This is a genomic window from Virgisporangium aurantiacum, assembly GCF_016863635.1.
Lineage (GTDB): Bacteria > Actinomycetota > Actinomycetes > Mycobacteriales > Micromonosporaceae > Virgisporangium > Virgisporangium aurantiacum.
In genome coordinates this window covers 1-113,823 of the sequence record NZ_BOPG01000021.1, presented here as the reverse complement: position 1 = coordinate 113,823, position 113,823 = coordinate 1, and the positions used below count along the sequence as shown (strand labels likewise).

105 protein-coding genes (1 of these 105 only partly in view) are annotated in these 113,823 nt (G+C 71.4%); 52 read left to right on the top strand and 53 right to left on the bottom strand.

Going from position 1 to position 113,823, the window contains the following annotated elements; genetic code table 11:
- The 3 genes from Vau01_RS16165 to Vau01_RS16155 all read right to left on the bottom strand — a co-directional run.
- Positions 1-399 carry the 5' portion of a mycothiol-dependent nitroreductase Rv2466c family protein gene (locus tag Vau01_RS16165; protein ID WP_203992983.1) on the bottom strand. It extends 189 nt beyond the left edge of the window, so 399 of the gene's 588 nt are visible here — the first part of the coding sequence; it begins with the start codon at positions 397-399; its stop codon lies beyond the left edge, outside the window.
- A gap of 44 nt (positions 400-443) precedes the next feature.
- Positions 444-995 carry a DUF3558 family protein gene (locus tag Vau01_RS16160; protein WP_203992980.1) on the bottom strand — a complete coding sequence of 184 codons (552 nt, stop codon included), beginning with the start codon at positions 993-995 and terminating at the stop codon, positions 444-446.
- A gap of 105 nt (positions 996-1,100) precedes the next feature.
- Positions 1,101-1,562: a GNAT family N-acetyltransferase gene (locus tag Vau01_RS16155; RefSeq protein ID WP_203992978.1), complete on the bottom strand. Its 462-nt coding sequence runs from the start codon at positions 1,560-1,562 to the stop codon at positions 1,101-1,103.
- On the opposite strand from Vau01_RS16155, the gene Vau01_RS16150 reads away from it, so the two are divergent.
- Positions 1,549-2,169, top strand: coding sequence for a TetR/AcrR family transcriptional regulator (locus Vau01_RS16150; RefSeq protein WP_203992975.1), 621 nt, complete (start codon positions 1,549-1,551; stop codon positions 2,167-2,169). The two genes, Vau01_RS16155 and Vau01_RS16150, sit on opposite strands and share 14 nt — an antisense overlap.
- On the opposite strand, the gene Vau01_RS16145 is transcribed toward Vau01_RS16150, so the two are convergent.
- From Vau01_RS16145 to Vau01_RS16130, 4 genes are all read right to left on the bottom strand, one after another.
- Positions 2,146-2,460: a YkvA family protein gene (locus Vau01_RS16145; protein ID WP_239151619.1), complete on the bottom strand. Its 315-nt coding sequence runs from the start codon at positions 2,458-2,460 to the stop codon at positions 2,146-2,148. The genes Vau01_RS16150 and Vau01_RS16145 overlap by 24 nt on opposite strands.
- A gap of 36 nt (positions 2,461-2,496) precedes the next feature.
- On the bottom strand, positions 2,497-4,806 hold the full coding sequence (locus Vau01_RS16140; protein WP_203992972.1) for an exo-alpha-sialidase: 2,310 nt from the start codon (positions 4,804-4,806) through the stop codon (positions 2,497-2,499).
- A gap of 77 nt (positions 4,807-4,883) precedes the next feature.
- The gene (locus tag Vau01_RS16135) at positions 4,884-5,957 is read right to left on the bottom strand and encodes a substrate-binding domain-containing protein (protein WP_239151618.1); all 1,074 of its coding nucleotides are present in this window, start codon (positions 5,955-5,957) and stop codon (positions 4,884-4,886) included.
- 15 nt (positions 5,958-5,972) lie between these two features.
- Positions 5,973-6,953 carry a hydroxyacid dehydrogenase gene (locus Vau01_RS16130; RefSeq protein WP_203992970.1) on the bottom strand — a complete coding sequence of 327 codons (981 nt, stop codon included), beginning with the start codon at positions 6,951-6,953 and terminating at the stop codon, positions 5,973-5,975.
- A 213-nt stretch (positions 6,954-7,166) separates the two neighbouring features.
- Between Vau01_RS16130 and Vau01_RS16125 the strand changes: the two genes are divergently transcribed.
- From Vau01_RS16125 to Vau01_RS16115, 3 genes are read left to right on the top strand one after another with little or no spacing between them, the layout of a single operon-like run.
- Complete coding sequence (locus tag Vau01_RS16125) at positions 7,167-8,606, top strand: RICIN domain-containing protein (RefSeq protein ID WP_203992967.1); 1,440 nt, start codon at positions 7,167-7,169, stop codon at positions 8,604-8,606.
- Positions 8,603-9,451 (top strand): family 43 glycosylhydrolase, encoded by an 849-nt coding sequence (locus Vau01_RS16120; RefSeq protein WP_203992964.1) that lies wholly within the window; start codon positions 8,603-8,605, stop codon positions 9,449-9,451. Before Vau01_RS16125 ends, Vau01_RS16120 begins: the two co-directional genes overlap by 4 nt.
- The gene (locus Vau01_RS16115; protein ID WP_203992961.1) at positions 9,421-11,331 is read left to right on the top strand and encodes a DUF2264 domain-containing protein; all 1,911 of its coding nucleotides are present in this window, start codon (positions 9,421-9,423) and stop codon (positions 11,329-11,331) included. Before Vau01_RS16120 ends, Vau01_RS16115 begins: the two co-directional genes overlap by 31 nt.
- Here Vau01_RS16115 and Vau01_RS16110 read toward each other — a convergent pair.
- Positions 11,315-12,190: an Lrp/AsnC family transcriptional regulator gene (locus Vau01_RS16110; RefSeq protein ID WP_203992958.1), complete on the bottom strand. Its 876-nt coding sequence runs from the start codon at positions 12,188-12,190 to the stop codon at positions 11,315-11,317. The genes Vau01_RS16115 and Vau01_RS16110 overlap by 17 nt on opposite strands.
- A gap of 85 nt (positions 12,191-12,275) precedes the next feature.
- Here Vau01_RS16110 and Vau01_RS16105 point away from each other — a divergent pair, with 85 nt between their 5' ends.
- The gene (locus tag Vau01_RS16105; RefSeq protein ID WP_203992954.1) at positions 12,276-13,109 is read left to right on the top strand and encodes an NmrA family NAD(P)-binding protein; all 834 of its coding nucleotides are present in this window, start codon (positions 12,276-12,278) and stop codon (positions 13,107-13,109) included.
- 50 nt (positions 13,110-13,159) lie between these two features.
- Here the strand turns inward: Vau01_RS16105 and Vau01_RS16100 are convergent, their stop codons facing one another.
- From Vau01_RS16100 to Vau01_RS16085, 4 genes are read right to left on the bottom strand one after another with little or no spacing between them, the layout of a single operon-like run.
- The gene (locus tag Vau01_RS16100) at positions 13,160-13,333 is read right to left on the bottom strand and encodes a CsbD family protein (RefSeq protein WP_203992951.1); all 174 of its coding nucleotides are present in this window, start codon (positions 13,331-13,333) and stop codon (positions 13,160-13,162) included.
- A gap of 28 nt (positions 13,334-13,361) precedes the next feature.
- Positions 13,362-14,180 carry a carbohydrate ABC transporter permease gene (locus Vau01_RS16095; RefSeq protein ID WP_203992948.1) on the bottom strand — a complete coding sequence of 273 codons (819 nt, stop codon included), beginning with the start codon at positions 14,178-14,180 and terminating at the stop codon, positions 13,362-13,364.
- A gap of 3 nt (positions 14,181-14,183) precedes the next feature.
- Positions 14,184-15,149 carry a carbohydrate ABC transporter permease gene (locus Vau01_RS16090; protein ID WP_203992945.1) on the bottom strand — a complete coding sequence of 322 codons (966 nt, stop codon included), beginning with the start codon at positions 15,147-15,149 and terminating at the stop codon, positions 14,184-14,186.
- Entirely contained in the window at positions 15,149-16,426 is a 1,278-nt protein-coding gene (locus Vau01_RS16085) for an ABC transporter substrate-binding protein (RefSeq protein WP_203992943.1), read from the bottom strand. Before Vau01_RS16085 ends, Vau01_RS16090 begins: the two co-directional genes overlap by 1 nt.
- Before the next feature lie 161 nt (positions 16,427-16,587).
- Between Vau01_RS16085 and Vau01_RS16080 the strand changes: the two genes are divergently transcribed.
- Positions 16,588-18,546: a beta-galactosidase gene (locus Vau01_RS16080; protein WP_203992940.1), complete on the top strand. Its 1,959-nt coding sequence runs from the start codon at positions 16,588-16,590 to the stop codon at positions 18,544-18,546.
- Here Vau01_RS16080 and Vau01_RS16075 read toward each other — a convergent pair.
- Together Vau01_RS16075 and Vau01_RS16070 are read right to left on the bottom strand one after the other, a co-directional pair.
- Positions 18,503-19,708 carry an ROK family protein gene (locus tag Vau01_RS16075; protein ID WP_239151617.1) on the bottom strand — a complete coding sequence of 402 codons (1,206 nt, stop codon included), beginning with the start codon at positions 19,706-19,708 and terminating at the stop codon, positions 18,503-18,505. The genes Vau01_RS16080 and Vau01_RS16075 overlap by 44 nt on opposite strands.
- Before the next feature lie 10 nt (positions 19,709-19,718).
- On the bottom strand, positions 19,719-21,203 hold the full coding sequence (locus Vau01_RS16070) for a hypothetical protein (protein ID WP_203992937.1): 1,485 nt from the start codon (positions 21,201-21,203) through the stop codon (positions 19,719-19,721).
- Between the two features lie 45 nt (positions 21,204-21,248).
- Between Vau01_RS16070 and Vau01_RS16065 the strand changes: the two genes are divergently transcribed.
- On the top strand, positions 21,249-21,536 hold the full coding sequence (locus Vau01_RS16065) for a DUF1905 domain-containing protein (protein WP_203992934.1): 288 nt from the start codon (positions 21,249-21,251) through the stop codon (positions 21,534-21,536).
- Positions 21,537-21,558: 22 nt separating this feature from the next.
- On the opposite strand, the gene Vau01_RS16060 is transcribed toward Vau01_RS16065, so the two are convergent.
- Entirely contained in the window at positions 21,559-22,083 is a 525-nt protein-coding gene (locus Vau01_RS16060) for a hypothetical protein (RefSeq protein ID WP_203992931.1), read from the bottom strand.
- Between the two features lie 92 nt (positions 22,084-22,175).
- Here Vau01_RS16060 and Vau01_RS16055 point away from each other — a divergent pair, with 92 nt between their 5' ends.
- Positions 22,176-22,922, top strand: a complete 747-nt coding sequence (locus Vau01_RS16055; protein ID WP_203992929.1) for an SAM-dependent methyltransferase — start codon at positions 22,176-22,178, stop codon at positions 22,920-22,922.
- Between the two features lie 4 nt (positions 22,923-22,926).
- On the opposite strand, the gene Vau01_RS16050 is transcribed toward Vau01_RS16055, so the two are convergent.
- A complete protein-coding gene (locus Vau01_RS16050) occupies positions 22,927-23,820 on the bottom strand; it encodes a PfkB family carbohydrate kinase (protein ID WP_203992927.1) in 894 nt (297 codons plus the stop codon).
- 38 nt (positions 23,821-23,858) lie between these two features.
- On the opposite strand from Vau01_RS16050, the gene Vau01_RS16045 reads away from it, so the two are divergent.
- Genes Vau01_RS16045 through Vau01_RS16020 form a run of 6 tightly spaced genes read left to right on the top strand, consistent with a single transcriptional unit; the run spans position 23,859 to position 28,815 of the window.
- The gene (locus Vau01_RS16045) at positions 23,859-24,713 is read left to right on the top strand and encodes an NAD-dependent epimerase/dehydratase family protein (RefSeq protein ID WP_203992925.1); all 855 of its coding nucleotides are present in this window, start codon (positions 23,859-23,861) and stop codon (positions 24,711-24,713) included.
- Positions 24,706-25,848, top strand: a complete 1,143-nt coding sequence (locus Vau01_RS16040) for a glycosyltransferase family 4 protein (protein WP_203992923.1) — start codon at positions 24,706-24,708, stop codon at positions 25,846-25,848. The genes Vau01_RS16045 and Vau01_RS16040 overlap by 8 nt, the downstream gene beginning before the upstream one ends.
- Positions 25,849-25,857: 9 nt before the next feature.
- Complete coding sequence (locus Vau01_RS16035) at positions 25,858-26,562, top strand: hypothetical protein (protein WP_203992921.1); 705 nt, start codon at positions 25,858-25,860, stop codon at positions 26,560-26,562.
- Positions 26,559-26,903 (top strand): hypothetical protein, encoded by a 345-nt coding sequence (locus Vau01_RS16030; RefSeq protein ID WP_203992919.1) that lies wholly within the window; start codon positions 26,559-26,561, stop codon positions 26,901-26,903. The genes Vau01_RS16035 and Vau01_RS16030 overlap by 4 nt, the downstream gene beginning before the upstream one ends.
- On the top strand, positions 26,903-28,009 hold the full coding sequence (locus Vau01_RS16025; RefSeq protein WP_203992917.1) for a glycosyltransferase family 4 protein: 1,107 nt from the start codon (positions 26,903-26,905) through the stop codon (positions 28,007-28,009). Before Vau01_RS16030 ends, Vau01_RS16025 begins: the two co-directional genes overlap by 1 nt.
- Positions 28,006-28,815 carry a hypothetical protein gene (locus Vau01_RS16020; protein ID WP_203992914.1) on the top strand — a complete coding sequence of 270 codons (810 nt, stop codon included), beginning with the start codon at positions 28,006-28,008 and terminating at the stop codon, positions 28,813-28,815. Before Vau01_RS16025 ends, Vau01_RS16020 begins: the two co-directional genes overlap by 4 nt.
- Positions 28,816-28,819: 4 nt before the next feature.
- Here Vau01_RS16020 and Vau01_RS16015 read toward each other — a convergent pair whose 3' ends face one another.
- The 3 genes from Vau01_RS16015 to Vau01_RS16005 all read right to left on the bottom strand — a co-directional run bounded on the left by Vau01_RS16015 (position 28,820) and on the right by Vau01_RS16005 (position 30,132).
- Positions 28,820-28,993, bottom strand: a complete 174-nt coding sequence (locus Vau01_RS16015; RefSeq protein WP_203992911.1) for a hypothetical protein — start codon at positions 28,991-28,993, stop codon at positions 28,820-28,822.
- Between the two features lie 99 nt (positions 28,994-29,092).
- Positions 29,093-29,581: a hypothetical protein gene (locus Vau01_RS16010; protein ID WP_203992908.1), complete on the bottom strand. Its 489-nt coding sequence runs from the start codon at positions 29,579-29,581 to the stop codon at positions 29,093-29,095.
- Positions 29,578-30,132, bottom strand: a complete 555-nt coding sequence (locus Vau01_RS16005) for a CDP-alcohol phosphatidyltransferase family protein (RefSeq protein ID WP_203992905.1) — start codon at positions 30,130-30,132, stop codon at positions 29,578-29,580. The genes Vau01_RS16010 and Vau01_RS16005 overlap by 4 nt, the downstream gene beginning before the upstream one ends.
- Positions 30,133-30,222: 90 nt before the next feature.
- Between Vau01_RS16005 and Vau01_RS16000 the strand changes: the two genes are divergently transcribed.
- Positions 30,223-30,969 carry a LuxR C-terminal-related transcriptional regulator gene (locus tag Vau01_RS16000; protein ID WP_203992903.1) on the top strand — a complete coding sequence of 249 codons (747 nt, stop codon included), beginning with the start codon at positions 30,223-30,225 and terminating at the stop codon, positions 30,967-30,969.
- Here the strand turns inward: Vau01_RS16000 and Vau01_RS15995 are convergent.
- Positions 30,956-31,870, bottom strand: a complete 915-nt coding sequence (locus Vau01_RS15995; protein WP_203992901.1) for a LysR family transcriptional regulator — start codon at positions 31,868-31,870, stop codon at positions 30,956-30,958. The genes Vau01_RS16000 and Vau01_RS15995 overlap by 14 nt on opposite strands.
- Positions 31,871-32,035: 165 nt before the next feature.
- Between Vau01_RS15995 and Vau01_RS15990 the strand changes: the two genes are divergently transcribed.
- On the top strand, positions 32,036-32,611 hold the full coding sequence (locus Vau01_RS15990; protein WP_203992898.1) for a TetR/AcrR family transcriptional regulator: 576 nt from the start codon (positions 32,036-32,038) through the stop codon (positions 32,609-32,611).
- 129 nt (positions 32,612-32,740) lie between these two features.
- Here Vau01_RS15990 and Vau01_RS15985 read toward each other — a convergent pair whose 3' ends face one another.
- Both Vau01_RS15985 and Vau01_RS63390 read right to left on the bottom strand, forming a co-directional pair.
- Complete coding sequence (locus tag Vau01_RS15985; RefSeq protein WP_203992895.1) at positions 32,741-33,553, bottom strand: GNAT family N-acetyltransferase; 813 nt, start codon at positions 33,551-33,553, stop codon at positions 32,741-32,743.
- Positions 33,554-33,880: 327 nt separating this feature from the next.
- Entirely contained in the window at positions 33,881-35,242 is a 1,362-nt protein-coding gene (locus Vau01_RS63390) for a PEP/pyruvate-binding domain-containing protein (RefSeq protein ID WP_239151616.1), read from the bottom strand.
- A gap of 61 nt (positions 35,243-35,303) precedes the next feature.
- On the opposite strand from Vau01_RS63390, the gene Vau01_RS15975 reads away from it, so the two are divergent.
- Entirely contained in the window at positions 35,304-35,693 is a 390-nt protein-coding gene (locus Vau01_RS15975) for a DNA-binding protein (RefSeq protein WP_203992893.1), read from the top strand.
- A 103-nt stretch (positions 35,694-35,796) separates the two neighbouring features.
- The gene (locus Vau01_RS15970; RefSeq protein ID WP_203992890.1) at positions 35,797-36,423 is read left to right on the top strand and encodes a transcriptional regulator; all 627 of its coding nucleotides are present in this window, start codon (positions 35,797-35,799) and stop codon (positions 36,421-36,423) included.
- A gap of 80 nt (positions 36,424-36,503) precedes the next feature.
- Here Vau01_RS15970 and aceB read toward each other — a convergent pair whose 3' ends face one another.
- Together aceB and aceA are read right to left on the bottom strand one after the other, a co-directional pair.
- Positions 36,504-38,060, bottom strand: a complete 1,557-nt coding sequence (aceB, locus tag Vau01_RS15965) for a malate synthase A (protein WP_203992887.1) — start codon at positions 38,058-38,060, stop codon at positions 36,504-36,506.
- Position 38,061: 1 nt separating this feature from the next.
- Positions 38,062-39,351: an isocitrate lyase gene (aceA, locus tag Vau01_RS15960; RefSeq protein WP_203992884.1), complete on the bottom strand. Its 1,290-nt coding sequence runs from the start codon at positions 39,349-39,351 to the stop codon at positions 38,062-38,064.
- A 185-nt stretch (positions 39,352-39,536) separates the two neighbouring features.
- On the opposite strand from aceA, the gene Vau01_RS15955 reads away from it, so the two are divergent.
- Positions 39,537-40,982, top strand: coding sequence for a short-chain fatty acyl-CoA regulator family protein (locus Vau01_RS15955; protein WP_203992881.1), 1,446 nt, complete (start codon positions 39,537-39,539; stop codon positions 40,980-40,982).
- Here Vau01_RS15955 and Vau01_RS15950 read toward each other — a convergent pair.
- Both Vau01_RS15950 and Vau01_RS15945 read right to left on the bottom strand, forming a co-directional pair.
- Positions 40,972-41,472 (bottom strand): M15 family metallopeptidase domain-containing protein, encoded by a 501-nt coding sequence (locus Vau01_RS15950; protein ID WP_203992878.1) that lies wholly within the window; start codon positions 41,470-41,472, stop codon positions 40,972-40,974. The two genes, Vau01_RS15955 and Vau01_RS15950, sit on opposite strands and share 11 nt — an antisense overlap.
- Positions 41,473-41,525: 53 nt before the next feature.
- Positions 41,526-44,630 carry an AfsR/SARP family transcriptional regulator gene (locus Vau01_RS15945; RefSeq protein ID WP_203992875.1) on the bottom strand — a complete coding sequence of 1,035 codons (3,105 nt, stop codon included), beginning with the start codon at positions 44,628-44,630 and terminating at the stop codon, positions 41,526-41,528.
- Between the two features lie 135 nt (positions 44,631-44,765).
- Here Vau01_RS15945 and Vau01_RS15940 point away from each other — a divergent pair, with 135 nt between their 5' ends.
- Entirely contained in the window at positions 44,766-45,335 is a 570-nt protein-coding gene (locus tag Vau01_RS15940) for an NlpC/P60 family protein (protein WP_203992872.1), read from the top strand.
- Here the strand turns inward: Vau01_RS15940 and Vau01_RS15935 are convergent.
- Entirely contained in the window at positions 45,325-46,290 is a 966-nt protein-coding gene (locus Vau01_RS15935) for a zinc-binding dehydrogenase (RefSeq protein WP_203992869.1), read from the bottom strand. The genes Vau01_RS15940 and Vau01_RS15935 overlap by 11 nt on opposite strands.
- A 34-nt stretch (positions 46,291-46,324) precedes the next feature.
- Complete coding sequence (locus Vau01_RS15930; RefSeq protein ID WP_203992866.1) at positions 46,325-48,529, bottom strand: glycoside hydrolase family 3 C-terminal domain-containing protein; 2,205 nt, start codon at positions 48,527-48,529, stop codon at positions 46,325-46,327.
- Positions 48,530-48,575: 46 nt separating this feature from the next.
- Between Vau01_RS15930 and Vau01_RS63385 the strand changes: the two genes are divergently transcribed.
- Both Vau01_RS63385 and Vau01_RS15920 read left to right on the top strand, forming a co-directional pair.
- Positions 48,576-49,319, top strand: a complete 744-nt coding sequence (locus Vau01_RS63385) for a TetR/AcrR family transcriptional regulator (protein ID WP_239151614.1) — start codon at positions 48,576-48,578, stop codon at positions 49,317-49,319.
- A 37-nt stretch (positions 49,320-49,356) separates the two neighbouring features.
- Complete coding sequence (locus Vau01_RS15920) at positions 49,357-50,073, top strand: DUF6882 domain-containing protein (RefSeq protein ID WP_203992863.1); 717 nt, start codon at positions 49,357-49,359, stop codon at positions 50,071-50,073.
- A 6-nt stretch (positions 50,074-50,079) separates the two neighbouring features.
- Here the strand turns inward: Vau01_RS15920 and Vau01_RS15915 are convergent, their stop codons facing one another.
- From Vau01_RS15915 to Vau01_RS15905, 3 genes are all read right to left on the bottom strand, one after another.
- Positions 50,080-50,811 (bottom strand): phosphodiesterase, encoded by a 732-nt coding sequence (locus Vau01_RS15915; protein ID WP_203992860.1) that lies wholly within the window; start codon positions 50,809-50,811, stop codon positions 50,080-50,082.
- A gap of 121 nt (positions 50,812-50,932) precedes the next feature.
- A complete protein-coding gene (locus Vau01_RS15910; protein ID WP_203992857.1) occupies positions 50,933-53,266 on the bottom strand; it encodes a penicillin acylase family protein in 2,334 nt (777 codons plus the stop codon).
- 185 nt (positions 53,267-53,451) lie between these two features.
- Positions 53,452-54,423: a LysR family transcriptional regulator gene (locus Vau01_RS15905; RefSeq protein ID WP_203992855.1), complete on the bottom strand. Its 972-nt coding sequence runs from the start codon at positions 54,421-54,423 to the stop codon at positions 53,452-53,454.
- Between the two features lie 129 nt (positions 54,424-54,552).
- On the opposite strand from Vau01_RS15905, the gene Vau01_RS15900 reads away from it, so the two are divergent.
- From Vau01_RS15900 to Vau01_RS15885, 4 genes are all read left to right on the top strand, one after another.
- Positions 54,553-55,728 (top strand): aldose epimerase family protein, encoded by a 1,176-nt coding sequence (locus Vau01_RS15900; RefSeq protein WP_203992853.1) that lies wholly within the window; start codon positions 54,553-54,555, stop codon positions 55,726-55,728.
- 23 nt (positions 55,729-55,751) lie between these two features.
- Positions 55,752-56,876 carry a sugar ABC transporter substrate-binding protein gene (locus tag Vau01_RS15895; RefSeq protein WP_203992851.1) on the top strand — a complete coding sequence of 375 codons (1,125 nt, stop codon included), beginning with the start codon at positions 55,752-55,754 and terminating at the stop codon, positions 56,874-56,876.
- A 70-nt stretch (positions 56,877-56,946) separates the two neighbouring features.
- Positions 56,947-57,954 carry an ABC transporter permease gene (locus tag Vau01_RS15890; protein ID WP_203992848.1) on the top strand — a complete coding sequence of 336 codons (1,008 nt, stop codon included), beginning with the start codon at positions 56,947-56,949 and terminating at the stop codon, positions 57,952-57,954.
- A complete protein-coding gene (locus Vau01_RS15885) occupies positions 57,951-58,712 on the top strand; it encodes an ATP-binding cassette domain-containing protein (protein WP_203992845.1) in 762 nt (253 codons plus the stop codon). The genes Vau01_RS15890 and Vau01_RS15885 overlap by 4 nt, the downstream gene beginning before the upstream one ends.
- Positions 58,713-58,715: 3 nt before the next feature.
- Here the strand turns inward: Vau01_RS15885 and Vau01_RS15880 are convergent, their stop codons facing one another.
- The 4 genes from Vau01_RS15880 to Vau01_RS15865 are packed head-to-tail and all read right to left on the bottom strand — an operon-like array spanning position 58,716 to position 62,411.
- Positions 58,716-59,567 (bottom strand): acyl-CoA thioesterase, encoded by an 852-nt coding sequence (locus Vau01_RS15880; RefSeq protein ID WP_203992842.1) that lies wholly within the window; start codon positions 59,565-59,567, stop codon positions 58,716-58,718.
- Entirely contained in the window at positions 59,564-60,370 is an 807-nt protein-coding gene (locus tag Vau01_RS15875) for a DUF1295 domain-containing protein (protein WP_203992839.1), read from the bottom strand. The genes Vau01_RS15880 and Vau01_RS15875 overlap by 4 nt, the downstream gene beginning before the upstream one ends.
- Positions 60,367-61,221 (bottom strand): SDR family NAD(P)-dependent oxidoreductase, encoded by an 855-nt coding sequence (locus tag Vau01_RS15870; RefSeq protein WP_203992836.1) that lies wholly within the window; start codon positions 61,219-61,221, stop codon positions 60,367-60,369. The genes Vau01_RS15875 and Vau01_RS15870 overlap by 4 nt, the downstream gene beginning before the upstream one ends.
- Positions 61,218-62,411 (bottom strand): acetyl-CoA C-acyltransferase, encoded by a 1,194-nt coding sequence (locus Vau01_RS15865; protein ID WP_203992833.1) that lies wholly within the window; start codon positions 62,409-62,411, stop codon positions 61,218-61,220. Before Vau01_RS15865 ends, Vau01_RS15870 begins: the two co-directional genes overlap by 4 nt.
- Before the next feature lie 119 nt (positions 62,412-62,530).
- Here Vau01_RS15865 and Vau01_RS15860 point away from each other — a divergent pair, with 119 nt between their 5' ends.
- The 5 genes from Vau01_RS15860 to Vau01_RS15840 are packed head-to-tail and all read left to right on the top strand — an operon-like array spanning position 62,531 to position 68,329.
- Positions 62,531-63,757: an acetyl-CoA acetyltransferase gene (locus Vau01_RS15860; protein ID WP_203992830.1), complete on the top strand. Its 1,227-nt coding sequence runs from the start codon at positions 62,531-62,533 to the stop codon at positions 63,755-63,757.
- 3 nt (positions 63,758-63,760) lie between these two features.
- Positions 63,761-65,272, top strand: a complete 1,512-nt coding sequence (locus Vau01_RS15855; RefSeq protein ID WP_203992827.1) for a carotenoid oxygenase family protein — start codon at positions 63,761-63,763, stop codon at positions 65,270-65,272.
- Positions 65,273-66,214 carry a winged helix-turn-helix transcriptional regulator gene (locus Vau01_RS15850; protein ID WP_203992824.1) on the top strand — a complete coding sequence of 314 codons (942 nt, stop codon included), beginning with the start codon at positions 65,273-65,275 and terminating at the stop codon, positions 66,212-66,214. It abuts the gene before it with no gap.
- Positions 66,211-67,632, top strand: coding sequence for an AMP-binding protein (locus tag Vau01_RS15845; protein ID WP_203992822.1), 1,422 nt, complete (start codon positions 66,211-66,213; stop codon positions 67,630-67,632). The genes Vau01_RS15850 and Vau01_RS15845 overlap by 4 nt, the downstream gene beginning before the upstream one ends.
- Complete coding sequence (locus Vau01_RS15840) at positions 67,625-68,329, top strand: VOC family protein (protein ID WP_203992820.1); 705 nt, start codon at positions 67,625-67,627, stop codon at positions 68,327-68,329. Before Vau01_RS15845 ends, Vau01_RS15840 begins: the two co-directional genes overlap by 8 nt.
- Here the strand turns inward: Vau01_RS15840 and Vau01_RS15835 are convergent.
- Genes Vau01_RS15835 through Vau01_RS15815 form a run of 5 tightly spaced genes read right to left on the bottom strand, consistent with a single transcriptional unit; the run spans position 68,320 to position 73,700 of the window.
- On the bottom strand, positions 68,320-69,852 hold the full coding sequence (locus tag Vau01_RS15835; protein WP_203992818.1) for an AMP-binding protein: 1,533 nt from the start codon (positions 69,850-69,852) through the stop codon (positions 68,320-68,322). The genes Vau01_RS15840 and Vau01_RS15835 overlap by 10 nt on opposite strands.
- The gene (locus Vau01_RS15830) at positions 69,849-70,889 is read right to left on the bottom strand and encodes an NAD(P)H-dependent amine dehydrogenase family protein (protein WP_203992816.1); all 1,041 of its coding nucleotides are present in this window, start codon (positions 70,887-70,889) and stop codon (positions 69,849-69,851) included. The genes Vau01_RS15835 and Vau01_RS15830 overlap by 4 nt, the downstream gene beginning before the upstream one ends.
- Entirely contained in the window at positions 70,889-71,635 is a 747-nt protein-coding gene (locus Vau01_RS15825) for an SDR family oxidoreductase (RefSeq protein WP_203992814.1), read from the bottom strand. The genes Vau01_RS15830 and Vau01_RS15825 overlap by 1 nt, the downstream gene beginning before the upstream one ends.
- A complete protein-coding gene (locus Vau01_RS15820) occupies positions 71,632-72,150 on the bottom strand; it encodes a nuclear transport factor 2 family protein (RefSeq protein WP_203992812.1) in 519 nt (172 codons plus the stop codon). Before Vau01_RS15820 ends, Vau01_RS15825 begins: the two co-directional genes overlap by 4 nt.
- Entirely contained in the window at positions 72,150-73,700 is a 1,551-nt protein-coding gene (locus tag Vau01_RS15815; protein WP_203992809.1) for a long-chain-fatty-acid--CoA ligase, read from the bottom strand. Before Vau01_RS15815 ends, Vau01_RS15820 begins: the two co-directional genes overlap by 1 nt.
- A gap of 181 nt (positions 73,701-73,881) precedes the next feature.
- On the opposite strand from Vau01_RS15815, the gene Vau01_RS15810 reads away from it, so the two are divergent.
- The 10 genes from Vau01_RS15810 (at position 73,882) to Vau01_RS15765 (ending at position 84,240) form a co-directional block, all read left to right on the top strand.
- Positions 73,882-74,643: an ABC transporter ATP-binding protein gene (locus Vau01_RS15810; protein WP_203992806.1), complete on the top strand. Its 762-nt coding sequence runs from the start codon at positions 73,882-73,884 to the stop codon at positions 74,641-74,643.
- Positions 74,640-75,356, top strand: coding sequence for an ABC transporter ATP-binding protein (locus Vau01_RS15805; RefSeq protein ID WP_203992803.1), 717 nt, complete (start codon positions 74,640-74,642; stop codon positions 75,354-75,356). The genes Vau01_RS15810 and Vau01_RS15805 overlap by 4 nt, the downstream gene beginning before the upstream one ends.
- 16 nt (positions 75,357-75,372) lie before the next feature.
- Complete coding sequence (locus Vau01_RS15800) at positions 75,373-76,269, top strand: branched-chain amino acid ABC transporter permease (RefSeq protein WP_203992800.1); 897 nt, start codon at positions 75,373-75,375, stop codon at positions 76,267-76,269.
- Between the two features lie 8 nt (positions 76,270-76,277).
- Positions 76,278-77,330 carry a branched-chain amino acid ABC transporter permease gene (locus Vau01_RS15795; RefSeq protein ID WP_203992798.1) on the top strand — a complete coding sequence of 351 codons (1,053 nt, stop codon included), beginning with the start codon at positions 76,278-76,280 and terminating at the stop codon, positions 77,328-77,330.
- Positions 77,327-78,631, top strand: a complete 1,305-nt coding sequence (locus Vau01_RS15790) for an ABC transporter substrate-binding protein (RefSeq protein ID WP_203992795.1) — start codon at positions 77,327-77,329, stop codon at positions 78,629-78,631. Before Vau01_RS15795 ends, Vau01_RS15790 begins: the two co-directional genes overlap by 4 nt.
- A gap of 14 nt (positions 78,632-78,645) precedes the next feature.
- Positions 78,646-80,337, top strand: a complete 1,692-nt coding sequence (locus Vau01_RS15785) for a class I adenylate-forming enzyme family protein (RefSeq protein ID WP_203992793.1) — start codon at positions 78,646-78,648, stop codon at positions 80,335-80,337.
- Positions 80,334-80,732 carry a nuclear transport factor 2 family protein gene (locus Vau01_RS15780; protein WP_203992791.1) on the top strand — a complete coding sequence of 133 codons (399 nt, stop codon included), beginning with the start codon at positions 80,334-80,336 and terminating at the stop codon, positions 80,730-80,732. Before Vau01_RS15785 ends, Vau01_RS15780 begins: the two co-directional genes overlap by 4 nt.
- Positions 80,729-81,703, top strand: coding sequence for an LLM class F420-dependent oxidoreductase (locus Vau01_RS15775; RefSeq protein ID WP_203992789.1), 975 nt, complete (start codon positions 80,729-80,731; stop codon positions 81,701-81,703). Before Vau01_RS15780 ends, Vau01_RS15775 begins: the two co-directional genes overlap by 4 nt.
- On the top strand, positions 81,700-83,169 hold the full coding sequence (locus tag Vau01_RS15770) for a class I adenylate-forming enzyme family protein (protein ID WP_203992787.1): 1,470 nt from the start codon (positions 81,700-81,702) through the stop codon (positions 83,167-83,169). Before Vau01_RS15775 ends, Vau01_RS15770 begins: the two co-directional genes overlap by 4 nt.
- Before the next feature lie 117 nt (positions 83,170-83,286).
- Positions 83,287-84,240, top strand: a complete 954-nt coding sequence (locus tag Vau01_RS15765; RefSeq protein WP_203992785.1) for a hypothetical protein — start codon at positions 83,287-83,289, stop codon at positions 84,238-84,240.
- A gap of 78 nt (positions 84,241-84,318) precedes the next feature.
- On the opposite strand, the gene Vau01_RS15760 is transcribed toward Vau01_RS15765, so the two are convergent.
- On the bottom strand, positions 84,319-84,576 hold the full coding sequence (locus Vau01_RS15760) for a hypothetical protein (protein ID WP_203992783.1): 258 nt from the start codon (positions 84,574-84,576) through the stop codon (positions 84,319-84,321).
- A gap of 85 nt (positions 84,577-84,661) precedes the next feature.
- On the opposite strand from Vau01_RS15760, the gene Vau01_RS15755 reads away from it, so the two are divergent.
- The 6 genes from Vau01_RS15755 to Vau01_RS15730 all read left to right on the top strand — a co-directional run bounded on the left by Vau01_RS15755 (position 84,662) and on the right by Vau01_RS15730 (position 93,911).
- Entirely contained in the window at positions 84,662-85,783 is a 1,122-nt protein-coding gene (locus Vau01_RS15755) for a PQQ-dependent sugar dehydrogenase (protein WP_203992780.1), read from the top strand.
- Positions 85,784-85,854: 71 nt separating this feature from the next.
- The gene (locus Vau01_RS15750) at positions 85,855-86,364 is read left to right on the top strand and encodes a SigE family RNA polymerase sigma factor (protein ID WP_203992777.1); all 510 of its coding nucleotides are present in this window, start codon (positions 85,855-85,857) and stop codon (positions 86,362-86,364) included.
- Positions 86,361-87,854: a WD40 repeat domain-containing protein gene (locus Vau01_RS15745; protein ID WP_203992774.1), complete on the top strand. Its 1,494-nt coding sequence runs from the start codon at positions 86,361-86,363 to the stop codon at positions 87,852-87,854. Before Vau01_RS15750 ends, Vau01_RS15745 begins: the two co-directional genes overlap by 4 nt.
- Positions 87,851-88,579, top strand: coding sequence for a dienelactone hydrolase family protein (locus Vau01_RS15740; protein ID WP_203992771.1), 729 nt, complete (start codon positions 87,851-87,853; stop codon positions 88,577-88,579). Before Vau01_RS15745 ends, Vau01_RS15740 begins: the two co-directional genes overlap by 4 nt.
- A gap of 731 nt (positions 88,580-89,310) precedes the next feature.
- Entirely contained in the window at positions 89,311-90,915 is a 1,605-nt protein-coding gene (locus Vau01_RS15735) for a beta-1,3-glucanase family protein (protein ID WP_203992769.1), read from the top strand.
- Positions 90,900-93,911, top strand: a complete 3,012-nt coding sequence (locus Vau01_RS15730) for an MGH1-like glycoside hydrolase domain-containing protein (RefSeq protein ID WP_203992766.1) — start codon at positions 90,900-90,902, stop codon at positions 93,909-93,911. The genes Vau01_RS15735 and Vau01_RS15730 overlap by 16 nt, the downstream gene beginning before the upstream one ends.
- A gap of 42 nt (positions 93,912-93,953) precedes the next feature.
- On the opposite strand, the gene Vau01_RS15725 is transcribed toward Vau01_RS15730, so the two are convergent.
- Positions 93,954-94,892 (bottom strand): acyl-ACP desaturase, encoded by a 939-nt coding sequence (locus Vau01_RS15725; protein WP_203992764.1) that lies wholly within the window; start codon positions 94,890-94,892, stop codon positions 93,954-93,956.
- 128 nt (positions 94,893-95,020) lie between these two features.
- On the opposite strand from Vau01_RS15725, the gene Vau01_RS15720 reads away from it, so the two are divergent.
- Complete coding sequence (locus Vau01_RS15720; RefSeq protein ID WP_239151613.1) at positions 95,021-95,452, top strand: MarR family winged helix-turn-helix transcriptional regulator; 432 nt, start codon at positions 95,021-95,023, stop codon at positions 95,450-95,452.
- A 63-nt stretch (positions 95,453-95,515) separates the two neighbouring features.
- The gene (locus Vau01_RS15715) at positions 95,516-96,652 is read left to right on the top strand and encodes an MFS transporter (RefSeq protein ID WP_203992762.1); all 1,137 of its coding nucleotides are present in this window, start codon (positions 95,516-95,518) and stop codon (positions 96,650-96,652) included.
- Here the strand turns inward: Vau01_RS15715 and Vau01_RS15710 are convergent.
- The 9 genes from Vau01_RS15710 to Vau01_RS15670 form a co-directional block, all read right to left on the bottom strand.
- Positions 96,570-97,799, bottom strand: coding sequence for an MFS transporter (locus tag Vau01_RS15710; protein ID WP_203992761.1), 1,230 nt, complete (start codon positions 97,797-97,799; stop codon positions 96,570-96,572). The two genes, Vau01_RS15715 and Vau01_RS15710, sit on opposite strands and share 83 nt — an antisense overlap.
- Positions 97,796-99,091 (bottom strand): glycosyltransferase, encoded by a 1,296-nt coding sequence (locus Vau01_RS15705; protein ID WP_203992760.1) that lies wholly within the window; start codon positions 99,089-99,091, stop codon positions 97,796-97,798. The genes Vau01_RS15710 and Vau01_RS15705 overlap by 4 nt, the downstream gene beginning before the upstream one ends.
- 9 nt (positions 99,092-99,100) lie before the next feature.
- Positions 99,101-100,156, bottom strand: coding sequence for a HesA/MoeB/ThiF family protein (locus tag Vau01_RS15700; RefSeq protein WP_203992758.1), 1,056 nt, complete (start codon positions 100,154-100,156; stop codon positions 99,101-99,103).
- Between the two features lie 345 nt (positions 100,157-100,501).
- The gene (locus Vau01_RS15695) at positions 100,502-101,260 is read right to left on the bottom strand and encodes a DUF4184 family protein (RefSeq protein ID WP_203992756.1); all 759 of its coding nucleotides are present in this window, start codon (positions 101,258-101,260) and stop codon (positions 100,502-100,504) included.
- A 93-nt stretch (positions 101,261-101,353) separates the two neighbouring features.
- Complete coding sequence (locus Vau01_RS15690; protein ID WP_203992754.1) at positions 101,354-102,724, bottom strand: permease prefix domain 1-containing protein; 1,371 nt, start codon at positions 102,722-102,724, stop codon at positions 101,354-101,356.
- Positions 102,724-103,074, bottom strand: coding sequence for a PadR family transcriptional regulator (locus tag Vau01_RS15685; RefSeq protein ID WP_203992752.1), 351 nt, complete (start codon positions 103,072-103,074; stop codon positions 102,724-102,726). The genes Vau01_RS15690 and Vau01_RS15685 overlap by 1 nt, the downstream gene beginning before the upstream one ends.
- Before the next feature lie 89 nt (positions 103,075-103,163).
- Positions 103,164-103,808, bottom strand: coding sequence for a ThuA domain-containing protein (locus tag Vau01_RS15680; protein ID WP_203992749.1), 645 nt, complete (start codon positions 103,806-103,808; stop codon positions 103,164-103,166).
- Positions 103,809-103,830: 22 nt separating this feature from the next.
- Entirely contained in the window at positions 103,831-105,999 is a 2,169-nt protein-coding gene (locus Vau01_RS63380) for a substrate-binding domain-containing protein (RefSeq protein ID WP_239151623.1), read from the bottom strand.
- 15 nt (positions 106,000-106,014) lie between these two features.
- Complete coding sequence (locus Vau01_RS15670; RefSeq protein ID WP_203992746.1) at positions 106,015-106,668, bottom strand: NAD(P)-dependent oxidoreductase; 654 nt, start codon at positions 106,666-106,668, stop codon at positions 106,015-106,017.
- Between the two features lie 56 nt (positions 106,669-106,724).
- On the opposite strand from Vau01_RS15670, the gene Vau01_RS15665 reads away from it, so the two are divergent.
- Positions 106,725-107,090, top strand: coding sequence for a winged helix-turn-helix transcriptional regulator (locus Vau01_RS15665; RefSeq protein ID WP_239151612.1), 366 nt, complete (start codon positions 106,725-106,727; stop codon positions 107,088-107,090).
- Here the strand turns inward: Vau01_RS15665 and Vau01_RS15660 are convergent.
- A complete protein-coding gene (locus Vau01_RS15660) occupies positions 107,066-107,719 on the bottom strand; it encodes an SDR family oxidoreductase (RefSeq protein WP_203992743.1) in 654 nt (217 codons plus the stop codon). The genes Vau01_RS15665 and Vau01_RS15660 overlap by 25 nt on opposite strands.
- 38 nt (positions 107,720-107,757) lie before the next feature.
- On the bottom strand, positions 107,758-109,314 hold the full coding sequence (locus Vau01_RS15655) for a pectate lyase family protein (RefSeq protein WP_203992740.1): 1,557 nt from the start codon (positions 109,312-109,314) through the stop codon (positions 107,758-107,760).
- A gap of 272 nt (positions 109,315-109,586) precedes the next feature.
- Between Vau01_RS15655 and Vau01_RS15650 the strand changes: the two genes are divergently transcribed.
- Both Vau01_RS15650 and Vau01_RS15645 read left to right on the top strand, forming a co-directional pair.
- Positions 109,587-110,087: a hypothetical protein gene (locus Vau01_RS15650; protein WP_203992738.1), complete on the top strand. Its 501-nt coding sequence runs from the start codon at positions 109,587-109,589 to the stop codon at positions 110,085-110,087.
- Between the two features lie 117 nt (positions 110,088-110,204).
- A complete protein-coding gene (locus Vau01_RS15645; RefSeq protein WP_203992735.1) occupies positions 110,205-113,510 on the top strand; it encodes a LamG-like jellyroll fold domain-containing protein in 3,306 nt (1,101 codons plus the stop codon).
- Positions 113,511-113,823 lie beyond the last annotated feature (313 nt).

The window sequence follows — 113,823 nt, the reverse complement described above, 5'->3', positions numbered from 1 at the left end:
GCTGACGCCGGCCTCGTGCGACGCGCGCAGGATCGGGTCGTGCTCGGCCGACTCCATCACGTCGGCCAGGTCGGTGGGCAGGCCCGCCGCGGTGAGGATGTCGCCGGCCGGGCGCCAGCCGTCCTCACTCCCGTGGACCATCGCACCGAAGACGTCGTAGAGCGCGCCCAGCGCGTCGGGCCCGTACCGGTCCTGCACCACCGCGAACAGGCGGGCCGGGCCCCACAGGTAGCCCTCCGGATCGTTCTCGGGATCGTCGTCACGGTGCTCGTTCAGCACCGACAGGCTCATCACCTGCCAGGTCACCCGGAGCAGGTCGAGCCGTTCGAGCTCGCGCATCCAGCGCGAGGTGACCCACGTGTACGGACAACTGGGGTCGAACCAGAACCGGGCGTCCACGTCACCATCGTCCCCGATGGGTGTGGACGCCCGGTGCGGCGGACTCAGAGTTTGGTGATCACCTTGAGCGCGGCGTTCTTGGCCATCTGGGTCGAGGCGCCCTCGGTGCCGGCCCGCGCGTAGGAGTCGATGAGGATGTCGCCGTGGCGGACGTAGAGGTGGCCGGAGTCGGTCGCGGCCTCGTCGCCGACGCCGGTGACCTTCTGGTGCTGGGCGTGCGCCTGCTTGAAGTCCGAAGCGCTGGTCTTCGACAGGAAGATCGCGAGTTGACCGCCGGAGAGCTGCCACTGGCAGTACCGCGTGGCGGCGCCGTCCTTCTCGCCGTCCTCGTCGACCTGGGTGACCTGCTTGCCGCCGGCGATCGTGCTGACCTCGGCCTTGGTGAGGAGCGTGCACGGGTTCGGCAGGTCGCCGCCGGTGGTCTTGCCGGTGGCCTTGCCCGACGGCGTGGCCTTGCCCGACGGGGTCGCTTTGGCGGACGAGGAGGCCGCGGGGGTGGGTGCGGCCGCCGGCTCGTCCTTGTCGAGGAACTGGCAACCGGACAGGGTGAACAGGCCGCAAGCAGCGGCGACGACGACAGCGGTACGGACGCGCATTATGGGTGCTCCCGGCAGGTGGTGATCGGTGGTGACCTCCTCATCGTGCGGCCGCCCCGGGACGAATGCGCACGTCACAGGGGTGGATGGCAGATTTCCGGGAGATCAGGCCGACAGCCGCCGCTCGAAACAGACCGACAGCTCCGACCCGATGTAGCTACCGAAGAGCGGGATCTCGTGGTAGCCGGCGCGCCGGTAGAAGCGCTGGGCGTCGGGCTGCAGGGTGCCGGTCTCCAGGCGCAGCGTGGTCCAGCCGCGCTCCTTCGCCGCGTCCTCCAGCGCGGTGAGCACCGCGCGGGCGACGCCGGTGCCGCGGGCCGCCGGTACGACGTACATCCGCTTGACCTCGGCGCTGGACCCGTCGAGCCGGCGGAGGGCGCCACAGCCGACCGGCGCGCCGCCGGCGTCCTGAGCCACCACGAAGTACGAGACGTCGTCGCCGGACGGCGGCGGGCCGGGTTCGTGGTCGTCGCTGCCGTAGCGGGCGTCGAGCTCCGCCCGCTGGGCCGCGCGCAACGCCACGCCGGCCGGGTCGTTCCACGGCCGCTCTTCGATGATCCAGTCCACCTGCCGCCTCCTCGTAACAAGTGTTACCGTAACACTTGTTACGATCAAGACCGTGACACGGGACGAACGGCTGTCGCGCGCGGTGTGGGACGTGCTCGCCCGGCAGGGCCTGGAGCGGTTGACGATCCGGGCGGTGGCCGCCGCCGCGGGGTGCACCACGGGGCTGGTGATGCACCGGTTCCCGAACCGCCGGGCGCTGCTGCGGCACGCCCGCGACCTGCTGCACGAGCGCACGCGGGAGCGGGTCGAGCGGTTGGAGGCCGGCGCCGCCACGCCGCGGGAGGCGCTGCGCGCGGTGCTGAGCCAGGGGTTGGCCCTCGACGCGGAGACCACCGCCGAGAGCGTCGTGTGGACAGGGTTCCTGGCCGCCGCCGTCGCCGACGAGGACCTGGTGTCGCTGCACCGCGCCAACAACCGCGCCTGGCGCGAGCGCATCACCCGGCTGGTGTCGGCCGCGGGTCTCGAACAGGGTGAGACCGTCGCTCTCGCGCTGATCTCGTTGGTGGAGGGCGCCGCGGCGCTGGCCTCGGCCGACCCCGACGCCTACCCGGCGCCGGTGCAGCAGGCCATGCTCGACGCGGTGCTAGCGGCGTTCGAACTCAGGTAGCGGCCGCTCGGCCTTGTGCTTGTGGTAGAGCCGCGTCATGTAGATGAGCGCCGCGGCCAGCACGCCCATGTCGTCGAGGTACACCGGGTCGGGGAGCAGGTCGACCGGGAAGACCGTGTAGATGATCGAGCCCCAGAACGCGAACTTGCCGCCCGCGCCCATGGCGTCGAGCATCTTGCGGGTGCGCCACACTTTCACCGCGAGCACGATCGCGCCGACCAGGGTGGCCACGGCGAGAATGCCGATGACCACCCCGATCAGCGTCCAACTTCCGTCCGACAGTTCCGGCATCCCTCAACGGTACGGGCGCGGCGCCGGACGCGCTCGTCAGGAGAAGGACACGTCGTCGACGACGACCTGATCGCCGACCGGTGCCGTGCCGGCGCTCGCGAACGTGTAGCCGATGAGCGACGTCGAGGCGTTCGACGGCGGAATCCCGGTGGCCACCGCCTGCCCGTCCACCAGGATCGTGGCCGTGGTGGTCGACGCCTGCACCGTCACCGTGCGCCAGCCACCGACCGGCACCACGCCCGCGCCGGTGAGCGTGACCCAGGAGCCGTTGTACCGCGCGATGCTGCCGTTCGGGAACACCGCGAGGTGGTAGCTGTCCACAGTGGACCCGGCGGAGTTCCTTCCGCGGACGTCGAACAGGAAGCCGTTCGGCAGCGTCACCGGGTTGAGCCGGAAGTCCAGCGTCCGCGTCGTTCCGGCGGTGCCGGTCCAGACGACCTTCGCGTGGTTGTCGGCCGCCCCGTCGCTGATCCGCAGGGCACGGCTGCTGCCGTTGACGCCGGAGCGGGTCACCCAGGTCTGGCTCGTCTCGGTGAAGCCGCGCGGGCGGTTGTTGATCGGGTCGTTCTCGAACGAGTTGACCGTCGAGTACAGCTCCAGCTCGTTCAGCATCGCGCAACTCGTGCCGAGCTCCGCGTCGCAGGACGCCGACGGGTCCACCTCGACCTTGACGAAGCGGGCCGCCGCCGAGACCCCGAAGTACTCCAACGACAGGTGGGTCCGGTTGGTGGCGTTGACGATCGGGCTGCCCCAGTTGACGCCGTCGGTCGACGCGTAGACGCGGCCGGTGGCCGCCCGCCCGTTGCGCAGGCTCAGCCCGACGCGGGTGAGGCTGTACTGCCGGTCGAGCCGGACCACGTAACTGCCGCCCCCACCGGAACGCGCGGCGCTGGACCAGTATTCGGTGCTGCCGTCGAAGGCACCGTCCACACGCGACCGTGGACGCGTCGGCGAGGTCCACGTCAGGTCGGTGTCCACCGACACCTGGCCGAGCCGGTACTTCGTGGCGAGGTCGATCTTTCCGACGTCCGCGGTGAGCACGTCGACGTAGCGGCGCCAGACCCGGTTCTGCTTGTCGATCGTGAAACCGGTGTCGGCGGCGGGGCAGGCCCACGTGATCTCGCAGTTGTCGCCGAACTGCGCGATCCGGTTGCTCTCGATCACCGCCAGGTCGGCGTTTCCGGTGGACCCGTGGAACCGGTACCCGCTCGTCGGGCAGTTCCGGTAGGTGAGCCCGCCGACCCAGCCGGTGCCCTGGCCGTTGGTCGACATGGCGATCCAGTTGTCGGGCCGGCCGCTGCCGAGCACCATGATGCCGTTCGGCATCCGGGTCAGCGACGGCGCGACGCCGAGCAGCTTCTTGTTGTTGTCGTCGTAGTAGTCGTAGCCGTTCGGGAACGACACGGCGACGTCCTGCAGCGCCGACCAGGTGGCGCCGCCGTCGGCCGAGACGCTCTGGCGGGGCGTGGCGAGGTCCCAGTTGGAGCCGCTCCACGAGTGGTGCCGCACGACGGAGAGCACGCGCCCGTCGGGCAGCTGCTCGATCGCGGCCTCCGGGTAGGAGTTCGCGGCGGTGGCGTCGCGGGCGATGACGCCGCGGTGCGCGAACGTGGTGCCGCCGTCGGTGCTCGCGGCGACCATCGACCGGTGACCCGTGCGCCCGCCCGACGTGTCCGCGGTGACCGTCGCGTAGTAGCTCACCAGGATCGTGCCGTCGGCCAGCTCGATCGGGTGGCGGTGCATGCGGCCCGAGCCGTCGGGCGTCCTGCCGACGAGCGTCCCGCCGACCCGCACCGTGGCGCCGCCGGTGGTCCAGGTCGCGCCGTCGTCGGTGGACCGGTAGACGGGGAACGTCATCGTCAGCCCGTCGGAGGTGACGGCGGTCGGCTTGAAGCCGTAGCCGATCAGCGTGCCGCTGCGCAGCCGCGTGTACGACACGCCGGGAACGTGGCCGTAGGTCGACGCGTCGAAGGTGGCCGCGCCGTTGGTGGACACGACCTGTCCCGGTGGCGTGTTCTCGGACGCCTCGTCGCGCCCCTCGCTGAACGCGACCGTGACCTGCTTGCGCGGTGTGCCGTCGGCGGCGACGGTGTCGTGCGACGCGGCGCTCGGGAACGCGCCCTGGTTGTTGCCGGCCGGATCCCAGACCGTGCCGAGCTCGTTGGCACCGCCGACGTTCAGTACGGGCGCGGTCGCCGACGGACCCGAGGTGCCCGCGGGCGTGCCGGTGACCGGTGTGGCGCAGGTCGGATCGTTGCCGGTGGCCGCCGCGGCGGGTGGAGCCGCCGCCGGAATCCAGACCGCTGACGAGAGCAGGGCGAGGACGACCGTGAGTTTGGCACGCATGAGTTACCCCCGTGACTCGATGGACCGTGGGCTACACACTCACGTAAAAAATCGTTCCATGTCAATACGTCGATCAGTTATCGAGCCCGATGGGGGATCGAGGAGCCGCGGATCATCAGCTCCGGGGTGACGAGCACGCGCTGCGCCGGGCGGCGGTTGCCCTCGATCAACCGCGACACCATCAGCTCGACGGCGACCCGGCCGACGTGGCTCTTCGGCGGACGCACGGCGGTGAGCGCCGGCTCGGCCAGGTGCGCCACCTCGTCGTCGTACGACACGAGGGCCAGGTCGTCGGGGACGTCGATGCCGCGCTCGTGGCAGAACTGGGCCACCGACATCGCGTCCGGGTCGCTGTGGACGATCAGCGCGGTGGTGCCGGACGCGCGGCAACGGTCCACAATGGACCCGATGATCGCGCGGTGGCCGGGCACGTCGAGCCCGACCGACTCGCGCACCACCAGATCGGCCGGCACGCCGAGGTCTTTACAGGCGAGTTCCCAGCCGGTCGCGAGGTGTTCCGACGTGGGGCTGCCGCGCGAGAGCACCAGCCCCATCCGCCGGTGCCCGTGCTGGTGCAGGTGCCGCACGGCCATCTCGATGCCGAGCGCGTGGTCGCTGCGCACCCATTCCAGGTGCCGCCGGGTGACCGTCCACCGTGGCGCCTGCCGCTCGACGAGCACCGTCGGAACGGGCAGGTCCGCGATCCAGCCGGCGAGTTCCCCGTCCTCCGTGACGCTCGGCGCGAGCAGCAACCCCTGTACCTGGCCGGCGTCGATGAGCCGGGTGATCTGGCGCCGGTCCTCGTCGGGGTCGTAGCTCGATCCGCGCAACTGGATGTGCACGCCCAGCGCGCCCGCGGCGGCCCGCGCCCCGGTGACGATCGGCGGCCAGTAGTAGTCCAGCGACGGCACCACCATCCCGATCGTGAACCGGGTCGGCGCCACGGTGGGCCGGCGCGGCGGCGCCAGGCGGGTCGGCAGGGTCGCGCCGCCGTGCACCTTGGTGAGCAGGTTGCGCTCGGCGAGCGCGGTGAGGTCGCGCCGCACGGTGAGTTCGCTGACGCCGAGCAGCGGCGCGAGGTCACGGACGCGCACGGCGCCGAGGCGGCGCAGTTCCTCCATCAGTCGTTGCTGGCGCTGGACGTGGAACACCCGGCCCCCAAGTGGTTAGGCGCTGAGGCTGAGTGTCTCCGGGGTCACCGCGAACCGCAACGGTTGCGCGGCCCGCCACCGGGCGATCTCGTCGAGGGTCGAGTCGGTCAGCCGCAGGATCTCCGAGCCCAGCGACCCGGCCAGGTGCGGTGTGATCATCACGTTCGGCAGGGCCCGCAACGGATGATCGGCCGGCAACGGCTCGGGCTCGCTCACGTCGAGGATCGCGAACAGCCGGCCGGCGCGGCACTCGTCGACCAGCGCGGCGGTGTCGAGGAGGCTGCCCCGCGCCGTGTTGACGACCGTCGCGTGGTCGGGCAGCAGCGCGAGTTCCCGGGCGCCGATCATGCCCCGCGTGCCGGCGGTCTCGGGGGCGTGCAGCGTCAGGACGTCGCTCTCCCGGAGCAGCGTTTTCAAGGGGACGAGCGTGGCGCCGGCCCGGGCGACCTCCGCGGCGTCGGCGTAGGGGTCCGCGACGAGGCGCCGCACGGGGTGCAGGCAGTCGAGCAGGCGCACGACGCGGCGGCCGATCCGGGAGAAGCCGACGATGCCGATGGTCCGATTGTGGTTCGACAGGTCGCCGAACCCGGCGTGGTGGCCCCATCCCTCGTGGGTGGCCGCGAGGAACGGCGCCTTCTTGCCGGCGAAGATGATCGCGGCGAGCGTGAACTCGGCGACCGGGATCGCGTTGGCGTCGGCGGCGCTGGTCACCGGGATCCCGCGCCGCCACAGGTCGTCGGTCACCAGCGCGCGCACGCTGCCGGCGGCGTGGAAGACGGCGCGCAGTCGCGGTGCCGCGTCGAGGCGGTCGGCGGTCAGCGGCGGCGCGCCCCACGACGTCACCAGGATCTCGGCGCGGGCCAGGTGCGCGCGGGCGGCGGGGGAGTCGAGGTCGTCGGTCCAGGCCGGCGTCACCAGGCCGCGCAACCGCTCCGTACGGGACGCGTCGAAGTGCGCGCGGTACGTCGCGGGGTCCATCACCAGGAGCGCGTCCATTCGCACAGGTCTAGACCGGCCAGGGGGCCGCCGCTATCACCCGAACAGAGTCGAAGCGATTCGAACGGGCTCGAAACCCTGAACGGTTCCGTCGTCTCTCTCGGCGACAAATCAGCTGCTTTCAGTTCGGATCGATTCGAGTCTGTTCGTGCGCTTTACGCAACGTCGCGGAAACGTTGCACTCATGTCTGTCGATGTGCTGGGAGGTCTGCCATGCGGTTGCTGTCGATCCTGTGCTCCGCGCTGCTCGCCGGGGCCGCGGTTCTGGTCGGTGCGCCGGCGGCGGTGGCCGCTCCGCTGACCGTCACCAACGGCACCCAGTTCCGTGACGTCTCCGGCAACGCCGTGCACGCCCACGGCGGCGGGGTGCTCAAGGTCGGCTCGTACTACTACTGGTTCGGCGAGAACCGCAACGCCAACAACACGTTCCGGGCGGTCTCCGCCTACCGGTCCACCGACCTGGTCTCGTGGGAGTTCCGGGGTGACGTGCTGACGCAGTCGTCGGCGTCCGAACTGAACGTCGCCAACATCGAGCGGCCGAAGGTCATCTACAACGCCTCCACCGGACGTTACGTGATGTGGATGCACAAGGAGAACGGCTCGGACTACGGCGAGGCACGGGCGGCCGTCGCGTCGTCGTCCACTGTGGACGGTGCGTACACCTGGCACGGCAGTTTCCGGCCGCTCGGCCACATGTCCCGGGACATCACGCTGTTCACTGATAGCGGCACAGGCAACGGGACCGCGTACATGATCTCGGCCGCCAACGAGAACTACGACCTCCACATCTACCGGCTCTCGTCGGACTACCTGACGGTGTCGACGCTCGTCGGCAACTTCTGGCCCGGCGGGCACCGCGAGGCACCGGCGATGTTCAAGCGGGGCAGCACCTACTTCCTGCTCACGTCCGCCGCCACGGGGTGGAACCCGAACCAGGCCCGCTACGCCACGGCGTCGAGCATCTCGGGCCCGTGGACCGGATGGACCAACGTCGGCGACGGCACCACGTTCAGCTCGCAGCCCACGTTCGTGCTGCCGGTGCAGGGCTCCCAGACGACGAGCTACCTGTACCTCGGCGACCGCTGGGCGGGCGCGTGGGGCGGCCCGGTCAACGACTCGCAGTACGTGTGGCTGCCGATCAGCTTCCCGTCGGCCACCAGCATGAGCATGAGCTGGTACCCGCAGGTGACCATCGACGCGGCGGCCGGCACGGTGACCGGCGGCGGATCCGCGACGTACTACCGGGTCACCGCGCGGCACAGCGGCAAGGTGATGGACGTGGTGAGCTCGTCGACCGCGAACAACGCCGAGATCAAGCAGTGGACGTGGAACGGCGGCGCCAACCAGAAGTGGACGTTCCAGGACGCCGGTGGCGGCTACGTCCGCATCGTGAACTCCAACAGCGGCCGCTGCGTCGACGTGGCGGGTTCGTCCACAGCGGACGGTGCGAACGTCATCCAGTACACCTGCGGCGGCGGCACCAACCAGCAGTTCCAACTGGTCACCGTGGGCAGCTACTTCCAGTTGCGGGCGCGGCACAGCGGCAAGTGCCTCGACGTGGTCAGCGCCGGAACCGGTGACGGCACCGACATCTCGCAGTACCCGTGCAACACCGCCAGCACCAACCAGCAGTGGAGCAGGACTCAGTCATGAAACGATTTCTCACCGTCGCGCTGCTCGCCGTCACCGCATTGGTGGTTTCGCCGGCGGCGGCCCGGGCCGCCGGACCGTTCGTCTACCCGACCTTCAAGGGCGACGGCGCGGCCGACCAGGAGCTGTGGATCTACCAGTCGACCAACGCGACGAGCTTCAGCGTGCTCGCCGACACCAACTACCGCGGCCCGACCGGCGTGCTCCGCGACCCGAGCATCGTCAGGTACAACAACCGTTACTACATCGCGTACACGGTGCAGTCGTGGACCACGAACTCGTCGTACTTCAACATCGCGACGAGCACGAACCTCACGTCGTGGACGCACGTGGCGAGCGTTCCGTCGGGCATCGCGAACACGCGGTTCACCTGGGCGCCCGAGTTCTTCGTGGAGGGTTCGATGGTGCGCATCATCGCGAACGTCGCGCAGACCACGTGTTCCAACTGCTTCCGCCCGTACGTGTACACGGCGCAGAACTCGGCCCTCACGTCGTGGAGCGGGCCGGCGCAGATGTGGGGTCTCGGCACCAACCACATCGACGCGTTCCTGGTAAAGGTCGGCAGCACGTACCACGCATTCGTCAAGGACGAGACGTCGAAGTACATCGAACACTGGACCACCACCGCCGGCCTCACCGCCGGTTGGGTGCAGGTGGCGCAGCTGTTCGCGGCCGGGCACGAGGGCCCGTCGGTGCTGCGGATGGACGACGGCACCTGGCGCATCTACATCGACCGCTACACCAACGGTGGCATCTGGACCGCGACCAGCCGTGACCTCTACACGTGGTCCGGATTGAGCGCGGTAGCGTGCTCGGGATGCAGACATGGGACGGTCGCGCGGGCGTGACGCCTGATCGCGGGTTGTCGCCCTACACCGGGTGGACACGGGCGCACTGGGAGGCGGTCGCCGACCGCACGCTCGCCGCGGTGCGCCCGTACGCGTCGCCGGCGCACGCGCTGATCGCCCCGCCGGGACCGGTCAGCGCGTCGGGAAAGCAGAGCGACGGTCTGGAGGGGTTCGCGCGGACGTTCCTCACCGCCGGGTTCCGGCTCGCGCAGTCGAACGACGGCGGTCTCGCCGGCTGGTACGCCGAGGGCCTGGCCGCCGGCACCGATCCGCACTCGCCCGAGCGGTGGCCCCGGATGACCGAGGTGAACCAGGCGAAGGTCGAGGCGGCGTCGATCGCGTTGGCGCTGCACGAGTCCCGGCACGTGCTGTGGGACGCGCTCGACGACGGCGTCCGCGCCCGCCTGGTCGACTGGCTCGCCGACGTGATCGGCCAGCCGTACCCGCAGTGCAACTGGCTCTGGTTCCAGAACGTCGTGCTGGCGTTCCTGCGTTCGGTCGGCGGGCCGACGTCCGACGGGGAACTCGAACGGAACCTGGCCACGCTCGACTCGTGGTACATCGCCGACGGCTGGTACACCGACGGTGTCGAGGGACGCGCGACCGCCCGCAAGTTCGACTGGTACGCCGGCTGGGCGATGAACTTCTATCCGCTGTGGTACTGCCGGATGACCGGCGCGTCGAGCGCGACCCATCGCGACCGGCTGCGGGCGTATCTGGAACAGGCGCAGCACCTGTACGCGCCCGACGGCCCACCACTGCACCAGGGACGCTCGATGACCTACCGGTACGCCGCGCTGGCGCCGGTGTGGGCCGGTGCGGTGTTCGACACCGGTCCGCTGTCACCGGGCCGCACGCGGCGGCTGGCGAGCGGGGTTTTGAAGCACTTCGCCGCCCGGACCCCGGAGCCGCAACCGATCGGGTGGTACGGGGAGTTCGACCCGATCCGGCAGCCGTACAGCGGAGCGGGCTCGCCGTACTGGTCCGGCAAGGCGTTCGCCGGGCTGGTGCTGCCGGCCGACCATCCCGTGTGGACAGACGTCGAGGAGCCGCTCGCGGTGGAGGAGAGCGACGTCGCCGTCACGCTGCCGGTGCCGGGCTGGCTGGTGTCGGCGACGCGCGCCGACGGCGTCGTGCGGGTGGTGAACCACGGCGCCGACCACGCCGCCGACGAGACCCTCGCCACCGACGTCCCCGGCTACTCCCGCCACGCGTACAGCACCCACACGGGGCCCTGGTACGACGGGTCCCTTGTGGACGGTCACGTCGCGCTGATCGACGCCGCGGGGAACGCGTCGCACCGCCGGCCGTTGCGGCCGGTGGGGATCCGTGGCCGGGTCGCGGTGTCGCGGCACCGCGCGCACTGGCCGGTCGGGGAACCGCCGGCGGTCACATGGCCGCCGCGCCAGCCGGAGTTCCGCGCCGGTCCGTGGGTCACCACGGCATCGGTGCTGCGCGGCGCCGTCGAGGTGCGCCTGGTGCGCGTCGACGGCTCGCTCGACGGTGAGCCGTTCACCCTCCGCATCGGCGGCCACGCGATCGCCGCCGCCGAGCCACCACCGACCACTGTGGACGGTGCGACCGCGCGTGTCCGCCGCCCGGACGGCCTGACCGCATTCGTGACCGGCATACAGAACCTACCGGTGGCAGGCGTCGTCGCACGCGACGGCGTCGACGCGTTCGGCGTCCACTCGGCCGTGCCCTACGTCACGACGGCGGAACCCGTGCGCTCCGGCCACGTGTACGCCGCTGCGTGCGTCCTCTATGGAGGGTCGGACGAACCGCGCCTTCCCGACGTGACCGCAACCCCCGATGGCGCCGTGGTGGTGAACTGGCCGGATGGCGCCGAGGACGCGGTGGACCTCACGCCGGAACGCTGAACCGCTTGACCGTGCGCAGGACGGGCGCGGTCTGCAGCGTGTCCACGCCGGGCACCGCGGCGACGCGCTCGGTGAGGTAGCGGTAGAGGCTCGCCGGGCCGGGGCAGGCGACCTGGGCGACGATGTTGGTCGGCCCGGTGGTGACCGCGGCGAAGGTCACCTCGGTGTGCGTGTTCAACGCGGCAACGGCGGGAGCGAGCGCGGCCGGCCGGGCCGACATCCACAGCCGCGCCTCGGCGTGCTGCCCGAGCGCCGCGGCGGGAACCTCGACCTCGTACCGCAGCACGCCCGCCCGCTCCAGGTACCGCATCCGCCGGGTGACGGTCGACTGCGACCACCCGGTAGCGGACGCGAGGCGCGTGTAGGGCGCGCGACCGTCGCGGGCGAGGACGTCGAGCAGGCGGCGGTCGGTGTCGTCGAGGTCGACGCCGGCGTCGGAGTCGGAGTTCGACAGCAGCTCGTGCGCGCTGACGTCGAGCACGCCGCGGCTGCGCGGCAGCTTGTCGATGAGCAGCTCGTCGGGGTCGACCGGCTGGGTGTTGCAGGCGATCTCGGTGCCGCCGGACAGCAGGTACACCCAGAACGTGTCGGCGCGCCGGGCCAGCGCGGCGGCGATCGGCGCGGCCACCTCGGGCGTGCACCGGATCCGCACGGTCCACGACCGGCGCCCGAGCCGCACGCCGTCGACGACGCCGACGACCCGCACCGCCCCGGCGGCCCGCAGCCGCCGGTAACGCCGGGCGACCGTGTGCTCCGAGACACCCAGCGCCCCGGCCAGGGCGCTGAACGGCGCGCGTCCGTCGCGTCGGAGCACGTGCACGAGAGCATGATCGTCAGGGCTGAGCACGACGGATTCCATCACCGATGATCCTAGCCAGTCGGATTCCGTCGCGAAGGGGCGATCGACTAGCTCACCGGAGCCGGCCCGACCACGCTACGGACCCATGACGACAACAGTGGTGGTGACCGGCGCGACCGGTCGGGTGGGGCGGCACGTGGTGGCCGGCCTGCGGGCGGCGGGCGCGGACGTCCGGGCGCTCTCACGGCGTCCGAAAGGAGGCCACGTCACGGGCGACCTGGCCGATCCGGAATCGCTGGACAGCGCCTGCGCGGGCGCCGACGCGGCGTACCTGATGTGGCCGTTCTTCGGCGCCGACGCCGCCCCCGCGGTGGTGGCGGCGATCGCACGGCACGCGAAGCGGATCGTTCTGCTGTCGTCCGGATCGGTCGACGGCGGCGTCCCGGGAGCGGAGCCGATCGCCCGTTTCCACGCGGAGGTGGAGCGCGCCGTCGAGGTCGGGGCGCCGTCGTGGACGGTCCTCCGCCCGGCCGGGTTCGCCGCGAACACCCTCGACTGGGCACCCTCGATCCGGGAGGACGGCGTCGTGCGCGGCGCTTTCCCGGACGCGGCGGGCGCGTGGATCCACGAGAAGGACATCGCGGCCGTCGCGGTGAAGGCCCTTCTCGCGGACGGACACCGCGGCCGGCACTATGCGCTCACCGGCCCGGAGGTGCTGACCATGGCCGAACAGGCGCACATCATCGGCGCCGTGACCGGCCGGCCGGTGCGTTGGCAGAAGCAGTCGGAGGACGACGCCCGGGCCGGGTTGACCGCCGAGGGCTGGCCGGCCACCTACGCCGACGTCGCGCTGCGCGTCCAGGAGCAGTTGACGCGGGCGCGCCCCGCGACCACGGCGACCGTCGCCGACATCACCGGCCGCCGACCGCGCACCTTCCGCGAGTGGGCGGGCGACCACGCCGCGGCTTTCCTCCCATGAAAACGGCCGGTTGCCGCCCGTGGGGGCGGCAACCGGCCGAAAGCGCGACCTCAGTTGCGGAAGACATCCTTGATCTTCTCGCCGGCCTTCTTGACGCTGGCCTTGGCCTGATCGGTCTTGCCCTCGGTTTCGAGCTGCTCGTCGTCGGTGGCGCGGCCGACGCCTTCCTTCACCTTGCCGGAAAGGTCTTCAGCAGCATTGTCAATCTTGTCATCGGTAGCCATGCGGTCCGAATACCCGGTGCGGGAGGTGTCAACCCTTGATGCCGGTCATCATCACACCGCGGACGATGTAGCGCTGCGCCAGCAGGAACACCACCGCGAGCGGGATCACCGACACCACGGCGCTCGCGAACAGGGCGGGCAGGTTGATCGTCTGTGACGTGAGGTTGGTCGACATGGCCACCTGGACGGTCCAGTAGGCCGGGTCCTGGCCGATCACCAGCGGCCACAGGAACGAGTTCCAGTGCTCGATGAACGCCAGCACACCGAGGGCCGCCAGCAGGCCGCCGGAGTTCGGGAGGGCCAGCCGCAGGTACACGCCGAGGGGGCCGAGGCCGTCGACGCGTCCGGCGTCCTCGACCTCCTGCGGGAAGCGGAGGTAGAACGCGCGGAACAGCAGCACCGCGAACGCGTTGAAGAGCCCGGGGACGATCAGGCCCCACAACGTGTTCACCCCGCCCATCGAGCCGACCACGACGAACGTCGGCACGAACGTGGCCGCGCCGGGCACCATCATGGTCGCGATGACGAAGACGAACACCGGCTTCGCCAGCGGGATGCGGATGCGGGCGAGCGCGTAGCCGGCCATCGACGCCAGCAGCGTCGACACCGGTGCCGACACCACCGCCACGATCGTGGAGTTCACCAGCGCGCGCCCCAGCGGCACGCTGCTGTTCTCGAACGCGTCGGTGAAGCCCTGGAACGACATCTCCGACGGCCACCACGACCATTCCAGCGCGCCGAGCTCGGCCTGGGTCATCAAGGCGTTGCGCAGCAACAGGTAGAACGGGAAGAGGAACGGGATCGCGAACACGACGGCCGCGAGGTAGGAGCCGTACCGTTTCGTCATTCGTCAGTCCCCCTTCCCGAAGCCGACGACGCGGCTCTGCAGCAGCGTCACCGTCACGATCAGCAGCGTCACCACGAACGCGCCGGCCGAGCCGACGCCGTAGTTCTGCTGCCCGAGCGCCATGTCGTAGAGGTAGACCAGCGGCGGCCGGCCGTCGGGGCCCGGCCCGCCGGCGAGGCCGGTGCTGAGCAGGTTGTAGAACTCGTCGAACGCCTGAAAGGCATTGATGACGAGCAGCAGCGTCACCGCCACCGACGTGTTGCGCAGCAACGGGAACGTGATGTGCTTGAACAGCCTCCACTCGCCGCTCGCGCCGTCGACGCGGGCCGCCTCGTACAGTTCACCGGGGATGTCCTGGATGCCGGCCAGGAACAGGATCATGTAGAGGCCCACCTGGAGCCAGAGCCGCACGGTCACCAGCACCACCCAGTACAGCGGCGGGTCGACGGTGGCGATCCACGCGGTGGGCTCCTGCCCGAACAGCCCGGCGAGCGAGTTCGCCGCGCTCGACGGCACGCCGCTGAAGAGGCTCATCTTCCACACCAGCGAGGCGACCACGTAGGACACCGCCGCCGGGAGGAAGAACGTGGTGCGGAAGAACGCCTTCCCGCGTCGTAACCGGTTCACCAGCACGGCCAGGCCGAGCGCGATGACGAACGTCAGGGGCACGATGACGATCGTGAACACCACGATCATCACGAGCGACTTCCGGAACTGCGGGTCGTCGAACAGCGTCCGGTAGTTGGCGAGCCCGACCCACGTTCCCAGCCCGATGGTGCCGCGGGCCTGGCTGAAGCTCAGCAGCAGGCCCCAGCCCATCGCGACGTACTTGAAGACCAGCAGACCGACCACGAGCGGCGCGGTCAGCAGGACGAACGCCCACCAGGCCTGGCGGTCGGCCCGGCCCTTACGCCGCCGGGCCGGTGCCGGGGTATCCACAGTGGACGGTGGAGCGGTGCGGAGAGCCATCACACGTTGGGGAGCGCGTCGAGCGCCGTCTGCGAGCGCTGCTGCGCGCCGGTCAGCGTCGACATCGCGTCGGCGTCCTTCTTGATGATGTCCGACGCGGCGTCGTCGTACGGCTTGGAGACGGCCGGCGCCCACAACGCGTTGGTGCGGGTGCCGTGCTTGCCGAGCAGGTCGACGACCTTCTTCGCGACGCCCGACTGCAACGGCTCGGCCGCGGCCGCGAGCGACGCGCGCGGCGGCACGTGGAACCCGTACGACAGCGCCCAGTCCTTCTGGACGTCGTTGTTCTGCAACCACAGGTACTGCACGTACTTCTTGGCCGCGTCGATGTTCTTCGACTTGCCGTTCACCACCTGCGACCAGCCGCCGAGGATCACCACCGGCTTGCCGCCCGCGCCGTGCGCCGGCCAGGGGATCACGTCGAAGTCGTCCTTCAGCTCCTTCTGCATCTGCGGCAGGGCCCACAGACCGCCCCACACGATCGCGGCGGCGCCGGTGATGAGCGCGCCCGGGTCGTACCACTCGGTGGTGTAGCCGAGCAGCATCGACTTGTCGGTGAACATCTTCCGGGCCTCGGTGAACGCGCTCGCGATCTCCGGCGTCGCGTAGGTGACCTTCCGGTCGGTGAGAACGGTCTGCCCGACCGAGAACGGCAACAGGTTGCGCATGCCGGCGAGGCCGTCGTTGCCGACGAAGATGCCCTTGGTCTTGTCCTTCGTGAGCGCCTTCGCCGCGGCGACCAGTTCGGTGAGCGACGTCGGCGGCGCGACGCCGGCCGCGCTCAACAGGCTCTTGCGGTAGAACAGCAGCATCACATCGATGATCATCGGGACGCCGTACGCCTTGCCGCTGTGCGTCAGCGGGCTCAGCGCGAACGTGTTCAGCTCGCTCTTCGCCGACCCGACGATGTCGTCGAGCACCGCGACCTGTTGCTGCTGCACCATGTCGGGCGTGACCTCGTTGATCTCGTAGACGTCGGGACCCTCGGGCGTGAGGACCGACGACTGCCACTTCGTCTTGTAGTCGCCGGGTACCCAGGTGACCTTCACGGCCACGTCGGGGTTGGCCTTGGTGTAGTCGGCGGCGTACTTCATCGCGGCGTCGCGCGTGCCCTGCTCGCCGTACTCGTGGTACCAGTGGTTCAGCGTGACCTTCGCGTCGCCGGAACCGGAGCCGGTGGGATCGGTGGTACAGGCGGTCAACGCGGCGGGGACGACGGCTCCGCCGGCGAACAGTAGTGAGGTTCCCAGGAATCGACGGCGGGAAATATCGTTCATCACTCGGACGCCCTTCGACGGGGGTGGCGCATCGATTGGTCTGAACGTTGCGGGGTGGTGGAGTGAGGCGAGCGTAGGTTTCCGCCACCCCTTCGTCAAGGCCTAAGAATAAGTCGTGTATACCCGTTGACGGCGACTCGTCCGGTATGGAACATCGCCGCATGGCCTTCGATATCGCCGGTGTGCCCGGCTTCGCGTACGGCGGCGACTACAGCGCGGAGCAGTGGCCCGAGGAGGTCTGGGCCGACGACGTGCGCCTCATGAAGGCGGCCGGCGTCAACCTCGTCACCGTCGGGGTGTTCGCCTGGGCGATGCTGGAGACGGCGCCCGGCCGGTACGAGTTCGGCTGGCTCGACCGCCTGATGGACCAGCTCGCGGCGCACGGCGTCGCCGTCGATCTGGCCACCGCGACCGCCTCGCCGCCGCCGTGGTTCAGCCACGCGAATCCCGACTCGCTGCCGGTCGAAGCCGACGGCAACCGCCTCTGGTACGGCAGCCGCCAGACGTTCTGCCCGAGCTCACCCGCGTACCGGAGCGCGGCCGGCGCGCTCGTCGAAGAGCTTGCGAACCGCTACGCCGGCCACCCGGCCCTCGCGATGTGGCACGTCAACAACGAGTACGGCTGCCACGTCGCGCGGTGCTGGTGCGACACGTCGGCGGCGGCCTTCCGCTCCTGGCTCGTCCGGAAATATACGACGCTCGATGCGCTCAACACCGCGTGGGGAACCGCGTTCTGGTCCCAGCGGTACACCGCGTGGGACCAGGTGATCCCGCCCCGGCGCACCCCGAGCTTCCCGAACCCCACCCAACTGCTGGACTTCTACCGCTTCTCCTCCGACGAACTGCTCGCCTGCTTCCGCGCGGAGCGCGACGCGATCCGCCGCCACAGCACGGGCATCCCGATCACGACGAACTTCCTCCTGGACCGGTGGGGCGTCGACTTCTGGTCGTGGGCGGGCGAGGTCGACCTGGTGTCGATGGACCACTACCTCCTGGGGGAGAGCGAAGACCCTTACGCGGGCCTCGCGTTCGTCGCCGATCTCGCCCGGTCGCTCGCCGGCGGCCGGCCGTGGGCGTTGATGGAGCACGCGACCAGCGCCGTCAACTGGCAGCCGCGCAACCTCGCCAAGCCGCCCGGCCAGTTGCGCCGCGACTCGCTGGGGCACGTGGCCCGCGGCGCCGACGCGGTGCTCTACTTCCAGTGGCGCGCCTCGCGGGCCGGCGCCGAGAAGTGGCACTCGGGCATGGTGCCGCACGCCGGAACCGAGACGAAGGTGTGGCGCGAGGTGGTCGGGCTGGGCGCCGACCTCGCCGGCCTGTCGGAGGTGGCCGGCAGCGAGGTGGTCGTCGACGCCGCGATCCTGCTGGACTGGGCGAGCATCTGGGCGCAGGCGCACCCGAGCCAGCCGAGCGTCGACCTCGATCCGGTGCGGATCACGGAGCAGTGGCACGCGGCGTTGCGCGCCGCGACCGTCACCTGTGATTTCGCCCCGCCGGGCGGCGACCTCGCGCGGTACAGGCTGATCCTGGTGCCGGCGCTGCACCTGGTGTCGGACGCCGACGCCGCGAACCTGGTGTCCTATGTGGACGGTGGCGGCACCGTCCTCATCGGACCGTACAGCGGCGTGGTCGACGAGCACGACCACATCCGGCTGAACGGGTACGGCGTCTGGAGCGACCTGCTCGGCGTGCGCGTCGAGGAGTTCTTCCCGCTGCCCGACGGCCGGCGCGTCGCGCTCAGCGACGGCACGAGCGGCCGCGTCTGGACCGAACTCGCCACCGCGAAGACGGCCGACGTCCTCGTCACCTACGCCGACGGTCCGCTGGCGGGCGCGCCCGCGCTCACCCGGCGGGGCACCGCCTACTACCTCACCACCCACCTCGACGACGCCGCGCTCCGCGTTCTGCTGGAACGGATCGCGCGCGCGGCCGGCGTGGAACCGGTGCTGTGCGACCCGCCCCGGTGGGTGGAGGCGGTGAAGCGCCGCCACGCCGACGGTCGCGAGTGGACGTTCGTCGCCAACGACGGCGAGGTTCCGGTGGACGTCCTGGGCACCGTCCTGAACCCCGGCGCCCTCACGATCTCAACGGGGTTCGCAGCGCGCTCAGATAGCGCTTGAGCGCGAACGTCGCCGCGCCCAGGCTCACCGGGTTGCCGGCCAGCGCGCTCAGCGTGATGTCGGTGGCGGCCCGCGGGCGGCGCAACGCGTGGCGGTCGACCACCGCGCGCACCTCGGCGAGCAGCGGCCCGCCCAACTGGGCGGCCACCCAGCTGCTCAACACGATCACCTCGGGGTTGACGAGGTTGATGAGGTCGGCGACCGCGACACCGAGGTACCGCGCGGTCTCGGTGACCACCTTCACCGCCACCGGGTCGCCCCCGGCGACGCCGCGGGCGAGCGCCGCGATCGTCGCGGTCTGGTCGTCGGGGTGCAGCATCGGGCTCGTCGGCGCCATGTCCCGCAGGTTCTGCATGATGCCGGGCGCGCCCACGTACGTCTCGACGCAGCCGCGGCTGCCGCAGTGGCAGAGCCGTCCGTCGACGACCAGCGTCGTGTGGCCCCACTCGCCGGCGCTGTTGGTGGCGCCGCGGTAGAGCTCGCCGCCGAACGCGAGGCCGGCGCCCACGCCGGTGCCGAGGTTCACCACCACCACGTCCTGCCGGCCGCGTCCGGCGCCGAACCACAGCTCGGCCACCAGGCATGCGCGCAACGGGTTGTCGAGGTACAGCGGCAGGTTCAGCTCGCCGGCCAGCAACGTCCGCAGGGGCACGTCGTGCCAGTTCCAGTTCGGCGCGAACACGGAGACGCCGCCGTCGGTGTCGACCTGGCCCGGCACGCTGATGCCGACGCCCAGCACCCGGGCCGGATCGACGTTCGCGGCCTCGAAACTGGAAACGATGTGCCGCACCACCTGCTCCGGCCGGTTCTCCTCCGGATGCAACTCCTCCTCGACGCTCGCGAGCACGGTCAACGCCGGGTCGAACACCTCGACGTGCACGTACGTCTCGGCCACGTCGATGCCGACCAACCGCCCGCCGTCGGGGTTGATCGAGACCAGCGCGCGCGGCCGCCCGCCGTTGGAGTCCTGGTAACCGACCTCGACCAGCAGCCCGAGGTCGAGCAGTTCGCCGACGAGGTTCGCCGCCGTCGCGAGACTCAACCCGGTGTCGGTCGCGATCTGCTGGCGCGACACCGACCGGGACTCGCCCCGGGCGGCCACGATGTGCCGCAGTACCTCGAACCGGTTCGCGACCCGGATGTCCCTGGACGTACGCCTCACGGAGGAAACTCTAGCCCTTCGACGAAGTCTCCAGAAAGGCGCGCGCCTCGGCGAGGAACCGGGGATGGGCGTCGCCGTAGGCCCACGCCGTGGTGCCGACGGCCTCGAGCGCGGCCGCCAGCGGGTCGGGCCGGGCCGCGGCGAGCACCGCCGGGAAGGCGAGCGCCTGCTGCGACCAGTTCGGCCGGCCGTCCGGTGCCCGGACCGTGGTCCGCGGGGTCCGTGGGTCCGTCAACAATCTGTTGAACGCGGTGGCGTCGTCGGTGAACGGCAGCGGTTCGTCGTTGTCGACGGCGGCCAGCGCCGCGACGATCCAGTCGACGGTGTCCAACCCGGCCACGGCGCACGCCCGCCGGGCCGCCCACCGGGCCACCGCGCGCTGCCGGTCCGACGTCGTGGCGGCGATCGCCTCGGCCAGGTCGGGGTCGAGGCTCCAGAGTTGGTGGGTGTTCGCCGCGAGCGAGCGGATCCGGGGTGACGGCATGCGCCCACCCCACCGCCGCACTTCCGACGCCTCCCGGCGGCGCCGGGTCTCCGCCGCGCGTCGGGCGGCTGCCGCCGCGGCCGCGGCGAACACCGGCTCCCACGGGTGTCCCGGCTCGGTGCCGGTGCGGGCGAGCAGGTAGTCCCACACCAGGCCGAGCGGAACGGCGTCCTCTGCTCTTACGCCGCGGTGGACGAGGCCGTCGGCGGAAATCTCCACAGTGGACGGTTCGCGGTCGGGAACCTCCACAGTGGACCCGGGCCGCGTCGTCCACCGCACCGTCGCCGTGAATCCGCCCGGCGGTGCGGCTCCGGGCCGGAACCGGAGTTCGGCGTCGCCGACCGGCAGCACGAGGTCGTCGCCGTCGGGCGTGAGTCCGAACCGGCGGATGTCGACGTGTGCGGCCGCCCGCCTGATCTCGACCCGCGGGTACCGCCACTCGGGTTCGCGGGACATCCGGCGCAGCCGGGCGTCGGTCGCCGGCGGGTTGGCGGCGGCCAGCAGGTGTTCCAGCGCCCAGATCGCCGGGTTCCGGTGGGGGTCCGCGCTGAACCCGTACAGGTCGTCCTCGATGGTGGTGAGCGCGGGCGCGACCGTCACCGGCCAGGCGAACACCTCGTACTCCTCGGGGTGCGCCGGGTCCTCCGGCTCGTCCTCGGACCGCCTGTTGCGCGCGTGCACCCGGATCCGCACCAGCCCGGCCTGGATCGGCAGCCCGCGGAACGCCTCCGGGTAGTGCCCCATCGGCCCGCCGACCGACAGCCGGCCCCGGTCGCAGAACAGCGTGGCCTCGCTCGCGGCGTCCCAACCGTCGAGCGGACCCGGGCGGCCGAGCGTCACCCGAACCCGGACCGGCGCGGAGTGCGGCCCGGTGAGCACCGTGAGCGTGTCGGCGCCGGTGAGCTGCACCAGCCGGTCGCCGACGCTGTACAGCGACAGGTCGCCGGGTCCGCTCCCGGCGAGGACCAGGAACTGGTGGTGCGACACGTGTATGTGCTCGAACCCCGTCATCGACGGGAAGCATAGTGGGGCGCGAACTTTCCTATGCTGGAAACCATGGAGCTGGAGTTCAGCGGCGAGATGTGGTTCTGGCGGGGGCCGGCGCCGTGGTACTTCGTCACCGTCCCCGAGAAGGAGTGCGCCGCGATCGGGTCGGCGTCGGCGGAGGTGAGCTACGGCTGGGGGATGATCCCGGTGACGGCGCGCATCGGCGGCACCGACTGGCGTACCTCGTTGTGGCCCAAGGACGGCAATTACATCGTTCCGGTGAAGGCGTCGGTGCGGAAGGCGGAGGCCGTCGACGAGGGCGACGTGGTGACGGTCCAACTGACGGTGGACGTGTGACCGCGCCGCCCCCGCTGATCGATCAGGCGCTGGCGTACGGGTTGGTCTCCTGGTCGCCGAAGCGCGTGGTGTCGTACGTGCCGTTGTAGTCCGAGTCGGTCGTCACGGTGTTGTACTGGCCGTCCTCGTCGTTGTCGCGGGCCTGCCAGTCGGTGTCGCCGTCGTAGTTGCGGTCGGCCGCGAAGGTGTCGGCGCGCCCGTCGAAGTCGGTGTCCTCCGCGGTGCGGTCCCACTGGCCGTCGTCGTTGGTGTCGCCGTACGCGACGTCGAACCGGCCGTCGCCGTCGCGGTCGGTGTGCTGCTGGTCGAACCAGCCGTCGCCGTTGGTGTCGACGTTCTGCGACTCGAAGTTGCCGTCGAAGTTGTTGTCGTACGCGCCGGACTCGAGGAGACCGTCGCCGTCGGTGTCGTGACCGACGAAGTCGACCCGCCCGTCGTTGTTCTGGTCGACGTAGACGTTGTACCCGCCGTGACCGTCTGACTCTACGGTGTGGTCGTCCCAGTGGCCATCGCCGTCGGCATCGACGTTGATGTCGTACTCACTCATTCCCTGGACCCCTCATCGGTGGACGTCACGGCACATCTGATCCCACACGATAACCAGATGCTTCCACTCCGGGGCGCCGCTAGGTTCCGTTGATGGATCTGCCCCGCCAGTTCGTGATCCGCGAGCGTCACCACCGCATCCACAATCCGTTCGACGACGCGAAGCTGGCCACCCTCGGTCGCGCCCTGCGCCTGCGGCCCGGCACGGAGATTCTCGACCTGGCCTGCGGCAGCGGCGAGATGCTGTGCACGTGGAGCCGCGACCACGGCGTCACCGGAACCGGCGTCGACATCAGCACCGCCTTCCTCGCGGCGGCCCGGTCCCGCGCCGCGGAACTCGGCGTCGAAGACACGGTGACGCTCGTGCACGCCGACGCCGCCGGCTACGTCGCACCGGCACCGGTCGACGTGGCCGCGTGCATCGGGGCAACCTGGATCGGCGACGGCCTGCCGGGCACACTGGCGCTGCTCGAACGCAGCCTCCGCCCGGGCGGCCTGCTGCTCGTCGGCGAGCCGTTCTGGCGGGCCGACCCGCCCGACCAGGAGGCGGTCGAGGGCTGTCACGCCCGGTCCAGGGACGCGTACCACGACCTGCCCGGCCTGGTGGAATCGTTCGGCGAGCAGGGCTACGACCTGGTGGAGATGGTGCTCGCCGACACCGACAGTTGGGACCGCTACGTCGCCGCCCAGTGGCTCGCCGTGCGCACCTGGCTCGACGACAACCCCGACGACGAGCTGGCCCCCGAACTGCGGGCCGAACTCGACACGGCGCCGCTGAACCACGTCCGCTACCAGCGCCGCTACCTCGGCTGGGGCGTGTTCGCGTTGATGCGCCGCTGACCCGCTACCCCATGAGGCGGCGGACCCGCGCGGCGGAGAGGCCGGCGACCCGGGCGCCGGGTGCGGTCACCGCCAGGGCGCCCGCGGCCACCGCGAACGCGACCGCCCCGGCCAGGTCGGCTCCCCGGTGACGCGCGACCGCCAGGCCGGCCACGAACACGTCGCCGGCCCCGGTGGTGTCGACGACGTCGACCGGGTAGCTCGGCGCGCTGCCCGCGCGTCCACCATCAGGCTCGGCGAAGGCCGCGCCGTCGCCGCCCAGCGTGACCACGACGGCGCAGCCCGTGCGTGCGGCGAGCGCGGCCGGGTCGGCGGTGCCGATGGCGCGGGCCTCGGACTCGTTCACCACCAGGATGTCGACGTCGGCCAGCAGCGCCGCCGGCACGCTGACGGCGGGTGCGGCGTTGACCACCACCAGCGCTCCCGCCGCGCGGGCGGCCAGGACCGCGGCGGCGACCGCGGGCACCGGGACCTCCAGCTGGCAGATCAGCGTGTCGCCGGGGCCGAGGGGGCCGGTCGCCCGCGCGGCGTCGGTGTGGTCGAGGCGGGCGTTCGCACCGGGCGCGACCGCGATGATGTTCTCGCCCTGCCCGTCGACCAGGATCAGCGCGTGCCCGGTGGTGGCGCCGGCGTCGGCGAGCACCCCGGAGACGTCGACGCCCGCCGCGGCCGCCTCCGCGAGCAGGAAGGACCCCTCGGCGTCGGCACCGACCCGCCCCACGAGCCGCACCCGCCCGCCCGCGAGGCCGGCCGCCGCCGCGGCCTGGTTGGCGCCCTTGCCGCCGGGGTAGCGGCGCAGGTCGCCGCCGAGGACCGTCTGGCCGGGCGCGGGCAGCGCGCCGACGGGCAGCACCAGGTCGAGGTTCAGGCTGCCGAAGACCACGAGCTCGCCCGCCACGGCGTCACCGTACCGGCACCGCCGTAGAGTTCGCACCCGTGCGGGTAGTGGTGACGGGCGCGGCCGGCTTCATCGGGAGCCACGTCGCCGAGGCCATGGCCGCCGCCGGCCATGAGGTCGTCGCCGTCGACAGGCCGGGGCGCGCGCCGATCGGGGTCGACCTCGCCGAAGAGGAGCCGCCCGGGCTGGCCGGCGCCGACGTGGTCGTCCACCTGGCCGGGCGGCCCGGTGTGCGGTCCTCGTGGGGCGATGCCGCCACGCACCGTGACAACGTCGAGACCACGCGCCGGCTGCTCGACGCGTGCGCGAAGACGGGCACGCGCGTGATCCTGGCGTCGTCGTCCTCGGTCTACGGGTCCGCGGACCGGCCGTGCGCGGAGGACGACGCGCTGCGTCCCGAGAGCCCCTACGGTCACTCCAAGCGACTCGCGGAAGACCTGGCCCGCGCGGCCCGGGTGCACACCGTCATCCTGCGGTTCTTCTCGGTCTACGGTCCGCGCCAGCGTCCGGACATGGCGTTCCACCGGTTCTTCACGGCCGCGCTGAGCCGCCGGCCGCTGCCGGTGTTCGGCGACGGCAGCCAGTCCCGCGCGTTCACGTTCGTCGACGACGTGGTCGCCGCGACCATGAGTGCCGCCGCCGCCGACCTGCCGTCGGGGATCGCGATCAACGTCGGGCACCCGGTTCCGGTGACGATCGGCGACGCGGCCCGGCGGATCCTCGCGCTCGCCGGTGGGGAGGAACTGTCGGTGACGCACACAGCGCCGGCCCGGGGCGACGTGACCCGCACCTGGGCGGCCACCGAACGGGCCGAACGCCTCCTCGGCTGGACCGCGCGGACCGACCTCGACGAGGGCCTGAAACGCCAACTGGAGTGGCACCGGAATGCATAGAGCGGCGTATATCTCGTTCGACCGGTTCCCGTCCACCAAGGGGTCGGCCGTGCACATCCGGCACATGGCCGGCGAGCTCTTCGACCGCTACGGCGGCGGGCTGCTGTGCGTCCTCGGCGGCGGTGACCTGCCCCGCTACCAGCGCGAAGACAACCTGGAAGTGGTCCGCTTCGACGAGCCGGTGCCGAACCTCATCGACCGGGCCGAGGCGTTCTCCGGGTGGGTCGCCGACCGCCTCGCGCCGCACCGGGACACCCTGGAGGTGTGCCACGTCCGCGACCCGTGGGGCGCGGTGCCGGCGATCGGAACCACCGACGCGAAACTCGTCTACGAGGCGAACGGGCTGCCGTCCATCGAACTGCCGTACGCCTGGCCGAGGGTCGCCCCGTCGACGCTCGACAAGCTGCGCGACATCGAGCGTCACTGCTTTCGACACGCGGCCGCGGTGATCACACCCAGTGCGGTCATCGCGCGCGCGGTCGAGGAGCGGGGGGCGACGAACGTCCACGTCGTCCCGAACGGTGCCGACATCCCGGAAACGACCCCGCCCAGGCCGGACGACGCACCGGACCGGTACCTCGTCTACGTCGGCGCGCTGCAGCCGTGGCAGGGCGTCGACGTGCTGATGCGCGCGTTCACCCGGCTCGCCGACCTCGACGACCTGACGCTCGTCGTCTGCTCGTCGGTGCCCCGGCAGCGGTCCCGCCCGTTGCGCCGGCTCGCCGACCGGCTCGGGATCGCCGACCGGGTGCAGTGGCGGTACACGGTCCCGCATCACCGGGTGGCCGGCTGGCTGGCGCACGCGGCGGTGTCGGTCGCGCCGCTCACGGCGTCACCGAGAAATGTGACCCAGGGCTGCAGCCCGCTCAAGGTGTGGGAGTCGATGGCCGCGGGCGTGCCGGTGGTCGCCTCCGACCTGCCCGCCGTGCGCGAGCTCATCACCGACGGCGAGCACGGCCGCCTCGTGCCGCCCGACCGGCCGGCCGAACTCGCCCGCGCCATCCGGATCGTCCTGGAGTATCCGGAACGGGCGGCCGAACTCGCCGACCGCGCCCGCCGCCGGATCGCCGACAACTTCACGTGGGCGCACGCCCGGGCGCGTCTTGCGGCCGTGTACGACGCCACCGTCGGATAGCGTGCCTGCATGTTCTGGCGGAAGACCCGGGATGCGATCGAGAAGTTCCAGCCCATGCACCAGATGGTCGCGTTCCACCGGGTGCTCTACACCACCCAGGACCGCACCGGCTGGGACGCGATCCTGCACAGCATGCGGGGTCACGACGCGGTCGTGAAACGGTCGAAGTGGTCGTTGCCGCCGCGCACGTTCGGCGTGATCGTCCCGCTGGTGGGCGTGGTGATGCAGGACGTGCCGGGAGCGGGCGCCGTGGCCATCACGGCCGACCTGCGCGGGTCGAGCCTGCCGGAGAAGACCGGGCCGCGGCACCAGCTTCCGGTGCAACGTCCGGTGCGCTCGGCCATGTTGTGGTACGAGGTCGACCCGTGGCTGCGGGTCCGGGCATCGCTGCGCGACGGCAGCACGATCGACGTCTCGGTGGTCGACCGGATCCGCTACCGCCGGGTGCACAAGGTGAACCCGCGGGGGAAGAGCAAGACCAAGACGAAGAAGAAGGAGGTCCAGCTGATCCGGGTGACGAGGGCGCTGCCGAAGGGCGTGGCCGGGGTCCGTCCGGCGACGCGGCCGCCGTCGTGGATGCGCGTGAAAATGCGTCCGGGACGCCGTGCGCAGTTGACCGTCACCGGACGGCTGGACCGGATACCCGGCGGGGAGCACCAGGTGCATTTCATCCTGTCCGTGATGGCCGAGACGTTCCGGTGGACCACCCCATGACGCCGTGCACGGTCACCACAGGATTCTTCGTGCTGCGCCGGTGCGGGCGGCCGCCGGTCGCCGGGTGCCCGTCCTGCGGCCGTCCCATCTGCGCGATCCACGTCGCCGAGCAGGGCCTCTGTCCCGACTGCGCGGCGCAGCGCGGGTTCTTCGGCAACCCGCAGGCGGGGTCGTCGCACCACCGGCGCGGCTTCCGCTCGGCCAGCGCCGGCGACTTCGGCGACGCGAGCATGTTCACGATCCTCAACTCGTTCGACCGCGCGCCGTTCGACCCGGACTCCGGCGACGAGACCGATTACGACGCCGACGGCGGCGGCGACGACAGCCTGGTTGACAGCTGATGCGGCTGCTGTGGGTCACCGAGAACTACCCGCCCAGCCGGGGCGGCATGGCCCAGTCGTGCGACCGGATCGTGCGCGGCCTGCGCGCCGCGGGCGTCGAGGTGGACGTCGCACACCTGAGCCGCCGTCCGGTTCCGTTCTCGGTGGGCGACGAGCTCGGCGGGCGGTTGGTCACGGTGCCGCTGGGGGAGGACCCCGAGCACGCCCTCCGTCTACTGTGGACCGTCTTGACCCGGTCCTACACGCACGTGGTCGCGTTCGGCGGCACGTACCCGTTGCTCGCCGCGCCGGTGTACGCCGCGTGGGCGGGCGCGCCGCTCGTCACCCTGTTGCGCGGCAACGACTTCGACACCGGGATGTTCTCGGTGCGGCGGCAGGCGCTGGTGCTGGCCGCGCTGCGGGCGTCGGCGCGGGTGTGCGTGGTGGCCGGGAGCACGGCGCCGCTGGTGTCGGCGGTGGCGCCGGGCGTGCCGGTCACGGTGGTGGGCAACAGCATCGACCGCGGCGGCTGGGAGGTGCTGCCGTCGGAGCGGCAGAAGGCGGCGGCGTGGCGGGCGGAGAACGTCGGCTCCGGTCTCCGCACGGTCGGCCTCATCGGACAGCTGAAGAACAAGAAGGGCGTCCGGTTCCTGCTCGACGCCGTACTGGCCGGCGGGCACGCCGAGCGGCTGCACTTCGTGCTGGCCGGTGAGGTGGAGCCGTCCGTTTCCGATTGGCTGGGCGGGCAGGAGCGCATCCGGTACAGCACGTTCCCGTTCCTGGACCGGTACGAGCTGCTCACCGTCTACGCCGCCTGCGATGTGGTGGCGCTGCCCTCGTTCTACGACGGGCTGCCCAACGTGGCCCTGGAGGCGGCCGCGCTCGGCATCCCGCTGCTGGCCTCCGACGCGGGCGGGCTGGCCGACCTCGTCGACGACCGCATCGGCTTCCGCTTCGCGGCGGGCGACGCTGCGGGGTGCCGGGCCGCCGTGCACCGGGCCGCACTGTCCACGTCGGACGAACTGGCCGCCCTCGGCGCCGCCGCGGCCGAGCGGGTGCGCACGGATTACCACCCGCGGCGGGAGGTCGACGGGTACCTGCGGGTGCTCGCGTCGACGGCGACGTGATCGCCTGTTATGCCGCCGGCGGTGGGCTCGGGCATCTCACCCGCGTGCGGGCGTTCCTGCACGCGATGCGCCCCGGCCGCGACGCGGTCATCCTCACGTCGTCGCCGCACGCCGGCGACCCGCGCGTCGTGGGTCCACACAGGACGGTGAAGGTGCCGCCCGGCGCCTCGTACCTCACCGCGCTGGCCGAGCTCGCCCCGACCGAACTGATCGTCGACGCCTTCCCCGGCGGCCTGTACGGCGAACTCACGCCGTCGGCGCTGCCGGCGTCCATCCGGACGACGACCCACCTGGCGCGGCTGCTCCAGTGGACGCGCTACCGCGCCGTCGCCACCCGCCCGCTCCCGCGCTACGACCAGACGTGGACGGTGGAGCCGCTCACCGGCGAGCACCACGCCGACCTCGCCGCGGTGTCGACCGCGATGGCGCCGCTCGACCTCGTCGATCCCCGGCCCGCCGACGTGCCCGCGCTCGACGGGGACGCCTGGCTGATCGTCCACTCCGGACCGGCCGCCGAGGTGGCCGAGCTGATCGCCTACGCCGAGGAGACCGCTGCGGCCGAGGGCCTGCCGCCGTCGTCCCGGCGGCTCGTGCTCGTGGCACCACCCGGCATCGAGGATCCGCGGGTGCGCCGGCTGGACGTGTATCCGGCGTGGCCGCTGTTCGCCCGCGCGTCCCGGATAATCACCGCGGCGGGCTGCAACGCGGTGCGCCAGGCCGCCCCCTGGCGCGATCGCCATCGCATGATCCCGTTCCCGCGGCTCTTCGACGACCAGTTCACCCGGGCGGCGCGAGCCCGGCGCTGACCTGTCAACGGTTTGGAATGATCCATTCGTCATCCGCAAGATCGGACAGATCGGCCGGGCGAAGGCCCATCAACGCCGCCGCGTCGTCGTGCGACAGCACGATGATGTCGCCGTCCGGCGGCCCGTCGCGCACCGCGTATCCGCTGGCGGTGACGCCGACCAGCTCGGCCCGCGGCACCGGCGGACCCGGTTCGGGGCGGCAGTTCATGACACCCATGGTGCACCTTGCGACTACGCAAACGTATGCCCAATTCACCCAGCGGGACGGGCAGCGGGTTCACAGGAGGCCGGGGATCGACGCGACCGCGAGGAAGCGGATCGCGCGGCCGGCCAGGCAGCACAGCGCGAACACCAGCGCCGGTACCCGGGTGCGGGCCGCGTGCACCGACACCGCGAGCAGCGGCGGCACCCCCGTGACCGCGCTGAGGAGCACCGTCGGCACGACCAGGGTCGGGCGGTCGAGCAGCGCGGTCAACCGGCGCAGCCGGGCGCGGAGGCGGCCGGGCCCGGCGGGGGAGCGCCGCGAGTACCGGGCGGCCAGCCGGGACGCCCATCCCCGTACCGTTCCGGACCGGAGGGTGGCCCTCGTGGCCAGGAAGATCACCAGTTTGCCGGTGGTCTGGCCCGCGGCCGCCGCGATGCCCACGGCCACCATCGGCTGCCCGCCCGCGGCGAGGGCGACCAGGTACGGCTCGACCGGTGTCACGGGCACGAACGCCGACAACGCGGCCACGGCGAATGCGGACAACACCGCCTCCGGCGTCATGCCGGGTCCGCGGGGAGGCGGGCGACCGTCCACAGGGAAAACCCTTTGAGGACCGCGATGAGCGCCGCGAACGCCGCCGGCCAGATCGGCGACGGGGTGACCAGGATCAACCCGACGACACCGGCCGTGTTGACGGACTTGGCCGGTGGGGACCAGTTCCACCGGTACACCCCCCGGTGTACCGCGCCGAAGTAGTTCGGGCCCAGCACCGGCCAGCGGAGGAACGACAGGCTCAGCATGCAGTCGATCACCATGAACTGCAGCAGGAAGATCGCGAGCGGCAGCCACGCGTCGGGACGCAGGACCAGGAGCGCCGACGCGCAGAGTGCGGTGCAGGCCCGGTCGGCGACGATGTCGGCCACCGCGCCGACCCGCGTCTCCTGGTTCAGCCGTCGGGCGGCGAAGCCGTCGAGGACGTCGCCCACCCAGTAGGTCAGGAACGCGGCGGTCGTCGCGACGGCGCCCGGTCGGGTGATCGCGTAGGTCGCGAGGATCACCGCGGCGACCGTCCGGATCGCGGTGATGAGGTTGGGCACCGTGCGCAGGTCCATGTGGGCACCGTGACCGGCCGGCGGCGGGCGCCGCATCGGCGTCGTGACCTGAGACGAATGACGTAGGCAGCCACCTGCGACGATGAGACGGTGAACGGTCACCACCGGCTCAGCGACGCCGATCGGGCCGCCGCCGTCGAGCGGTTGGCCGAGCACGAGACGGCGGGCCGCCTGACCGCGAACGAGGTGCGCGACCGGTCCGCCGCCGTGCGGACGGCCAGGACCCGGGCCGAACTCGGCCGCGTCTTCGCCGACCTGCCCGCCGACCGGTCGCTGCGGCGCGCGTGGCGGGATCGCGGGTGGCGCGCGCACGCCCTGGTGTTCGCCGTGATCACCACCGCCACGGTGCTGGTGTGGCTCGTCGTGCGGAACCCGCACCCGCCGCCGCGCGACTACGGCGCCGACTACTGGTGGCCGCTGTGGTTCGCCCTCGCGTGGGCGACGGCGGTGCTGCTGCACCTGGTGTGGGCGGCCGGCGTCGGGTGGCGGCCGGGACCGGTGGACGCGCACGGGCACGTCTCGGCCGACGAGCCGTCATCAACGGCGCCCGCTTTGACGCGCGTCATCTCAAATCCACCGATGGCCGGGAGTGCGCCGGGGCCGCAACCACCGACCGACGCCGACGTCGCCCTGCTCGGCCGGCTGACCTCGCGCGAGCGGGAGGTCCTGGCGCTGGTCGGCGAGGGGCGGGCGAACCGCGACATCGCCGCGGCGCTGTACATCAGCGAACGCACCGCGCGGACGCACGTGAGCAACATCCTGCGCAAACTGGAACTGTCGTCGCGCACGCAGGCCGCGATCCTGGCGAACCGGGCCGGACCCTTCACCGCGCCGTGAGCGCCGCCGCCGCGTACCGCCGCGGGCCCAACGACTCGGCCACCTCGACGAAGGCCCGGGCGCGCCGGCTCAGCGACGCGGTGCGCCACACCAGGGCCCACTCGGTCGGCGGCGCATCGTGGATCGGGACGAAGACCACGCCGGGGTGGGAGTAGTACCGAGAGCAGTGCTCTCCCATCGGGTTGAGGCACCGGCCGGCCGCCACCTGCGTCAGCATCTCGTGGAACGTGGCGGCGACGGGGCCGCGCGGGACCGGCCGGCCGCCCGGGGTCAGGCGCGGCAGCATCGACTGGACCCAGTAGTCGGGGCTCGGCGGAGCGGGATCGACGAACAGGCGACCGCCGAAGTCCTCCATCGACACCGACCCGCGATCGGCCAACTCGTGGCCCGCCCACACCGCGAGCAGCCGGCCCTCCGTGAGGAGGACCGGGCCCTCGGCCAGGTCGGGCTCGCGGACCGGTCGCCACACGAGGGCGAGATCGAGCGCGCCGGCCCGGAGGGCGGTGAAGGGCTCGCTGACCGCGATCTCGTGCAGGGCGACGTCACAGTTCGGGTGGCGGGCGGCGAACTCGTCGATCACGTCGCGGATCTCGTGCCCGACGAGCCCCATCACACCGAGGCGCACGGTTCCGGCGAGGCCGTGCGCGTCCTGGGTCGCCCGGGTCAGGCCGGTGCGGATCGCGTCGTATCCGATGCGGAGGTCGTCGCGAAGTTGCCGGCCCAGCGGCGTCAACGCCACGGCGCGGCTGGTGCGCTCGAACAGCACGCCGCCGATGCGACGTTCCTGGATCTTGATCGCCTGGCTCACCCGCGCCTGTGACACGTGCAGCCGTTCGGCGGTGCGGCCGAAGTGCAGCTCGTCGGCGAGCGTCAGGAAGATCTCGATGTCGCGCAGCTCCATGTGTGTGCCGCCTCCCCGCTTTGCCTCTTGCCCTTGCCTCTTGCCCTTGCCTCTCTCGGCGCCGGGCCGAGACGAGACGGTCTGTCTCGCGTTGCGGTTCGAGAGTGACGCGCGGGAGTGGCGTTGTCAAGACGATACGTCTCGCCTCGTGTAGGGTGGTCGGTCGTGAGCCGGAGACCCGACCCGACCCGCCGCAGCGAGCAGTCGCGGCAGGCGATCGTGTCCGCCGCGGTCGACCTCTGCGTCGAGATCGGCTACGCCGCGACCACCATCGAGGCCATCGCCGCCCGGGCCGGCGTCGGCAAGCAGACGATCTACCGCTGGTGGCCGTCGAAGGCGGCGGTGCTGCTCGAACACATGACGCGGGTCCGCGAGACGCAGATCGGCTTTCCCGACACCGGCGACCTGCGGGTCGACCTGCTGGCGCAGACGAGCGCCGTGCAGGGGCTGTTCGCGTCCGACACCGGTGCCGTCTGGCGGGGGCTGCTCATCGCGGCGCTGTCCGACGACGTCGCGGCCGACGGTGTCCGCACCCTGCTGCAGGCGGCCGTCGTCGAGGCCAAGGGACGCCTGGCGACGGCGCAGAAGACCGGTGAGTTGCGCGCCGACGTCGACCTCGACATGGTCGTCGAGATCATCTACGGGCCGCTGTACCACGCCTGGCTGCTCACCGGCCGACCGTTGCCCGAGGCGTACATGGAGGAGGTCCTGAGCTCGGTCTTCGACGGGCTCAGGCCGTGACGCCGATCGCGGTGCGCACGGTCCTCCTTCGGGTCGTCGATGTCGTTTTTCGGTCGGCGCGCCCGGCCGCGCTTCCCGTCGGCGGGCCGCGCTTTCCGTGGCGCCGCGTCGACGGTCGTTTCCGGTGGTTCATGTCCTTCTCCCGTGAATGGCGAGCTCGTAGACGTGGGTTCGTCGTAGCGGACGGAAACCGAGGTGCTCACGCACGTCGAGCAGGCCGAGGTCGTCCTCGGCGGTGGTCGTCTCGATCTCGTCGACATGCGGATGGACCTCGCGCAGCCGCTGCGCCAGCGCGGCGTTGACCCACAGACCCAGCCGCCCGCCGCGATGGTCGGGGTGCACGGCCGGCCCGTACTGGCGGGCGCGCGGGTGCGACACCGGATCGACGACCGCGACGGCGTACGCCGCCAGGTCGCCGTCCGCGTCCGCGGCGGTGAGTACGGCGTTGCCGGAGCGGCTCGGGCTCCGGGGCAGTTCCTCGACGCCGCGCGCGTCGGGGAGGTCGCCGACCCAGTGCGTCAGGCGGTATCCGGGGTGCTCGGCGTCGACCAGCTCACCCAGCCAGGCCAGGTGGACATCGCAGTAGGTGAGCAGGTCGTGGCGCCTGGACCCGATGCGCCGGAAGCCGTGCCGCCGGCAGAACGCTTCAGCGGGCGAGCCCGCTTCGACGTCCGCGATGAGCCGCGCCTCGTTCCGGGTCGCCGCGTTTCGGGCCGCTGCGAGAAGCCGGGAGCCGATCCCGCGCCGTCGCCAGCCCGGCTCCACGTAGAGGCTCAGCTCGAGGTCGCCCGGTGTGGTGGGCGGCAGCGGATCGGACCCGAACGGGGTGGTCGGCCGCAGCCCGATCACGCCGGCCACGAAGCCGCCCGGTGCCACGGCCTGCCACCGCGCGTCCCCGGGGTCATCCGACACCGGCACGACGTCGATCAGGCTTTCGCTCACGGACAAACGATCGTGCCGACCCTCACCGCGGAACAATGCGAGAGATCGAACCGCCGGATAAGGTAGCGATTATCGTTCGCGGCCGCGTCGTTCCCGTTGGCGGGAGGCCCGCCTTCCGCATCGTCGCCGATGGGGAGTCACTCACAAAGGTGATCGAGGAAGAAGAGGCTTGCCAGCGCAGGCCCTTTCTTCCTCGATCATTTCATCTGGCCACTCCCTGTAGCCGGCGGGGCGATCCGAGCCCGATCTGGGAGACAACGGTCTGCCGTAGCCGACCTTTGTCTCCCACAAAGGTGCGGACGCTCAGGATCATGGGAGCGTTAACGGTTAACGTCCATAGTGGACGGTGCCGGTGTCGCCGTGGACGGTGACGGTGGGTTCGTGCCGCAGGGTCGTCATGGCGCCGGAAACCCCGAGCACGGCGGGGATTCCGTGCTCCCGCGCCACGATCGCGGCGTGCGACAGCACACCCCCGGTCTCGGTGACGAAGCCCGCGGCGATCGCGAACAACGGCGTCCAGGCGGGATCGGTTGATCTGCATACGATGATGTCGCCGGCCGTCACGCGGGCGAAGTCGGCCGGACCGCGGAGCACCCGGGCCGGTCCGGTCGCGATGCCCGGGCTCCCGGGCGTGCCGGTGAGCGTCGCACCGCCGGCCGTCCGCGCGGTGGCCGGCTCGCCGGTGGGCGCGGTTGCCGGCCCGCCGGTGGGCGCGGCTGGCGGCTTCCCGGTGGGCGCGGTTGCCGGCTCTCCAGCGGGCGCGGTTGCCGGCTCTCCAGTGGGCGCGGCTGCCGGCTCTCCAGTGGGCGCGGCTGCCAGCTCCCCGATCGGCCCGGCTCCGGTCGGCACGGCCACCGTGATGGGACGCGCCTGCAGCACCCAGACGTCACCGCCGCCCAACGCCCACTCGACGTCGACCGGCATGCCGAGGACGGCCTCGACCGCCCGCCCGGCGGCCGCGACCCGACGCACCTGCTCGTCGGTGAGACACGGCCGCGACCGGTCACGGTCGGCCACCTCCGTGCGGACGGTGCCGTCGGGTCCCCGGTCGATCCGCGTGCGCTTGTCCCCGACGCGGCGCGCGACGATGCCGCCGGCCGACACGGTCCACGCGTCGGGGGTGACCGTGCCCTGCACGACGCTCTCGCCCAACCCCCAGGACGCCTCGATCCGGACGCCGTCGCCGGTGAACAGCACGCCCGCCACCTCGGCGTCGACGTGGTGCTGGATGAGCACCGCCATCGCCGGATCGTGGCGGTGGCCGCGGTCCCGCCGGTACGCCACGGCCCGCGTCGACCACAGCGACTCCCGACAGGCCCGCACCTTCTCGACGACGGCCGCGGCGCCCCGGACGCCGAGGAAGCTGTCGTGTTGGCCCGCCGCCGAGGCGTCGGGCAGGTCCTCGTCGCTGGCCGAGGAGCGGACGGCCACCGCCACAGCCACCGCGCCGCCGTTCAACGCGCTGCCGCCGTTCAACGCGCCGTTGACGAACGCATCGTTGCCGTTCAACGCGCCGCCACCGTTCAACGCGCCGTTGAGGAAGCCCGCCACCTCGGACTCGTGCACATCGGCGCCGAACGGGACGACGATCCCGGCCGGCACCCGGATGCCAGCACGCACGAGTTGCCCCAGCGCACCGGCCTTTCCGCCGCAATCGGCGGGAGTGGCCGAACGCAGGTCCACGATCACGGTCGAACCGTCCTTCAACGAAGTGTTGACAACAGTTTGTTGATGATGCACGGTACCGGTTGTGGATGACAGCGCAACCTCGGACCGGGCCCGCGCGGAACGGGAACGGGCGGCCCGCGAACGCCTGGTGGAGCTCGGCCCCGGCCGGCTCGATCCGCGGCCGTGGCAGCCGCACCCGGTTCCGCCGTCGGCGGTCGACCTGATTCAGGCGTTTCTGTGGTGGTCGGGCCGGCACCCCGCGGCCGACCCGGCCCAGCGCGACGGCGCGGTCGCCGCCCTCGAACTGCTCGCCGCGGCCCGCGCCGAACTCGATCAGCTCGAGACGGGCCTGCTCTTCACCGGGCGCGCCCTCGATCTCACCTGGGCGCAGATGGCGCGGGCGATGGGGCTCAACTCGCCACAGGCATGCCAGCAGCGCCTCGACCGGCTACAGGCCCGGACCCGCCCGTGAGCGCCGCTGACGGGCACCGGCAGCGCAGCGCCGCGAATCGGGTCCGCCGACGCCACGCCGCTGACGAGGACCGGCCGCGCCGCGCCGCCGACCGGGGCCGGCCGTGAGCCGCACCTCGCCGACAGACCTGCTGGTGCTGCACGCCGTCCGGCTTCGGGGCATGGCCGGCAACGCGGCCGTCGCTCGCAGGTTCGGCCTCGATCCGGCCGCGGCGGAGGAACTGCTGCTCGACGCCGAGGCGTGCGGCTGGGTCACCTGGTCGGAGTTCGCGGGCGTCGGTGGATGGTCACTCACCGGGCGCGGGCGGGCCGAGAACGAGCGTCGACTGGCGGCCGAGTTGGCGGACGTGCCGGGTGGGGCGGCGGCGGTGCGCCGCGTCCACGATGCTTTTCTGCCGTTGAACGCGCGCCTGCGGCAAGCGTGCACCGACTGGCAGATCCGCCCGGCGCCCGGTGCGCCGTTGGCCGCCAACGCGCACGACGACCCCGAGTGGGATTCCCTGATCGTGTGCGAGCTTTCCGGCCTGGCCGGGGAGCTGGCACCGCTGGCGGCCGAACTCGCCGGGGTGCTGGACCGCTTCGGTGGCTACGACGTCCGGTTCTCGTCGGCGGTCGAGCGGGCCGGGGCCGGCGATCCGTCGTGGGTCGACGGGACGGGCGTGGACTCGTGCCACACGGTCTGGTTCGAGCTGCACGAGGATCTCATCGCCTCGCTGGGCATCGAGCGCTGACGAACGAATGACGGGGTGGATACGCGCAGGCCCTTGGAGCACGTATCCACCCCGTCAAACCGGTGGGGGTGCGGCGAAAGCTATCTGGCGAGGTAGGTCGCGTACGCGCGGACGGTGAAGAACTCGGGCAGGTCCGGTTGCAACGCCATCCGGTTGAAGAGATTGCCGGCGCGGGCGAGGTTCTCGTCCCGGCCGTCGGTCTCTGATTCCGCCGCCGAGTACTCCTCGTCGAGCAGTTTGGCGACGAGTTCGTGGTCGACCGGGCGGCCGTCGGTGAGCCGCGTGCCGTGGCGCAGCCATTGCCACACCTGGCATCGCGCGATCTCCGCCGTCGCCGCGTCCTCCATCAGGTCGTAGATCGCCACCGCTCCACTGCCCGCCAACCAGGCCCGCAGGTACCGTAGCGCGACCGCGATGTTGTTGCGGACACCCGTTTCGGTGACCTCCGTGCCGGCGCTGGCGAAGTCGAGAAGGTCGGCGGCGGTGACGTCAACGTCGAAGCGCTGCCGGCCGACCTGGTGGGGGTTCTCGCCGATGTGCCGGTCGAACACGTCCCGGCAGACCGGAACCAGCGCCGGATGCGCAACCCACGACCCGTCGAACCCGGCCGACGCCTCGCGCTCCTTGTCGACCCGCACGTGTGCGAACGCGCGCTCGTTCGCCGCCGTGTCGCGGCTCGGGATGAACGCGGCCATCCCACCGATCGCGTGGGCGCCGCGCTTGTGACAGGTCCGCACGAGAAGATCGGTGTAGGCCTTCATGAAGGGGACCGTCATGCGCACCTTGGCGCGGTCGGGCAGCACGGCGTTCGGGTCGGCGCCGAAGGTCTTGATGATGCTGAAGATGTAGTCCCAGCGGCCGGCGTTGAGACCGGCGCTGTGGTCACGCAGTTCGTAGAGGATCTCCTCCATCTCGAACGCCGCGGTGATCGTCTCGATGAGGACGGTGGCCCGGATCGTGCCGTGCGGCAGCCCGAGCAGGTGCTGGGCGTGGCAGAACACGTCGTTCCACAGCCGGGCCTCGCGGTGGTTCTCGAGCTTGGGGAGGTAGAAGTACCGCCCGCCGTGGAAGAGGTAGAGACCGAAGTCGACGAGCGCGGCGGGCATCGGATGCCCGTCCACCACCACGTGCTTCTCGACCAGATGCCAACCGCGCGGCCGGACCACGACGGTGGCCGGGGCGTCCCCGACGCGGTACCGCTTCCCGGAGCCGGACGTGAAGTCGAGCCGACCGGCGCGCGCGTCGATCAGGTTGAGCTGTCCGGCGACGATGTTCTCCCACGTGGGCGACGTGGCGTCTTCGAAGTCGGCCAGCCACACCTTCGCGCCGGAGTTGAGCGCGTTGACGGTCATCGTCCTTTGTGGAGGGCCGGTGATCTCGACCCGCCGGTCGATCAGGCCTGGTGCCGGCGCAGCGACCCGCCATGTCGGATCATCACGGATCGCCGCGGTCTCCGGCAGGAAGTCGAGCGTCTCGGCGCCGCGGGCCAGCCGCGTCCGGCGCCGCCGACGCCGCTCCAACAGGTCGACCCGGGCGCCGGCGAACCGACGGTCGAGTTCGACGAGGAACTCCAACGCCGCCGGCGGGAACAGTTCCTCCTGGCGCGGTGCGTCGCCACGAATCTCGATCGGGCTCATGTCACACCCCCGCGAACTGTTCATGCTCGGTGGAGTCGCGCATCGCGACGGTGTCGCTCTGCGGGTTGATCGTCGTGCTGACGAGGTCGAAGTAGCCGGTGCCGACCTCGCGCTGGTGCCGGGTGGCCGTGTAACCGTCGGCCTCGGCGGCGAACTCGCGCTCCTGGAGGTCGACGTACGCGGTCATGCCGGTCTCGGCGTAGCCGCGCGCGAGGTCGAACATCGAGTGGTTCAGCGCGTGGAAACCGGCGAGCGTGATGAACTGGAACTTGTAGCCCATGTGGCCGAGCTCGCGCTGGAACTTCGCGATCGTGGCGTCGTCGAGGTGCTTCTTCCAGTTGAACGACGGCGAGCAGTTGTAGGCGAGCAGCTGGTCGGGGTACTGCGCCTTGATGGCCTCGGCGAACTCGCGGGCGACGTCGAGGTCGGGCTTCGACGTCTCCATCCACAACAGGTCGGCGTGCGGCGCGTAGGCGAGGCCGCGCGTGATGCACGGGCCGATGCCGTTGGTGACGCGGTAGAACCCTTCCGCGGTGCGCTCTCCGGTGACGTATCGCGCGTCGCGCTCGTCGAGGTCGCTCGTGATGAGCGTCGCGGCCTGCGCGTCGGTGCGGGCCACGATGACGCTGGGCACGCCGGCCACGTCGGCCGCGAGCCGGGCCGCGTTCAGCGTCCGGACGTGCTGGCCGGTCGGCACGAGCACCTTGCCGCCGAGGTGGCCGCACTTCTTCTCGGACGCGAGCTGGTCCTCCCAGTGCACGCCCGCCGCGCCGGCGGCGATCATCCCGCGCATCAGTTCAAAGGCATTGAGGACGCCGCCGAAGCCGGCCTCCGCGTCGGCGACGATCGGCACCAGCCAGTCGGCCGGCGCGTCGGAGGCCTCCTCGGCCCAGGTGATCTGGTCGGCCCGCAGCAGCGCGTTGTTGATGCGACGCACCACCTGCGGCACCGAGTTCGCCGGGTAGAGGCTCTGGTCGGGGTAGGTGTGGCCGGACAGGTTCGCGTCGGCGGCCACCTGCCAGCCGCTGAGGTAGATCGCCTTCAGCCCGGCCTTCACCTGCTGCACGGCCTGGTTGCCGGTGAGCGCGCCGAGCGCGTGGACGTAGTCCTCGGTGTGCAGCAGCTCCCACAGCTTGATGGCGCCGCGCCGGGCCAGCGTGTGCTCCTCGGTGACGCTGCCCCGCAGCCGCACGACCTCGGCCGCCGAGTACGTCCGCTCCACCCCGCTCCAGCGCGGGTCGGTGGACCATTCGCGTTCGATTTCCGCCGCAGCGGTCTGCCGGTCAGTCATCGGTGGCTCCCTCATTACTGATCACTTCTGGGCCGTTCACTTCTTGCGAAGCGTGGAAATCGCCTCTTGGACACCGTGACATGAGCCGCTCGTCTCAGTCGACCGACGCAATCAGCTAACTTTCGCCAATCTTGCCTCCAAGATTTGAAAATGTTGTTAATGGTTAACGGTCGTATAGTTCGGTGATGGACAAGACCTACGCCGGTCGGCGGCTGCGCCGATTACGGGAGGACCGTGGGCTCAGCCAGGCGGCGCTCGCCCGGCGGTTGTCCGTCTCGCCGAGCTATTTGAACCAGATCGAGCACGACTCCCGCCCGTTGACCGTTCCGGTGCTTCTGCGCCTGTGCGAGGAGTTCGGCGTCGACGCGGGGTTCTTCGCCGCGCACGACGTCACCCGGCTCATCGCCGAGATCCGCGAGGTGGTCGCCGACGGCGCGCTGGCGTCGCCGGAGGCGGCCGGCGAGGCCGCCGAACTCGCCGAGAAGCTGCCACATACGGCCCGGGCATTGGTGACGCTGCACCGCCGGTACCGGCAGGCGTTGGAACAGTTGGCGTTGCTCACCGATGGGCGGGCGTCCGACGCGCCGGCGCCGCAGATCGCGATGATGCCGCACGAGGAGGCCCGCGACTACTTCTACCGGCGGCACAACTACATCGCCGAACTCGACGCCGCCGCCGAGGAGGTGGCCGGCGAACTCGGCGCCGGGCCCGGTCAGACGCTCACCGCGCTCGCCACCCGGCTGGCGCGGCACGGCATCGAGGTGGTGGGGCTCGACGCCGCCACCGCGTCGAGCCCGACGAACCCGGGGGAGCAGCACCGCTACGACGAGGCGACGAAGCGCCTCTACCTCGCCGGCCACCTGCGGCCCGGGCAGCAGGCGTTCCGGATGGCCGTGCAACTCGCGTTCGCCGAGTACGCCGACCTCATCACCGACCTCGCCGCCGACGAGGAACTCAGCTCACCGCCCGCGGTGACGCTCACCCGCGTGGGCCTGGCCAACTACTTCGCCGCGGCGCTGATCATGCCGTACCGCACGTTCCACGCCACCGCCGAACGCTACCGGTACGACATCGAGCGGCTGGCCGACCACTTCGGCGTCGGCTTCGAGACGGTGTGCCACCGGCTGTCGACACTGCAACGGCCGCGGCTCAGAGGCGTGCCGTTCTCGTTCATCCGGGTCGACCGCGCGGGCAACATGTCCAAGCGCTCGTCGGCCACCGGGTTCCACTTCACCCGCACCGGCAGCACGTGTCCACTGTGGAACGTCTACGAGGCGTTCGCCGCACCGGGCCGCATCCTCGTGCAGATCGCCAGCATGCCCGACAACAGCCGCTACCTGTGGGTGGCGCGCACGGTCACGCGCACGCCGGGCCGCTACGGCGCGCCGGGCAAGACGTTCGCGGTCGGGCTGGGCTGCGACGTGCGGCACGCCGACCGCCTCGTGTACGCCGCCGGCCGCGATCTCGACAACCGCGACGCGGCCGTGCCGATCGGCGTCGGCTGCAAGGTGTGCGACCGGGAGGGCTGCCCGCAGCGGGCGTTCCCGCAGATCGGGCGCAGCCTCGCGGTCGACGAGAACCGCAGCACGTTCGCCCCGTACCCGCACGACGATCCCGGCCTCAGCGGGTAGGCGGCACCGGGCCGTACCGGGCGTGCGGCGCACCGCTGGCGAACGCCCAGAACCGGTCGCCGTACGACCAGTGCCACCAGCGCGTCGGGCTGTTCACCAGACCGGCCGCGGTCAACGCGGTCACCATGAGCCGTGCGGTCGGCGGTGCCGGCACCGGAGACGTGTCGGCGCAGCACCTCGGCAGCGTGGCGGCGAGGCCGCCGGCCGGCACCGGGAGGTCGACGGCGCCGCCGACCGAGAGCATGAGGTCCACGGCGCCGCCGGTCGGGTGCGACGGGTCGGCATCCGGGCCGTCCGGGTCGCCCGGCCGGTAGCCGTCGACCACCAGGAGCCGCACGTCCCGGGGCAGCATGCTCTGCGCGACCACGAGCCGGTCGACCACCCCGCGCCGAAGCAGCGTGGGCACCGCGACCGCCACCGGCGACGACACGGCGACGTCGAGGAGCTCCTCGCCGCTTTCACGGATCGGCACGTGGGCGATGCGGGTCATGAAGGGGACTCCCGGGCGTCGACGAAGTGAAGCCGACGATCACCCGGCGCGCTTCAGGTTCCCTGCAATCCGCCTACAGACAGCTCCCCGTACTCGCGCGACCCGTACGCGCGGAACGTCTCCAGCGCCTCCCGGAGCGCCGCGTCGGCCGCGTCGAGATCACCCCGGGCCCGGGCCACCTCGGCGATGTCGCGGAGCGTGCGGGCGGAGAACAACGCCGTCCCCTGTGACCGGAACGTCTCCAGCGCGGCGGCCAGCCACCGGTCGGCGTCGGCGAGCCGGCCGGCGGCCAGGTCGAGCCGCCCGGCCGCCAGATCGAACTGGCCCGCGGCCAGGTCGAGCTCGCCGAGCGTCCGCATCACCATCGCCTCGCCCCAGCGGTCGCCCGACGCCCGGTGCACCGCCAGCGCGTCCTCGAGCGGTTCGCGGGCCTCGGCCAGCCGGCCCGTCCGCAGGTGCGTCTTGGCCAGCCCGCGCCGGCAGTACGCCGCCAGCTTGGTGTCGCCCAGCTCCTGCAGCAGCGCGAGCGCCTGCGAGTACGCCCGCGCGGCGTCCGCGTAGCGACCGCGCGCCTGTGCGGCCAGCCCGATGGTCCGCAGTGTCAGCGCCTCGCCGCGGCGGCTGCCGATCCGGCGGTACGCCGAGACGGCCGTCGCCAGTGCCTCGTCTGCCAATGCGAAGTCGCCGCGTTCGAGGTGCACCGACCCCACGAGCCGTTCGCAGTGCCCGACGGCGCGGTCGTCGAGGTCCCGGCACAGCGTCGACGCCTGCGCGAGGAAGTGCTGTGCCTCCGGGAGGTAGCCCTGGTCGCGGCAGGCCAGCCCGAGCGCGCTCAACGCGCTGGCCTGGCCGCGCGCGTCACCCAGGTCGCGGAACCGGGTGACCGCGTCGGTGAGCACCTGCTGCGCCTCGCCGAACCGGTCCTGTTCGTACCGCAGCTGGCCGAGCTCGACGAGCAGCACCGCCTCGCCGTGCGCGTCACCGGCCCGCCGGGCGGCGACCAGCGCGGCGCGGTGCGCCCGGTCCCACAGGTCGACGACGTTGTTCAGCGGGTACGTCGACGCGCACAGCGCCGACGCGATCGACACCGCCAGCCCGTCCAGGCCCAGCTCGGCGGCCCGCTCCACGGCCAGCACCAGCGACGCCTGCTCGATGTCGAGCCAGCCGCGCGGGTCGTCGAGCGCCGTGCCGAGCACGTCCGGGTCCACATCGTGAGCCGCATGACGCGCGACGGGGAGGATCGCGCCCGAGGTCACGTGGTCGACGATGTGCTCGCCCAGCCGGTCGAGCACCGCCGACCAGGCGCCGAGCACCCGTCCCGTCGACGCCAGCAGGTCCGCCGGCGGAAGCGCGCGTTCGGCCTGCTCGCGGGCGTAGATGCGGACCAGGTCGTGCAACCGGTACCGCACCTGGCCGCTGTCGTCGACGAACGTGTAGTCGACGAGGTGGGTGTCGACGAGGTGCTCCAGCACCCGCTCGGCGTCGGCGATGTCGACGTCGAGCGCGGACGCCACCACCCACGACCGGAAGTCGGACAGGCCGACGTGCCCGAGCCGGTGGATGGCCGTCTGCGCGGCCGGTTCGAGGCTGCGGAAGCTCATCTCGATGCTGGCCCGGATCTGCTGGTCGCCGGCGGACAGCTCGTCGAGGCGGCGCCGCTCGTCGGTCAGGCGGTTGGCGAGCAGCCGCGGGGTCCACTGCCGGCGGGTGGCCAGCCGCGCGCCGGCCACCCGCACCGCCAGTGGCAGGTTCCCGCACGAGGCGACGATGTCGGCGGCCGCGTCGGGCGCGGCACCGATGCGTTCGGCGCCGGCGATGCGGGCCAGCAGCGTGGTGGCCTCGGCGGCGCTGAGCAGGTCGACGCCGATGAGGTGGGCACCGGCCAGCCCGGCCAACCGGCCGCGCGAGGTGACGAGCACCGCGCACGTCCCGCTGCCCGGCAGCAGCGGCCGGACCTGCTGCTCGTTGGCGGCGTCGTCGAGCACGATCAGGACGCGTCGACCCGACAGCAGCGTGCGGTAGGCGTCCATCCGCTCGTCGGTGCCGTCCGGGATGGCGTTGGGGTCGGGCTGGAGCGCCCGCAGGAACCGGCCGAGGATCTCCGCGGGCGACGCCGGGGTACCGGTGGTGCCGCGCAGGTCGACATGCAGTTGACCGTCCGGGTACGCCGACGACACCCGGTGGGCCACGTGCACCGCGAGCGCCGACTTGCCCACCCCGCCGGGTCCGAGCAGCGCCACCACGGCCGGCCCGGTGCCGCCGGCGGTGAGCACGTCCCGGATCTCCCGCACCAGGTCGGCCCGGCCGGTGAAGTCGGCCGCGTCGGGCGGCAGCTGCGCGGGCGGCCGGGCCGCCCGCTCCTTGTCGTCGGTGGTCACGATTTCGGGGTCCGGTTGCGGCTCCGGCCCGGTCATATCGGACGCGAGGAGCACGGGATCGCCACGCAGAATCTGCTCGTGCAGGCGGGTGAGTTCGACGCCCGGTTCGATGCCCAGCTCGTCGATCAGAGCCGCGCGCCCCTGCCGGTAGACCGCGAGCGCGTCGGCGGTGCGACCGGCCCGGTACAGGGCGAGCATGAGCTGTCCCCGCAGCGAGCCGCGGGTCGGGTGCTGCTCGACCAGCACGGTCAGCTCGCCGATCAGCTCGTCGTTGCGGCCCAGCGCGAGGTCGGCGGCCACCCGCGCCTCGATCACCGCGATCCGCTGCTCGTCGAGGCGGGCGGCCTCGGCCGCGAGGATCCGGCTGCGCACCCCGCCCAGCGCCGGGCCGCGCCACAGCGCGTCGGCCGCCCGGAACGCGTTGGCGGCCTCGCGGTGCCGGCCGTCGGCCGCGGCGGCGCGGCCGGCCCGCACGAACGCGTCGAACCGGTTCCGGTCGAGGTCGTCCTCGGGGACGCGCACCAGGTACCCGGGCGCGTGCGTGCCGACGATCTCCGGGCCGACCGCCCGGCGGAGCATCGACACGTACGTCTGGATCAGGGCCCGCGCGGTGGGCGGCGGATCGTCGTCCCAGATGATGTCGATCAGCCGGTCGGTGGCGACGACCCGCCCCGGTGAGAGCAGCAACGCGGCCAGCAGGCTGCGGATCTTGGACCCGCCGAGTGGGACCGGAACGGAGCCGTCGACGACCTCCACTGGCCCGAGAAGCCGGAACTCCACCCCACCGCCGTCCTGCCGCAGATGCCCGATCCTGCGAAGACTACGCCCCGGCGTCCGGCGGCCTGAAGACCGCTGTAGATCAATTACTGGCGCTCTTGCAGAAAAGGTTCAGCACCCGCGGCGACGCTTCGGTCCATGCGGAGGAACCTCACCCGGGCCGGGCTCGCACTCGCCCTCGCGCTGGCGGGCGCCGTCACCGGCGTCGAGGTCGGCTCCCCCGCGCGTGCCGTCACCCCGGCCGAGGTCGCCGTCACGCCGACGCGGGGCGGCGTGGCGTCGGCGATCGACGGGCCGATCACCCGGGCGGAGATCGTCGACCGCGCGGAGTCATGGGTCGATGTCCCGTACAGCCCGACCGACCTCTTCCCCGACGTGGGGAACTCCCGCGTCTACCGGCGCGACTGCGCGGGCCTCGTCGCCATGGCCTGGCACCTCGGCTCCGACCCCTGGACCGGCACCCTGCCGACCGTGTCCACACCGATCCGCCGGCCGGACCTCGCTCCGGGCGACATCCTCCTGGACGCGTCGGCGCACGTGATCCTGTTCGACCGGTGGGAGCCCGACCGCGTCCACTTCAGCTACTACTCGCTCGGGCCGACGACGGCGCGGCACGTGACGCACGCGTCGATCGACAAGGAGACGCTCGACGGCCGCCCGAACTCCGCCTACCAGGCCCGCCGCTACACGCGCGTCGTCACGGGATGAGCAGCGACTTCCCGGCCACGGACCGGTCCGCCAGCGCGCGGTGGGCGCCCGCGGCGTCGGACAGCGGACGCGTGGCGCCGATCACCGGCCGCAGGCTTCCGTCGGCGGCCCGCTCCAGGGCGTCCGCCAGCAGTTCCCGCATCACGGAGTTCGGGGGAGGCCCGGCCTTCAGCGGCTCGATCAGGCGGATGCCCCGGCGCGCCAGGGTGCCGGCGTCGGGCGCGGCGAAGCCGTCGGCGGTGCCGAACGTGACGAACCGGCCGCCGTCCGCGACCGCGTCCACTGTGGACGTTCCCAGCTTCCCGCCGGCGCCGTCGTAGACCAGGTGCGCGCCACCGCCGGTGGCCGACCGGACCTCGTCGATCCAGCCCGGGCGGGTGTAGTCGACGGTGACCTCGGCGCCGAGCGTGCCGGCCAGCGTCCGCTTCGCTTCGGTCGACGCGGCCGCGACCACCCGTGCGCCGGCCGCGACGGCGAGTTGGACCAGCAGCGTCCCGGCGCCGCCCGCCGCCGCCGTGACCAGCACCCACTCGTTCTTCTCGGGCATGCCGAGCCGGTCGAGGCTCATTGCGGTGACGCCGTCGTGCAGCAGCGCGGCCGCCACCTCGAACGGGATGCCGTCGGGCACCGGCGCGATCCGGTCGAGGTCGGCCACCGCCTGCTCGGCGTAGCCGCCGTTCGGGATCCGGGCCAGCACCCGCCGGCCGGTCCAGGCGGGGTCGACGCCGTCGCCGGTCCGCAGCACCGTGCCCGCCCCGCCGTGGCCGGGGACGTAGGGCATCGGCATCGGGAAGAAGTCGCGCCCCCAACCGGAACGCAGCAACGTGTCGAGGAAGATCACGTCGGCCGCGGCCAGGCCGACCACGACCTGACCCGGCCCCGGCGTGGGGTCGGGCAGGTCGACCGGCACCAGCACCTCGGGACCGCCGAACGAGGACACCTGAATCGCACGCATACCGGGGAGTCTGGTACCTCAACAGAGGTTGAGGTCAAGCGTTGGCCGCGGCCACCAACCGGGCGATGGCGTCGGCGTCGAACTCGTCGCCCGCGAACGCGGTGAGCCGCTGCAGCGGCAGGCTGGCGAGGAACGTGAAGATCTGCGGATCGGCCAGGGCCGACGCCCGCTTGTCGTCGCCGTCGCCGCCGGTTGCCGCCGCCCACGCGCCCATGAGCACCTCGACCCCCTTCGGGTCCTCCAGCCACTCCCCGAGCGTGGAGTCGGCCGTCAGCGGCCGGCGGGTGTCGTCGCCGTCGACCTGCACGGTGACGGTGGTGCGCACGTCGCGCGACGACGCGCCGACGGCGAGCACGTACCCGCCGCCCTCCACCGCCCAGCGCTTCAGCCACGGGTCCCAGTAGGCCAGGTCGTCGCGCGGGATGGCGACGACCACCTCGACCGTCTCGCCGGCCGCGATCGCGACGTTGGCGAACCCCTTCAGTTCCCGGGGTGCCCGCCGCACCCGGGACGTCGGCAGGCCCGCGTACACCTGGACGACCTCCCGCCCGTCGCGGTCGCCGGTGTTGGTGACCGGGACGCGCACCTCGATCCCGCCGTCCACAGTGGACGCCGACGCGTCGCCGTACGCGAACGTGGTGTACGACAGGCCGAAGCCGAACGGGTAGGCGACGTCCTGCTCGCGCGCGTCGAACCCGCGGTAGCCGGCGTGGATGCCCTCGCCGTAGCGCACGTGCCCGGCCTCGCCGGGGAAGTCCAGATAGGACGGATGGTCGGCGAGCGCGTGCGGAATCGTCTCGGCCAGCCGGCCCGACGGGTTGACCACACCGAACAGCACGTCGGCGAGCGCGCCACCGCCGGCCTGGCCGAGCAGCCAGCCCTCGACGAGCGCGGGCACCGTGCGGTCCCACGGCGTGGTGCGCACGACGGCGCCGTTGGAGAGCACGACGACCGTGCGCGGGTTCGCCGCCACCACGCGCTCGACCAGCGCCAGTTGTCCGGCCGGCAGGTCGATGCCGTCGCGGTCGGCGCCCTCGGTCTCGTGCGCCGTCCCGATGAACACCACCGCGACGTCGGCGCCGCCGGCCGTCTCGACGGCCTCGGCGGCGAGCGCGTCGTCGGCGGTGCCGTCGACCGCGTAGCCGGGAGCGAACGTCACCGGTGCCGACGTGAGCTTCCTGATCTCGGACAGCGCGTCGTCGAGCCGGGTCGGCGTGATCTGTGAACTCCCGCCACCCTGGTAGCGCGGCGTGTGCGCGATCTCGCCGATCACCGCGATCGAGGTGTCCGATGTGGACAGTGGCAGCAGCCCGCCCTCGTTGCGCAGCAGCACGACCGAGCGTCCGGCCGCCTCACGGGCGAGCGCGTGGTGGGCGGCCTCGTCGTAGGTGGCGTCCGGAGCGGCGTGCGCCACCGCCTTCGCCACGAGCGCGCGCACCCGCGCGGCGGAGGTGTCGAGCGCGGCGGGGTCGAGCCGACCGTCCACTATGGCCTGTGCCAGTGCCGCGTCGCCGGCCTCGTCGGGGCCGGGCATGGTGAGGTCCAGGCCGGCGGCCACGGCCGCGACGCGGTCGACCACCGCGCCCCAGTCGGAGACCACGACGCCCTCGAAGCCCCACTCGCCGCGCAGCACCTCGGTGAGCAGCCAGTGGTGCTCCGACGCGAAGACGCCATTGACACGGTTGTACGCGCACATGACCGTCCACGGTTGCGCCTCGTGCACGACCCGCTGGAACGCGCGCAGGTACAACTCGCGCAGCGTCCGCTCGTCGACGTCGGCGCTGACCCGCATGCGGTCGGTCTCCTGGCTGTTCACCGCGAAGTGCTTCAGCGACGCGCCGACGCCCGTGCTCTGCAGGCCCTTCACCCACTCGACGGCCAGGATCCCGGTGAGCAACGGGTCTTCCGCGTAATACTCGAAGTTGCGCCCGCCGAGCGGGCTGCGCTTGAGGTTGATGCCCGGGCCGAGCAGCACCGCCACGCCCATCGCGCGGGCCTCCTCGCCCAGCGCCACGCCGACCCGGTGCACCAGGTCGGGGTCCCAGCTGGACCCGAGCGCGACCGCCGGCGGGAAACACGTCGCCGGTTCGCCGGTGATCAGGTCCTTGGCGTCGGCGGCCTGCTTGCGCACGCCGTGCGGCCCGTCGGTCAGCGTGATCGACGGGATGTCGGCGACGGCCGTGGTGTGCCACATGTCGGTGCCGCTGGTGAGCGCGGCCTGCTCGGCGCTGGACAGCATCGAACGTCCTTACCTAGTACCTAGTAGGTAGCGGTAATCTAGCCAGGTGAACCGGGGCACGGCAAGGGCACGGAAGCCGGCCGCCGAGCGGCGTCGCCAGATCATCGGGGTCACCACGCGGCTCATCGCCGAGCGGGGGTTCTGGGGCCTCTCGATGCAGGATGTCGCCGACGAGTGCGGCCTCACCGTGCCCGGCCTGCTGCATCATGTGGGCTCGAAGGACGGGCTGCTGCTGGCCGTGCTCGACCACCGCGACGCGGCCGACGCCGACGCGCTCGTCACCGAGTTGGGGCTCGTCGCCGGGCTGGGGCCTGGCGCTGCGTTGCGGCCTGACGCCGGGTTGGGGTTTGGCGCCGGGCTGGGGCCTGGCGCCGGGTTGGGGTCTGGCGCTGCGTTGCGGCCTGACGCCGAGCCGGGGGCTGGCGCCGAGCCGGGGGCTGGCGCCGAGCCGGGGGCTGGCGCGCTTCCGGCGGGGGTCGATCTGCGGCGGCTGTGCGCGGCGCTGGTGCGGCGCAACGCGGGGCAGCCGGAGATCGTCCGGTTGTTCGCCGTGCTCGAGGCCGAGTCGCTGGCGCCGGGCCACCCCGCGCATTCGTACTTCGCGGCGCGGCAGGAGCACACGCTGGCGGTGTTCACGGCGCTCGCCGCCGGCGTCAGCGACCGGCCGGGGTCGCTCGCCCGCCAGGTGATGGCCTTGATGGACGGCCTGCAGATCCAGTGGCTCCGCGATCCCGGGGGCACCGACCTCGTCACCGAATGGGAGATCGTGGCGGCCACCCTTTTCGGGTAGTTTTCGGGGTAGCCGCGCCTTGCTAGGGTCGCTCAACGTGACGGATTCTCATGTGTTCACCGACCTGGTCGACGACGCCGCGCTGCTCTCCCTGGAGCACCAGATCCACCTCAGCGAGGTGGCTGGCGAGCACTCCTGGCACGTCGACCTGAAGAAGCCGGAGTTCAGTTTCAGCGGGGAAACGCCGCGCGTCTGCACCCGCGTCCACCTGTTGGGGTCGGCGGCGCCGGGGCCGCGCTCGTGGCTGTGGGCGTGGGCGAATCCGTCCGGTTTCCACCCCGACGCGGTCGCGCTGTCGACGACGCTGCGTGACTGGGGACGCCGGCACGACCTGGCCCTGCTCGCCGAGCCCGAGGTCCCGTTCGACGACCTGCCCGGCAGCCCGAGCGACCCGAACGTGGTCGCCGGACAGCTCATCGAGGCGGCGAAGACGCTCAGCACCGTGTTCACCCACTACACCGGCGAGGTCGGTGGCGGCACCCGCGCCGCGTTCCTCATCGAGCACCCGGACTTCGTGCTGCCGGCGCCCGAACCGGCCCGCGTCATGCGGATCCTGCAGCAGGGCCTCGCCGAACTGCCGATGATCAACCACCGCCGCGCCGTGTACAGCTACGCGGCGCGCCGCGGCCTGTCCGCCGTCTTCAGCGACGACCGGAGCAAGCTGACGATCACCGGCGCCCGCCTCACCGCGGACGTCGAGTTCCGCGAGGACGGCCGGATCGACGGCATCAACGCGACCCTGGGCGCCGCCTAGTCCGCCTCATGCCACCAGCCGGAAATGGGTGGTCAGGCGGCCGTCTTCGAGCACGTGGAACGCGATGGCCGGCGGGTACCCGACGTCGACGCGTGGGCCGGGCTCCCAGGGCAGCTTGATCGTCGAGGCCACACCCGGCGCGACCAGCAGCGGCAACCCCGCGAACGTGGTCGCCGCCGGCGTGTGCGCGTGACCGCACAGGAGCGCGACCACCCGCGGATGCCGCCGCACGAGGGCCGCGAGCCGGTCGGCGCCCAGCATGCGGATCTCGTCGATGACGGGATCGTGCAACGGGACCGGCGGGTGGTGGAAGCACACGAACGCCGGCCCCTCGTCGGCGGCGAGTTCGGCGTCGAGCCACGCGAGCGTCGCGTCGTCGAGCAGCCCGGCGTCGTCGCCGGGAATCGACGAGTCGGCCATCAGGAACGTCACGCCGCCGACGCGGTGCGCGCGGTTGATGGGCGCCCCGTCGGGCTCCTCGCCGAGCAGCGCCTTCCGGTACGGCGGGCGCGCGTCGTGGTTGCCCGGGCACAGCAGCACCGGCACCGGCGCGGTGGCCAGCTGCCTGATCACCTCGTACTCGGGTTCCGCGCCGTGATCGGCCAGGTCACCGGTGATCAGGATGACGTCGAGCCGGTCGGCGAACCCGCGGAGATACTCCATGACGCGGGTGGTGCGGCCGGTGGCCCGTTCGGTGCCGTCGATGTGGATGTCGCTGACGTGCGCGATGACGAACATGCCGCTCCCCTCGACGACCGGGCCGGGACCCACGATATCCCGGCCCGGTCGCGTATCCGCCCCGCCGCTTCCCGCCCGCCGCTTCCCGTTCGGCCGCTTCCTGCCCTGCCGCTTCCCCGCCCTACCGCGCGAGCCGGCGCACGGTGAGGGCCGGGTCGCGGGCGATCTCGGCCTCGGTGAACCGCGCCGTGACCCACCGCTTGGCGGCGTAGAGCCGGGTCTGGTCGGTGAAGTACGCCGACGTCGGATCGGCCGACTGGCCGTACGTGAGGATCGTGCGGGCGCGCGGTCCGGCCGGCGTCAGCTCGACGGCCATGATGAACGTCGACCCGTGCCGGATGCCGCCAACGGCCTGGTCGGGGCGGCGGTCGGTGTTGGTGACGTTGAAGCACCCGTCGCTGCCGCGGCAGCCGGCCACCGGCACCCCCGCGTAACGTTGCGCGTCGCCGAGGGCCACGTCCACCGGGATGCCCGCGACGTCCAGCATCCGCACCGCGTCGGCGAGAGCGGTGTCGACGCCCGGCCGGGTCGCGTCGAAGCCGCGCGGCGTGTGCGCCGGATCGGCCGGGTCGAAGGGGACGGTCGAGGCGTCGACCCGGGAATCGGTGAGGCGGGTGACGAACGCGCCCCACAGCACGGCCCCGCGCGCGTCGACGTCGGCCCGGCCGCTCCACCCGGCGAGGGCGGCGCATGCGGCCCGCACGTCGACGGGCTGCCCGTCGCCCGCGGTCAGCGTCGGACGGGACCGGCACAGGTCCACTGTGGACGCCCGGCCCTCCTCGGCGCTGAGCACGCGGTTGCCGAGCATGGTGGCCTGCAGCGTCGCGAGGCTGAACCCGGGCGGCCCGAGCCCGTCGCTGCCGTCGACCCGGTCGGCGATCATGTCGAGACCGAGCCGGGTGCGCGCCGATCGCCGGGTGCCGACGGTGCCGAGGATCGCCGGGTACCCGGTGAGCGGTGCCGCCGGGTTGGCCAGCCACGGGCTCTCGTTCATGTTGCTCACGTGGTCGGCGCGGGTCAGCGTCGGCAACCGGGCCGGGCCGAGCAGCCCCGGCACCACCGTGCCCGGATCGCTTCCCCAGCCGCAGTCGGAGCGGCCGCCGTCGAGCACGATCGGGCCGCCGGCCGGACCGACCGAGCACCGCGCCAGCAGGTCGTCGGTGACGTGCGGCACGACCTGCACGGTGCTGTAGTAGGCGGCGCCGGTGGAGTCGGCGGCGAGCGTGTTGTAGCTCGGGACCCCCTGCAGTCGGGTCAGGGCCGCGTGCACGTCGCCGACGGTGCGCGCCCGTGCCATCGCCAGCCACTGGTCGATCACCCGCAGGTTGGTGGCGTTGGCGTCGCGCAGCACGTAGGCGTTGGCCTCCGTCCAGCGCAGCGGTCCGTCTGTCGCAAGTGGACCGTCGGGCGTGCGGTACAGCGTCCGGGTCACCGGCCTGAGCGTCCCGTTGGCCCCGCGCACGGTGACGGTGACGGGCTGCGCCAGCATCCGGTGCGGCCGCCCGTCGACGACGTAACCGAGCGGGTCGCCGGGCGTCAGGGTGAGGCGGGCCAGGGTGCGGGTCTGCGCGGTGGACGAGGTGTGCGTCCACGCCACCCGGTCGTTGTGCCCGATGCCGATCACCGGCATACCCATCAGCCCGGCACCGCTGACGTTCAGCTCACCCGGGATCGTGAGCTGCATCTGGTAGAGGCGCCAGGCGCCCTGCCACGGCAGGTGCGGGTTGGCGAGCAGCATCCCGGCGCCGCCGGTGGCCTGCCGACCCAACGCGTACGCGTTGCTGCCGATCTCGCCGGCCCCGGCGTTCTCCGGCCCGGGGTCCGTCGTGGGCACGGTGGATCCGGGCGGCTGCGCCTCGACGACCGCGTTCTGGACGTCGTCGGCGCCACCGGTGGCGAACTCGTGGACCCGGCGCCAGATGTCGAGTTCGGTGAGGGGACGCACCCAGCCCGCACCCCGGCACGTGGGGTCGGGCAGACCGTCCACTGTGGTCTCGGCGAGGTAGCGGTTGTACCCCTCGACGTAGCCACGCACGAGGTCACGCGCCGACCGCGACGGGCCGGCCGGGTACGGCAGGGCGAGCAGGCGCTCGACCGTACCCGCGAGCGACGCGTGGTACAGGTCGCTGTTGAGGTTGGTCACCCCGTCGACGGTGCGGGCGTCGGCGCCGAACCAGCGCGAGCGCTCCGCCGAGAGCGTCAGCACGGTGTCGGCCACCAGGCAGAGATTGTCTTCGGCCGAGGCGTACCCGGCGCCCAACCCGAGCCCGTGATGGTCACGCGCGAGGATGTGCGGGATGCCGTGGCCGGTGCGGCGGATGACCGTGCCGCTCCGGCTCGACGTCGCGTCCGCCGTCCCGGTACCGACGATGCCCTCGACGATGCCGCCGCCGATCAGAACCGCCAGGATCACTGCCGCGCCCGTCCAGGCGCGCCGGGCCGGATGTCGTCGCATGCGTCCTCCACGCTCGTCGATGTGTGGAGCGAACGCTAACGGCGGAGCCGGTGCCGGCACGTCGTCCGCCGTATCGACATCTGCTACATCGCTGGACGGACCCGCGGCCGGTGTCATCCCCACGATGTAGTCCCGCTGGCAGACCCAGCCGCCGGCGGTTGCGGACAGAACTGTCGATCGGGCGCTCAGCCCTCGCGGGCGGGAGCCGGCGGTTCCGTCCGTTGGCGGGCCAGCCATGCCGGATACGCGGCGTTGCGGCGGATCGCCCGCTCGTACGTCGCCGCCGCGAGCTTGGTGACCAGGGCGGCGTGGTCGGCGAACGGGCTTTCGCGGTGCCACAGCAGCACGTGCCGGTACCACAACGGCGTGCCGGCGAGGGGGACGACCGCCAGGCCCGGGCCGACGCGGAACGTCGCCTGGCAGAACGTCACCGCGTGCCCGGCCCGGACCAGGTCGAGGAGTGGTGTGCCCTCGATGTCGTGCGAGGTGTGCAGCTCGAAGCCGGCGGCCAGGCAGGCCAGCGCGTAGTACTCGTGGCTGCGGTCGTCGTCGGGGCGGGGGAGGCCGAAGCACTCGCCGGCCAGGTCGGCCAGGTCGATCTCGTCGTGGACGGCGAGGGGATGGTCCTCGGCGATCAGCGCGAACACCGGCTCGGTGGCCACGGTGTGGTAGGTGACCTCGGGTCGCACCGGGAGTTCGTACGCCGGGTTCTCGCCGGCGACGGCGAGCTCCAGCAGGCCGCCCGCGATCATGTGGACCAGCGGCGTCGGCGACCCTTCGCCGTGCGAGGTGATCGTGGCGTGGGGGAACCGCTCGCGCAGGCCGGTGACCAGGCCGGCGAGCAGCGGGGCGTTGACCGACCCGAGCCTGAGCAGCTGCGGGTCGGCGGCGATGGAGATCCGGGTGGTGGCCCGGCTCAGCTCGTCGATCGTCGGTAGGACGGCCCGGCACCGCGTCAGCACCATCTCCCCGAACGACGTCGGTGCGACGCCGTGGTTGCGGCGGACGAACAGCGTGCCGCCCAGCATCCGCTCGATCCGGTGCAGCTGCGCGGAGAGGCTCGGTTGAGACACCCGTAGCGCGGCGGCGGCACGGCCGATGCTGCCCGTCTCGGCGACGGTGCAGATGACGCGGAGATGGCGGATCTCCAGCTCCATAACCCGGATGTTATGGGGAGGTGGGACTCCTTGTCGTCCGCCGACCGGCCCCAAGCTGAGTAAGTTACGGCGCCGAACCAACAGGTGGTCCACCCCCGAAGCATGCGGTGTACAGGGAGGACGAGGACGATGCGCAGGAGGGCAACGGTCGGTTTGGCCGTACGTGTCGGCGTGGTGGCCGCCCTTGCGGTCGCGGCCGGCGCGATCGAGGCGGCTCCGTCGGGTGCGTCCGGCAAGCCGACGATCACCAAGGACTTCTTCGGTACGACGCCGGCCGGTGAACCGGTCGACCGGTACACGTTGTCGAACGGGCGGATGCGGATACAGATCCTGACGTACGGCGGGATTCTCCAGACCATCGAGGTGCCCGACCGGCGCGGTCGGTTGGGCAACGTCACGCTCGGGTTCGACAATCTCGCCGACTACGTGGCCCGGAGCCCCTACTTCGGCTGCATCACCGGCCGCTACGCGAACCGGATCGCCGCGGGCCGGTTCACGCTCGACGGAACGACCTACCAGCTACCGATCAACAACGACCCGAACAGCCTGCACGGTGGAACCGTCGGCTTCGACAAGCACGTGTGGGCCGCCACCCCGGTCCGCGGCCGGGACGACGTCGGGCTCCGCCTGGAGTTCACCAGTCCGGCGGGTGACCAGGGGTATCCCGGCACCCTGACGGCAACTGTCACCTACACGCTCACGGCGGACAACGGCATCCGGATGGACTACCGGGCGACGACCGACGCGGCCACCGTCATCAACCTCACCAACCACGCGTACTTCAACCTCGCCGGCGAGGGCTCGGGCAGCATCGAGGCACACAAGCTGACGCTGAACGCCCACAGGTACACGCCGGTCGACGCCACGCTGATCCCGACGGGCGCGCTCGACCCGGTTGCCGGCACACCGATGGACTTCACCCGCTCGACCGCCATCGGTGCCCGGATCCGCGACGGGTTCGAGCAACTGGTGATCGGTCGCGGCTACGACCACAACTACGTCCTCGACCGCCGCGACAACTCGTACACGAAGCTGGAACTCGCCGCCCGGGTCGTCGACCCCGGCAGCGGGCGGGCGCTGACGATCGTGACGACAGAGCCCGGGATCCAGTTCTACTCCGGCAACTTCCTCGACGGCACGCTCGTCGGCACCGGTGGCCGGATGTACCGCCAGGGCGACGGGTTCGCCCTGGAGACCCAGCACTACCCGGACTCACCGAATCAGCCGGGTTTCCCGACCACCGTGCTGCGGCCGGGACAGACCTACCGGACGACCACGATCTACCAGTTCAGCACCGCCCATTGACACGCACGGCTCGAGGAGCAGCTATGCGCACGATCCATCCCAAGGTCGAGGAAGCCGTCGACACCCTCGACCTCAATCCGGTCTCCCGGCGCCGCCTGCTGTCCGGCACCGGGCTCACCAGCGCGGCCCTCGCCGCCGGCGCGCTGCTCACCGCGTGCTCCGAGACCAAGCAGCAGGCGGGTGCCGCGGGCAACTTCCCGTCGACGCCGAAGTGGCGGTTCGTCTTCGTCTGCCACGTCACGGCGCATCCGTTCTTCACACCCACCCAGTACGGCATCGCCGACGCCTGCGCGCTGCTCGGCTGCGACTACCAGTGGACCGGCTCGCAGAACGCCGTCGTCGGCGAGATGGTCAACGCCACCAACGCCGCCGTGTCCGCGAAGGCGAACGGCATCGCGCTCGCGGTGACCGACGCGCGGGCGTTCACCGACCCGGTCGCGAAGGCGCTCGACGCGGGCATTCCCGTGGTGAGCTACAACGCCGACGGCGAGCCCGGAAACCCCGGCACCGCACGGCTTTCCTACATCGGCCAACCGCTCTACGACTCGGGCCGCTCGCTCGGCACGCGGCTGCTCGAAAGCAAGTTCACCGGCGGCGACGTGGTGTGCTTCATCGCCACCCCGGGCTCGCTCAACATCCAGCCGCGCAGCGACGGCGCGCGCGACGTCCTGAAGGAGTCGGGGACGAGCCATACGTTCACCCAGATCGCCACCGGCACCGATCTGCCCAACGAGTTGAACGCCATCGAGGCGTACCTGGCCGGACACCCGAACGCCAAGGGCCTGCTCGCCGTCGACGGCGGGTCGACCGACGCGCTCGGCAAGGTCGTCGCGAAGCTGAAGCTCAAGGACAAGGGCGCGATCGCCGGCGGGTTCGACCTGCAACCGGGGACGCTGGAGAGCGTCAAGGGCGGTTCGCTGGACTACACGATCGACCAGCAGCCGTACCTGCAGGGCTTCCTCCCGGTCATCGCGTTGTACCTCTACAACCTGTCGGGCGGGCTGGTCTCGCCGCCGGACACCAACACCTCGCTGTCGTTCGTCACCAAGGAGAACGTCAACCAGTTCAGCGACGTCAAGACCCGCTTCGAGGGTTCGGACACCGCGCAGAAGGTCGTGTCGCGCAGCGGCCCGATCCCGCACACATGAGCGAGCGGAGCGAGCGAATCGTTAACGCAGTGCCCTGCGAATGCATCGCGAAGCGCAGCGGAGCGATCGCATGAGCACGACGACAACCGTCACCGCCGCGCCGCCCAACAGGTGGCGCGGCGGGTTCGGGCGGCTTCTGCGTTTCCGTGAGGCGAGCATCCTCCTCGTCGCGGTCGGGCTGGCGGTCTACTTCAACGCCGCCAGCCCGGCGTTCGCGACCGAGGGCAACGTCATCACGATCTCGCACTACGTGGCGCCGGTGGCGATCCTGGCCACCGGTCAGGTGCTGCTGCTGATCAGCGGCGAGATCGACCTGTCGGTCGGTCACATGTACGCGCTGGCGCCGTTCCTCATGCACTACGCGATCTCGTTCTACGGGGTGCCCGTGCTGCTCGCGATCGCGCTGGCTCTCGGTGCCGGCGCCGTCGTGGGTCTGGTGAACGGTCTGGTCACGGTCCACCTGCACGTTCCGTCGTTCGTGACGACGTTGGGCATGCTGTTTCTCCTCAACGGCATCACGTTGGTGACGTCGCACGCCTACCCGGTTCCGATTCCGGAGCCGGCGCGCGGGGTGGCGTGGTGGCTGGGCGCGGCACCGTGGGCCGAGATCATCTGGGCGCTCGCGATCGTCGCCGCGTTCCAGGTGGTGCTCAGCGGCACCCGGTGGGGCCTGCACACCGTTGCGGTGGGCGGGAACCAGCACGGCGCGAGCGAGGCCGGCGTGCGGGTCAACCGGGTGAAGATCGGGAACTTCATCATCGCGAGCATGCTGGGCGCGCTCACCGGGGTCCTGGAGGCCTTTCACATCAACTCGATCGAGCCGCTCGCCGGTGGTTCCGGCATCATGTTCGCCGCCGTCGCCGCGGCCGTCATCGGCGGGACGGCGCTCGCGGGCGGCTCGGGCACGATCGTCGGCGCGCTGCTGGGCGCGGTGGTACTCGGGATCCTGCGCGACGGGCTGAACCTGATCGGCGTCAACGCCGACCGCTTCGACCTGATCCTGGGTATCGCGATCCTCCTCGCGATGGTGCTCAACGTGTACCTGGCCCGGCTCCGAACGAAGGGCTCACTGAGGTGACAGAGGACATTCTCAGGGCCGAGAACGTCGGCAAGCGGTTCGGACCGGTCACCGCGCTGCGCGACGTCACGTTGCGGTTGGGACCCGGCGAGGTGCTCGGGCTGATCGGCGACAACGGCGCCGGCAAGTCGACGCTCATCAAGACGCTGTGCGGCTTCCACCGGCCGGACTCCGGGCGCATCCTCATCGACGGCGAGGAGGTGCACCTGCGTTCGGTCGGCCACGCCCGCTCGCTGGGCATCGACACGGTGTACCAGGATCTCGCGCTGGTCGACCAGTTGTCGGTGTACCACAACATGTTCCTCAACCGGGAGGTCGTCCGCTGGCCGTTCCTGCGCAACCGGGCCATGCGCCGGTTGGCCCGCCAGCACCTGGAGGAGATCGGCGTAAACATCCCCGACGTCACGGTCGAGGTGGCGCGGCTGTCCGGCGGGCAGCGGCAGGCGATCGCCGTCGCCCGGTCGGTGTACTCGGCGCGGCGGATCCTGCTGCTCGACGAGCCGTTGGCCGCGATGGGCGCCAAGGAGGGCGCCCAGATCCTGAACCTCATCGCCGATCTCAAGGCCCGCGGCGACATCGCGATGATCCTCATCGTGCACAACTACGCGCAGGTGCTCGACGTGTGCGACCGGGTCAACCTGTTGCAACACGGCACGATCACGTTCGACAAGCCGACCGCCGAGACGTCCCTCGACGAGTTGACGGATCTGGTCGTCGCCGAGTACCGCCGCGGGCGGCTGAACCCCGGGGTCCGCTGACCCTCAGATCGGAGACGCGCGGAGCAGGCCCTCCTGCAGCACGGTGGCCACGAGTTCGCCGTCCGGTGCGAAGATCCGGGCGGTGCTGAGCGCGCGCCCCCACGACGCGACCGGCGAGTGCTGGTCGAACAGCATCCAGTCGTCGGCGCGCGGGATCCGGTGCAGCCACAGGGCGTGGTCCAGCGACACCGTGTCCCAGGCGTGCCGGTCGTCGCGCTCGCGGCCGATCACGAGGCCGTGCGGCACCAGCGCGGCCGAGAGCAGGGTCAGATCGGTGGCGTAGCACGCGACCGCGGCGTGCACGAGCGGATCGTCGGGAAGCGTTCCGGCGGCCCGCATCCAGACGAGGTCGCGGGAGCCGCCGTCGACGTCCCGCGGGTCGATCCGGATCTCGACCGCGTCGAAGCCGGTCCACAGGCCGTCGAGGCCGCCGTACCGGGCGACGCTCTCAGCCAGCGTCCGCACGCTCATCGGCGCGGGTGCGGCGGGCGTGGGCACCTGGTGGGTGACGGTGGAGTCGGCGTCGACGCCGAACGCGGCGGTCATCCGCAGGATCGCCTTGCCGTCCTGCAGTGCGACCACGGCCCGGTTCGAGCGGCTGCGCCCCTCGCGCACGGTCTCGACCACGAACTCCGTGTGCACCTCGGGCCGGCCGGGGCGCAGGAAGTCGGCGTGCAGCGACTGCGGTGTGCGTCCACTGTCGACGGTGCGCCCGGCGGCGACCAGCGCCTGCGCGGCGACCTGCCCACCGAACACGCGGGGCAGGTCGAGCGCGGCGTTGCGGCCGACGAACCGGTCGGCCGCAACGGCTTTCAGATCGAGGACGTCGAGCAGGTCGCCCAGATCGTGGGTCACGCCGTACGCCGGGGCGGACGCGGGAAGAAGCCGCTCGTGCGCGCGGCGTACTCCGCGTAGGCGTCGCCGCGGGAGCGGGTCATCCGCCGTTCCAGCAACGCCTTTCCGCTCTTGTTGACGAGCATGTGCGTCATCAGCACCGGCGCGACGACGGTCAGCAGCCCGACCCAGTGCGAGCACGCGACGATCCACAGACCGAACCACACCACGCTGTCGCCGAAGTAGTTCGGATGCCGGGTCCAGCCCCAGAGGCCGCGGTCCATGAGCCGGCCCTGGTTCGCCGGATCGGCCTTGAACCGCGCCAGTTGCGCGTCACCGACGGCCTCGAACGCGAGCCCGACCGCCCACACCGCGACCCCGATCCACGTGACCACACCGACCGCCGCGGGTTCGTACATCGCCACCTGGACGGGCAGCGACACCACCCACATGATCGAACCCTGCGGCCAGTAGATCCACTTGACGACGAACGGCACCGTGCGGCCGGTGTTGCGCCGCATCAGCGCGGCGTAGCGCGGGTCCTCGCCCTTGCCGTGGTTCCGCCGGAAGATGTAGACGCCGAGCCGCACCCCCCACACCGCGGTGAGCGCGAGCATGATCCAGCGCCGGGTGGTGTCACCCTCGCCGAGCGCGCCCGACACGGCGAACGAGACGATCGCCACGACCACGAAACCGAGGCCCCACACCGTGTCGACGATGCTCTGCTCGCCGCGGCGCAGCGCGTAGGCCATCGTGAGAAGCATCGTCAGCGCGACGGCGGCCGCGCTCACGACGAGGTTGAGGCCGAGCGCTCCCCAGCTCATCGCAGTCCCTCCTGGGCGAAGTCGACGAACGCGTCCTGCGCGGTGCGGTACTCGTGCGCCGTGCCGGCGCGGCTCTCGGCGAGCAGCCCGGCGAGCGTCGCGGGGTCCACTGTGGACGGTACCCGGACGGTGCCCCACTCGACCGCACCGACGGCCCGGACCGCGCCGTTGGCCGCCACGATCACCTCGCCGTTGATCCGGCACGCCGGGTCGACGAGCGCCGCCGCCACCGGTGCCACGGACTCCGCGGTCATCGCGTCGCGGAACCGACGGTCCATGTTGCTGTCGGTCATCTGGGTGGTCGCGTACGGCAGCAGGACGTTCGTGAGGACGTCGCGGGGCGCGCCCTCCTGCGCGATGGTGCGCCCGAGCGCGATCACCGCGCCCTTGCTCGCCGCGTACGCCGACACGGCCGCCTCGCCGTGCAGTCCGGCCGTGCTCGCCACCAGCAGGATGCGCCCGCCGCCGTGCGCGCGCAGGTGCGCCGACGCGGCCATCGCCACGCCCGCGGTGCCGAGGACGTTCACGCTCAGCACGGCGGACAGCGCCTCCACGCTCGACTTGTGGAACATGGCCGGCCCGCTGACCGCGGCGCTGGTGATGAGGAAGTCGAGCCGCCCGAACGCGTCGAGTGCCGCCCGCACGATGCGCTCGCCCGCACGCGGGTCGGCGACGTCGCTGTGCTCCGCTATCGCGCGTCCACCCGCTCTTTCGATCTCGGCGACGACGCCGGTGGCGGAGTCGTTGCGGTTGCTGACGACCACCGCCGCCCCGCGCGCGGCCAGTTCCAGCGCGAAGGCCCGCCCGAGGCCCTTGCCGCCGCCGGTGACGATGCCCACCCGACCGTTCATACGCGTTCCACCAGAACGGCCACGCCGAGCCCCGCGGCACCGGACACCGCCGCGACGCCGTAGCGCCCGGACCGCCGTTCGAGTTCGTCGACGCACTGCCCGACGAGGATCGCACCGGTGGCACCGAACGCGTGCCCCATCGCGATCGTGCCGCCGTTGGGGTTCATGCGGTCCGGGCCGGCGTCGAGGTCGCGCCGGAACGTGAGGCACAGCGCGGAGAACGCCTCGGCGAACTCGAACACGTCGATGTCGCGCGGCTGGAGTCCGGCCCTCGCGATCACCTTCTCGACCGCCTGCTGCCCGGCGGTGAGCATGATGACCGGATCGGTGCTCGCCGTCGCGGCGGCGACGACGCGGGCGCGGGGGTTCAGCCCGGCGGCGTCGGCGGCCGACGCGGTGCCGAGCAGGACGAGCGCGGCCGCGTCGGCGAGCGCGGGCGACGTGCCGACCGTGTGCCGGTGCTCGATCGGGCCGATCTCCGGGTGCGCCGCCATCGCGATCGCGTCCTGCCCGGACGCGCCGATCTCCGCGAACGCGGGCGGCAGCGCGGCCAGCCCTTCCAGGGTCGTGTTGCCCCGGATCAACTCGTCGGCCTTGACGTCACCGACCGGCACGACCGAGCGCCCGTAGAAGCCGGCGGCCCAGGCGGCCGTGGCCTTCTGCTGGGTTTCGAGACCGTAGGCGTCGAGTTCGGGCCGTTGCCAGCCGTCCTTCGTGGCGTTGAGGTCGGCGGCGATGCCCATGTGCACCGAGCCGACCCGCTTGATCGTGTCGGGGTCCGTCCACAGCGGACCCTCGTCGGAGAACATCGGCACCCGGGAGACGCTCTCCACCCCGCCCGCGACGGCCAGGTCGAGGTCTTCCGCCTTCACCCGGGCGGCGGTCTGTGACACGGCGTCGATGCCGGAGGCGCAGAAGCGGTTCAGGGTGACGCCGGGAACGCGGTCTCCCCAACCGGCGAGCAGGGTGGCGGTGCGGGCGAGGTTCGCGCCCTGTTCGGCGTTCTGGGAGGCGAGGCCGAGCGTGACGTCCTCGACCCGCTCCGGGTCCAGGCCGGTGCGCTCGACGAGCGCGTGCTGCAGATGTACCACCAGGTCGGTCGGCGTGAGGTGGTGCAACGAGCCTTTCGCCGACCCTTTCCCGCGTGGCGTCCGGAGGAAGTCCAGGACGTAGACGGCGCGTGAGGTCACTCTGTTAGGTGTAGTCTCACGCTCCCGAGTTGGCAATAGGATCTTCAAGCGCTAATTGGGAGTCAGTTGACGACTAACTCTCTCTGTTATAGTAAGGACGCGTGAACGGAGGTGCCGGCGTGACTACTTCTGCCACCTGGGTTACCGGCGGTTTCCAGACCGATTTCGCCACCAACTGGGGCCGGGCCGGCCACGGGTTCGCCGAGCTCGTCGAGGCGGTGGTCACCGGAACGATCGAGGCCTCCGGCGTCGATCCGGCCGACATCGGGGTCATCCACGTCGGCAACGCGTTCGGGCAACTGTTCACCGGTCAGGGTCAGCTGGGCGGCATGCCGGCCACGGTCGACCCGCGGTTGTGGGGCATCCCGGCCGCGCGGCACGAGGCCGCGTGCGCGTCCGGCAGCATCGCCGTCCTGTCGGCGATGGCCGACCTGGAGTCGGGTCGGTACGACGTCGCGCTGGTGCTCGGCGTCGAACTCGAGCGCACCGTTCCGGGTGACGAGGCGTCGCGGCTCCTCGGCGCCGCCGCGTGGATCGGGCACGAGGGTCGCGACGCGAAGTTCATGTGGCCGTACATGTTCAGCGCGCTCGCCGACGAGTACGACAGGCGCTACGGCATCGACGACGCGCACCTGCGCGCGATCGCCCAGCTGAACTTCGCGAACGCCCGGTCGAACCCGAACGCGCAGACCCGCGCGTGGACGTTCACCGACGCCAGCTTCACCGCCGACGACGAGGCGAACCCGCCCGTCGAGGGACGCATGCGGCGCACCGACTGCAGCCAGATCACCGACGGCGCAGCCGGCGTCGTGCTGGTCTCCGACCGCTACCTCGCGGCGCACCCGTCGGCCCGACCGGTTGCCCGCATCGCCGGTTGGGGCCACACCACGGTCGGCCTACCGTTGGCGCAGAAGCTCGACCACAGCGCGGATCAGCCGTACGTGCTGCCGCACGTGCGCAAGGCCGTGACCGACGCGTTCGGCCGGGCGGGGATCGGCGACGTCGACCAGCTCGACGCGATCGAGACCCACGACTGCTTCTCGATGTCGGAGTACGCCGCCGTCGACCACTTCGGCATCACCGCGCCGGGGGAGAGCTGGAAGGCTGTCGAGAACGGCGATCTGGCCGTCGGCGGGCGGATACCGGTCAATCCGGGCGGCGGCCTCATCGGCGGCGGGCACCCGGTCGGCGCCACCGGCGTGCGCATGTTGCTCGACGCCTACAAGCAGGTCACCGACCAGGCGGGCGACTACCAGGTGCCGGGCGCCCGCACCGTCGGCACACTCAACATCGGCGGCAGCACGACCACCACGGTCAGCCTCGTCGTCACCGACCAAGGGGCCTGAGCAATGGACGTCGAACTGGTCGGGCATGCCCTTTCCACGCTTCCCGAGGACGACGACCACCCGTACCGCACCGGCCCGTGGCAGCCGCAGACGAGCGAGTGGCGCGCCGACGACCTCACCGTGATCGGTGAGCTCCCGGCCGACCTCGACGGCGTGTACCTGCGCAACACGGAGAACCCCGTGCATCCGGCGATCGCCGGGAAGTACCACCCGTTCGACGGCGACGGAATGGTCCACGTCGTCGGGTTCCGGGACGGGAAGGCGTTCTACCGCAACCGGTTCATCCGCACCGACGGCTTCGTCGCCGAGCAGGAGACCAAGGAACCGCTGTGGGCGGGGCTCGCCGAGCCGCCGTCGAAGAGCCTGCGTGACGGGTGGGGCGCGCGCGGCCGTCTCAAGGACTCCTCCAGCACCGACGTCGTGGTGCACGCGGGCGTGGCGCTGTCGAGCTTCTACCAGTGCGGCGACATCTACCGGCTCGACCCGTTGACGCTCGACACGCTCGGCAAGAGCCCGTGGACCCCGTCGCAGTGGGGCGTCTCGGCGCACCCGAAGAGCGACGAGCACACCGGCGAGCTCCTGTTCTTCAACTACGGCAAGGAGGCGCCGTACCTCCACTACGGCGTGGTCGACGCCGACAACCACCTCGGGCACTACGTCGACGTCCCGCTGCCCGGGCCGCGCCTGCCGCACGACATGGCGTACACCGAGAACTACGCGATCCTCAACGACTGCCCGCTGTTCTGGGATCCTTCGCTGCTGGAGAAGGGCGTTCACGCCGCCCGGTTCCACCCCGAGATGCCGCTGCGCATCGGCGTCATCCCGCGGCGGGGAACCACCGAGCAGGTGCGCTGGTTCGAGGCGGAAGCCACCTACGTGCTGCACTGGGTCAACGCGTACGAGGAGGGCGACGAGATCGTCCTCGACGGGTTCTTCCAGGACGACCCGGAGCCGCAGGACCGCGGCGACGGCTCGTACTACCAACGGATGTTCCGCTTCCTCGCGCTCGACCGGATGCAGTCGCGGCTGCACCGCTGGCGGCTGAACCTCGTCACCGGCGCCGTTCGCGAGGAGCGGCTGCGCGACCGCGTCACCGAGTTCGGGATGATCAACGGCTCGTACGGCGGGCGCCGCAACCGTTACGCCTACGCCGCCACCGGCGTGCCGAGCTGGTTCCTGTTCAACGGTCTCGTCAAGCACGACCTGGAGACGGGTACCGACGAGCACTACGCGTTCGGCGAGGGCGTGTACGGCAGCGAGACCGCGATGGCGCCACGGGTCGGGTCCACCGGCGAAGACGACGGGTACCTGGTTACGCTGACCACCGACATGAACGAGAACCGGTCCGAATGCCTGGTGTTCGACGCCCGCCGCGTGGGCGACGGACCGATCGCGCGCGTGCGTCTCCCCGAACGGATCTCCAGTGGCACCCACGCCACGTGGGCCGCCGGCTCGTCGATCCCGGGGTGGCGCACCGCCGACACCATGGGCCACGCGTTACGGATGGAGTCGTAGGTGGCCGAGGTCGGTGACGAGCCGACCGCGCTGCCGGAGGGCGGCCAGAACGCCGTCGGGCAGGCGATCGGTCTCATCGGCGACGAGTGGACGCTGACGATCCTGCGGTACGCCACCGCCGGCGTGCGCCGCTACAACGACTTCCTCGAACAGCTCGCGATCTCGAACTCGGTGCTGACCAACCGGCTCACCCGGCTCGCCGAGACGGGGTTGCTGGAGAAGGTGGCGTACCAGGAGCGCCCGCCGCGGTTCGAGTACCGGCTCACCAAGCGCGGCCGCGACACCTGGCCGATCCTGCTGTCGATCTGGGCGTGGGAGGCGGCGTGGGTGCCCGAGCACGCCGAGCGGCTGCCGACGATGCGCCACACCCGGTGCGGCCACGCGTTCCAGCCGTTGCTGCTGTGCGGGGCCTGCCGCAAGCCGGTGGAGCCGCGCGACGTCACCGGTGACTTCGGCCCCGCGGGTGGCTGGGAACGCAGCGTTCCGGCCGCGAACACGCGCCGCCGCTCGAACAGCGGGTCGACGGCGACTCCGGAACTGGTGCCCCAGACGATGGCGCTCATCGGCAACCGGTGGTCGGCCGCCCTGCTGGGCGCGGCGTTCCTCGGCGCGCACCGGTTCAAGGACTTCGAGCGCAGCCTCGGCGCGCCGCCGACGATGGTCGCCGACCGGCTGCGCACGTTCTGCGACCTCGGCGTGCTCACCGTGTCGCCCGGGCTCGACCGGTCCGACTGGCTGAGCTACCACCTCACCGCGAAGGGCCGCGCGTTCTTCCCGGTCATCATGTGCACGCTCGACTGGGGCCACCGCTGGTTCCGGTCACCGGAAGGGCGCGCGCTCATCTACCGGCACACCGAGTGCCGGCGCACGTTCACCCCGCGGCTCGCCTGCGACCAGTGCCGGGATCCGTTGCGGGGCAGCGATGTCGCGGTGGAACGGTGACCGTCCTCGACCTCGTCTCGCGCCGCGACTCCGGCGTGGCCATCACCGGCGACGGCCGCACGCTGACCTACGGCGAACTCTGGCGACGGAGCGACCTCGTCGCCTCCGCGCTCTCCTCCGTGCGCGGGCGGGTCGGGTACGTCGACCGCAACGGCACCGAGTTCTGGGAGCTGTTCCTCGGCGCGCTGAAGGCCGGCGTCACGCTCGTCCCGTTGAATTTCCGCCTCTCGGCCGAGGAACTCGCGTGGATCTGTGCCGACGCGGGGATCTCGCTCGTCGTGGCCGGGGATCCGTTCGTGGGCGCGCTGCCGCCGTCGGTCCGGGTGGTTCCGATCGGGCGGGACTACGAGGATTGGCTTTCCTCGTCTCCGGCCGCGGTTTCCCGGGACCCCGGCCCGGTGCTGCTCATGTACTCGTCGGGCACGACCGGCCGGCCGAAGGGCGTGCGGATCGAGGACGGGCAACTGGCGTGGACGGTCGGCGCGTTCGGGTCACAGTTCTCTGTGGACAGTGCGACGGTGAGCCTGGTTCCCACGCCGTACCACCACATCGCCGGCGCCGGGTGGTCGCTGATCACGCTGGCGGCCGGCGGCACGATCGTGCAGAACCGCGAGCCGACGCCGTCCTCGATGCTCGCGCAGTTGTTGTCCTTCCGCGCCACCCACGCGGCCATGGTTCCCGCGCTCATCGACGCGATCGTGTCCGCGCCGTCCGCTTCCGACGTGACCGCCCTGCGGCACGTGGTGTACGGCGGCGCGCCGATCTCGCCGGCGCTCATGAAGCGGGCGACCGACGTGCTCGGCGCCCGGTTCCACCAGTCGTACGGGCTCACCGAGACCACCGGCGTCGCCACGATCCTGTCGCCCGAGGACCACTTCGTGGAGTCGCGGCTCCTCTCGGTGGGCCGCCCACTTCCGGGTCTTTCCGTGTCGATCGACTCCGCTTCGGGCTCGGGGGAGATCCTCGTGCGCGGCCCGAGCCTCACGTCGGGCTACTGGGCCCGCGGCTCCGACGACCTGTTCACCCCCGACGGATGGTTGCGCACCGGTGACGCCGGCGTGATCGACGACGACGGTTACCTCTACCTCCGTGACCGCATCAAGGACATGATCATCAGCGGCGGCGAGAACGTGTACCCGGCCGAGGTCGAGAAGGCGCTCTTCGATCACCCGGCCGTTCTTGACGTGGCGGTGATCGGCATCCCGTCCGACCGGTGGGGCGAGACGCCGCTGGCCGTCGTGGTCGCGCGCTCCAGTGTGGACGGTGCGGAGCTGATCGCGTGGTGCCGCGAGCGCATGGCGCATTTCAAGTGCCCCACCGGGGTCGTATTCGTCGACGCGCTGCCCCGCAACGCGTCGGGCAAGGTGCTCAAGCGGGTGCTGCGGGAGCCGCACTGGAAGGGAAACCGCGATGACTGACTGGGCATTGCTGCGACAGGTGGTGCTCGCCACCGACGACATCGAGGGCGCCGGCACGCTGATCCGCGAGAAGTTCCGCCTGGGCAAGGGCTTCGCCGACCCGGAACTCGCGACGGTCGGCCTCGCCGACGACACGATGGCCCTGGCCGGCGGCTCGTACCTGGAACTGGTGGCACCGTCGAGCGGCGCTCCGATGGGCGCCGCGCTGTCCCGCTGGCTGACGAAGACCGGCGGTGGCGGTTACGCCCTGTCGGTCCAGCACTCCGACGCCGTCGGCGCCCGCGACCGGGCCGTGGCGCTGGGCGTGCGCCTGGCCGCCGACCAACTCGTGATGGGCCACCCGATCGTCCAGTTCCACCCCGCCGACGCGGGTCTGCTGCTCGAACTCGACGGCATCGCCGACCCCGAAAAATGGTTCTGGGACGGCCTCGGCGTCGACCCGTCCCCCGACGCGTTAATCCACGACGTGGTGTCCGTCGAGGCCGGCGTCGCCGACCCCGCCGCGACGACCTCGCTGTGGACGGAGATCCTCGGCTTCGGTCCCGTGGAAAGGCACACCTTCGACCTGGGCGGCCGCGAGGTTCGCCTGGTGCCGAAGGCCGAGAACCCCAGGTGGACCATCACCCTCAAGCGCTCCACAGCCGGCGCCGAGTTGTCGGAAGGTGCCCTCCTGGGCGCGGAGTTCCGCTACGTCTGAACTTCCTGGCGCAGGACGTGCTTGAGGAGTTTGCCGGACGCGTTGCGGGGCAACGCTTCCACCACGTGGACCGCCACGGGGCACTTGAAGTGCGCCAGCCGCTCGCGGCACCAGGCGATCACCTCGGACCCGTCGATCGCGGCGCCGTCGCGGGGGACCACCACCGCCACCGGGCTTTCGCCCCACCGCTCGGACGGGACGCCCACCACCGCCACCTCACGAACGGACGGGTGTCCGGTGAGGACGCTTTCGACCTCGGCCGGGTACACGTTCTCGCCGCCACTCACGATCATGTCCTTGATGCGGTCGTGGAGGTAGAGGTAGCCGTCCTCGTCGAAGGAGCCGCCGTCGCCGGTGCGGACCCGACCGTCGACGATGGTCGCGGCGGTTTCGGCAGGGCGGCGCCAGTAGCCGCGCATCACGTGGCCGCCGCCGATCAGGACCTCGCCGCGTTCACCCGGCGGCAAGGGAGCGAGCGTGACCGGGTCGACGACCGTGACCTCGACGCCGGGCATCGGGCGGCCGACCGACCTCAGCCGGGCCTCGACGAAGTGGTCCTCCGGCCACAGCACGGTGACGCCGCCGGTCGACTCGGTGAGGCCGTACGACTGGATGAAGCGGCAGCCGAACACCTCGGTCGCCTGTTGGATGACCGGCAGCGGGATCGGCATCGCTCCGTACACGAGGTACTTCAGTGCCGACCAGTCGGTCTCGCGGGTGCGGGGCAGGTTCAGCAGGGTCTGCAGGATCGTCGGCACCACCGCGGCGTGCGACACGCGCCGTTCGGACAGCAGTGTGATCAGTCCATTGTGGTCGGTGGCGGTCTCCAGCAGCAGCGCGGCGCCGTTGAGGTTGGCGACGAGGGCCAGCCCCAGCCCGGAGATGTGGAAGTAGGGGATCGGCGCCATCGCGACCGAGTCGGTGGTGAGTTCCATGTCGTAGTGCATGGTGGCCAGGGCCTGGCCGAGGTTGTCGCCGCTGAGCATGATGCCCTTCGGCAACCCGGTGGTGCCCGACGTGTAGAAGATGACCGCGGTGTCGTCGGGCCCGCGGGGTACGAGCGGATCCACAGTGGACTCACCGGAGAACCAGTCGTCACCGGTGAGAGCCGGGACGGGCACCAGCGCGGGATCGTCGACCACGAGGGCCGCCGGTTCCGCGTCGGTGAGGATCGCGGCGATCTCCGCCGGCGCGAGGCGGTTGTTCACCGCGGTCGCGATGGCGCCGGCCTTGGTGGCGCCGTACAGCACCTCGAGGAACGCGGGGGAGTTGGCGCCGATGAACGCCACCCGGTCGCCGGGCCCGACGCCGGACGCGATGAGCGCGTTGGCGACCTGGTTGGAGCGCCGGTCGAGATCGGCGAACGTGGTCGCCTCTTTCGGCGACAAACCAGCGGCAGTCGCTCGGCCCGGCTCGATCATCGCGATCAGGTCGGGGGTCGCGGCCGCGCGGCGGCGGATGATGTCGGCGACGCCGAGGACCCGTGACCCGTCGGCGTGCCGGGCGAAGATGTCGCGTGTCATGAGTGCGGTGTCCACGGGCCGAACACCGGCGGCTCGAAGATGCCGGGCGGCGCCGCCACCACCGCGGGGATCGCGCGGATCACCGGGCCGGCCGTCACGTACTGCGCCGCGGTCGTGCGGACGCCCGGGTCGTTCGGCTCGATCAGGTTGAGCGTCATGACGACGTTCGGGCGGCCGGTCATCGTGATGGTCCAGTGGTCGCGGCCGGCGTAGCGGGGCAGCGTCGGGTCCATCGTCCAGATGATGGCCAGCGTCAGGAACCGCTCGCCGCGCACGATCCCGTGCCAGCGCCACTCCGTCGCGACCACAGTGCCCTTGCGGACGACACCCGCGCGGACGGGGAGGTCCGCGTCCGCGATCTCCAGGTGGTGGTCCGGCTCGACCCGGTCGAACGTGACGCCCATGCGGTCGGCCATGAACCGCAACGTCTCCAGGTACAACTGTCCGAAGAGGACGGGCAGCGGGCCGCCGGACAGGTCCACGGTGGACGGATCCGATCCCAGCCCCAGCACCGTGAACGCGAACTCCGGGTCGGGCATCCCGCTCGCGTCGAGCACCTCGTCGATCTCGATGCGGTCGAGGTCCACCGCGACGCCGCTCAACGCCAACGCGAGCCGTTCACCGATCACACCCGGGCTGATCCCGACGCCGTACAGCGTCGCGCCGCCGTCGAGCGCGGCGCGCCGGAACAGCTCGTCGCGGTCGGCGCCGTGCGCCCGCGGATAATGGTGCCCGGCCGTGGTGACGACGTTCTTGCCCGACCGCAGCAGCCGGCAGATGTCCTCGTCGTGGTGCTGGTACGGCAGTTGCAGGCGCGGCGTGTGCAGCACCACGTCGGCGTCGAGGGCGAGAATCTCCTCGATGTCGCGCGTCGCGGTGACCCCGGTGAGCGGACGCCGGGCGATGTCGCCCGCGTCGCGGCCCTCCTTGCGGGAGCCGTACACGTACAGGCCGACGAGCTCGAGGTCGGGCGAGTCGAGCACGGCCCGCAGGCACGTCTTGCCGATCGCACCGGTCGCCCATTGGATGACCCGCATCAGCCGCGCCCCGTGCGCAACCCGGTCTTGTGCACCAGCTTGCCCAGCCCGCGCTGGTAGCCCACCGGGTCGCGGGCGAGCCGGGCCCGTGCGTCGACGGCCATCCAGTCGGTGTCGGCGACCCACTCGCCCTTGCGCACGGCCTTGAGCCCGGCGACCGCGATGTCACGCGGGCTCTCCTTGCGGCCGTCGACGTGGCTGGCCATCCGGGTGTCGACCGAGCCGACGATCAGCGCGGTCACCTGCGTCCCCTGCGGTTCGAGCTCGGCGCGTGTGATGCCGGACAGGAACAGCGCGGCCGCCTTCGACGGCGAGTACCCGCCCATGAACGCGGTCGGCACGATCCCCGCCACCGACAGCACGTTGACGATGTGCCCGCCGCCGTTGGCGCCGAGAATCGGCGCGAACGCCCGGGTCGTCGCGAGCGGGCCGAAGTAGTTGACGTCCATCTCCCGGCGCGCCGCGTCGGCGTCGTCGGTGACCACGAGCCGCGTGTTGGCGAAGTAGCCGGCGTTGTTGATGAGCAGCGTCACGTCGGTGCACCGCGCGGCCGCCGCCGCGACGGAGGAAGCAGCGGTCACGTCGAGTTCGACCGGGACGGCCCCGGGGGTGCGGACGTCGGACGGGTCGCGGCTGCCCGCGTAGACGGACGCGCCCTGCGCAAGCAGTTCCTCGACGAACGCCTGCCCGATGCCCCGGTTGCCACCGGTCACCAGGGCGACCGTGCCCTCGAACAGACCGCTCATCGCGTGTACACCGGGTCGCTCGGGAACTTCGCGCCGCGCGTCAGCACCGACGTGTCGGGCGCCAGCAGGCCGAAGATCCAGCCCTCGTTGGTATCCATGTCGTGGTTCCATTCCCAGAGAAGGCGGCGGTGCCGCACGCCCCAACGGCCGTCGACCCGCTCGAACACGTCGATCATCCGCGCGACGGTGAGCGTGTCACCGGTGGTTCCCGGCGCCGTGCGCACGCGCGCGAACGCGGTGACGTAGCACTCCACGTGAGCGCGGTCCGAGCCGTCGAGTTCGATCAGCACGTTGCTGAGAACATGTGTGGTCAGCGACTTGGGATGCGTCAGCGTGCGGGCGATACTGTCCACGTAGGACGATGCCGGTCCGCTGTAGACACCGCCGTGCTCCTCGACCGCGCCCGGCAGGTAGCAGGCCCGCAGCGTGTCGAGGTCACCGCGGTCGACCGCCCGCATGTAGCGGGCGAGGTTCTCGGTGATCTCCTGCTTGTCGAGCAGGTCCTGCAGGGTCATCAGCCGATCCTCCGAACATGTCCGTCCCACAGGGGTTCGCGCAGCACGCGCCGGAGCACCTTGCCCGAGGCGTTGCGCGGCAACGCGTCCACGAAATTCACCGCGACCGGGCACTTGTAGTGTGCCAGCCGGTCGCGGCACCAGGCGATGAGAGCGTCGGAATCCACGGTGGCGGCGGGTTCCAGGACGACCACCGCGACCGGCGACTCGCCCCAGCGGGCGGACGGCGCGCCGACCACCGCGACCTCGGCGACCGACGGGTGCTGGATCAGCGCCCGCTCCACCTCGGCCGGGTAGATGTTCTCGCCGCCCGACACGATCATGTCCTTCGCGCGGTCGACCAGGTACAGGTAGCCGGAGGCGTCGAGATAGCCGACGTCGCCGGTGCGCAACCAGCCGTCGGGCAACAGGCTGTGCGCGGTCTCCTCGGGCCGGTTCCAGTACCCCGCCATCACCTGGGCCGATCGGATCAGCACCTCGCCCGGCGACCCGACCGGCACATCCTCCAATGTGGACGGATCGACGATGCGCAACTCGCTGCCCGGGTCGGGCTGTCCGCACGACCGCAGCAGGTCCGCCTCACCGGCGAGCGCGCGCTCGTGGGCCGACGGGCTGAGGAACGTCGCGCCGCCGGCGACCTCGGTGAGCCCGTACGACTGCTCCATCGCGACGCCCAGCCGCTTCGTCGCCTCGGTGAGCAGCGGGACGGAGATCGGCGCCGAGCCGTACAGGACCAGCCGCAGGCTCGACAGGTCGGCCTCGTCGAGCCCCGGGCTGCGCAGCACGATGTCGATGAGCGCGGGCACCAGAACGGCCACGCGTGCCTTCTCGCCGGCGATCATCGGCAGCAGCGCGCCCGGCGCGGCGTCGCGCACCTGCGCGATGATCGCGCCCTGGCGCAGGCTGTGCACCGCCCACGAGAACCCGAGCACGTGGAAGTACGGCGACACGTTGAACGACGCGTCGCCCGGGTCGAGTTGCCAGCGGCGCCGCGCCACGTCGAGCATCGAGTGCAGGTTGCGGTTGCGGATCATCACGCCCTTGGGCAGGCCGGTGGTGCCCGAGGAGTAGATCAGGCAGGCCAGGTCGTCGGGCCCGGGCGACCGGCCGGGATCGGCCGACGGTTGCGCGTCGAACCACGCGTCATAGCCGGAGTCGAGGTCGCTGTCGAGGACGATGGTGCGCCGCAACGCCGGCACGTCGTGCGGCGCGAGGAGGTCGACCTGTGGCTGCTCGCCGAACAGGACGACGGCCCCCGAATCGGTCAGCACCGCCGCGAGTTCCGGCCCCGCGAGGCGGAAATTCACGGGGACGGGCACCGCGCCGGCCTTCGACGCCCCGGCGACGATGTCGAGGACGTCGGTGCGGTTCAGCCCGACGTACGCGACCCGGTCGCCGGGCTGCACGCCCAGTGCAACAAGTCCGGCCGCGACCCGGCTGGACCGCTCGTCGAGCTCGCCGAACGTGGAACGCCTGCCCTGCCCCGAAACCGCGACCGCGTCGGGTCGTACCCGGGCCGCCTCCCTGACGACGTCAGCGATGGAGAACACCGTCGACCTCCCGAAAGCCAGTTGGCCCCACACGCTACAACTACCGGAGTGACTTGGACAGGGGCCGCGGGTACCGATATTTCACCGACGTTTCGCGGACGTTGACGAGTCACTCCGATTGTTGTAGTAAAGCGAGTAGCACCGTCAACTGAAGTATGAGAAGTCGGAGTGGAGGCGCCGGATGTCTTTGACCGTCGAGGATGTTCACATCCGGTTCGGCGGGGTCCGCGCCCTCGACGGCATCTCGTTCACGGTCGCTCCGGGCGAGATCTGCGGCCTCATCGGTCCGAACGGCGCCGGCAAGACGACGCTGTTCAACTGCATCACGCGCATCTACCAACCCACGTCGGGCGCGATCCGGTTCGGTGACACCGATCTGCTCCGCGTGCCGCGGTACCGCATCATCCGGCACGGCATCGCCCGCACGTTCCAGAACCTGGCGCTGTTCCCCTCGCTGACGGTGCTCGAGAACACCGTCGCCGGCACGCACACCCGCAAGCAGGCCGGCCTAGCGAGCGCGCTCGTCGGCTGGCCCACCACCCGCCGCAACCACAGGACACTGCGCGGCGAGGCGTGGGACATCCTCGTCGCCCTCGACCTCGCCGACGTCGCGCACCGCCCGGCGCAGGGACTGCCGTTCGGGACGCTCAAACGCGTGGAACTGGCGCGGGCGCTGGCGGCGAAGCCGCGACTGCTGCTCCTCGACGAGCCCGCGGGCGGCCTGACCCACGCCGAGGTGCACGACCTGGGCGAGCTGATCCGCCGCGTCCGCACCGAATACAACCTGTCGGCGCTGCTCGTCGAGCACCACATGGGACTGGTGATGGGCATCTGCGACCACGTCGTGGCAATGGATTCCGGCCGGAAGATCGCCGACGGTCCGCCCGCCGACGTCCAGCAGGACGACGCCGTCGCGACCGCCTATCTAGGAAAAGCCGCATGAGCACGCTGCTGTCCGTCGAGCGGCTGATGGCCGGCTACGGCCAGGCCCGCGTCCTGCACGGCATAGACCTGCACGTCGACGAGGGTGAGGTCGTCGTCGTCCTCGGCGCGAACGGCGCCGGCAAGACCACCCTCATGCGCGCCATCTCCGGCCTGATCCCGAGCACCGGCAGCATCCGGATCGGTGGCGCCGAGGCGGGTGGGCGGCCGCGTCCCGAGAAGGTCGTCGCGGCCGGCGTCAGCCTTGTGCCGCAAGGACGGGGGACGTTCGCCGCGCTCACCGTGCTGGAGAACCTGCGCATCGGCGCGGCCGTGCGCCGCGACACCGCCGGCATCAAGCAGGACATCGAGCACTGGTTCGAGGTCTTTCCCGTGCTGCACCAACGGGAGGGGCAGGTGGCCGGCACGCTGTCCGGCGGCGAACAGCAGATGCTCGCGGTCGCCCGCGCGTTGATGAGCCGCCCGAAACTGCTGCTGTGCGACGAGATCAGCCTCGGTCTCGCACCGATCGTGGTCGCCGACCTGTTCGCCGTGCTCGGTCGCATCAACCGGGAGTCGGGCACCGCGCTGCTGCTCGTCGAGCAGAACGCCGAACTGGCGCTGGCGCTGGCGAGCCGCGTCTACCTCCTGGAGGTCGGCCGCGTCGCGAGCTCCGGTGCGGCCGACGAGTTCCGCGACAACGACGCGGTCCGCCGCGCCTACCTCGGTTACTAGGCACGGGAGGACCGACGTGTCGCTGCTGCTCGACCGGATCTTCGACGGGGTCACCAACGGGTGTGTCTACGCGGTGATGGCGCTCGCGCTCGTCATCGTGTTCCGCGGGTCCGGCACCATCAACTTCGCGCAGGGCGAGCTGGCGCTGTTCACCACGTACCTCGCGTGGTGGCTGACGACGCTCGGCACGCCGATCTGGGTCGGCCTGATCGCCGCCGCCGCGGCCGGGCTCGTGGTCGGCGCCGGCGTCGAGCGGCTGCTGATCCGCCCCGTCCGGCGGCGCAACGACATGGCCGTGCTCATCGTCTGTCTCGGGTTGTTCACCGCGCTGAATGCCTTGTGCGGGCTGATCTGGAACTCCGAGACGAAGGTGATGCCGAGCATCTTCCCGAACGGGCTCGACGACTACGTGAGCATCGGCGGTGCCCGGCTGTACTACGACGGGCTCGGCGTGTGGCTGCTGGTGCTCGTCGTCGTCGCCCTGATGTTCCTGCTCTTCAACCGGACGAAGCTCGGCCTGCACATGCGCGCGGTGGCCAGCAACGCCGAGTCGGCGGCGCTGTCGGGCGTGAAGACCGGCCGCGTGCTGATGTTCGGCTGGGGCGTGTCGGGCGCGATCGGCGCGGTGGCCGGCGTGCTCGTGACCCCGCTCGCGCCGACCCAGCTCGGCCTGCAGACGATGTTCCCGATCCTCATCTACGCCTCGGCGGCGGCGCTGTTCGGCGGGCTCGACAGCCCGCTCGGCGCGGTGGTCGCCGGGCTGGCGCTGGGCGTCGCGCAGCAGCTCATCATGGGCTACGTCGGCTTCATCGGCGACACCCTCCCGCAGACGGCGGCCCTGACCATCATCGTGGCCGTGCTCGTGTTGCGCCCCAACGGTCTGTTCGGCACCCGTCAGCTGGAGCGCGTGTGAAGAAAGCGGTGGAGATTCAACGCGGAACCTGGACGCACCGCGCGCTCGTCGTCGCGACCGGGGTGGCGATCGCGCTGGTGCTGCTGTGGATGTCGGGGCTGGCACCGTTCCGGGTCAACCAGCTCACCAACGTGTTCATCTACGCCATCGCGATCACCGGGCTGAACCTCGCCACCGGGTACACCGGCCTGCTCTCGATCGGGCACAGCGCGTTCTTCGGGCTCGGCGCCTACACCACCGGCGTGCTCGTCATGAAGTACGGCTGGGACCCGCTCTACACGGTGGGCCCGGCGCTGGTGCTGTGCTTCGTCGTCGGGTTCGTCATCGGGCTGCCGGCGCTGCGGATCCGCGGGCTGTACCTCGCGTTGGTGACGCTCGCGGTCGGCGTCGCGTTCCCGGAACTGGTCCGCCGCTTCGAGGACCTGACCGGCGGCGCCCGCGGCCTGGTGATCCGCCGCCGGTTGCTCAACCCGCCGGAATGGACCGGGCTGCGGCCGGGCCAGCGCGACGTCTGGATGTTCTGGCTCTCGGTCGTGGTGCTCGTGATCGTGGTGCTTCTCGTGCACAACCTGGTGCGCAGCCGCGCCGGGCTCGCGATGATCGCCACCCGCGACAACGAGATCGCCGCGGCCGCGTCGGGCATCCGCGTCGCCGCCGTGAAGACCTCCGTGTTCGGACTGTCGGGAGCCGTCACCGGGCTCGCCGGCTGCCTGTTCGCCATGTACCTCGCCGCCCTCTCCCCGGACGGCTCCTTCACCCTGCTCAAGTCCATCGAGTTCATCACCGGGCTGGTCATCGGCGGCGCCGCGACCCGGATCGGACCCATCATCGGCGCCTTCGCGGTGGTGTACATCCCGTACTTCACCGCCAACCTCAACCCATCCAACGTCAGCCAGGGGCAGCTCTCGGGCGTCCTCTTCGGGCTGGCCCTGATCCTGATCATCTTCCTGATGCCCGACGGACTCGTCGGCGGGATCAGCCGCCTCGTCGGCCGCGTCGCGACACTGCGGCCACCACCCGCCGCTCCCGCCGCTGTTTCCTCACGAGGAGAAGCAACATGAAGCGCTCACTCTCATATTTAGCGGTGGTGCTCGCCACCGCGTCCGTCCTCTCGGCCTGCAACTCGAACTCCAACGACGACGACAGCGACGGCGACACCGGCGCGACCTCGGCCGGCGCCTGGAAGGCGCCCGTCGACGACTGCGACGATCCCGACGCCGCCACGAAGAAGATCAGCGGCACGCTGAAGGTCGGCTGGAGCGCCGCCCTCTCCGGCCCGCTCGCCGGCGCCGTCGGCGCGGTGCTGCAGGGCATGAAGGACCGGTTCGCGATCGAGAACGAGGCCGGCGGCGTCAGCGGCGTCAAGCTCGACGTGGTGACGCGCGACGACGCGTTCGACCCGGCGAAGGCAAAAGCGAACATCGGTCAGCTCATCCAGAGCGACAAGGTCGACGTGCTCGACGTGTTCGGCTCCGGCCAGCTCGACGCCGTGGCCGACGACCAGAACGCCGCGTGCGTCCCGCTGCTGTTCGCCCAGTCGGGCGTCCCGACGTTCCGCGACGTGAAGAACTTCCCGTGGACGACGCAGTACCTCCCGTCGGCCGACGTCGAGGGCGCGTTCGGTGTCGAACTGCTGAAGCAGAAGTACCCGAACGGTGCCAAGGTGGCGCTCGCGATCAACCAGACCGAGAGCGGCAAGGGCCTCGCCGACGGCTACAAGAAGGCGTTGCAGGGCACCAACTTCACGATCGTGAAGGAGGCGTCGCTCGCCGATCCGGCCGCGGCCGCCACGACCCTGTCGGCCAGCGGCGCGCAGGTGGTCATCAACGCGGCCGTCACCAGCGACTGCCCGGCCCTGTCGACCGCGATCGGCCGCACCGGGTGGAAGCCCGAGACGTTCATCCAGCCGTCGAACTGCGTCGACGGCAAGACGCTGTACGCGCCGGCCGGTGCCGCCGCCGACGGCCAGCTGGTGCCGGTGTGGCTGAAGAACCCGGCCAGCCCGTTGTACGCCAACGACGCGGCGGTGCAGGATTACCTCGCCAAGCTCAAGAAGCTCAACAACCCCGCGCCCACCAACAGCTACACGGTGAACGGCTGGGTGATCGGCGACATGATGATCGACGTGTTCAAGAAGGCCGCCGCATCCTCCTCCGGTCTGAGCCACGCGGGAATCCTGGAAGCGGCCCGGGTGCAGGAGTACCAACCGCCGATGTTCATCGACGGGATCAAGTGGAGGATGGCACCGAACGCGCCGCTGGGCATCCTCGCGTTCCGCACGTTCCAGTGGAACGCCGCCGAGCAGCAGTTCAAGCCGTCGGGTGATGTCATCGACATCTCCGGTAAATACCTGACAAAGTAGTGGGAGGGTCGGGCATGCCGAGGCGACAGCTGCACCCGCCGGAGCGCGTCGCGGACTACACCGCGCGCGGTTGGTGGTCGCAGGACACCATGGATCCTCTTTTCCGGGCACAGGTGGCCCGGCAGCCCGACCGTCTCGCGGTCGTCGACCCGGCGAACAAGGTGGCGCTCGTCGGCACCGAGCCGCGGCGGCTCACCTGGCGCGAGCTCGACGCCGAGGTCGACCGGCTCGCCGCGGTCCTGCTCGACCGGGGCGCCACACCCGGTGACGTCCTGGCGGTGCAACTGCCGAACACGGTCGAACTCGTGACGGCGTACCTGGCCGCGTGGCGGATCGGGCTGATCGTCACGCCGTTCCCGGTGCAGTTCCGCGAGCACGAGATCGTGGAACTGGCCGGGCTCGCGTCGGCGTCCCTGTTCCTGACCTCGACCCGGATCGGCGACCGGGCCGCGGCGGCGGAGGTCGCCGGGTACGCGTCCTCGATCCCGTCGCTCCGGGCCGTGCTCGCGCACGGCCCGGAGGTTCCGCCGGGCGTGCTGTCCGCCGACGAGCTGATGGCGTCGGCGACGTCCACAGTGGACCCGCACGTCGCCGACCCCAACGACTGCGTGACCATCTGCTGGACGTCCGGCACCGAGAGCACCCCGAAGGGCGTGCCGCGGTGCCACTACGACTGGCTCGCGATCTGCTGGGGCACCGTCGACGCGCCCCGGTTGACCGAAGCCGACGTGCTGCTGAACCCGTTCCCGATGGTGAACATGGCCGGCATCAACGGGATGTTCCTGCCGTGGCTGCGGGTCGGCTGCGTGCTGGTGCAGCACCACCCGTTCGATCTGCCCACGTTCCTCGGGCAGATCGGTGCGGAGGGCGTCACCTACACGGTCGCCCCGCCCGCGCTGCTGACGCTGCTGCTGCACCGCCCGGAGATGCTGAGCGCCGCCGACATCTCCACGCTCAAGCAGATCGGCTCTGGTTCGGTGCCGCTGCAGCCGCCGATGGTGCGCGGCTGGCAGGACCGCGGCATCGGCATCATCAACTTCTTCGGGTCGAACGAGGGCATCGCGCTGCTCACCGACCCGCACGACGTCCCCGATCCCGCGCAGCGCGCCCGCTACTTCCCGCGCTACGGCACCCCGGGCCACACGTGGTCGTCGCGCATCGCGGAGTGGACGAGCGTGCGCCTCGTCGACCCGGTGTCGGGCGATGAGGTGACGTCGCCCGGAGTGCCGGGGGAACTGCGCATCAAGGGCCCCACGGTGTTCGCCGGCTACCTGCACGGCGAGAGCCTCCCGAGCCCGTTCGACGAGCAGGGGTACCTGCGCACGGGCGACGTGTTCGTCATCGCGGGGGAGGACGACCAGTTCCTCGAGTACGTCGACCGGGCCAAGGATCTCGTGATCCGGGGCGGCATGAACATCGCGCCGGCGGAACTGGAGGGGCTCATCGCCGGGCACCCGTCGGTGGCCGACGTCGCGATCGTCGGGTACCCCGACGACGTGCTGGGCGAGAAGGTGTGCGCGGTGGTCGTCCCCCGCGAGGGCGCCACCGTCGAGCTGGCCGACCTGGTCGGCTTCCTGCGCGACAAGCGGATCGCGTCGTACAAGCTGCCGGAGTACCTGCGGGTGCGCGCCGCGTTGCCGCGCAACCCGGTCGGCAAGATCCTGAAGCGGGAACTCCGCGACGAGATCGCCAAGGAGGCTTCATGACGGACGAGGAACGGCTCGCGGTCGCGCGGGACATGTTCGACGCGTGGAACCGGGAGGACTGGGACCGCGTCGCCGACCTGTTCGCCGAGAGCGGCGTGCTGCACAGCGTCATGCAGGACCCGATCGTGGGTCGGGCCGCGATCGACACCCGGATCCGCGCCCTGACGCAGGGCCTGGAGCGGATCGAGTTGCGCATCAAGGCGTTGGGCGTCATCGACCACCGGGTGTTCGTGGAGCGGGTCGACGACTTCGACGTCAACGGTCACCACGGGGAGGTGCCGGTCGTCGGGATCCTGCGGATCGAGGACGGGCACGTCACCGAGTGGCTGGAGTACTACGACCGCGCCACGCTCATGCGCGGCATGGGTCTCCCGGCGGACTTCTCGCACTCATGACCGTCGAGGTATCGCTGGGCCTGTGGCAGGACCGGCCGGCGGCCGAGGCGCTCGCCACCGCCCGGCTGGTCGGCGAGCTCGGTTTCGACGCCCTGTGGATCGGCGAGATGGCGACGTACGACGCGTTCGCGCTCGCCACCGCCGTCGGGCCGCTGCTGCCGTCGACCCGGCTGGTGCTGGGGCCGTTCGCCGTGACCGTCCGCGATCCGGTGATGATCGCGATGGGTGCCGCGTCGGTCGCCTCGTTGACCGGCCGGCCGGTCGGGGTCGCGCTCGGCACGTCGAGTCCGGTGGTGGTCGAGCAGTGGCACGGGCGGTCGCGGGCGCGCGCCGCGCGGGCCCTCGACGAGTCGGCGCGCGCGGTGCGGCTGCTCCTCGACGGCGCGAAGGCCGACCTGCCCGGCGAGGTCGTCAGCACGCGCGGCTACCGGCTGCGGCTCGACGCGCCCGGTGGGGAACTGATCGTGGCGGCGTTCGGGCCGCACGCGGTGGCCACGGCCGCGCGGCACGCCGACCGGATGGTGCTCAACCTGATCGATCCGGCCACCGCCGGCGATCTCGTGCGCCGGATGTCCGCCGCGGCGGATTCCGCCGGCCGCCCACGGCCGCGCGTCGCGGTGTGGACGCCCGCCGCGATCGGCGCCGGCTTCACCCCGGCCGCCGTGGAGCAACTGCGCCGCGGGATGGTCGGGTACCTCGGCGCACCCGGGTACGCCGACATGTTCACGCGGGCCGGGTTCGGCGACGTCGTCGAGTTCGCCCGCACCAGGCCTCATCCCCGCGAATTGCTCGCGGCCGTCCCCGGGGACCTCGTCGCCACGGTCGGGGTCCTCGGGGACGAGGAGGCGGCGGCCAAACGCATCGCGGAGTACCGGTCGCAGGGGATCGACGACGTGGTGCTCGTCCCCGCGTCCACTGTGGACGACCCCGCCGGAAGCGCCACCCTGCACGCGGCCGCGACCCTCCGATGACGCCCGGCCTGATGCTCTCCCGCATCGCGGCGCGGATCCCGCACCGGACGGCCGTGCGCCACGGTTCGGTGACGCGCACCTACGCCGACCTGTTCGACCACGCGGCCCGGTTCGCGGGCCTGCTCGCCGCGCGGGGGGTGCGCCCGGGCGACCGCGTGGCGCTCATGTTCGACAACCGGGTCGAGGCGCTGGAGTGCTACCTCGGCTGCCTCCTCGGCGGGTTCACCGCCGTGCACGTCAACGACCGGCTGCGGCCGCCCGAGGTGGCCGCGGTTCTCGACGACGCGCGGGTGTCGCTGTTCGTCGGGTCCACGGGCGACCCGGATCTGTTGGTGGACAACGGTTTCGCCGACCTGCTGGCGCGGCACGCGCCGCTACCGGCGGTGGACGTCGGCGGCGACCGGCCCGCGATCATCGGGTACACCAGCGGCACCACCGGCACGCCGAAGGGCGTGGTGATGACGCACGCCAACCTCGCCCGGATCATCCGGCACATGCCCGTCCACTATGGACTGCGGGTCGGCAGCCGGTGCGCGTTCACCGGAACGTTTTCGTTCGTGGCCGGCATCTGGGGCGTCATGCTGCCGCACCTGTTCCTCGGCGGCGAACTGTCGTTCCTGGCCGGGCTGCCCGCCGACGAGTGGATCGACCGGATGGTCGCGGAGCGGTCGCAGTTCACGTACGTGCCGAGCCCGCTGGCGCCGGCGTTCACCGCCGAGGTGCGCCGCCGGCCCGAGGTGCTGCGCACGCTCACGGGTGTGCTGCACTCCGCGTCGGCAATGCGTCCCGAGGTGATGGCCGATCTCGTGGATGCGGTCGGTGACCGGTTCGTGGAGACGTGGGGGATGACCGAGACGGGCGCGCCCGTCACCGCGACGGTGCCCGGTGACTGGGGACCGGACTGCGCGGCCGACGACGTCTACGCCTCCACCGGACGTCCGGTGCACATCGCGACCGTGCGGGTCGTCTCGCCGGCGGGCGAGGACCTCCCGGCCGGCGAGACGGGTGAACTGCTGGTGAACTCCGAGACGCTGTTCGCCGGCTACCACGACCGTCCACAGGAGACGGCCGACGTGCTGCGCGACGGCTGGCTGCACACCGGCGACGTGGGCCGGGTCGACGCCGCCGGCTACGTCTACATCACCGACCGGCTCAAGGACATGGTGGTCACCGGCGGGATGAACGTGTACCCGGCGGAGGTCGAGCGGGCGCTGGCCGCGATGCCCGGTGTGGCCGACGTCGCCGTGTTCGGGGCACCGAGCGAACGCTGGGGCGAGACCGTGGTGGCGGCGATCGTGGCGGCACCCGGTGCCGAGATCACCGTCGAGGCGGTGGCGAACTGGGCGCGGGAGCGCATCGCGTCCTATAAAAAGCCGACGGACGTGATGCTGGTCGACCAGCTGCCGCGCAACGCGGCGCTGAAGGTGCGGAAACCCGTTTTACGCGAGGCCTACCGGAACCGTTAGAGTATCCGCGGCCGGTGATCCGGCCCGGATGCCGGAAGGAGGTGAGTTCGATGTTCGCCCGTCAAACGTCGCTCTCCCTTCACGAAGAGGGAGCGCACTGACTCCACAGGAGTTGCGTTGTCCCACACGATCTACCGACCCCTCGCCGATGCCGGCGAGTACCCACGGTTCGCCGCGTTCCCCGCGGCCGCCAGCGGTGTGGGTGCCCGCACCAAGCGGTTCGAGGAGTACGTCGCCGACGGCGACTACCTGCCCCACCGGCTCTGGGTGGCCGAGCGCGACGGCGAGTTCGTCGCGCGCCTGGCGTTCTGGGCACCCGAGGGCGGTCAGCTGCCCTGGAGTGCCGACTACTTCGACTTCGCCGACGTCGAGGTGGGCGCCGAACTCATGCGGGCCGCCTACGCGGCGCTGGTGCCGCCCGACTACTCGGTGCCGCCGCATCCGGAGGGCGGCCGCCCCGACTACCACCTGTTCCTGCCGCCCGACTGGCACGAACGCGCCGACGCCCGTAGCGACGCTGCCGCCCGCATCGCCGCGGCCGAGCGGTTCGGGCTGGTCCGTTTCGTCGAGCGGCTGAACCTGCGCTGGACCGTCGACGACGGGCTGCCGCCGCGGCCGACCCGGCTCCGCTTCGAACCGGCGGCCGACCGCTACGACGAGCTCGTCGACGTCATGATGCGGGTCAACGAGAACACGCTCGACGCGCACGTGCGCCGCGACGTCGAGCGCTGGGGGCCACGGCCCGCCGTGGAGCGGATGATCGCCGATGCCGACGGGCTGCCCGACGGCAACCGCGACTGGTGGCGGCTCGCGTACACGCCCGCCGGTGCGGTCGTCGGCTTCATGATGCCGGTCAAGGTGCCGGCGCCGACGCTCTGGTACGTCGGGGTGGTGCCCGAGCACCGGGGCCACCGCTACTCCGACGACCTGGTGGCGGAGACGCTGCACGTCATCACCGCGGCGGGGGAGGACCGCATGCAGGACTCCACCGACGTCGGCAACGCCCCGATGGCCGCGTCGTTCGCCCGCTGCCGTTACACGGTGACCGGCCGCCGCATCATCCTCGTCTGACCCCTCCCGACGATCTTGCAGTTGTGCTCGCCCTTACGGGGTCGTTTGCCCCGTTGTCGAGCGGGCACAACTGCAAGATCAATGCATGGGGTGGCCGGGGGTGATGTTCAGGGCGCGGTTCTCCAGGGACTCGTGCTGGTGGCCGGGATCGTTGGGGACCGGTCCGAGGGGCGGGGGAGCCAGGCGTGACAGTGAACGGGCGATGCTCACCAGCGCGAACACCTCGGCGATCTTGAGAGAGTCGTCCAGTCGCAGGTCGAGCTGGTCGATCTCGTCACGCGAAGCGAACAGGAAGCCCTCTGCCGCCTGGAGGTATGAGTCGTTGCTCAGTAGCACGGGTCCATAATATGAGTTTGGCCCGCTTTCTGCGGATTAATCGGACCAAGTGGTCGCCCCGGCAGCGGCGGGGTAAGCATGACGCATGCGTCGCCGGTCGAGCCTCATCGCAGCGGTTGCGGCCCTGGGCTGCGCACTCCTGTCCGCGTGCACCGACGAGAAGCCTTCCACGCCGGCTCCGGCCGCGCCGGCACCCGCCGCGTCGGGTTCGCCGAGCAGTTCTGGCCCGGCCGCCGCCGCCCCCGACCTGGCGGCGCCGCGCGAGGTGGCCACCGGCATCCGCGTCCCCTGGGGCCTTGCCTTTCTCCCCGACGGCGACGCGCTCGTGAACGAACGGAACACCGGACGCGTCCTGCAGATCGCGGCCACCGGCGGTGCCCCGCGCGAGGTGTACCGGGTGCCCGGCGTGGCGGCGCAGGGCGAGGGCGGCCTGCTCGGGCTCGCGGTGTCGCCGGCGTTCGCGCAGGACCGTTACGTGTACATCTACTTCACCGCGTCGGGCGACAACCGCATCGCGCGGTTCCGGCTGGGCGAGAGCGCAGCGCCGCAGGTGATCTTCTCGGGCATCGCGAAGGCGGGTGTCCACAATGGAGGGCGGATCGCGTTCGGCCCCGACGGGATGCTCTACGCCGGCACGGGTGACGCGTCGCGCCGCGAACTGTCGCAGAACGCGTCCAGCCCGAACGGCAAGATCCTGCGGTTGACGCCCGACGGCGCGCCCGCGCCCGGCAACCCGACCGCCGGCTCGCCCGTCTACAGCCTCGGCCACCGCAACGTGCAGGGCCTCGCCTGGGACTCGGCCGGCCGGTTGTTCGCCACCGAGTTCGGCCAGAACCGCTTCGACGAGGTCAACCGCATCGAGCCGGGTCGCAACTACGGCTGGCCAACGGTCGAGGGCACCGGCGACGGCGGCGGCCGGTTCGTCAGCCCGCTCGTGGTGTGGGCGACGTCGGAGGCGTCCCCGTCCGGCGCCGGGATCATCGGCAACACGCTCTACGTGGCGGGCCTGGGCGGCGAGCGGCTGTGGGTCGTCCCGCTGACCGGCGACGGCGGCACCGGCCAGCCGGCGGCGCAACTGCGCGGCATCGGGCGCCTGCGCACGGTCGTCGCCGCCCCCGACGGCTCCCTGTGGGTCACCACGTCGAACACCGACGGCCGCGGCGACATCCGCACCGGCGACGACCGCATCCTCCGCTTCAGCGCCTGAAACCACCGGGACCCGGGACCCACCCGGATCCGCCCCACCGAGCGTGCAGTGGGGTGGAGAGGATGGTGGGGATGGATCCCGAAGCGGCGTTCACCGCCTACATGGGCGCCCGCCTGGCGCACTGGTCCCGGCTCGCGTTCCTGCTGACCGGCGACCGGCACCAGGCCGAGGACCTGGTCCAGGTGACGTTCGAGCGGGTCGCCCGGCGCTGGGAGCGGGTCGCCGCCGACGGGGATCCCGATCCGTACGTGCGTCGCACGATGCTGTCGCAGCACGTGTCGTTGTGGCGGCGCCGGTGGCGGAACGTCGAGCTGTGGGCCCGTCCACCGGAGCCGCCGACCGGAGACCCCACCGCCGCGACGGACCGCGCGGTGGTCGTCCGCCAGGCCCTTGCGCGGTTGGCGCCGCGCCAACGCTCGGCGCTGGTGCTGCGGTATTTCGAGGATCTCACCGAGGTCGAGACGGCCAGGGTGCTCAACTGCTCGGTCTCCACCGTCAAGAGCCAGGTCCGCGACGGCCTCGCGCGGCTGCGCGCGCTGGCCCCGGAACTGGGCGAGCTGATTACCGGAGGGCAACGGTGACCGGACAGCTGCGGGAGACGCTGGTCGAGATCGGCGGGTCGATGCCGGCCGCCCGACTCACCCCCGACGTGTGGCGGCGCGGGCGGCGGGCCCGCATCCGGGCCGGCTGGCTGCGTGCGGGCGCGGCCGCCAGCGTCATCGGCCTGGTGGTCGGGCTGGTCGTCACGCTCGCACCGCGGTCGTCCGCGCCGGCTCCACAAAATTTCGGTGACGCGGAGAGCGCGGTTCCCCGCACGGTCGGCGTGCCGTGGATGTGGCAGGCGACGGTGCAGATGGACGCGCCCGGTCCCGCCTCCGTGCTGTACGGCGGCGACACGATCGGCCTGCGCGGCACCGACTGGTTCGACAGCGAGGGCAAGCTCGCCGTGGTCGGACGCGGGAGCGGGAAGACGCGGACGCTGCTCTACGGCGGCGTCGACGACATCACCGCCGGCGAAGACGTGCTGCTGTCGCCCGACGGCCGGAAGGTCGCCTCGCCGTACCTTCTCGAAGGCGAACTCGACTCCGGCTCCGACGAGGGGCTGGTCGTCACCGACCTCACCACCGGAAAGAGCCGGCGCTACACGGGCGGCCTGAAGACCGGCTGCTGCCAACCGGTCGCGTGGGCGCCCGACGGTCGCTCGCTGCTCGCGTCGGTACTCGGGCCGTACAAGAAGAACGCGCGCACCGGCATCGAGCGGCCCGTCGAGCGCCTGGCGCTGCTCGACCTCGACACCGACAAGGTGGAAATGCTGGGGGAGTTCCGGCCCGGCGAGGAGATCCGGCACGCGTCGGCGGCGGCGTTCATGCCCGACGGTCAGCGCTTCGTCGTGTCGGTGGGCAACGGACTGCGGATGATGGACCGCTCCGGAACCGTCCTCTGGACGGCCGGCATCGGCCCGAACGGGTACCTCGCCGGAGCCGGCGCCGTCACCCGCGACGGAACCGCGATCGCCGTCGCCGAACTGAGCGGCTGCCTCGGCGAGTGCGACACGCGGCAACTCGCCACCCGCACCTGGACCATCCGGTTCCTCGACGCCGAGACCGGAAAGCCCTCAGCGCCGGCCGGGCGGTTCCCCGCCGTCACCGGCATGGCCGTGCGGGCACTGGGCTGGACCGACGACGGCGAACTGGTGCTGCTGCGCCACACCCCGGCCGACGGCACCCACAAGAAGAAGGACGACCCCGAGTGGGACGACACCGGGTGGTGGGAGACCGGTCACGTCACCCTGCTCGGCCTGCGTCCGGACGGCACCGTCCGCACGCTCCTCGACCCGCCCGACGGCGTGCTGACCATGGACGTCCCCGCCGACCTGATACATCGGAGCCGGTTCGGCGGACCGCCGTCGACGTCGGAGATGTTTCCGGCCCGTCCGATCATCTGGGTGGTCATCGCGGCGCTCTGGGTCGCCACCATGATCGGACTCGGGCTGATGATCCTGCTGGCACGGGCGTGGCGGCGACGGAGGTCCGCCCGCCGGATCCGGCCGCCTAGTAGGGTCTTCGCGTGAAACTGCGCGAGGATCTGGTCAGCATCCCGTCCGCCGACGGCGACATCCGGTCGGTCGTGATCCGGCCGGTCGGGCCGGCCCGTCGGCAGGCGATTCTGCTCTACACCGACATCTTCCAGCTCACCGAGTCGACGCTGCGGACCGCGCGCCGCTTCGCCGCGGCCGGCTTCGTCGTGGTGGTGCCCGAGATCTACCCGCACGGCGACCTGGCCGGGGTCGCCCTGGAGTTCGACGATCCCGGTAAGGCCCGGGGCATGGCCGGTGCCAAGCAGACGCCGGTGGCGGCCTTCGACGCCGACCGCTCCGCTGTTCTCGGTTACCTGGAAGGGCTGGCCGAGGAGTCCTGCGTGATCGGCTTCTGCATCGGCGGTCACCTCGCGTTCCGCGCCGCGTTCGACCCCCGCGTCACCGCGACCGTCTGCTTCTACCCGACCGGCCTGCAGAACGGCGCGCTGGGCGCCGACGCCGACGCCGGGTCGCTGGCGCGCGCCGCCGACATCCGGGGCCGCCTGATGATCGTCTTCGGTTCGCAGGACCCGCACGTGCCGGCCGACGCCCGGCTGACCGTGATCTCGGCACTGTACGCCGCCGGCCTGACCGACGCGGAACTCCACGTCTGGGCCGGCGGCGAACACGCCTTCATGCGCGACGTCGGCCCCCGCCACGACCCCGAGCTGACCGACCTGGCAATCACGGAGGCAGTCTCCTTCCTCTCGGCCCGCTAAACCGACCGCACTCCAAGTAGGTTGCCGATCTTGCAGTCGTGGTGCCGGGCTTGCCCTGCTTACGGAGCTTTGGCAGGCAGCACAACTGCAAGATCGACTTCTGCGGGCTCCGGCACCCGTGTCGAGGACAACGACGCATCAGCGGGGAAGTCCGTCCACGTCATGGCACACACGAATCTCCCCGTTCATCGAATCCGACCAAAGCGGGCACGCACACGCACCACCTGAACAGTTCCTCTTCCGCGTTGCTATTCAGGTATTGGGTCCACAGTGGACCCAACGTGGCTGATCTTGCAGTTGTGCTCGCCGAAAAACGGGCGAATTCCGGCGAAAGGGCGGGCACAACTGCAAGATCGAGATTCGAGGGCTGTCCGCCGGCGTCGATCTTGCAGTTGTGGTGCCTTGTTCGCCCGTGTTTGCCCCTTTTGTGGGCCACCACAACTGCAAGATCGACCCGTTTGGGACGGGGACGGGCGCGCACGCGCACCACCTGCGGCCGGGGCGGCGGGACCGCGCGGCCCCGCAGCGCCGGGCCCCGTGAGCCAACGGCGGGGGTTGACAGGTGGCATAGACCACCATCAAGCTGTGAGAGCGCTCTCCGGGCCGTTACCAGCACAGACGTGGCTGGTGGTGGTTGGGCGCGTGCGGCCGGTAAGCCCCGCCCGGTGAGCCGGCCGCCGATCCACGTCTCATGCCGCGGCACCCCCGCCGCCCGGCCGCCAGGAGTTTCCGTGGGTATCAGAAGTCGGCTCGCCGCCGTCGCCGCGCTCGTCGTGGCGGCAGGTGCGGCGGTCACCGCCAGCCAACAGGTGGCCAGCGCCATCGGCCCCGATCTACTGCCCGTGACCGTCACCAACAATTCGGGCCGGTCGGAGGCCGTCTACCTCTACATCCTCGGCCAGGATATCCGCCCCGGCGGACGCCTCGGCTACGTCAACGGTGCCGGGCAGTTCGTCAACTGGCCGGCCGGCGGGCTGCCGCCGACCCCCGCACCCGACGTCGCGATCGCGGGACCGGGCAACGGCGGCAGTGTCACCGTGCGCTTTCCGCGGTTCATCTCCGCGCGCATGTACTTCTCGCTCGGCCGCAAGCTCGACTTCCGCCTGACGCCCGACGGCCTGGTGCAGCCCGCGCCGTGGGCCGGCGGCGACCCGAACCGCGACATCCTGTTCGACTGGTCGGAGTTCACGTACAACGACTCGGGCCTGTGGCTGAACAGCTCCCAGGTTGACATGTTCGCGATCCCGCACGCGGTGAGCGTCACGGGTTCCGACGGGCAGACGATCCGCACCGGCGATCCGGTCGCCAACGGGCGCGACAACGTCATCAACGCGTTACGCGGAACGCCGGAGTTCGCGCGGTCCGTCTACACAAGATCCGATGGGACCGTGCTGCGCGTGCTCGCCCCCGGAAAGGCGATGGACGCCGGCCTGATGAACGCCAACTATCTCGACGCGTACATCACGAGTGCGTGGAACTCCTACGCCGGTCGCACGCTCACGGTGGTGCCGCGGGTGAACGAGCCGAACCGGCGCTTCTTCGGCCGCACCAACGGCAACACGATGGTGTTCACCGACTCGACCGGCGCGCAGGTGACCACGGTGCAGAAGCCGACCACCGCCAACGTGTGGGGCTGCGACGGCGTCTTCAACGCTCCGAACGTCCCCCCGTTCATCGAACCGGAAATCAAGCGGACGCTGTGCGCGGCGCTCAACCGCGGGACGCTCGGCACCTCCACGCAGGAGCCCGTGCTCGACGCGGCCCAGTTCTACCGCAACAGCGCGCCGAACCACTACTCGCGGATCATCCACGCGAACATGGCCGACGGTAAGGCGTACGGCTTCGCCTACGACGACGTCGGCGGCTTCGAAAGCCTTGTGCACCACGGCGATCCGCGTTCGGCGTCGGTCGTCATCTCGCCGTTCACCGGTGGCGGCGGCCAGCCCCAGCCCACCACCAGCTCGATCGTCAGCAACTGGCACAACAAGTGCATCGACGTCCCGAACTGGAACTTCAACGACGGCCAGCGCCTGATCGTGTGGAACTGCACCGGCGGCACGAACCAGCGGTGGCAGTGGGTCAACGGCACGCTGCGCACCGAGAACAACAAGTGCATGGACGTCGCCGGTGGCTCGACCGCCGACGGCGCGGCGGTCCAGATCTACGGCTGCAACGGTACCCCGGCCCAGCAGTTCGTGTTGAACGCGAACGGCGACCTGGTGAATCCACAGGCGAACAAGTGCGTCGACATCGCCGAGTGGAACCCCAACAACGACGCCGTCCTGCACATGTGGACGTGCGTCGGAGGAGCGAATCAGAAGTGGCGCCGCGGCTGAGGCTGGCGGCGACGGCGGCAGCCCTGCTCGTGACGGCAGGGCTGCTCGTCGTGCCGGCACACGCATCCGTGCCGCCGAGCCGCTATCCGGTACAAGGTAACGGAACCAACGTCCTCAACAAGATCGCGTTGCTCGGGAGCATCGAGGATCCGGCCTGGTTCCAGGCGAACATCCCGTTCATCGAGGTGCCCGACAAGCAGATCCAGGACGTCTACTACTACCGCTGGATGGCGTACAAGGAGCACCTCGTCTACACCGGTCCGGAGTACGGCTGGCTGTCGAACGAGTTCCTGTCGCCGGCCGCGTACGGTGCGCCGTACGGCGGCATCTCGGCCGCCGCCGGCCACCAGATCACCGAGGGACGCTGGCTGCGCGACCAGCAGTACGTCAAGGACGTCATCGGTTACTGGCTCAACGGGCCGGGCCAGTTTCCCAAGCCCCGCACCGAGTTCCTGAACCCCGACACCGGCGACTGGGCGCACCAGTACAGCTTCTGGGCCGCCGAGGCCGTGTGGCAGCAGTACCTCGCGGCCGGCGACCGGGCGTTCACCGCGTCGCACAAGGAGAACCTGACGCGCCAGTACGACGGCTGGGCCGACCACTTCAACCCGTCGCTCGGCCTGTACTGGCAGGTGCCCGTGTGGGACGCGTCGGAGTTCACGGCGTCGTCGTACGAGACAAGCGATCCGTACCACGGCGGCGACGGCTACCGCCCGACGCTCAACTCCTACCAGTACGGCGACGCGCACGCGATCGCCAACATCGCCGCGTTGACCGGCGACACCGCCACGGCGAACACCTACACCGCCCGCGCCGAGGCGTTGCGCACCAACGTGCAGAACCGGCTCTGGGACGCGCAACGCCAGTTCTACTACGGGCTGCACCGCGACTCGCTGGCCCGCACGGGCAGCCGCGAGATCATGGGCTACCTGCCGTGGACGGTCAACCTGCCGGCGTCGAACGCGCCGGCGGCCGCCTGGAGCCAGCTCAAGGATCCGCAGGGCTTCAAGGCCGCCTACGGGCCGACGACGGCCGAGCGGCGCAGCCCGTGGTTCATGCACGAGGCGGGCGGGTGCTGCCGGTGGAACGGCCCGTCGTGGCCGTTCGCCACGGCGCAGACGCTCACGGCGGCCGCCAACCTGCTGAACAACTATCCGGCGCAGCCGTACTTCTCGGCCGCCGACTACGTGGACCTGCTGCGCACCTACGCCGCCACCCAGTACCGCAACGGCGTGCCGTACGTCGCCGAGGCGCACCACCCCGACGAGAACCGCTGGCTCTACGACGGCGTCAACCACAGCGAGGACTACAACCACTCGACGTACGTCGACAACGTCATCTCGGGCCTGATCGGCCTGCGCGGCCAACCCGACGACACGCTGCGGGTGCGGCCGCTCGCACCGTCCACATGGGACTGGTTCGCGCTGGAGAACACGCCGTACCACGGGCACAACGTGAGCGTGTTCTGGGACCGCACCGGCGGCCGGTACGGTCTCGGCGCCGGGCTGAAGGTCTACGTCGACGGCACGCTCCGGGCGACGCAGCCGAACCTGGCCGAGGTGAGCCTGAACGTCGGACCGGCGATCACGCAGTCGAGCGGCGGCGGCGTGGTGAACATCGCCGCCAACGGCCAGCGGCTGGGTTACCGCACCAGGCCGTTCGCGTCGTACACGTCGCCGCACGACGACGTGTACCGCGCCGTCGACGGCCAGGTGTGGCGCACGCCGATCCCGAACAACACCCGCTGGACGAGTTGGAACAGCCCGAACGCGACCGACCACTACGGGCTGGACTTCCAGCGTCCGGTGACCGTGCGGGACGTGCGGCTGTACTTCTACGACGACGGCGGCGGGGTGCGCGTCCCGTCGTCCTTCGATCTTCAGTACTGGACCGGCACACAGTGGGCCGTCGTTCCGAATCAACTCCGTACGAGCATCAGCCCGACCGCCACGGAGATCACGTTCCCGCCGCTCGACACCGCGCAACTCCGCGTGGTGGCGCCGAACCGTGGCGGCGGCGTCGGGTGGGGGCTACAGGAGTTCGAGGTCTGGTCGACGCCTCTCTTCACGCTGTTCAACAGCAACAACAAGGTGCTCGCGGTGCAGAACGCGTCGCAGGCCGACGGCGCCAACGTGCAGCAGTACGACGACACCGGCACCCTCGACCACCGCTGGACCCTGGTCGACGCCGGCGGCGGCTGGTACAAGATCGTCAACATCAACAGCGGGCTGCTGCTCGCGGTGGCGGGTGCCTCCACCGCGGCGGGCGCGCAGGTGCAGCAGTACCACGACGCCGGCACACGCGACCAGCAATGGTCCATCGTGGACACCGGCGGGGGTCAGATGAAGCTGCGCAACCGGAACAGCGGGCTGTACCTGGGAATCAGCGGCGGGTCGACGGCGAACAGCGCCAACGCCGTGCAGGTGGCCGACGGTACACTGTGGACACTCCGGCACACCGCCCAGCCCAGCTGGCTGAGCAGCGACTTCGAAGACCAGCAACCGCAAGGGTGGCAGCCGCAGACGGGCGCCTGGAGCGTGTGCCGCCCGGCCTCGTGGGAACTGTGCTCGACCGCGACGGCCAGCGCCGTGGCACTCGCCGGCAGTGCGGGCTGGCGGGCGTACACGGTGGACGCCTCGGTGCGGGCCGACGCCCTGCCGGCCGACGGCGGCATCGCGCTGCTCGCCCGCGCCCAGGACGCCACCCACTACTACCAGGCCGAGCTGAAGAGCGGCCGGCAGTGGGTCATCTCGAGGAACGACGGCGGCGTGTGGACCAACCTCGCCAACGGTCCGCTGGCGTGGCCGACCGGTGCGTACCTGAACCTGCGGTTCGCGGTGCAGGGCGACCGGCTGACGATGGCGCTGATGACCCCGGCCGGCACCTGGCAGACGCTCGGCTCGGCGACGGACACCCGGTTCGTCGCCGGCCGGCCGGGCGTGCGCACGTGGGGGACGACGGGGAGCTTCGACATCGTCCACGTCCGCCCCGGCTGAGCAACGTGCGTCGAGCGACGCCGGGCGACCGCCCGGCGTCGCTCAGGCCCGGGCGGCCTTGCGGGCGTTGGTCTTCTCGCGGCGCTCGACGAACTTCGACGCCGCCTGGTCGAGGCCCTCGAGGAACGCCGCCAGTTCCTCGCGCGCCCGCTCGCCCTCGCCCGACAGACCGGTGCGCTCGAAGACGCGCAGCTGCCGGACGATCGGCATGACCACCTCGTCGTGGTGGATGCGGAGGTCGTAGATGCCGGCCATGGCGATCTGCACCGACTTGCGTTGGAAGCCGTCGATCGTGTGGCCGGGCATCTGGAACGAGGTGATCACATCGAGCACGGCCTGCATCGCCTGGTCGGGCGCGAAGTCGAACGCGCCGCCGAGCAGGTTGCGGTAGAAGAGCATGTGCAGGTTCTCGTCGGCGGCCACTCGGGCGAGCAACTGGTCGCAGATCGGGTCATCGCTGATGCGTCCGGTGTTGCGGTGCGCGACGCGGGTCGCCAGCTCCTGGAAACTGACGTAGGCGATGCCGCCGAGCACGCTCTCGTAATCGCTGGTGAACCCGCCCTCCATGTGCTGCATGCGGGCGCGCTCCAGCGCCACCGGGTCGACCGCGCGGGTCGCCAGCAGGTAGTCGCGGATCGCGATGCCGTGCCGGCCCTCCTCCGCCGTCCACCGGTGCACCCAGGTGCCCCAGGCGCCGTCGCGGCCGAAGCGCACCGCGATCTCGTGGTGGTAGCTGGGCAGGTTGTCCTCGGTGAGCAGGTTCACGATCAGTGACGTGCGGGCCACGTCGCTGAGCTTCGACTGGCTCGGGTCCCACGCCTCGCCACCGAGAATGCCGTCGAACGTGCGGCCCTCGCTCCACGGCACGTACTCGTGCGGGAACCACTCCTTGGCCGTGCTGAGGTGACGGTTCAGGTTGCTCTCGACGATGGGTTCCAGCTCGGTGAGGAGGGCGAGATCGGATGGTGATCGGGAAGTCACGCGTCCTCCGGCTGATCGGACGGTCGAGGTTGGACCCAGTGTAAGTTACGGTCCCGTAGGTTTCGAACGCTCACCCGGTGACCCGGGACTCATTGCCGGCCCGCTGCTCCCCGTTACATAATATCCTTATGCATAAGGACGTTATGCAACCGTCGACCGTGACCGACCTGGTCGACGTCCTGGAGCACGCGATCCGGCTGCTACGCCGGCTCAGCACGGCCGGCGGCCTCAGCCACACCGCGTCGTCGACGCTGAGCCGGCTGATCCGGGAGGGTCCGATGCGGATCACCGAGCTCGCCAACGCCGAGGCCGCCTCGCAACCGGGCATGACCCAGCTCGTCTCGCGGATGGAGCGCGAGGGCTGGGTCGCCCGCGCCGCGAGTCCGGACGACCGCCGCGGCGTCGTGGTCACCGTCACCGATACCGGTGCCGACCTGATGCGCCGCCGGCGGACCGAGCGCACCGACTCCCTGCGCGCGATGTTCGACGGCCTGGACCCGGCCGATCGGGCCGCGATCACCGCGGCCCTGCCCGCACTCGCCCGATTGGTGACCGCGTGAGGACCCTCTTCCGGCAACCGAAGGCCGTGTGGGCCGTCGCGTTCGCCTGCGTCATCTCGTTTCATGGGCATCGGGCTGGTCGACCCGATCCTGCCCGCGCTGGCCGAGAGCCTGCACGCCACGCCGAGCCAGGTGTCGCTGCTGTTCACCAGCTACCTGATCGTCACGGCGGTGGCGATGCTCGTGGTCGGCTGGGTGTCCAGCCGCCTCGGCGCCAAGCGCACGCTGGTGATCGGGCTGGTGCTGATCGTGGTCTTCGCCGGGCTGGCCGGCCTCAGCGACTCGATCGGCGGCATCGTCGGCTTCCGCGCCGGCTGGGGGCTCGGGAACGCGTTGTTCATCGCGACCAGCCTGTCGACGATCGTGGCGTCGGCGAGCGGCGGGTTCGCCGGCGCGATCATCCTGTACGAGGCCGCGCTCGGGCTGGGCATCGCGGTCGGCCCGCTGCTCGGTGGCGAGCTGGGCAGCATCAGCTGGCGTGGTCCGTTCTTCGGGGTCGCGGCGCTGATGTCGGTCGCGCTGGTCGCGACGGTCGCGCTGGTTCCGCCCACGGCGCTGCCAAGCAAGCGGACGTCGTTGAGCGCGCCGTTGGCGGCCCTGCGGCACCGCGGGTTGCTCATCATGGGACTGATGGCGCTGCTCTACAACTGGGGCTTCTTCACGATGCTGGGCTACGCCCCGTACCCGATGGAGATCGGCGCGCACGAGCTGGGCCTGGTCTTCACCGGCTGGGGACTGCTCGTGGCGGCGTTCAGCGTGTTCGTCGCGCCGTTCCTCCAGGCGCGGTTCGGTACGGCGCCGGTGCTGTACGTCAACCTCGTGGGGTTGGCGGGCTGCATGGCGGTGATCGCCGCGTTCGTGCACACTCCGGCGGCGGTGATGGCCGCGGTGATCGTGAGCGGCGCCTTCATCGGGACGAACAACACGCTGACGACGCAGGCCGTGATGCTTGTTTCGCCGTTGGACCGGCCGGTCGCGTCGTCGGCGTACGGGTTCGTGCGCTTCATCGGTGGCGGGCTGGCGCCGTACGCCGCGGGGAAGATCGCCGAGTCGACGAGCCTGTCGGTGCCGTTCTGGATCGGCGGGGCGACGTTCCTCGCGGCGATCGGGGTGCTCGCTACGGGTCACTCGATGCTCCGCGCGGCGGAGCAGCGGCCGGCGAAGGAGCCGGTTCCGGAACCGGCGGCGGCACCCGCGTGAGCCACCAGTACATCAGGGAACAGGACGCGGTCACGGCGAGCAGGCACACGCCGACGACCGCCGGCCCGAACCGTCCCACGAACAGCGCGACCCCGGCCGGCACCACCGCCACCCCGGCCGTCTTCGCGGCGACCTGGATGCCCACCATGCGTTCGACGTACCGGGCCGGGAACCGGTCCACGGTGGTCAGGGTGAGGAGCGGAAAGACCGGTGCGAGGGCGAGGCCGATGAGGATGAGCGCGGCGACGGTCACCGCGCCGGGGCCGGGGAGCGCGAACACCAGGCACGCGGGAACGAGAGCCGCGAAGCACCACGCGAGCACCCGGCGCGGACCGACCCGGTCGGCGAAGAGGCCGACGGCCAGCCGGCCGAGGTAGGAGCACATCCAGTAGCCGGCGACCGCGGCGCCGGCGACCCCGGTGGGGACGCCGCGCCCGCTGGTGAGGTAGACGAAGCCCCACAACCCCGTGGCCGCCTCCATCCCGCCCTCGAGAACGAAGACGGCGATGCTGCGTGCCAGTGCGCCGCCCGCACCGATCCGCGGCCGGGGTCCCGCCCCGCCCCTCGTGGCGGCGGGTTCCGCTCCGGCCCACCGTGGCGAGGTCACCGCGAAGGCCACGGCGAGAGCGGCCAGCGTGAAGCCGACGACGACGTAGGCGGACCGCCAACCGAGGCCGGGGACGCTCGTCACCAGCAGCGGGCCGACGACGCCGCCGAGCCCGTAGGCGGCGTGCATCCAGTTGATGGCGCGGGCGTTGAAGTTCCGCGCGGCGAACGCGTTGAGCGCCGTGTCGATCGCCCCGAAGCCGATCCCGAGCATCGCGATCGCGATGACGACCGCCAGGAAGTGCTGAGCCGTGCCGAGGACCAGGACGGCCGCGGCGCTCACCCCCGTGCTGACCGTGAGCAGCGCACCGATGCCGATGAGCCGCAGCAGGTATCCGGCCGACGCGCTCGACAGGAGGGTGGCGAGGACGCCCACCGGCGCGAGGACGCCGAGCGCCGCGACGGAGACGCCGAGGCTGACGTGCACCTGCGGCCAGGCCACACCCAGCAACGTGTCCGGTAGGGCGATGCTGAAGAACGCGACGTAGGCGAGGGTCTTCGTGCCGGAACGGAACAGCCGCGCCGTGGGCTGGGTGATCATCGGGCCGGGTGCCGGTGCGCCGCGAACCCGGCGTGGACCGCCTCCAGGAGGGAGACCGCCGTCGCCGTGCCGTTCTCCGCCCGTACGAGGCGGCCCACCCGATCGGCCCGTTCCGCCATGTCCGCGTCGCTCACCGCGGCCGTGAGCGCGGCGGCGAGCGTCGAGGCATTGAGGTCGCGTTGCGGAATCGGGCGCGGGGCGACCCCCAACGTCCACGCGCGATGGGCCCAGAACGGCTGGTCGCGGAAGTACGGGCAGATCACCTGCGGGCGTCCCGCCGCGAACGCCGCACCGGTGGTGCCGGCACCGCCGTGGTGGACGGTGGCCGCCAATCGCGGCAGCAGCCACTCGTGCGGGACGTCGTTCACCACCGCGACGGTGGCCGGTACGTCCGCGGCGGCGAGCCCGCCCCAGCCGGAGCACACGACGGCGCGCAGTCCGGTCAGGGCGAGCGCCGCCCTGATCGTGCGCCACGTCGCCGCGGGGTCCAGCCCGATCATGCTTCCGAATCCGATGTACACCGTCGTGCCGGCCCGGTCGAGGAAGTCGGTCAACTCCGGTGGCGGTTCCCACGCGGGCGGCGGCGGCAGGAACAGGTAGCCCGTGGTGCGAACATGGGCGGGCGTGTCGCCCGGAGGCGGTACGACATGCCGGCTGTAGGTGTTCATGACCGGTGTCGGGCCGCCGTGCCAGGACCTCAGGGGGTTGAACCGACCGCGTCGGCGGCGTAGCCCGAGCGTCGACTCGCGCCAGTCGTCGATGGGCCGGTCGTAGGCGAACACCAGCGCCCGTTGCAGCCGGTAGGTCGCGGGGTTCAACACCCCGGGGATCCGCCGGGTCGGCGACACGAACGGAAAACTCAGCTCGCGCGTCGGCACCCACGGGATCGGCGGCACGAAGACGGCCGGAACCTTCAACTTCTCCGCGACGTGCGCCGCACCGACCACCTCCGGCGGGTGCACGACGAGGTCGGCGCCGCACTTCGCGACGTCCCACGCCCGGTTCAGGATGCGACGAAGGTGATGCCGGTAGGCCCGGGCCCAGCGGGCCTGGGACACGAGTCCCGCGAGCCCGCCGGACGTTCGCCGGGAGAGCTCGCCCAGCTCGAGTTCGGCCACCGACCCGGTGTCGTCGAGCTGGACGACGGAGACGTCGTAGTCGCCGGCGAACTCCAGGTTCGCGGTGCACGTCGCCACCACGGCCTCGTGGCCCGCGCGCGCGAGAGCGACGGCGAGAGCCAGGCACGGTTGCACGTCTCCACGCGTGCCCTCACTCATGATCAGGACCCGCACGATCCCACCTCAGCCGCCGCACACGGGGCAGTCGGGCCGCCGGGGGATCGCCCGCGTGTCGACCCGGAGGTTCCAGAAGTCGAGTTCGCTCCAGCTGTTCGCCAGGGCCGGCGGCAGGCCGGCGAGCACACGCATCGCTTCCCAGGTGAGCGCGAGGCCGACCAGGCCACTCATCGGAGCGGAGGCCGCGCCGACCGCTCGTCGGGCGACGATGGTTTCGAGTCCTTCCCGGCCGTGGTCATTCGCGGTCTCCGCCCGCACGCACTGCCAGCACGCGGTGGTTCCGGGAATCACCGTGGTGCCGAGGATGCCCACGTGGTAGGCGTAGGAGCCGCCGACGATGTGCGGAACCGGAGCAGGCCGCGCGGTCGACGACATGCAGGCCGCGGCGATCCACCCCGCCAGCACGTACGGGCTGGGTTGATCGCCGCATCCGACGACCACGTCTGCGCCCGCGATCAGATCGCTCAGGTCACCCGGCGACGTGATCCTCCGCGTGACGGGCTCGACCCGCACCTGTGGATCGATCACCGCGACGCGCTCGGCGGCGGCCTCCGTCTTGAGCCGCCCGATGTCGCTCGTGGAGTACAGGATCTGCCGACCCAGATTCGACCGCTCGACCCGGTCGAAATCGCAGACGCGGAGGGTGCCGACGCCGGCGGCGGCCAGACCCTGAACCAGCCAGCTACCGACGCCGCCCAGCCCACATACGACGGCGGTCGCCCGTCGCAGCCTGCGCTGCAGCTCGATCCCTCGGCTGTCGGCGGACAGGCCCTCGTCGCAGAGGTCCTGGAACAGCCTGATCTGGCGGTCGTGGCGCTCGAGGTCCGCATCGTCGGGCGGGACGGCGTCGGCCGGACCGTCGACGACGCTCAACAACCGCTCCCGACGCATGACGTCGAGCGCCCCCGTGACCTCGTCCGCTGCCTCCCGTGACCCGGGACCGACCAGATCGCACAGTTGCTCGACGGTCCGACTGCCGTCGAGCAACGGAATCATTTTCAGCACGTGATCATTGACGACGAAGCGTTTCACGACGCGGCTGCCGGTCAGAAGGAACACCACCTCCGGACCGTCGTGTTGAACAATGACGCTGTCGCGCAACTTCGGCTTGCCGGACAAGCTGTCGCTCGCTTCCTGCCGCTGCGAGACAAGGCGGATTGCGGCCGGGCGCGCACCGCAATCCGCCGTTGCTCCGCTGGAGTGATCAGGAGATGGAGGCGGACGCGAGAGTCGCCCCCACGAGCATCGATTCCTCGCTTACCTTGATCATGTGGACCTCCCGTTGGCTGTGCCGCGTAAAGGGTCGCGCCTGATCAGACGATCGGAGGATAACGTCGCGCCGTCCGGTTTCGAAGGGGCGGCGGAGATACTCGCGCCGATAGTGAGATGGCATCTATCGGGCGCCGGCTATGTGCGGCGTACCCGCTGGCCGCTCGGCATGAGCGTCACGACCAGCGAGCCGGCGACCAGCGCGACGCATCCGGACACCATGCAGCGGACCGCCTGGGACGGGAGGTGTTCCGGGTACGGCTGGAACGGCAGCGTCGCCATTCCGGCCGCGGTCACCGTCACCACCGTTGCCCAGAAGAGTGTCGGACGGCGGGTGACCTCCGGCGGCTCGCCGTGCCAGCGGCGCAGCGCGCGCGTCCGTCCGATGTGGACGATCAGCGCGAGCGCGCCGAGCAGACCGACCACATTGGACACCTTCGATACCACCTCGTACCACAGCCATCCCGGCACCGCCTCGGTGGTGAGGCCCCGCAACGGTATCGGCCGGTGGTTGATCGTGTCGTGCGTGACGGAGTCCCACAGGATGTGGCTGTAGGCGCCCACAATCGCCGAGCCGGCCGTGATCCAGCGGGAGTGCCGGGCGGCCGCCAGGGCACCGTAGTCGCGCAGGTGCAGGGGACCGGCCGCGGGCAGGTTCGCGGCGACGGTGGCCGACGCCCACCGGATCAGCGGGACGCAGACCAGCGCGAGCGGCACCGCCCACCACAGCGGGGCGGTCCACGCGTGCGCCCGCACGTGGAGCGGGTAGCCGTCGATCGCGTACGGCACGTCGGGTGCCACGGCGCCGACCACCAGCGCCACACCGTCGAACCAGCGGGGGCGCCACACCTTCAGCGGGAGGACGGCCATCGGGTGGGTCGGCAGCGTCAACGGCACGCCGCCGACGCTAGGCCGGCGGCGTGCCCGAGTGGTGGTGACGGTGTGAAGATTCGCTGCGAAGGTTCCGAGCGAACGTTCCGAGCGAACGTTCTACGCGAAGTCGAAGGCGGGCGGGAAGACGAGGACGACGGCCCACACCCACGCCGCGTACACGACGACGTAGCCGGTCTGCCACCGTTCCATCTGCGCGAACGGCACCCGACCCCGGACGAAACCGAGGAACAGCCACGCCGACCACGCCAGGTTGGCGAGCAGCACGAGGTTCTCGCCGAGGGCCGCGGCCTTGTTCGCGGTGAGGCCCCACTCGGTGATCCGGCCGGTGATCGCTGCCAGCACGATCGCGTCGATGACGAGCGCGGTGACGACGAGCACGAGTTGCACCCGGTCGAACAGGCCGGGCCGGGTGGCGGGATCGCGGGCGGAGATGGTGTACAGCAACAGTCCCAGCACGACGACGAGCAGCAGGTTGAAGATGATGAGCACGTCGCGTTCGACCTCGATGCCGTTCGCGGTCCACACGATCGCGACCAGGAAGGCCAGCAGCGCGACGGCGAAGACCGGCGTGAAGACGCGCGTGAGCACCGGCGCCATGTTCTCGATGACGCTCTGCTTCGCCTCCACCAGCCACGCCGACACGGTGACCGCGGCCAGCGCGCCGCACGGCAGCAGCCACTCCGAGATGAACACCTCGGGGTCGAGGCCGGTCGCGTTCAACACGCCCGCGGTGACGCCGGTGAGCACGCCGCCGCCCAGCGCGAGCAGCGCGAAGTAGATGAGGAACTCGCCGCTGAACCGGATGAAGTCCATCCGCCAGCGGTCCGACCGCCAGTCGCCGCCGGCGTAGGCGAAGCCGACCACGAACCACAGTGCCAGCGGCAGGTGGATCGCCGTGATGACCGTGGTCTGCGAGTCCTCGTCGGCCGGGTACGCGTTCACGACGACCGCGGCGACGGTGAACAGCAGCGCGAGCACCCCGGCGACGCGCAGGCCGATGCGGCGTCGCCACGCGAAGTAGGCCGTCAGCGGGACCAACGCGAAGAAGCCGAAGTTGTGCACGTAGAAGATCGCGTCGTCGTCCAGATCAAGGCCGAACGCGGCCGGGACCTTGAACGCCAGCGCGGCCACGGCGGCGCAGAGGATCATCACCGCGAGGTCGTAGCGGGACCCGGCCGCGGCCGGCGCGTCGGGACCGGCGGGCAGCACCAGTTGCTTCCACAGCCGCTCGGAGTGCTCGCGGGCGAACTCCCGCGACAGCTCGTCGAGGCTGCCCATCCGCTTCACCGCGATGAGGAACGCCTCGTCGTCGCGCAGGCCGGCGCCGGTGAGCTCGGTGATCCGGTCGCGGAGGTGGTCTTCGAGCTCGTCGGCGTCGCCGCCGCCGTTCAGCTCCTGCCGGCGGCGGATGTAGGCGCGCCACTCCCCGATCTGGCTCTCCAGGTCGGTGGTCACACTGTCTTCCATCAGGCCTCCCACGCGGGTGGCGGCATGACGTTCCACACGCCGCGCAGCGCCTCGACGACCGTGGCCCACTGGCGGCGCTGCTCGGCCAGCTCGGCGCGGCCCCGGTCGGTGATGCTGTAGTACTTGCGCCTTCGGCCGCCGGGCGGCACCCGCCAGGCCGCCTCGACGTGGCCGAGCCGCTCCAGCCGGTGCAGCAACGGGTACAGCAGGCCGTCGGTCCACTCCAGCTCGCCGCCGGACAGCTCGTCGACCTGTTTGAGGATCGCGTAGCCGTAGCTCTCGCCGTCGGCCAGAATGCCCAGCACAAGTGGGGTCGCCGAGGCGGCGACCAGGTCCTTGGTTATACGCATGCGGACGCTCCATACCTAGAACTGCTATGCATACTAGTTCTAGGTATGGACGCCGTCCACCAGCCGGTCCGGCGGGTCCGGCGGACCCGTCAGCCCGTGGCGGCGTAGCGGATTCCGCCGAGGAGGTGCGCGAGCATCGCGGGCTCGGCGTACGACTCCTCGGTGTGGCCGAGCGCGGTGTAGAACGACCGGCCGCCGCAGTTCCCGTGGTGCCACGCGAGCGGGTGGTCGTCGCCCATGCCACCGCCCGCGTACGACGACTCGTCCACCGTCAACAGCACCGTGACGGCGTCGCGCGGGTTGGTGCGGAATTCGTACCACTCGTCGGTGCGCTCCCACACCGGCGGCAGGTGGGCCGTGGCCGGGTGGTCGTGCCGGCTGATGACGATGCGGGCCGGCTGCACCTCGGGGTGCCCGTCGAACCGCGCGCCGACGAGGTCGCCGAAGAACGGCCAGTCGTACTCGGTGGTGGCGGCGCCGTGGATGCCCACGAACCCGCCGCCGTCGCGGACGAAGCGTTCCAGCGCGGCGCGGCCACCGTCGTCGAGGACCGGGCCGCTGGTGCTGAGGAACGTGATCACGGTGAAGCCGGCCAGTTCGGCGGCGCTGAACGCGGCCGGGTCCTCGGTGGCGACCACCTCGAAGTCGTGCCGCCGCCCCAGGTCCCGGAGCGCCGCGACCCCGGCGGGAATGGACTCGTGCCGGAAACCGGTGGTCCGGCTGTAGGTGAGCATCCGCATCACCGTCCACCGTAGATCAGTAACGGCGGCCGGGCAGCGCCGCTCGGGCCTGGTTCTGGTCGAACGTGGTCTCCTCGGTGGCGACGCGCGCGGGAACCGTCTCGCCCCCGTGCACCTTGCGCGCGAGGGCCATCAGTTGCGGTCCGAGGAGCGGGCTGCACTCGACGATGTAGTTCAGCCGCCCGGCGACGAGTTCGGTCATCGCGTCGCGGACGCCGTCGACGGAGACGATGCGGATGTCGGTTCCCGGCGTGTGGCCGGCGGCCTCGATGGCCCGGAGCGCGCCGATGGCCATGTCGTCGTTGTGGGCGAACACGACGTCGATCGGGAACCGGGCGAGCATCACCCGCATCCGTTCCTCGCCGCCGGAGCGGGTGAAGTCACCGGGCTCCGCGACGACGACGCGCAGCCGTGAGTCGCCGGCGATGGCGGCCGTGAAGCCGCGGCTCCGGTCGTCGGCGACGGAACTTCCGGTGGTGCCCCGCAGTTCGGCGATGTTCACCGGACCGCTCCCGGCCGTCCAGACCACCCACTCGCCGGCCTTGCGGCCCTCGGCCGCGTAGTCCGACCCGAGCACCGACCGGTACAGCGAGGCGTCGCCGGTCTCGACCGCGCGGTCGACGAGGACGACGGGGATGCCGGCGGCCTTCGCCTCGCCGAGCACCGTGTCCCAGCCCAGGGTCACCACGGGCGAGAACGCGATGACGTCGACCTTGCGCTCGATCAGCGACCGGATCGCGTCCGCCTGAATCTGTTGCCGTCCCTGGCCGTCGGCGAAGACCAGGTCGACGTTCGCGGCGCCGGCCGCCTCCTGGATCGACCGGGTCTGCGCGACCCGCCACACGCTCTCGGTACCGGTCTGGACGTAGCCGAGCGTGAACCGGGCGGCCGCCGGCGTCGGGGTGCCGCCCGGATCGCGGTCGCCGTCCTGCAGCAGGACCACGGCGACGACCGTGACGACGACGGCCAGCACCGCCACCGCCGCGGCCAGGGCGGGCCGCCGCCACCCCGCGCCGCGCGCCTTCGCGGGAAGCCCGTCGGGGACTGGCTTCACGAGGCTGACGGGCGGGATGAAAGCCGGGGCCGCCTGTGCCGGAACCGCCTGTGCCGGAACCGCCTGCGGTGGCGGGTCGGCGTACAGGCTGCCCTCGGCGACCACCATCTCCGGCTGCTCGGTGACGAACGCGGCCAGCCCCAGCGTCGCGTGCAACCGCGTCGCCACCAACGGCATCCGGCTCGCGCCGCCCACCAGGAACACGCCCGCGACGCCGGACGGTTCGAGCCCCGCCCGGCGGATGACCGAGCGGGTGGCCTCGACCGTCCGGTCGACCACCGGCCGGGCGACGGCGTCCAGTTGCTCGCGGCCGACGGGCGCGTCGGCGTCGACGAGCGGCACGTGCACCAGCGTTCCGCCGCGACGGGACAGCGTCTCCTTCGCGGTGCGCACGTCCGTCCACAGTTGGGCGGACGCCCGGCGGTCGGCCGGAGTGGTGGGCGCCATCAGCCGTTGCCACCGCTCCGGATCGCGGGTTCCGAACGTCGCCCCGAGCGCCGACACCAGCGCCGCGTCGATGTCGAGGCCGCCGGTGTCGTCGAGGCCGCGCGTCGCGAGGACGTCGAACCCGCCGGCGGTCCGGCGGACCAGCGTCGCGTCGAACGTGCCGGCGCCGAGGTCGTACACGACCGCGTGCCCGCCGACCGGCACCCGCAGGCCGGCGACCCGCACGAGGTAGGCGGCGGCCGCCACGGGTTCCGGCACGAGCAGAACCGGCCCCAGGCCGGCCGCCGCCGCGGCGAGCAGGTCGCGCCGGTGCGGTCCCCAGGCCGCCGGATGGGTGACGACCACAGTGGACGGTCGCTCCGGCGCGACCCGCTCGACCTCCGCCGACACCCGGGCGAACACCGCGGCGAACAGGTCCACGACCGCGAACTCGGCCGACCCGAGCAGCACGGTTCCGTCGTCTACGCGGCGCTTCGGGTGCGGTTCGAAGTTCCCCGGCGCCACCCGGGCGGTGTGCACGGCGTCGCGGCCCACCAGGAGCACGCCAGCGGACTCCGCGTACACGGCGGACGGCAGCAGCGGCGACCCGTCGAACAGCAACGGACGCACGTGCCCGTCGGGCCACCGCAGTACCGCGACCGTGTTCGAGGTGCCGAAGTCAACGCCGAGCCGATAGCCGCCCATCGTCACCCGTCAACCTTACGGCGTCACCCCCTCGACGCCGATGTGGGTGCGGTGGTGCTTCGGCGTCTCGATCTCGTCGAGCAGGGCCACCGCGAGATCGGCGTACGAGATGCGACTGTCCACAGTGGCCGGAGCGATCCGGTACCGTCCGCCGCGCGGGCCGCTGTGGTCGAAGTCGCCGGCCGGGCTGACGATCAGCCAGTCGGGCCCGCCGGCCGACGCGCGCAGCACCTCCGCGCCGGCGGCGTGGGCGAGGCAGAACGGGCGGTACTCCTGCGGGTAGCCGGGCGTGTCCATCAGCGGCACGCCGTCGGCGTCGGCCAGCACCGACGCGAGGCCGACCACCAGCAACCGGTCGACCCCCGCCCGGGGCAGGCCGTCGAGCAGGGCACGGGCCGCGCCGGTGAAGAACGCGTCGGGACTCGCGGCGGGGTCGTACACCGCGCTGATCGCCGCGTCGTGCCCGTGGGCCACCCGGGCGACACTGTCCACATCGGTCACATCGCCGGCCACCGTGCTCACCGCGTCACCGAAAGACGCGTCACCCGAAAGGTCATGCCGGGCCGGGTCCCGCACGACGGCCGTGACCACGTGGCCACGCCGGCGTGCCTCGGCGACCGCCGCCCGCCCGGCCCGACCACCCGCACCGAAAATTACGATCTTTCCCATGACCGGACGGTATCCGGGAGGTCGGTATCCGATCGGATACCGATTATCGTTGACGCATGCGCGCGCCGCTGGATCCCGACATGTTCGACCCGCTGTGCCCGTCGGAGCTCATGCCGATGCGGATCGGCGACAAGTGGGCGGGCATGGTGATCCGCTGCCTGGAGCACGGGCCGCGGCGGTTCTCCGAGCTCCGGGTCCCGATCCGCGGCGTCACCGCGAAGGCGCTCACGAAGTCGTTGCGCGGCCTCGAACGCGACGGCCTGGTGTCGCGCACCGCGCACACCGGCCGCGTCGAGTACGACCTGACGCCGCTCGGCCGCAGCCTGCTCCACCCGCTGGCCGTGATGTGCGCCTGGGCGCAGGACCACTGGGAGGAACTCATCGACGCGCGGGAAGCTCAGACCGCCGCGGCCACCGCTTGATCGATCGGGGTGTCGCCGCCCACCAGTTCCAGCACCGCGCCGATGGACGCCGGGGTGTCGAGCAGCGCCACCAGAACCGCCGCCACGTCGGCGCGGCTGACCGCACCGCCGTCGACCTTCGGGGCGAGCCGCACCGTGCCGGCGGGCGGGTCGTCGGTCAGCCGGCCGGGGCGCAGGATCGTCCAGTCGAGCGGGCGGGCGCGCAGGTCGTCTTCGGCCGCCTTCTTGGCCCGCAGGTAGGCGCCGAACACGTCGTCGGTCTCTGTCGCCGGCGCGGCGTCGGCGTTGATCGACGAGATCTGCACGTACCGGCGGACACCGGCCGCCGTCGCCGCGTCGGCGAGCAGGACGGCGGCGCCCCGGTCGACGGTGTCCTTGCGCGGGATCCCGCTGCCCGGCCCGGCACCGGCGGCGAACACCACCGCGTCGGCGCCGGCGAGGTGCGCGGCCACCTCCTCGACGGAGGCGGCCTCCAGATCGCAGACCACCGCCCGCGCGCCGGCCGCCGTCACGTCGTCGACGTGGGCCGGGTTGCGGACGAGCCCGACGACCTCGTCACCGCGATCGGCGAGCAGCCGTTCCAGCAGCAGTGCGATCTTCCCGTGTCCACCCGCGATAACCACCCGCATCCGACCACCGTACCGGCCGGATGCGGGTGGATGACCGCTTACGAGGCGTAGGTCTCGTACTCGGCGATCCGCGGGGTGCCGTTCGCGCTCACGATCTCGAACGTGAGCTTCTTCAGGGACGTCGCGGAGAACGTGATCACGCCCGCACCGGTGCCGGTCTTCAGGACCGCGCCGGTGTCGGCGTTGACGAGCCGCCACGATCCGATGACGCCCGTCGCGCCCGATGCCTCGCGGATGTTGACGCGCGACACGGTGGTGGCGGAGCTCCACTTGATCGAGATCGAGCCGGTGGTGCCGGCCGGCGACCAGTAGGTGCTCATGTTGCCGTCGCGCACGTCGCCGTAGCTGGTGCCGCTGGCCTTGCTGGAGCCGTCGGAGCCGGCGCCGATGCTGAGGTTGGTTCCGCTCGGCGGCTGCGAGGGCTGGGAACTCGACGGGGTCGGGTTCGTCGGGCCGGAGGTGCCCGGGTTCGACGGGGTCGGGTTCGTCGGCTGGCAGCTACCGTTCGACACCTGGTTGCCCTTGTTGGCACCGGCCGTCGCGGCGACGACGCTCGGCACGCAGGTGGCACCGTCCAATGTGTACGAATACGGGATGCTGACCGTCGTGGTCGACGTGACGTTCGGACCGGCGGGGAAGTTGTCGGTGCCCGGGCTCGACCACGTGACGTTGTCGAAGACGTTTCCGCCGACCTGCCAGGTGCCGCGCTGGTCGGTGTAGAACGTGCCGAGCACGTCCTTGGAGTCCTCGAAGTAGTTGTTGTCGACCTTCGCGCGGGCGCCGGCGCGGCTGTTGATGCCGGACTCGTGCAGGTTGACGTAGTGGTTGTTGTAGATGTGCGCGACACCGCCGCGCAGCAACGGCGTGCGCGAGTCGATGTTGCTGTACAGGTTGTGGTGGAACGTGATGAAGCTGTTCCCGGTGTCGCTCTCGCTCGAACCGATCAGGCCGCCGCGGCCCGAGTTGCGCAGGATCGCGTAGGACAGCGTCACGTACTGCACGTCGTCCTTGAGGTCGAAGAGACCGTCGAAGCCCTCGGCCTCGCCGCCGGACGCTTCGAGCGTCACGTGGTCGACCCACACCCGGCGGACCGTGCTCTCCATGCCGATGGCGTCGCCGCCGTTGGAGATCGGGGAGCCCGACTTCTTGACGTTCCGCACCGTGACGTTCTGGATGATGATGTTGCTCGAGTCGCGGATGTGGATGCCCAACTGGTCGAAGACCGCGCCGCCGCCGACACCGACGATCGTGACGTTGCTGATCTCCTTCAGCTCGATCTTGTCGGCCGCGGTGTTGCAGCTGTCGCCCGACACCTTCGTGGTGTTGCCGTGGTTGATCGTGCCGGACACCTGGATGATGATCGGGGTGCTGCTGCTCGCCCGGCCACACAGGGCCTGGTGGATGGCCGTGCCGCTGGTGGCGGTGACGGTCTGGCCGCCGGCGCCGCCGGTGGTGCCCCCGTTCTGCGTGGCGAAGCCGGTGACTCCGCCGGTCGCCGCCGACGCTCCGGATGTCAGGACGGCGACCCCGGCTGCCGCGACGACGGCCGTCGTGGCCGCCACCGCGCCGAGTCGCAGTGCGACTGGTTTCCTCATGCTTGCGTGACCTTCCCTCTGTTCCTTGGCGGGCGTCGGGGCAGGCCCGGGTGGGCAGGCCGTGGCGGGCTCCGACGTGGGGGTGCGGAACGGCGGCGCGCGGGGGAGGAGGTGGTGCGCGCGGTCGCTGACAGTCCCGTCACCTCTAGGAAAGCGCTTTCCTAGCCGAGGATAGAGTCACTTCGATCGAAGAGGCAAGGGTTCCCGGCCGGGGCATTCCGCCGTGCATCGATATGCGGCTATGCTCGCCGCCACGGGGAGAGGAGTCACGGGTGGGCACGTGGACGCGTCAGCAGAAGATCGTGGCCGGCGTGATCGCCGGCATCGTGGTGCTCGTGGGGCTGTCGGTGCTGTTGTGGCCCGACGACCCGGCGCCGCCGGCGGCCCGGGAGCGGGACTACCGCGAGGTGACCGCCTGCCTCCTCACCGACCAGACCGGCCTGGAGGGTGACCTCGCCAAGCCCGCCTGGGCCGGCATGCAGGAGGCCTCGCTCGCCAACCGGGTCCAGGTCCAGTACCTGGCGATCGCCGGTCCGCAGACCGCCGACAACGGCGTGACGTTCTTCAACACGCTCGGCACCCAGAAGTGCTCGGTCATCGTGGCCGCCGGCCCGGTGCCGGTCGCCTCGATGGTGCAGGGGTACAAGCAGTTCCCCGGGGTCCGGTTCGTCGCCGTCGGGGGTGACCCCGGCGGAGCGCCGCTCGCCGTCGTCAACACCGGATCGTCCGATTCGATCCGTTCCGGGGTGAAGGACGCCGTCGCGAAGGTCTGATGCCAAGAGCCCACGCGAAGTAAATCATCCGAACGGGCATTGTCTAATTGCATCGACAACCTTAGCTTTGATGACCATCCATGTCTTGGATGTCATCGATGCTCACGGGGGTTCGTCGTGCGTCGTATCTTTTCCCTTCTCCTGTGCGCGGCCACCGGTGCCGTCGCCTTCGCAATGCCCGCCGGCGCGGCGCCGTCGCTGCCGGGAAGGGCACCCACGACAGACCCGACCGTCGGCGCGGCGGCGGAGCGGGCGACCGAGTCGTCCGCGTGGACACTGGCGCGGCAGACCGGCGCTCGGGTGGCGGTCGCCGACAAGCGGACCGAGACCGAAGAGGTCTTCGCCAATCCCGACGGCACGTTCACGATGGTCCAGAACGCCCTGCCGGTGCGGGTGCGCCAGGGCAACCGTTGGGCGCCGGTCGACGCCACGCTGCGCGTCTACCGTGACGGCACCGTGCGGCCGGTCGCCACGACGGTCCCGGTCGTGCTCTCCGGCGGCGGCTCGACGCCGCTGGCCCGGGTCGGGTGGCGCGGCACCGAGTTCGCGATGAGCTGGCCCGGCACCCTGCCGGCACCGGTGCTCGTCGGAGACACCGCGACCTACCGCAACGTGCTGCCCGACGTCGACCTGGTCGTCACCGTCGACTCGCTCGGCTTCTCCGAGGTGGTGGTCGTCAAGACGCCGGCCGCCGCGAAGCACAAGGACCTGGCGACGCTGCGCCTGCCCACGAGCACCGTCGGCCTGACGCAGAAGGTCGACAAGGCGGGCAACATCTCCCACGTCGACGCGTCCGGGACGACGGTCTTCCACGCCGGCACGCCGCTCATGTGGGACAGCAGCACCGGCGACGTCGGAGCGCGCGGCTTCGCCGCCGCCGCGAACCCCGGCCGGCACGCGGCGATGCGCACCGCCGCCGCGGCCGACGGGCTGGCCATCACGCCCGACCAGGGCATGCTCACCGACCCGGGCACCAAGTTCCCGGTGTACCTCGACCCGAGCGTCCGGTTCACCGGCAGCAGGCTCGCCTGGACCTCGGTCTGGAAGGCGCATCCGGACAGCAAGTACTTCAACAGCACCGACATCGCGCGGGTCGGGCACGAGAACGACAGCGGGATGACCAACCGGTCGTTCTTCCGGATGGACACCTCGACGGTCAAGGGCAAGCAGATCGTCGCGGCCACGTTCCGGACCTACGAGAACCACGCGTGGTCGTGCGGCGCCCGGAACGTCGAGGTGTGGCGGACCGGGGCGATCAACGCCAACACGACGTGGAACGCCCAGCCGTCGTGGATCACCAAGCTGCAGACGCTCAACGTCGCCAAGGGGTACAACAGTTCCTGCCCCGACGGCAACGTCGACTTCAACGTTCTCGCGGGGGTGCAGACGTCGGCCGCGGCCAACGCGAACGACCTCACACTGGGCCTGCGCGCCACCAGCGAGACCGACACGTTCGCGTGGAAGAAGTTCGCCAACAACCCCACGCTGATCGTCGACTACAACACCGCGCCGGCCGTGCCGACCAACCCGACGATCGACCCGGGCCTGCCGTGCGTGACCGGTGCCAACCGCCCGTCGATCCAGACCTTGACGCCGACGCTGCGGGCGACGGTCGCCGACACGACCGCCACCACGGCCCGGTTCGAGTGGTGGGTGACCGGCGGTTCGAAGATCAGCGAGGCGGCGGTGACGGTGTCCGGGTCGGCGGCGTCGACCACGGTTCCGGCGGGCACGTTCGTCAACGGTGGCACGTACTCCTGGCGGGTCCGCAGCGAGAACACGTTGGGCCAGAGCGACTTCACGTCGTTCTGCGAGCTGACCATCGACCAGAGCGCGCCGATCGACACGCCCCGCGTCACCTCGACGCAGTACCCGTCGACACCGCAGGGATCCGAACCGGTGTACCGGGGCGGGGTCGGTGTTCCCGGGTCGTTCACGTTCACGCCCGGTCCGGGTGACAGCGACGTGACGAGCTACCGCTACGGGCTCAACGAGTTCCCACCGTCCACTGTGGTCACCGGCACCGGAACGCCGGCGACCGCGACCGTCTCCGTGACGCCGACCGTCGAGGGCCTCAACACGCTCTACGTGCAGGCCCGTGACGCCGGCGGCAACCTCGGACCGATCATCGGTTACCAGTTCTACGTGCGGTTGGCGACGATGCCGCTCGGCCACTGGAAGCTCGACGAGACCTCCGGCACGACCGCCGCCGACGCGTCCGGATCGAACCTGACCGCGTCCGCGACCGGCCCGGTGTCGTGGACCGCCGGCCGCATCGGCGGTGCCGCCCGCTTCGCCGGGACCACCGGCTCGCTGGGCACGGCGCAGGCGCCGATCCGCACCAACGCCAGCTTCACGGTGGCGGCGTGGGTGAAGCTGGACCACGGCTCGGGCTCCTTCACCGCGGTGAGCCAGGACGGCACCCGGCAGAGCGGGTACTACCTGCGGTACGACAACACGATTGACCGGTGGGTGTTCGGGATGGCGAGCACCGACACCGACACCGAGGTGCTGCGCCAGGCCGTGTCCCTGGCGGCGCCGCGGTACCAGGTGTGGACGCACCTGGCGGGCGTCTACGACTCCGCCGGCGGCCAGCTGAGCCTGTACGTCGACGGCCAGTTGCAGGGCACCGCGCTGCACTCGAGCATCTGGACCGCCGGTGGCGGCCTGCAGATCGGGCGCGGCCTGTACCGGGGCGCCCAGGTCGGTTGGTGGCCCGGTGACCTCGACGACGTGCGCGTCTACCAGACCGTGCTGCCGACGAGCGCGATCGCCAACCTGGCGGCGGCCACGGCCACGGCGGCGGGCTACTGGAAGCTCGACGAGGGAAGCGGCACCGTCGCCGCGGACTCGTCCGGGTCGGGTCGCCCGCTGACCGCGTCCGGGTGCACGTGGGGCACAGGCTGGGTCGGCGGTTCCCTGGTGGCCAACGGCGCCTGCACGGCGGCGAGCGCCACGCCGGTGGTGCGTACCGACCAGAGCTTCACGGTGGCCGCGTGGGTGCGCTACAGCGGTGGTTCCACCAACGCCACGATTCTCAGCCAGGACGGCGTGACCAACAGTGGCTTCTATCTGCAGTACCTGGCGGCGGAGAACCACTGGGCCTTCACGTTGCCCAACAGCGACTCCAGCTTCGAGACGCTGGTGACTGCGCGGTCGTCGCAACCGGTCTCGGCGAACGTGTGGACGCACGTCGCCGGCGTCTACGACGCGTCCGCGATGCAGTTGCGGCTCTACGTCGACGGTGTGCTGGTGGCGATCGCCAGTCACAGCAACGCGTGGCACGCCGACGGGCCGATGCGGATCGGTCGGGGCAAGTGGCACGGTGGCAACACCGACTGGTGGCGTGGTGACGTCGACGACGCGCGTGCATTCCAGGGCGCGCTCACCGACGACCAGATCTTCCAGTTGATCGCCCCGTAGGACGGGCGGTTCCGCGGTAAGTCGAGCCGCGAAATACGTACCGGGCAGGACGAATACATACCGGGCGGGATGAAAGAAAGTTTCTATTGCCCGCCCGGTATGTAGCGGTCCATTATATCGACACATTGAAATGCACCGCTGAAAGGCGGCGAATATGCGAGCGCAACGGGGATCGCTACAACACTGGTTTCGAGGCGCTCGACGCATCGCGGCCTTGACAGCGGCGCTACTGGTTCTGTCGATGGTCGTCGTCGACCAGGACCTGCCGTCCGACGGTCCGAACTTCCCACTGTCCGGCCTGTGGTCGTGGCTG

Bases quoted from the DNA above. Each gene is read 5' to 3' on its own strand.
- Vau01_RS15680 (WP_203992749.1), bottom strand. From the start codon at position 103,808: ATGCTCACCTACAGCCGGACCACCGGTTTCCGGCACGAGTCCATTCCC.
- Vau01_RS15855 (WP_203992827.1), top strand. From the start codon at position 63,761: ATGGACGTCGAACTGGTCGGGCATGCCCTTTCCACGCTTCCCGAGGAC.
- Vau01_RS16115 (WP_203992961.1), top strand. From the start codon at position 9,421: ATGCAGACATGGGACGGTCGCGCGGGCGTGACGCCTGATCGCGGGTTG.
- Vau01_RS15755 (WP_203992780.1), top strand. From the start codon at position 84,662: ATGCGTCGCCGGTCGAGCCTCATCGCAGCGGTTGCGGCCCTGGGCTGC.
- Vau01_RS16095 (WP_203992948.1), bottom strand. From the start codon at position 14,180: ATGACGAAACGGTACGGCTCCTACCTCGCGGCCGTCGTGTTCGCGATC.
- Vau01_RS16110 (WP_203992958.1), bottom strand. From the start codon at position 12,190: ATGGAATCCGTCGTGCTCAGCCCTGACGATCATGCTCTCGTGCACGTG.
- Vau01_RS16040 (WP_203992923.1), top strand. From the start codon at position 24,706: ATGCATAGAGCGGCGTATATCTCGTTCGACCGGTTCCCGTCCACCAAG.
- Vau01_RS15895 (WP_203992851.1), top strand. From the start codon at position 55,752: ATGCGCACGATCCATCCCAAGGTCGAGGAAGCCGTCGACACCCTCGAC.
- Vau01_RS15670 (WP_203992746.1), bottom strand. From the start codon at position 106,668: ATGGGAAAGATCGTAATTTTCGGTGCGGGTGGTCGGGCCGGGCGGGCG.
- aceB (WP_203992887.1), bottom strand. From the start codon at position 38,060: ATGAGCCCGATCGAGATTCGTGGCGACGCACCGCGCCAGGAGGAACTG.
- Vau01_RS15940 (WP_203992872.1), top strand. From the start codon at position 44,766: ATGCGGAGGAACCTCACCCGGGCCGGGCTCGCACTCGCCCTCGCGCTG.
- Vau01_RS63380 (WP_239151623.1), bottom strand. From the start codon at position 105,999: ATGGGCGGCTATCGGCTCGGCGTTGACTTCGGCACCTCGAACACGGTC.
- Vau01_RS15660 (WP_203992743.1), bottom strand. From the start codon at position 107,719: ATGCGGGTGGTTATCGCGGGTGGACACGGGAAGATCGCACTGCTGCTG.
- Vau01_RS16060 (WP_203992931.1), bottom strand. From the start codon at position 22,083: ATGAGTGAGTACGACATCAACGTCGATGCCGACGGCGATGGCCACTGG.
- Vau01_RS15950 (WP_203992878.1), bottom strand. From the start codon at position 41,472: ATGACCCGCATCGCCCACGTGCCGATCCGTGAAAGCGGCGAGGAGCTC.
- Vau01_RS15810 (WP_203992806.1), top strand. From the start codon at position 73,882: ATGTCTTTGACCGTCGAGGATGTTCACATCCGGTTCGGCGGGGTCCGC.
- Vau01_RS15835 (WP_203992818.1), bottom strand. From the start codon at position 69,852: ATGACACGCGACATCTTCGCCCGGCACGCCGACGGGTCACGGGTCCTC.
- Vau01_RS15785 (WP_203992793.1), top strand. From the start codon at position 78,646: ATGCCGAGGCGACAGCTGCACCCGCCGGAGCGCGTCGCGGACTACACC.
- Vau01_RS15780 (WP_203992791.1), top strand. From the start codon at position 80,334: ATGACGGACGAGGAACGGCTCGCGGTCGCGCGGGACATGTTCGACGCG.
- Vau01_RS15805 (WP_203992803.1), top strand. From the start codon at position 74,640: ATGAGCACGCTGCTGTCCGTCGAGCGGCTGATGGCCGGCTACGGCCAG.
- Vau01_RS16140 (WP_203992972.1), bottom strand. From the start codon at position 4,806: ATGCGTGCCAAACTCACGGTCGTCCTCGCCCTGCTCTCGTCAGCGGTC.
- Vau01_RS16125 (WP_203992967.1), top strand. From the start codon at position 7,167: ATGCGGTTGCTGTCGATCCTGTGCTCCGCGCTGCTCGCCGGGGCCGCG.
- Vau01_RS15955 (WP_203992881.1), top strand. From the start codon at position 39,537: ATGGACAAGACCTACGCCGGTCGGCGGCTGCGCCGATTACGGGAGGAC.
- Vau01_RS15685 (WP_203992752.1), bottom strand. From the start codon at position 103,074: ATGCGTATAACCAAGGACCTGGTCGCCGCCTCGGCGACCCCACTTGTG.
- Vau01_RS16070 (WP_203992937.1), bottom strand. From the start codon at position 21,203: ATGACGGGGTTCGAGCACATACACGTGTCGCACCACCAGTTCCTGGTC.
- aceA (WP_203992884.1), bottom strand. From the start codon at position 39,351: ATGACTGACCGGCAGACCGCTGCGGCGGAAATCGAACGCGAATGGTCC.
- Vau01_RS16005 (WP_203992905.1), bottom strand. From the start codon at position 30,132: ATGGACCTGCGCACGGTGCCCAACCTCATCACCGCGATCCGGACGGTC.
- Vau01_RS15890 (WP_203992848.1), top strand. From the start codon at position 56,947: ATGAGCACGACGACAACCGTCACCGCCGCGCCGCCCAACAGGTGGCGC.
- Vau01_RS15995 (WP_203992901.1), bottom strand. From the start codon at position 31,870: ATGGAGCTGCGCGACATCGAGATCTTCCTGACGCTCGCCGACGAGCTG.
- Vau01_RS16130 (WP_203992970.1), bottom strand. From the start codon at position 6,953: ATGGACGCGCTCCTGGTGATGGACCCCGCGACGTACCGCGCGCACTTC.
- Vau01_RS16030 (WP_203992919.1), top strand. From the start codon at position 26,559: ATGACGCCGTGCACGGTCACCACAGGATTCTTCGTGCTGCGCCGGTGC.
- Vau01_RS15750 (WP_203992777.1), top strand. From the start codon at position 85,855: ATGGATCCCGAAGCGGCGTTCACCGCCTACATGGGCGCCCGCCTGGCG.
- Vau01_RS16100 (WP_203992951.1), bottom strand. From the start codon at position 13,333: ATGGCTACCGATGACAAGATTGACAATGCTGCTGAAGACCTTTCCGGC.
- Vau01_RS16035 (WP_203992921.1), top strand. From the start codon at position 25,858: ATGTTCTGGCGGAAGACCCGGGATGCGATCGAGAAGTTCCAGCCCATG.
- Vau01_RS15870 (WP_203992836.1), bottom strand. From the start codon at position 61,221: ATGAACGGTCGGGTGGGCATCGTCACCGGCGGCGGCAAGGGCCTCGGG.
- Vau01_RS15710 (WP_203992761.1), bottom strand. From the start codon at position 97,799: ATGATCACCCAGCCCACGGCGCGGCTGTTCCGTTCCGGCACGAAGACC.
- Vau01_RS15840 (WP_203992820.1), top strand. From the start codon at position 67,625: ATGACTGACTGGGCATTGCTGCGACAGGTGGTGCTCGCCACCGACGAC.
- Vau01_RS16160 (WP_203992980.1), bottom strand. From the start codon at position 995: ATGCGCGTCCGTACCGCTGTCGTCGTCGCCGCTGCTTGCGGCCTGTTC.
- Vau01_RS16105 (WP_203992954.1), top strand. From the start codon at position 12,276: ATGACGACAACAGTGGTGGTGACCGGCGCGACCGGTCGGGTGGGGCGG.
- Vau01_RS15770 (WP_203992787.1), top strand. From the start codon at position 81,700: ATGACGCCCGGCCTGATGCTCTCCCGCATCGCGGCGCGGATCCCGCAC.
- Vau01_RS15910 (WP_203992857.1), bottom strand. From the start codon at position 53,266: ATGCGACGACATCCGGCCCGGCGCGCCTGGACGGGCGCGGCAGTGATC.
- Vau01_RS15775 (WP_203992789.1), top strand. From the start codon at position 80,729: ATGACCGTCGAGGTATCGCTGGGCCTGTGGCAGGACCGGCCGGCGGCC.
- Vau01_RS15820 (WP_203992812.1), bottom strand. From the start codon at position 72,150: ATGACCCTGCAGGACCTGCTCGACAAGCAGGAGATCACCGAGAACCTC.
- Vau01_RS15690 (WP_203992754.1), bottom strand. From the start codon at position 102,724: ATGGAAGACAGTGTGACCACCGACCTGGAGAGCCAGATCGGGGAGTGG.
- Vau01_RS16120 (WP_203992964.1), top strand. From the start codon at position 8,603: ATGAAACGATTTCTCACCGTCGCGCTGCTCGCCGTCACCGCATTGGTG.
- Vau01_RS16150 (WP_203992975.1), top strand. From the start codon at position 1,549: ATGATCCAGTCCACCTGCCGCCTCCTCGTAACAAGTGTTACCGTAACA.
- Vau01_RS16025 (WP_203992917.1), top strand. From the start codon at position 26,903: ATGCGGCTGCTGTGGGTCACCGAGAACTACCCGCCCAGCCGGGGCGGC.
- Vau01_RS16010 (WP_203992908.1), bottom strand. From the start codon at position 29,581: ATGACGCCGGAGGCGGTGTTGTCCGCATTCGCCGTGGCCGCGTTGTCG.
- Vau01_RS16055 (WP_203992929.1), top strand. From the start codon at position 22,176: ATGGATCTGCCCCGCCAGTTCGTGATCCGCGAGCGTCACCACCGCATC.
- Vau01_RS15875 (WP_203992839.1), bottom strand. From the start codon at position 60,370: ATGAGCTGGGGAGCGCTCGGCCTCAACCTCGTCGTGAGCGCGGCCGCC.
- Vau01_RS16145 (WP_239151619.1), bottom strand. From the start codon at position 2,460: ATGCCGGAACTGTCGGACGGAAGTTGGACGCTGATCGGGGTGGTCATC.
- Vau01_RS15830 (WP_203992816.1), bottom strand. From the start codon at position 70,889: ATGCGGGTCATCCAATGGGCGACCGGTGCGATCGGCAAGACGTGCCTG.
- Vau01_RS16085 (WP_203992943.1), bottom strand. From the start codon at position 16,426: ATGAACGATATTTCCCGCCGTCGATTCCTGGGAACCTCACTACTGTTC.
- Vau01_RS15915 (WP_203992860.1), bottom strand. From the start codon at position 50,811: ATGTTCGTCATCGCGCACGTCAGCGACATCCACATCGACGGCACCGAA.
- Vau01_RS15655 (WP_203992740.1), bottom strand. From the start codon at position 109,314: ATGAGGAAACCAGTCGCACTGCGACTCGGCGCGGTGGCGGCCACGACG.
- Vau01_RS15900 (WP_203992853.1), top strand. From the start codon at position 54,553: ATGCGCAGGAGGGCAACGGTCGGTTTGGCCGTACGTGTCGGCGTGGTG.
- Vau01_RS16080 (WP_203992940.1), top strand. From the start codon at position 16,588: ATGGCCTTCGATATCGCCGGTGTGCCCGGCTTCGCGTACGGCGGCGAC.
- Vau01_RS16090 (WP_203992945.1), bottom strand. From the start codon at position 15,149: ATGGCTCTCCGCACCGCTCCACCGTCCACTGTGGATACCCCGGCACCG.
- Vau01_RS15790 (WP_203992795.1), top strand. From the start codon at position 77,327: ATGAAGCGCTCACTCTCATATTTAGCGGTGGTGCTCGCCACCGCGTCC.
- Vau01_RS15665 (WP_239151612.1), top strand. From the start codon at position 106,725: ATGCGCGCGCCGCTGGATCCCGACATGTTCGACCCGCTGTGCCCGTCG.
- Vau01_RS15905 (WP_203992855.1), bottom strand. From the start codon at position 54,423: ATGGAGCTGGAGATCCGCCATCTCCGCGTCATCTGCACCGTCGCCGAG.
- Vau01_RS16065 (WP_203992934.1), top strand. From the start codon at position 21,249: ATGGAGCTGGAGTTCAGCGGCGAGATGTGGTTCTGGCGGGGGCCGGCG.
- Vau01_RS15930 (WP_203992866.1), bottom strand. From the start codon at position 48,529: ATGCTGTCCAGCGCCGAGCAGGCCGCGCTCACCAGCGGCACCGACATG.
- Vau01_RS15935 (WP_203992869.1), bottom strand. From the start codon at position 46,290: ATGCGTGCGATTCAGGTGTCCTCGTTCGGCGGTCCCGAGGTGCTGGTG.
- Vau01_RS15825 (WP_203992814.1), bottom strand. From the start codon at position 71,635: ATGAGCGGTCTGTTCGAGGGCACGGTCGCCCTGGTGACCGGTGGCAAC.
- Vau01_RS15720 (WP_239151613.1), top strand. From the start codon at position 95,021: ATGCATAAGGACGTTATGCAACCGTCGACCGTGACCGACCTGGTCGAC.
- Vau01_RS15715 (WP_203992762.1), top strand. From the start codon at position 95,516: ATGGGCATCGGGCTGGTCGACCCGATCCTGCCCGCGCTGGCCGAGAGC.